The sequence below is a fragment of the Dyadobacter sp. AC419 genome, from assembly GCF_979253085.1.
In genome coordinates, this window is the sequence record NZ_CEEDCD010000012.1 from 170905 (window position 1) to 282928 (window position 112024).

General features: G+C 45.2%; 126 protein-coding genes, 4 tRNA genes and 6 pseudogenes (2 of these 136 running past the window's edge). 64 read left to right on the top strand and 72 right to left on the bottom strand.

The features are described from left to right. Nucleotides 1–120, bottom strand: partial view of a sulfatase-like hydrolase/transferase gene (locus AC0IYG_RS06030; RefSeq protein ID WP_471710180.1) — the 5' end (the start) only. It extends 195 nt beyond the left edge of the window; the window shows 120 of its 315 coding nt (coding positions 1–120); its start codon is at nt 118–120; its stop codon lies beyond the left edge, outside the window. A gap of 10 nt (nt 121–130) precedes the next feature. After that, complete coding sequence (locus tag AC0IYG_RS06035) at nt 131–1240, bottom strand: LTA synthase family protein (protein WP_471710181.1); 1110 nt, start codon at nt 1238–1240, stop codon at nt 131–133. Between the two features lie 147 nt (nt 1241–1387). On the opposite strand from AC0IYG_RS06035, the gene AC0IYG_RS06040 reads away from it, so the two are divergent. Further along, complete coding sequence (locus AC0IYG_RS06040; protein WP_471710182.1) at nt 1388–3574, top strand: glutamine synthetase III family protein; 2187 nt, start codon at nt 1388–1390, stop codon at nt 3572–3574. Nucleotides 3575–3613: 39 nt separating this feature from the next. Further along, nucleotides 3614–4168 carry a hypothetical protein gene (locus tag AC0IYG_RS06045; protein WP_471710183.1) on the top strand — a complete coding sequence of 185 codons (555 nt, stop codon included), beginning with the start codon at nt 3614–3616 and terminating at the stop codon, nt 4166–4168. Between the two features lie 557 nt (nt 4169–4725). Here the strand turns inward: AC0IYG_RS06045 and AC0IYG_RS06050 are convergent. Then, on the bottom strand, nt 4726–5739 hold the full coding sequence (locus AC0IYG_RS06050; RefSeq protein ID WP_471710184.1) for a glutamine synthetase beta-grasp domain-containing protein: 1014 nt from the start codon (nt 5737–5739) through the stop codon (nt 4726–4728). Nucleotides 5740–6134: 395 nt separating this feature from the next. Between AC0IYG_RS06050 and AC0IYG_RS06055 the strand changes: the two genes are divergently transcribed. The 4 genes from AC0IYG_RS06055 (at nt 6135) to AC0IYG_RS06070 (ending at nt 8360) form a co-directional block, all read left to right on the top strand. Next, on the top strand, nt 6135–6845 hold the full coding sequence (locus tag AC0IYG_RS06055; protein WP_471710185.1) for an RsmE family RNA methyltransferase: 711 nt from the start codon (nt 6135–6137) through the stop codon (nt 6843–6845). Nucleotides 6846–6914: 69 nt separating this feature from the next. After that, nucleotides 6915–7535, top strand: a complete 621-nt coding sequence (locus AC0IYG_RS06060; protein ID WP_471710186.1) for a DUF4159 domain-containing protein — start codon at nt 6915–6917, stop codon at nt 7533–7535. A gap of 248 nt (nt 7536–7783) precedes the next feature. Further along, complete coding sequence (locus tag AC0IYG_RS06065) at nt 7784–8020, top strand: hypothetical protein (RefSeq protein ID WP_471710187.1); 237 nt, start codon at nt 7784–7786, stop codon at nt 8018–8020. A 139-nt stretch (nt 8021–8159) separates the two neighbouring features. After that, a complete protein-coding gene (locus AC0IYG_RS06070; protein WP_471710188.1) occupies nt 8160–8360 on the top strand; it encodes a hypothetical protein in 201 nt (66 codons plus the stop codon). Between the two features lie 348 nt (nt 8361–8708). Here the strand turns inward: AC0IYG_RS06070 and AC0IYG_RS06075 are convergent, their stop codons facing one another. The 5 genes from AC0IYG_RS06075 to AC0IYG_RS06095 form a co-directional block, all read right to left on the bottom strand. After that, complete coding sequence (locus AC0IYG_RS06075) at nt 8709–10043, bottom strand: sensor histidine kinase (RefSeq protein ID WP_471710190.1); 1335 nt, start codon at nt 10041–10043, stop codon at nt 8709–8711. Between the two features lies 1 nt (nt 10044). After that, on the bottom strand, nt 10045–10722 hold the full coding sequence (locus AC0IYG_RS06080) for a response regulator (RefSeq protein ID WP_471710191.1): 678 nt from the start codon (nt 10720–10722) through the stop codon (nt 10045–10047). Then, nucleotides 10719–11252 carry a 5' nucleotidase, NT5C type gene (locus tag AC0IYG_RS06085; protein WP_471710192.1) on the bottom strand — a complete coding sequence of 178 codons (534 nt, stop codon included), beginning with the start codon at nt 11250–11252 and terminating at the stop codon, nt 10719–10721. Before AC0IYG_RS06085 ends, AC0IYG_RS06080 begins: the two co-directional genes overlap by 4 nt. Further along, nucleotides 11252–12502, bottom strand: coding sequence for a dihydrolipoamide acetyltransferase family protein (locus tag AC0IYG_RS06090; protein ID WP_471710193.1), 1251 nt, complete (start codon nt 12500–12502; stop codon nt 11252–11254). The genes AC0IYG_RS06085 and AC0IYG_RS06090 overlap by 1 nt, the downstream gene beginning before the upstream one ends. Nucleotides 12503–12602: 100 nt before the next feature. Continuing rightward, the gene (locus AC0IYG_RS06095; protein ID WP_471710194.1) at nt 12603–13874 is read right to left on the bottom strand and encodes a competence/damage-inducible protein A; all 1272 of its coding nucleotides are present in this window, start codon (nt 13872–13874) and stop codon (nt 12603–12605) included. A 106-nt stretch (nt 13875–13980) separates the two neighbouring features. On the opposite strand from AC0IYG_RS06095, the gene AC0IYG_RS06100 reads away from it, so the two are divergent. Continuing rightward, the gene (locus AC0IYG_RS06100) at nt 13981–14706 is read left to right on the top strand and encodes a DUF4197 domain-containing protein (protein ID WP_471710195.1); all 726 of its coding nucleotides are present in this window, start codon (nt 13981–13983) and stop codon (nt 14704–14706) included. A gap of 59 nt (nt 14707–14765) precedes the next feature. Next, nucleotides 14766–15107, top strand: coding sequence for a gliding motility protein GldC (gldC, locus tag AC0IYG_RS06105; protein ID WP_082216502.1), 342 nt, complete (start codon nt 14766–14768; stop codon nt 15105–15107). Nucleotides 15108–15110: 3 nt separating this feature from the next. Here the strand turns inward: gldC and AC0IYG_RS06110 are convergent, their stop codons facing one another. From AC0IYG_RS06110 to AC0IYG_RS06135, 6 genes are all read right to left on the bottom strand, one after another. Beyond that, entirely contained in the window at nt 15111–15464 is a 354-nt protein-coding gene (locus AC0IYG_RS06110) for an MmcQ/YjbR family DNA-binding protein (RefSeq protein WP_471710196.1), read from the bottom strand. Further along, nucleotides 15461–15640 (bottom strand): DUF6728 family protein, encoded by a 180-nt coding sequence (locus AC0IYG_RS06115; RefSeq protein ID WP_471710197.1) that lies wholly within the window; start codon nt 15638–15640, stop codon nt 15461–15463. Before AC0IYG_RS06115 ends, AC0IYG_RS06110 begins: the two co-directional genes overlap by 4 nt. A 37-nt stretch (nt 15641–15677) precedes the next feature. Further along, nucleotides 15678–17687 (bottom strand): (E)-4-hydroxy-3-methylbut-2-enyl-diphosphate synthase, encoded by a 2010-nt coding sequence (ispG, locus tag AC0IYG_RS06120; protein WP_471710198.1) that lies wholly within the window; start codon nt 17685–17687, stop codon nt 15678–15680. Between the two features lie 74 nt (nt 17688–17761). After that, nucleotides 17762–18844 carry a GHMP family kinase ATP-binding protein gene (locus tag AC0IYG_RS06125; protein WP_471710199.1) on the bottom strand — a complete coding sequence of 361 codons (1083 nt, stop codon included), beginning with the start codon at nt 18842–18844 and terminating at the stop codon, nt 17762–17764. Between the two features lie 3 nt (nt 18845–18847). Then, complete coding sequence (locus tag AC0IYG_RS06130; protein WP_471710200.1) at nt 18848–20068, bottom strand: sugar MFS transporter; 1221 nt, start codon at nt 20066–20068, stop codon at nt 18848–18850. Between the two features lie 56 nt (nt 20069–20124). Then, nucleotides 20125–21477: a Gfo/Idh/MocA family protein gene (locus AC0IYG_RS06135; protein ID WP_471710202.1), complete on the bottom strand. Its 1353-nt coding sequence runs from the start codon at nt 21475–21477 to the stop codon at nt 20125–20127. Between the two features lie 302 nt (nt 21478–21779). On the opposite strand from AC0IYG_RS06135, the gene AC0IYG_RS06140 reads away from it, so the two are divergent. Next, nucleotides 21780–22196: a 6-pyruvoyl trahydropterin synthase family protein gene (locus tag AC0IYG_RS06140; protein ID WP_471710203.1), complete on the top strand. Its 417-nt coding sequence runs from the start codon at nt 21780–21782 to the stop codon at nt 22194–22196. Then, entirely contained in the window at nt 22156–22845 is a 690-nt protein-coding gene (gene folE / locus AC0IYG_RS06145; protein WP_471710204.1) for a GTP cyclohydrolase I FolE, read from the top strand. Before AC0IYG_RS06140 ends, folE begins: the two co-directional genes overlap by 41 nt. 105 nt (nt 22846–22950) lie before the next feature. On the opposite strand, the gene AC0IYG_RS06150 is transcribed toward folE, so the two are convergent. Next, nucleotides 22951–23874: a sugar phosphate isomerase/epimerase family protein gene (locus AC0IYG_RS06150; RefSeq protein WP_471710205.1), complete on the bottom strand. Its 924-nt coding sequence runs from the start codon at nt 23872–23874 to the stop codon at nt 22951–22953. Nucleotides 23875–23901: 27 nt separating this feature from the next. Then, entirely contained in the window at nt 23902–24912 is a 1011-nt protein-coding gene (locus AC0IYG_RS06155) for a cation diffusion facilitator family transporter (RefSeq protein WP_471710206.1), read from the bottom strand. Between the two features lie 38 nt (nt 24913–24950). Here AC0IYG_RS06155 and AC0IYG_RS06160 point away from each other — a divergent pair, with 38 nt between their 5' ends. Further along, nucleotides 24951–25505: an NUDIX domain-containing protein gene (locus tag AC0IYG_RS06160; RefSeq protein WP_471710207.1), complete on the top strand. Its 555-nt coding sequence runs from the start codon at nt 24951–24953 to the stop codon at nt 25503–25505. Nucleotides 25506–25508: 3 nt separating this feature from the next. After that, the gene (locus AC0IYG_RS06165; protein ID WP_471710208.1) at nt 25509–26123 is read left to right on the top strand and encodes a LysE family translocator; all 615 of its coding nucleotides are present in this window, start codon (nt 25509–25511) and stop codon (nt 26121–26123) included. Here AC0IYG_RS06165 and AC0IYG_RS06170 read toward each other — a convergent pair. After that, nucleotides 26120–27696: pseudogene (locus AC0IYG_RS06170) on the bottom strand (GH3 family acyl-acid amido synthetase). The gene AC0IYG_RS06165 and the pseudogene AC0IYG_RS06170 sit on opposite strands and share 4 nt — an antisense overlap. Before the next feature lie 15 nt (nt 27697–27711). Further along, nucleotides 27712–28479: a 5'/3'-nucleotidase SurE gene (gene surE, locus AC0IYG_RS06175; protein WP_471710209.1), complete on the bottom strand. Its 768-nt coding sequence runs from the start codon at nt 28477–28479 to the stop codon at nt 27712–27714. Nucleotides 28480–28602: 123 nt separating this feature from the next. Here surE and AC0IYG_RS06180 point away from each other — a divergent pair, with 123 nt between their 5' ends. Further along, nucleotides 28603–29010 (top strand): GNAT family N-acetyltransferase, encoded by a 408-nt coding sequence (locus tag AC0IYG_RS06180; RefSeq protein ID WP_471710210.1) that lies wholly within the window; start codon nt 28603–28605, stop codon nt 29008–29010. A 91-nt stretch (nt 29011–29101) separates the two neighbouring features. Here AC0IYG_RS06180 and trhO read toward each other — a convergent pair whose 3' ends face one another. Continuing rightward, nucleotides 29102–30091, bottom strand: a complete 990-nt coding sequence (trhO, locus tag AC0IYG_RS06185) for an oxygen-dependent tRNA uridine(34) hydroxylase TrhO (RefSeq protein ID WP_471710211.1) — start codon at nt 30089–30091, stop codon at nt 29102–29104. 185 nt (nt 30092–30276) lie between these two features. Between trhO and AC0IYG_RS06190 the strand changes: the two genes are divergently transcribed. Then, the gene (locus AC0IYG_RS06190) at nt 30277–30891 is read left to right on the top strand and encodes a deoxynucleoside kinase (protein ID WP_471710338.1); all 615 of its coding nucleotides are present in this window, start codon (nt 30277–30279) and stop codon (nt 30889–30891) included. Between the two features lie 5 nt (nt 30892–30896). Here the strand turns inward: AC0IYG_RS06190 and AC0IYG_RS06195 are convergent, their stop codons facing one another. After that, nucleotides 30897–31358, bottom strand: coding sequence for a hypothetical protein (locus AC0IYG_RS06195; protein ID WP_471710212.1), 462 nt, complete (start codon nt 31356–31358; stop codon nt 30897–30899). Nucleotides 31359–31514: 156 nt separating this feature from the next. Beyond that, nucleotides 31515–31596 (bottom strand) — tRNA-Leu (locus tag AC0IYG_RS06200). 136 nt (nt 31597–31732) lie between these two features. Between AC0IYG_RS06200 and AC0IYG_RS06205 the strand changes: the two genes are divergently transcribed. Continuing rightward, entirely contained in the window at nt 31733–32338 is a 606-nt protein-coding gene (locus AC0IYG_RS06205; RefSeq protein WP_471710213.1) for a hypothetical protein, read from the top strand. Between the two features lie 13 nt (nt 32339–32351). Then, nucleotides 32352–32753, top strand: a complete 402-nt coding sequence (locus AC0IYG_RS06210; protein ID WP_471710214.1) for a hypothetical protein — start codon at nt 32352–32354, stop codon at nt 32751–32753. Between the two features lie 79 nt (nt 32754–32832). On the opposite strand, the gene AC0IYG_RS06215 is transcribed toward AC0IYG_RS06210, so the two are convergent. From AC0IYG_RS06215 to AC0IYG_RS06245, 7 genes are all read right to left on the bottom strand, one after another. After that, nucleotides 32833–33216: a DoxX family protein gene (locus tag AC0IYG_RS06215; RefSeq protein WP_471710215.1), complete on the bottom strand. Its 384-nt coding sequence runs from the start codon at nt 33214–33216 to the stop codon at nt 32833–32835. A 110-nt stretch (nt 33217–33326) separates the two neighbouring features. Continuing rightward, the gene (locus AC0IYG_RS06220; protein ID WP_471710216.1) at nt 33327–34550 is read right to left on the bottom strand and encodes an RNA polymerase sigma factor; all 1224 of its coding nucleotides are present in this window, start codon (nt 34548–34550) and stop codon (nt 33327–33329) included. Nucleotides 34551–34553: 3 nt separating this feature from the next. Further along, nucleotides 34554–34910 carry a YciI family protein gene (locus AC0IYG_RS06225; RefSeq protein ID WP_471710217.1) on the bottom strand — a complete coding sequence of 119 codons (357 nt, stop codon included), beginning with the start codon at nt 34908–34910 and terminating at the stop codon, nt 34554–34556. A 225-nt stretch (nt 34911–35135) separates the two neighbouring features. After that, on the bottom strand, nt 35136–37484 hold the full coding sequence (locus AC0IYG_RS06230; RefSeq protein WP_471710218.1) for a T9SS type A sorting domain-containing protein: 2349 nt from the start codon (nt 37482–37484) through the stop codon (nt 35136–35138). Then, on the bottom strand, nt 37430–38821 hold the full coding sequence (locus AC0IYG_RS06235; RefSeq protein ID WP_471710219.1) for a hypothetical protein: 1392 nt from the start codon (nt 38819–38821) through the stop codon (nt 37430–37432). Before AC0IYG_RS06235 ends, AC0IYG_RS06230 begins: the two co-directional genes overlap by 55 nt. Before the next feature lie 109 nt (nt 38822–38930). Next, the gene (locus tag AC0IYG_RS06240) at nt 38931–43025 is read right to left on the bottom strand and encodes a T9SS type A sorting domain-containing protein (RefSeq protein ID WP_471710220.1); all 4095 of its coding nucleotides are present in this window, start codon (nt 43023–43025) and stop codon (nt 38931–38933) included. Next, on the bottom strand, nt 42991–43965 hold the full coding sequence (locus tag AC0IYG_RS06245) for a hypothetical protein (protein ID WP_471710221.1): 975 nt from the start codon (nt 43963–43965) through the stop codon (nt 42991–42993). The genes AC0IYG_RS06240 and AC0IYG_RS06245 overlap by 35 nt, the downstream gene beginning before the upstream one ends. Nucleotides 43966–44658: 693 nt before the next feature. Here AC0IYG_RS06245 and AC0IYG_RS06250 point away from each other — a divergent pair. Further along, nucleotides 44659–44731, top strand: a tRNA-Lys gene (locus tag AC0IYG_RS06250). 304 nt (nt 44732–45035) lie between these two features. Here AC0IYG_RS06250 and AC0IYG_RS06255 read toward each other — a convergent pair. Further along, nucleotides 45036–47564: a VWA domain-containing protein gene (locus AC0IYG_RS06255; protein ID WP_471710222.1), complete on the bottom strand. Its 2529-nt coding sequence runs from the start codon at nt 47562–47564 to the stop codon at nt 45036–45038. Nucleotides 47565–47717: 153 nt separating this feature from the next. Between AC0IYG_RS06255 and AC0IYG_RS06260 the strand changes: the two genes are divergently transcribed. From AC0IYG_RS06260 to AC0IYG_RS06300, 9 genes are all read left to right on the top strand, one after another. Further along, nucleotides 47718–48725 (top strand): aldo/keto reductase, encoded by a 1008-nt coding sequence (locus AC0IYG_RS06260; protein ID WP_471710223.1) that lies wholly within the window; start codon nt 47718–47720, stop codon nt 48723–48725. Between the two features lie 48 nt (nt 48726–48773). Beyond that, nucleotides 48774–49682, top strand: a complete 909-nt coding sequence (locus tag AC0IYG_RS06265; protein ID WP_471710224.1) for a helix-turn-helix domain-containing protein — start codon at nt 48774–48776, stop codon at nt 49680–49682. A gap of 99 nt (nt 49683–49781) precedes the next feature. After that, nucleotides 49782–51011 carry a GDSL-type esterase/lipase family protein gene (locus AC0IYG_RS06270; protein ID WP_471710225.1) on the top strand — a complete coding sequence of 410 codons (1230 nt, stop codon included), beginning with the start codon at nt 49782–49784 and terminating at the stop codon, nt 51009–51011. Nucleotides 51012–51130: 119 nt separating this feature from the next. After that, nucleotides 51131–52825 carry a PVC-type heme-binding CxxCH protein gene (locus tag AC0IYG_RS06275; protein WP_471710226.1) on the top strand — a complete coding sequence of 565 codons (1695 nt, stop codon included), beginning with the start codon at nt 51131–51133 and terminating at the stop codon, nt 52823–52825. Beyond that, entirely contained in the window at nt 52746–52997 is a 252-nt protein-coding gene (locus AC0IYG_RS06280) for a hypothetical protein (protein ID WP_471710227.1), read from the top strand. The genes AC0IYG_RS06275 and AC0IYG_RS06280 overlap by 80 nt, the downstream gene beginning before the upstream one ends. A gap of 39 nt (nt 52998–53036) precedes the next feature. Further along, nucleotides 53037–53798 carry a hypothetical protein gene (locus AC0IYG_RS06285; protein ID WP_471710228.1) on the top strand — a complete coding sequence of 254 codons (762 nt, stop codon included), beginning with the start codon at nt 53037–53039 and terminating at the stop codon, nt 53796–53798. Then, a complete protein-coding gene (locus AC0IYG_RS06290; RefSeq protein ID WP_471710339.1) occupies nt 53735–53971 on the top strand; it encodes a hypothetical protein in 237 nt (78 codons plus the stop codon). The genes AC0IYG_RS06285 and AC0IYG_RS06290 overlap by 64 nt, the downstream gene beginning before the upstream one ends. Beyond that, nucleotides 53932–54066, top strand: a complete 135-nt coding sequence (locus AC0IYG_RS06295; protein WP_471710230.1) for a hypothetical protein — start codon at nt 53932–53934, stop codon at nt 54064–54066. Before AC0IYG_RS06290 ends, AC0IYG_RS06295 begins: the two co-directional genes overlap by 40 nt. 66 nt (nt 54067–54132) lie before the next feature. Then, on the top strand, nt 54133–54510 hold the full coding sequence (locus AC0IYG_RS06300; RefSeq protein WP_471710231.1) for a hypothetical protein: 378 nt from the start codon (nt 54133–54135) through the stop codon (nt 54508–54510). Between the two features lie 240 nt (nt 54511–54750). Here AC0IYG_RS06300 and AC0IYG_RS06305 read toward each other — a convergent pair whose 3' ends face one another. Beyond that, nucleotides 54751–55575, bottom strand: coding sequence for an NAD(P)H-binding protein (locus tag AC0IYG_RS06305; protein ID WP_471710232.1), 825 nt, complete (start codon nt 55573–55575; stop codon nt 54751–54753). 79 nt (nt 55576–55654) lie between these two features. On the opposite strand from AC0IYG_RS06305, the gene AC0IYG_RS06310 reads away from it, so the two are divergent. From AC0IYG_RS06310 to AC0IYG_RS06330, 5 genes and pseudogenes are all read left to right on the top strand, one after another. Beyond that, a complete protein-coding gene (locus tag AC0IYG_RS06310) occupies nt 55655–56032 on the top strand; it encodes a winged helix-turn-helix transcriptional regulator (protein WP_471710233.1) in 378 nt (125 codons plus the stop codon). 30 nt (nt 56033–56062) lie between these two features. Further along, nucleotides 56063–56698, top strand: coding sequence for a hypothetical protein (locus AC0IYG_RS06315; protein ID WP_471710234.1), 636 nt, complete (start codon nt 56063–56065; stop codon nt 56696–56698). After that, nucleotides 56682–57365: a BNR-4 repeat-containing protein gene (locus tag AC0IYG_RS06320; RefSeq protein ID WP_471710235.1), complete on the top strand. Its 684-nt coding sequence runs from the start codon at nt 56682–56684 to the stop codon at nt 57363–57365. Before AC0IYG_RS06315 ends, AC0IYG_RS06320 begins: the two co-directional genes overlap by 17 nt. Before the next feature lie 95 nt (nt 57366–57460). After that, nucleotides 57461–58207: a ThuA domain-containing protein gene (locus AC0IYG_RS06325; RefSeq protein ID WP_471710236.1), complete on the top strand. Its 747-nt coding sequence runs from the start codon at nt 57461–57463 to the stop codon at nt 58205–58207. 100 nt (nt 58208–58307) lie between these two features. Continuing rightward, nucleotides 58308–58674: pseudogene (locus AC0IYG_RS06330) on the top strand (DUF1304 domain-containing protein). 81 nt (nt 58675–58755) lie between these two features. Here AC0IYG_RS06330 and AC0IYG_RS06335 read toward each other — a convergent pair. After that, on the bottom strand, nt 58756–59121 hold the full coding sequence (locus AC0IYG_RS06335) for a hypothetical protein (RefSeq protein ID WP_471710237.1): 366 nt from the start codon (nt 59119–59121) through the stop codon (nt 58756–58758). A 249-nt stretch (nt 59122–59370) separates the two neighbouring features. Between AC0IYG_RS06335 and AC0IYG_RS06340 the strand changes: the two genes are divergently transcribed. Continuing rightward, nucleotides 59371–59979, top strand: coding sequence for a dihydrofolate reductase family protein (locus tag AC0IYG_RS06340; protein ID WP_471710238.1), 609 nt, complete (start codon nt 59371–59373; stop codon nt 59977–59979). Between the two features lie 129 nt (nt 59980–60108). On the opposite strand, the gene AC0IYG_RS06345 is transcribed toward AC0IYG_RS06340, so the two are convergent. Together AC0IYG_RS06345 and AC0IYG_RS06350 are read right to left on the bottom strand one after the other, a co-directional pair. Continuing rightward, complete coding sequence (locus tag AC0IYG_RS06345) at nt 60109–61065, bottom strand: spore photoproduct lyase family protein (protein WP_471710239.1); 957 nt, start codon at nt 61063–61065, stop codon at nt 60109–60111. Nucleotides 61066–61165: 100 nt separating this feature from the next. Further along, on the bottom strand, nt 61166–61741 hold the full coding sequence (locus AC0IYG_RS06350; RefSeq protein ID WP_471710240.1) for a magnetosome magnetite crystal formation protein family: 576 nt from the start codon (nt 61739–61741) through the stop codon (nt 61166–61168). Between the two features lie 436 nt (nt 61742–62177). On the opposite strand from AC0IYG_RS06350, the gene AC0IYG_RS06355 reads away from it, so the two are divergent. Beyond that, a complete protein-coding gene (locus AC0IYG_RS06355; RefSeq protein WP_471710241.1) occupies nt 62178–62417 on the top strand; it encodes a hypothetical protein in 240 nt (79 codons plus the stop codon). A gap of 247 nt (nt 62418–62664) precedes the next feature. Next, nucleotides 62665–63129 (top strand): glycine zipper family protein, encoded by a 465-nt coding sequence (locus AC0IYG_RS06360; protein ID WP_471710242.1) that lies wholly within the window; start codon nt 62665–62667, stop codon nt 63127–63129. An 84-nt stretch (nt 63130–63213) separates the two neighbouring features. Here the strand turns inward: AC0IYG_RS06360 and AC0IYG_RS06365 are convergent, their stop codons facing one another. Continuing rightward, on the bottom strand, nt 63214–64785 hold the full coding sequence (locus AC0IYG_RS06365) for a M81 family metallopeptidase (RefSeq protein ID WP_471710243.1): 1572 nt from the start codon (nt 64783–64785) through the stop codon (nt 63214–63216). A gap of 96 nt (nt 64786–64881) precedes the next feature. On the opposite strand from AC0IYG_RS06365, the gene AC0IYG_RS06370 reads away from it, so the two are divergent. After that, nucleotides 64882–66165, top strand: a complete 1284-nt coding sequence (locus tag AC0IYG_RS06370) for a Gfo/Idh/MocA family protein (protein WP_471710244.1) — start codon at nt 64882–64884, stop codon at nt 66163–66165. Between the two features lie 79 nt (nt 66166–66244). Further along, nucleotides 66245–66496, top strand: a complete 252-nt coding sequence (locus AC0IYG_RS06375; protein ID WP_471710245.1) for a hypothetical protein — start codon at nt 66245–66247, stop codon at nt 66494–66496. Nucleotides 66497–66570: 74 nt separating this feature from the next. Here AC0IYG_RS06375 and AC0IYG_RS06380 read toward each other — a convergent pair whose 3' ends face one another. From AC0IYG_RS06380 to AC0IYG_RS06415, 8 genes are all read right to left on the bottom strand, one after another. Continuing rightward, the gene (locus AC0IYG_RS06380; RefSeq protein ID WP_471710246.1) at nt 66571–67947 is read right to left on the bottom strand and encodes a baeRF7 domain-containing protein; all 1377 of its coding nucleotides are present in this window, start codon (nt 67945–67947) and stop codon (nt 66571–66573) included. Between the two features lie 193 nt (nt 67948–68140). Beyond that, on the bottom strand, nt 68141–68578 hold the full coding sequence (locus AC0IYG_RS06385) for a hypothetical protein (RefSeq protein WP_471710247.1): 438 nt from the start codon (nt 68576–68578) through the stop codon (nt 68141–68143). A 74-nt stretch (nt 68579–68652) separates the two neighbouring features. Then, the gene (locus AC0IYG_RS06390; protein WP_471710249.1) at nt 68653–69447 is read right to left on the bottom strand and encodes a tetratricopeptide repeat protein; all 795 of its coding nucleotides are present in this window, start codon (nt 69445–69447) and stop codon (nt 68653–68655) included. 207 nt (nt 69448–69654) lie between these two features. Next, nucleotides 69655–70035: a hypothetical protein gene (locus AC0IYG_RS06395; RefSeq protein ID WP_471710250.1), complete on the bottom strand. Its 381-nt coding sequence runs from the start codon at nt 70033–70035 to the stop codon at nt 69655–69657. Between the two features lie 72 nt (nt 70036–70107). Continuing rightward, entirely contained in the window at nt 70108–71070 is a 963-nt protein-coding gene (locus AC0IYG_RS06400) for a DUF4249 domain-containing protein (protein WP_471710251.1), read from the bottom strand. Between the two features lie 30 nt (nt 71071–71100). Continuing rightward, nucleotides 71101–73494 (bottom strand): TonB-dependent receptor, encoded by a 2394-nt coding sequence (locus AC0IYG_RS06405; RefSeq protein ID WP_471710252.1) that lies wholly within the window; start codon nt 73492–73494, stop codon nt 71101–71103. Between the two features lie 204 nt (nt 73495–73698). Then, nucleotides 73699–74958, bottom strand: coding sequence for an Hsp70 family protein (locus AC0IYG_RS06410; protein WP_471710340.1), 1260 nt, complete (start codon nt 74956–74958; stop codon nt 73699–73701). Nucleotides 74959–74988: 30 nt separating this feature from the next. Continuing rightward, nucleotides 74989–76221 (bottom strand): hypothetical protein, encoded by a 1233-nt coding sequence (locus AC0IYG_RS06415; RefSeq protein WP_471710253.1) that lies wholly within the window; start codon nt 76219–76221, stop codon nt 74989–74991. A gap of 343 nt (nt 76222–76564) precedes the next feature. On the opposite strand from AC0IYG_RS06415, the gene AC0IYG_RS06420 reads away from it, so the two are divergent. Continuing rightward, entirely contained in the window at nt 76565–76732 is a 168-nt protein-coding gene (locus AC0IYG_RS06420; protein ID WP_471710254.1) for a hypothetical protein, read from the top strand. A 47-nt stretch (nt 76733–76779) separates the two neighbouring features. Here AC0IYG_RS06420 and AC0IYG_RS06425 read toward each other — a convergent pair whose 3' ends face one another. Then, nucleotides 76780–77706 carry an ADP-ribosylglycohydrolase family protein gene (locus AC0IYG_RS06425; protein ID WP_471710255.1) on the bottom strand — a complete coding sequence of 309 codons (927 nt, stop codon included), beginning with the start codon at nt 77704–77706 and terminating at the stop codon, nt 76780–76782. A 243-nt stretch (nt 77707–77949) separates the two neighbouring features. After that, a tRNA-Lys gene (locus AC0IYG_RS06430) sits at nt 77950–78022 on the bottom strand. 293 nt (nt 78023–78315) lie between these two features. Between AC0IYG_RS06430 and AC0IYG_RS06435 the strand changes: the two genes are divergently transcribed. Continuing rightward, on the top strand, nt 78316–79008 hold the full coding sequence (locus tag AC0IYG_RS06435) for an SH3 domain-containing protein (RefSeq protein WP_471710256.1): 693 nt from the start codon (nt 78316–78318) through the stop codon (nt 79006–79008). Nucleotides 79009–79098: 90 nt separating this feature from the next. After that, nucleotides 79099–79551 carry a CHRD domain-containing protein gene (locus AC0IYG_RS06440; protein ID WP_471710258.1) on the top strand — a complete coding sequence of 151 codons (453 nt, stop codon included), beginning with the start codon at nt 79099–79101 and terminating at the stop codon, nt 79549–79551. 65 nt (nt 79552–79616) lie between these two features. On the opposite strand, the gene AC0IYG_RS06445 is transcribed toward AC0IYG_RS06440, so the two are convergent. The 3 genes from AC0IYG_RS06445 to AC0IYG_RS06455 form a co-directional block, all read right to left on the bottom strand. Further along, nucleotides 79617–80852: a DEAD/DEAH box helicase gene (locus tag AC0IYG_RS06445; protein WP_471710259.1), complete on the bottom strand. Its 1236-nt coding sequence runs from the start codon at nt 80850–80852 to the stop codon at nt 79617–79619. 89 nt (nt 80853–80941) lie between these two features. After that, nucleotides 80942–81826, bottom strand: a complete 885-nt coding sequence (locus AC0IYG_RS06450; RefSeq protein WP_471710260.1) for a DnaJ C-terminal domain-containing protein — start codon at nt 81824–81826, stop codon at nt 80942–80944. 56 nt (nt 81827–81882) lie between these two features. Then, the gene (locus AC0IYG_RS06455) at nt 81883–82104 is read right to left on the bottom strand and encodes a VF530 family protein (RefSeq protein ID WP_471710261.1); all 222 of its coding nucleotides are present in this window, start codon (nt 82102–82104) and stop codon (nt 81883–81885) included. A 95-nt stretch (nt 82105–82199) separates the two neighbouring features. On the opposite strand from AC0IYG_RS06455, the gene AC0IYG_RS06460 reads away from it, so the two are divergent. After that, complete coding sequence (locus AC0IYG_RS06460) at nt 82200–83180, top strand: Gfo/Idh/MocA family protein (RefSeq protein WP_471710262.1); 981 nt, start codon at nt 82200–82202, stop codon at nt 83178–83180. 199 nt (nt 83181–83379) lie between these two features. Here AC0IYG_RS06460 and AC0IYG_RS06465 read toward each other — a convergent pair whose 3' ends face one another. Further along, the gene (locus AC0IYG_RS06465; protein WP_471710263.1) at nt 83380–83700 is read right to left on the bottom strand and encodes a hypothetical protein; all 321 of its coding nucleotides are present in this window, start codon (nt 83698–83700) and stop codon (nt 83380–83382) included. Between the two features lie 169 nt (nt 83701–83869). Between AC0IYG_RS06465 and AC0IYG_RS06470 the strand changes: the two genes are divergently transcribed. From AC0IYG_RS06470 to AC0IYG_RS06510, 9 genes and pseudogenes are all read left to right on the top strand, one after another. Continuing rightward, nucleotides 83870–84787, top strand: a complete 918-nt coding sequence (locus tag AC0IYG_RS06470; protein WP_471710264.1) for a bifunctional transcriptional activator/DNA repair enzyme AdaA — start codon at nt 83870–83872, stop codon at nt 84785–84787. Then, the gene (locus tag AC0IYG_RS06475; RefSeq protein WP_471710265.1) at nt 84756–85661 is read left to right on the top strand and encodes a hypothetical protein; all 906 of its coding nucleotides are present in this window, start codon (nt 84756–84758) and stop codon (nt 85659–85661) included. The genes AC0IYG_RS06470 and AC0IYG_RS06475 overlap by 32 nt, the downstream gene beginning before the upstream one ends. 15 nt (nt 85662–85676) lie before the next feature. After that, nucleotides 85677–85919, top strand: coding sequence for an isopentenyl transferase family protein (locus tag AC0IYG_RS06480; RefSeq protein ID WP_471710266.1), 243 nt, complete (start codon nt 85677–85679; stop codon nt 85917–85919). A gap of 123 nt (nt 85920–86042) precedes the next feature. Then, nucleotides 86043–86378, top strand: a complete 336-nt coding sequence (locus AC0IYG_RS06485) for a hypothetical protein (protein ID WP_471710267.1) — start codon at nt 86043–86045, stop codon at nt 86376–86378. After that, the gene (locus tag AC0IYG_RS06490) at nt 86323–86661 is read left to right on the top strand and encodes a hypothetical protein (protein ID WP_471710268.1); all 339 of its coding nucleotides are present in this window, start codon (nt 86323–86325) and stop codon (nt 86659–86661) included. Before AC0IYG_RS06485 ends, AC0IYG_RS06490 begins: the two co-directional genes overlap by 56 nt. Before the next feature lie 32 nt (nt 86662–86693). Further along, on the top strand, nt 86694–87152 hold the full coding sequence (locus tag AC0IYG_RS06495; protein ID WP_471710270.1) for a hypothetical protein: 459 nt from the start codon (nt 86694–86696) through the stop codon (nt 87150–87152). 315 nt (nt 87153–87467) lie between these two features. Further along, nucleotides 87468–88755 (top strand): annotated as a pseudogene (locus tag AC0IYG_RS06500) (citrate synthase). Between the two features lie 193 nt (nt 88756–88948). Continuing rightward, nucleotides 88949–89293 (top strand): hypothetical protein, encoded by a 345-nt coding sequence (locus AC0IYG_RS06505; protein WP_471710271.1) that lies wholly within the window; start codon nt 88949–88951, stop codon nt 89291–89293. Then, entirely contained in the window at nt 89286–89432 is a 147-nt protein-coding gene (locus AC0IYG_RS06510) for a hypothetical protein (RefSeq protein WP_471710272.1), read from the top strand. The genes AC0IYG_RS06505 and AC0IYG_RS06510 overlap by 8 nt, the downstream gene beginning before the upstream one ends. Here the strand turns inward: AC0IYG_RS06510 and AC0IYG_RS06515 are convergent. Together AC0IYG_RS06515 and AC0IYG_RS06520 are read right to left on the bottom strand one after the other, a co-directional pair. Beyond that, nucleotides 89429–89488: pseudogene (locus tag AC0IYG_RS06515) on the bottom strand (hypothetical protein); the annotation flags it as partial. The gene AC0IYG_RS06510 and the pseudogene AC0IYG_RS06515 overlap by 4 nt on opposite strands. Nucleotides 89489–89707: 219 nt before the next feature. Beyond that, entirely contained in the window at nt 89708–90028 is a 321-nt protein-coding gene (locus AC0IYG_RS06520; protein WP_471710273.1) for a pyridoxamine 5'-phosphate oxidase family protein, read from the bottom strand. A gap of 158 nt (nt 90029–90186) precedes the next feature. Here AC0IYG_RS06520 and AC0IYG_RS06525 point away from each other — a divergent pair, with 158 nt between their 5' ends. The 7 genes and pseudogenes from AC0IYG_RS06525 (at nt 90187) to AC0IYG_RS06555 (ending at nt 92280) form a co-directional block, all read left to right on the top strand. Next, nucleotides 90187–90690, top strand: coding sequence for a hypothetical protein (locus tag AC0IYG_RS06525; protein ID WP_471710274.1), 504 nt, complete (start codon nt 90187–90189; stop codon nt 90688–90690). 90 nt (nt 90691–90780) lie between these two features. Next, entirely contained in the window at nt 90781–91146 is a 366-nt protein-coding gene (locus AC0IYG_RS06530) for a DUF349 domain-containing protein (protein ID WP_471710275.1), read from the top strand. Continuing rightward, the gene (locus tag AC0IYG_RS06535) at nt 91070–91267 is read left to right on the top strand and encodes a DUF349 domain-containing protein (protein ID WP_471710276.1); all 198 of its coding nucleotides are present in this window, start codon (nt 91070–91072) and stop codon (nt 91265–91267) included. Before AC0IYG_RS06530 ends, AC0IYG_RS06535 begins: the two co-directional genes overlap by 77 nt. After that, nucleotides 91264–91398 (top strand): hypothetical protein, encoded by a 135-nt coding sequence (locus tag AC0IYG_RS06540; protein ID WP_471710277.1) that lies wholly within the window; start codon nt 91264–91266, stop codon nt 91396–91398. Before AC0IYG_RS06535 ends, AC0IYG_RS06540 begins: the two co-directional genes overlap by 4 nt. Then, nucleotides 91389–91688: pseudogene (locus tag AC0IYG_RS06545) on the top strand (DUF349 domain-containing protein); the annotation flags it as partial. The gene AC0IYG_RS06540 and the pseudogene AC0IYG_RS06545, both read left to right, overlap by 10 nt. Continuing rightward, the gene (locus tag AC0IYG_RS06550) at nt 91689–92006 is read left to right on the top strand and encodes a hypothetical protein (RefSeq protein WP_471710278.1); all 318 of its coding nucleotides are present in this window, start codon (nt 91689–91691) and stop codon (nt 92004–92006) included. A 201-nt stretch (nt 92007–92207) separates the two neighbouring features. After that, nucleotides 92208–92280: transfer RNA gene (locus tag AC0IYG_RS06555), tRNA-Thr, on the top strand. A gap of 356 nt (nt 92281–92636) precedes the next feature. Here AC0IYG_RS06555 and AC0IYG_RS06560 read toward each other — a convergent pair. Then, complete coding sequence (locus AC0IYG_RS06560; protein ID WP_471710342.1) at nt 92637–92855, bottom strand: integrase core domain-containing protein; 219 nt, start codon at nt 92853–92855, stop codon at nt 92637–92639. A 510-nt stretch (nt 92856–93365) separates the two neighbouring features. Here AC0IYG_RS06560 and AC0IYG_RS06565 point away from each other — a divergent pair. Continuing rightward, a pseudogene (locus tag AC0IYG_RS06565) lies at nt 93366–93533 on the top strand (IS110 family transposase); the annotation flags it as partial. Nucleotides 93534–93539: 6 nt separating this feature from the next. After that, nucleotides 93540–94109, top strand: a complete 570-nt coding sequence (locus AC0IYG_RS06570) for a transposase (protein ID WP_471710343.1) — start codon at nt 93540–93542, stop codon at nt 94107–94109. Nucleotides 94110–94755: 646 nt separating this feature from the next. Here the strand turns inward: AC0IYG_RS06570 and AC0IYG_RS06575 are convergent. The 5 genes from AC0IYG_RS06575 to AC0IYG_RS06595 form a co-directional block, all read right to left on the bottom strand. Then, nucleotides 94756–94974 carry a transposase gene (locus tag AC0IYG_RS06575; RefSeq protein ID WP_471710279.1) on the bottom strand — a complete coding sequence of 73 codons (219 nt, stop codon included), beginning with the start codon at nt 94972–94974 and terminating at the stop codon, nt 94756–94758. Nucleotides 94975–96287: 1313 nt separating this feature from the next. Next, a complete protein-coding gene (locus tag AC0IYG_RS06580) occupies nt 96288–96731 on the bottom strand; it encodes a LytR/AlgR family response regulator transcription factor (RefSeq protein WP_471710280.1) in 444 nt (147 codons plus the stop codon). A gap of 38 nt (nt 96732–96769) precedes the next feature. Next, nucleotides 96770–96937 (bottom strand): hypothetical protein, encoded by a 168-nt coding sequence (locus tag AC0IYG_RS06585; protein ID WP_471710281.1) that lies wholly within the window; start codon nt 96935–96937, stop codon nt 96770–96772. A 427-nt stretch (nt 96938–97364) separates the two neighbouring features. Beyond that, the gene (locus AC0IYG_RS06590) at nt 97365–97610 is read right to left on the bottom strand and encodes a histidine kinase (protein ID WP_471710344.1); all 246 of its coding nucleotides are present in this window, start codon (nt 97608–97610) and stop codon (nt 97365–97367) included. Then, nucleotides 97585–97701 carry a histidine kinase gene (locus AC0IYG_RS06595; RefSeq protein WP_471710345.1) on the bottom strand — a complete coding sequence of 39 codons (117 nt, stop codon included), beginning with the start codon at nt 97699–97701 and terminating at the stop codon, nt 97585–97587. The genes AC0IYG_RS06590 and AC0IYG_RS06595 overlap by 26 nt, the downstream gene beginning before the upstream one ends. Before the next feature lie 610 nt (nt 97702–98311). On the opposite strand from AC0IYG_RS06595, the gene AC0IYG_RS06600 reads away from it, so the two are divergent. Both AC0IYG_RS06600 and AC0IYG_RS06605 read left to right on the top strand, forming a co-directional pair. Beyond that, nucleotides 98312–98542 carry a hypothetical protein gene (locus tag AC0IYG_RS06600; RefSeq protein ID WP_471710350.1) on the top strand — a complete coding sequence of 77 codons (231 nt, stop codon included), beginning with the start codon at nt 98312–98314 and terminating at the stop codon, nt 98540–98542. Further along, a complete protein-coding gene (locus tag AC0IYG_RS06605; protein WP_471710282.1) occupies nt 98481–98777 on the top strand; it encodes an ATP-binding cassette domain-containing protein in 297 nt (98 codons plus the stop codon). Before AC0IYG_RS06600 ends, AC0IYG_RS06605 begins: the two co-directional genes overlap by 62 nt. A 187-nt stretch (nt 98778–98964) precedes the next feature. Here AC0IYG_RS06605 and AC0IYG_RS06610 read toward each other — a convergent pair whose 3' ends face one another. Then, the gene (locus tag AC0IYG_RS06610) at nt 98965–99111 is read right to left on the bottom strand and encodes a hypothetical protein (protein ID WP_471710283.1); all 147 of its coding nucleotides are present in this window, start codon (nt 99109–99111) and stop codon (nt 98965–98967) included. A 131-nt stretch (nt 99112–99242) separates the two neighbouring features. Between AC0IYG_RS06610 and AC0IYG_RS06615 the strand changes: the two genes are divergently transcribed. Next, complete coding sequence (locus AC0IYG_RS06615) at nt 99243–99995, top strand: ABC transporter permease (protein ID WP_471710284.1); 753 nt, start codon at nt 99243–99245, stop codon at nt 99993–99995. Between the two features lie 247 nt (nt 99996–100242). On the opposite strand, the gene AC0IYG_RS06620 is transcribed toward AC0IYG_RS06615, so the two are convergent. The 11 genes from AC0IYG_RS06620 to AC0IYG_RS06670 all read right to left on the bottom strand — a co-directional run bounded on the left by AC0IYG_RS06620 (nt 100243) and on the right by AC0IYG_RS06670 (nt 106532). After that, nucleotides 100243–100833 (bottom strand): metallophosphoesterase family protein, encoded by a 591-nt coding sequence (locus AC0IYG_RS06620; protein ID WP_471710285.1) that lies wholly within the window; start codon nt 100831–100833, stop codon nt 100243–100245. Nucleotides 100834–100836: 3 nt separating this feature from the next. Continuing rightward, on the bottom strand, nt 100837–101514 hold the full coding sequence (locus AC0IYG_RS06625; RefSeq protein WP_471710286.1) for a phosphatase PAP2 family protein: 678 nt from the start codon (nt 101512–101514) through the stop codon (nt 100837–100839). Between the two features lie 25 nt (nt 101515–101539). Then, nucleotides 101540–101704, bottom strand: coding sequence for a hypothetical protein (locus tag AC0IYG_RS06630; RefSeq protein ID WP_471710287.1), 165 nt, complete (start codon nt 101702–101704; stop codon nt 101540–101542). Nucleotides 101705–101765: 61 nt separating this feature from the next. After that, on the bottom strand, nt 101766–102029 hold the full coding sequence (locus AC0IYG_RS06635) for an outer membrane beta-barrel protein (RefSeq protein ID WP_471710288.1): 264 nt from the start codon (nt 102027–102029) through the stop codon (nt 101766–101768). Beyond that, a complete protein-coding gene (locus tag AC0IYG_RS06640; RefSeq protein WP_471710346.1) occupies nt 101932–102267 on the bottom strand; it encodes an outer membrane beta-barrel protein in 336 nt (111 codons plus the stop codon). The genes AC0IYG_RS06635 and AC0IYG_RS06640 overlap by 98 nt, the downstream gene beginning before the upstream one ends. Beyond that, the gene (locus AC0IYG_RS06645) at nt 102218–102808 is read right to left on the bottom strand and encodes an outer membrane beta-barrel protein (RefSeq protein WP_471710289.1); all 591 of its coding nucleotides are present in this window, start codon (nt 102806–102808) and stop codon (nt 102218–102220) included. The genes AC0IYG_RS06640 and AC0IYG_RS06645 overlap by 50 nt, the downstream gene beginning before the upstream one ends. Further along, nucleotides 102759–103703 carry a TonB-dependent receptor plug domain-containing protein gene (locus AC0IYG_RS06650; protein ID WP_471710290.1) on the bottom strand — a complete coding sequence of 315 codons (945 nt, stop codon included), beginning with the start codon at nt 103701–103703 and terminating at the stop codon, nt 102759–102761. Before AC0IYG_RS06650 ends, AC0IYG_RS06645 begins: the two co-directional genes overlap by 50 nt. Continuing rightward, entirely contained in the window at nt 103685–104017 is a 333-nt protein-coding gene (locus AC0IYG_RS06655) for a carboxypeptidase-like regulatory domain-containing protein (RefSeq protein ID WP_471710291.1), read from the bottom strand. Before AC0IYG_RS06655 ends, AC0IYG_RS06650 begins: the two co-directional genes overlap by 19 nt. A gap of 83 nt (nt 104018–104100) precedes the next feature. Further along, nucleotides 104101–105360 carry a sensor histidine kinase gene (locus AC0IYG_RS06660; protein WP_471710292.1) on the bottom strand — a complete coding sequence of 420 codons (1260 nt, stop codon included), beginning with the start codon at nt 105358–105360 and terminating at the stop codon, nt 104101–104103. A 5-nt stretch (nt 105361–105365) separates the two neighbouring features. Then, nucleotides 105366–106043, bottom strand: a complete 678-nt coding sequence (locus tag AC0IYG_RS06665) for a response regulator transcription factor (RefSeq protein ID WP_471710293.1) — start codon at nt 106041–106043, stop codon at nt 105366–105368. A gap of 75 nt (nt 106044–106118) precedes the next feature. Beyond that, a complete protein-coding gene (locus AC0IYG_RS06670; RefSeq protein WP_471710295.1) occupies nt 106119–106532 on the bottom strand; it encodes an EamA family transporter in 414 nt (137 codons plus the stop codon). 207 nt (nt 106533–106739) lie between these two features. Between AC0IYG_RS06670 and AC0IYG_RS06675 the strand changes: the two genes are divergently transcribed. Genes AC0IYG_RS06675 through AC0IYG_RS06685 form a run of 3 tightly spaced genes read left to right on the top strand, consistent with a single transcriptional unit; the run spans nt 106740 to nt 109301 of the window. Beyond that, nucleotides 106740–108446: an LTA synthase family protein gene (locus AC0IYG_RS06675; RefSeq protein WP_471710297.1), complete on the top strand. Its 1707-nt coding sequence runs from the start codon at nt 106740–106742 to the stop codon at nt 108444–108446. 55 nt (nt 108447–108501) lie between these two features. Beyond that, nucleotides 108502–108687 (top strand): hypothetical protein, encoded by a 186-nt coding sequence (locus AC0IYG_RS06680; RefSeq protein WP_471710298.1) that lies wholly within the window; start codon nt 108502–108504, stop codon nt 108685–108687. Then, complete coding sequence (locus tag AC0IYG_RS06685) at nt 108687–109301, top strand: HD domain-containing protein (protein ID WP_471710299.1); 615 nt, start codon at nt 108687–108689, stop codon at nt 109299–109301. Before AC0IYG_RS06680 ends, AC0IYG_RS06685 begins: the two co-directional genes overlap by 1 nt. Nucleotides 109302–109356: 55 nt before the next feature. Here the strand turns inward: AC0IYG_RS06685 and AC0IYG_RS06690 are convergent, their stop codons facing one another. The 4 genes from AC0IYG_RS06690 to AC0IYG_RS06705 form a co-directional block, all read right to left on the bottom strand. Continuing rightward, nucleotides 109357–111273, bottom strand: coding sequence for a TonB-dependent receptor domain-containing protein (locus AC0IYG_RS06690; RefSeq protein WP_471710300.1), 1917 nt, complete (start codon nt 111271–111273; stop codon nt 109357–109359). After that, nucleotides 111242–111649 carry a carboxypeptidase regulatory-like domain-containing protein gene (locus AC0IYG_RS06695; protein WP_471710301.1) on the bottom strand — a complete coding sequence of 136 codons (408 nt, stop codon included), beginning with the start codon at nt 111647–111649 and terminating at the stop codon, nt 111242–111244. The genes AC0IYG_RS06690 and AC0IYG_RS06695 overlap by 32 nt, the downstream gene beginning before the upstream one ends. Continuing rightward, a complete protein-coding gene (locus tag AC0IYG_RS06700; protein WP_471710302.1) occupies nt 111628–111768 on the bottom strand; it encodes a hypothetical protein in 141 nt (46 codons plus the stop codon). Before AC0IYG_RS06700 ends, AC0IYG_RS06695 begins: the two co-directional genes overlap by 22 nt. Nucleotides 111769–111829: 61 nt before the next feature. Further along, nucleotides 111830–112024 carry the 3' portion of a sensor histidine kinase gene (locus AC0IYG_RS06705; protein WP_471710303.1) on the bottom strand. It continues 168 nt past the right edge of the window, so the window shows 195 of its 363 coding nt (coding positions 169–363); the start codon falls outside the window, past its right edge — the gene reads right to left on this strand; it ends in the stop codon at nt 111830–111832.

A 112024-nucleotide genomic window follows, 5' to 3' on the forward strand; every position in this document is an offset into this window, starting at 1 on the left:
CTTATCCAGATCATTCATTAAACGGTTCAAAACAATGTGGTCGTGCGCGCCCCATTTCGAATTCATGTCTTTTTTGTCAAAATCATTTTTGTCAATGATCTGGTCAAAATCCTGCTGCAAAAAGTAGGATTTACATATTCGCAAATTCGGTTTCGCCTCCATAATAGAATGTCGTATGCCAGCCATTTTGTCTGAAAACCTTGGGTAGGGAAGGCAGCGACATTGTTTTCTTAGGAACTTTAATGATTGAATTTGTCGGCTGGGCAGGATAACCGCTCAAAATAGCCACCATTCCCTTATCGCTGCGATTTCCGCTTGCATATACATTGGTAAAAAGCAATCCTTCTTTGGCGAGCTGATCAAACTGCGGCGTCACGTTCTTCAAACCATTCAAATTGCCAACCACTTTCGAAGTAAAACTTTCCCAAATGATCACGACCACATTGATCTTGCCCGGTTTCACAATTTGCTGCGAAGTGCTGTCCGACTTGTAAAGTGATCGCGTCAACTGATCGGCTTCTTTTTCATCAAAATATAGAAACGGGTTTTTCTTGGAATAACTCGCATTGATAAGCGAGCTCATATAATTCCACGGCACATTCACGGCGGCATAATTGGCAAAGCTTTTATCGCTAAAAAACACAGCGCTCTCGTTCATCGGTGCCAGCTGCAACCCGCCGCGGATGGGGATAATCAGGCTCGCGGAAAGAATGAGGAAAACGGGGATCGTATAAATGAAACCGGTTTTTACAAATGCGCTTGTACTGCGTTTGACAATTGTTTTTAATAACTTCCAAACGAGGAAAAAGAGCAATGCAAAAAGCAGCAAAAGCGGGAAGATCGGCGCGGCCCCCATGGAAGCAAACGCCTCCGTCGGGGTTTTGAGATAATGTAAGGATGTGGCGTCAATGCGGAATCCCCAAGCTTTGAACAATTCCAGGTCCGTTACGACCATTAGGGTGATAACGAATGCGATTATGGTGCTGAAAATGGTTAATATTTCCGCATACCAATGCCACTTTCGGGCCGTGAACATCATGAGCAATGCGGGGATCATTAAAATATATCCTGCAAAAGAAATGTCCATTTGAAGGCCGTGTGCTGCACTTTTTACCCAAAGCGATGACGGTAATTCGAGGGTCTTTTTGTAATGGTAAGCCAGAAATATGATCCGGAAAAACTGGAAGAGAACGACCCAGGCAATCCCGTACAAAGCAATAAATTCTAATCTTTTGCGCATTGGTGTCAAAGGGAATTTGCAAAGTTCCGAAAAATGCGCCAACCTGCGGTATGGATACGACTTAAATGTGAAAATGTGGCGTAGAATTGTTGTTCGTACCTTTAAATAAATAATTTTGAGGAGAATTAATATAAATCCGATTATAAAATGACTTTTCGTTCCAAAGCTTTTGAGATTGCTCAAGGCCGGGTTGCCCCTTCACTTACCCCTCCCGCAGAAAAAATCACAGATTTGTATGGTAGCAACACATTTAGCGAAGATGTGATGAAAACGCTGCTCTCAGCGGAAGCTTACACCAAGATTTCCAATGCTATACGTTCCGGTTCGACGATTGACAGGGAAGTTGCAGACGAAGTTTCTGCGGCCATGAAATCGTGGGCAGTTTCCAAAGGCGCAACACATTATACGCACTGGTTTCAGCCCCTAACCGGGACCACTGCCGAAAAGCACGATTCGTTTTTTGACCTGACAATAGACGGTAAAGCCGTCGAGAAATTTAAAGGAAGCGCATTGGTTCAGCAAGAGCCGGACGCTTCTTCGTTCCCAAGCGGCGGTTTGCGTGCCACATTCGAAGCGCGCGGTTACACAGGCTGGGACCCAAGTTCTCCTGCATTCCTGATGGATAATGGGGCGGGAGGGAAGACATTGTGTATTCCGTCTGTTTTTATTTCCTACACCGGAGAAGCGCTTGATTATAAGGCACCTTTGCTGAAATCGCTTGTTATGCTGGATAAAGCGGCAACGTCTGTTTGCCAGTTTTTCAATCGCGACGTTGATAAAGTAACGCCAACATTGGGCATTGAGCAGGAATATTTTTTGGTTGATAAAGCACTTTATTATGCGCGTCCAGACCTTTTAATGGCCGGGAGAACTGTTTTCGGGCATAGTCCCGCACGTGGGCAGCAGCTGGATGATCATTATTTCGGCTCCATATCGCCACGTGTGAATGCATTCATGGTGGATTTTGAGTTTGAAGCCTTGAAACTGGGCATTCCGGTTCGTACGCGGCACAACGAGGTTGCGCCCGGGCAGTTCGAATGTGCACCTACGTTCGAGGAAGTGAATCTGGCCATTGATCATAATGCATTGCTGATGGATCTGATGCAAAAGGTCGGTGACAAGCATAATTTCCAGGTTTTGTTTCATGAAAAACCATTCGCAGGAATAAACGGAAGCGGAAAGCATAACAACTGGTCGCTGTCGACGGACACGGGCATTAACCTGCTCGCACCGACTTCGAAGCCGAAAGAAAACCTGCGTTTCCTTACATTTTTAATGAATGTTGTGAAAGCCGTGCACGATCATGCCGACTTGCTTCGCGCTTCGATTTCTTCTGCCGGAAATGAGCATCGTTTAGGCGCAAATGAAGCACCGCCGTCCATTGTGTCGGTTTTCTTAGGCAACGAATTGACCAATATGCTTGAAGAATTGGTCAACAAAGGCGAGATCACGTTGGAAAAAGGAGAAAACTTCTACTATAAACTCGGCATAACCCGCATTCCGAACCTGCAACGCGATAACACTGATCGCAACCGGACGTCGCCATTCTGTTTTACAGGAAATAAATTTGAATATCGCGCCGTAGGAAGCTCGCAGAATAGTGCTTCGCCGATGATCGTTTTGAACACCATTGTGGCTAATCAGCTTTTGGAATTCAAGAAAGAGATGGATGAAAGGCTTGCGGCTGGCGAAGAGAAGAAAGTGGCGACGGTTGAGATTCTCAAACGCTATTTTACAGAATCTAAAAACATTCTTTTCGAAGGAAATGGTTATTCAGACGAATGGGTGGAAGAAGCCAAAAACCGTGGCCTGAGCAACATCAGGGAAACTTATGACGCATTGTACGCTTACACGACAGACCGCACCATCAGCGCCTTTGAGCGAATGGGCGTGCTAACCTCTCGCGAGCTGCATGCGCGTTATGAAATTGAACTGGAAAACTATGTGAAGAAATTGCAGATCGAATCACGCGTAATCGGTGATCTGGCATTGAACCACATTGTATCGACGGTCGTAAAATATCAGTTCAAACTGGCGCAAACGGCAAGATCGCTGACAGATCTCGAAATGCTCGAAGAAGCAGCACCGATCAAAGAAATCATTAAAGATATTTCAACGCATATTGTGGTGATTAAAAAATTGGTTCACGACATGACCGAACAACGCAAAACTGCGAATAACATTGAAGACCTTTTTGAAAGAGCTAAAATGTATGGTTCTGAGGTCAAAGGGTTTTTTGAGGAGATCAGATATCACGTGGATAAGCTCGAATTATTGATCGACGATGAAGACTGGCCTTTGGCAAAATACCGTGAAATGTTATTTTTGGAATAATTTTAGAGCAAGCGCTTTATTTAACAAATAATAGAAACTATGAATCCGGGATTTGATCCAGAAGAAATCGAAACGCTGAAACAAGAATGTAAAGCAGAGCGATCGAGCTTTATTCACGTTGAAGACGAATTGGAGGAGGATGACGAAGAGAACAACGAACATGCTCACATTCAGTTTGTTGGATTCTATAAAGAAAAGGAATGCATCTACGACGCACTGATCTACACATTGCGCCTGCACCATTCAACATTGGTTTACGATGCTGCATTGGAACGACTGAAAAAGGTGATGCCGAATTACGTTTCACTTGACGAACGCCCGGAAAATTACGTGGCCGACGAAGAACAAGATGAAGAAGCAGAGCTAATGCTGACTGAATTCATCGAGGAAATCGAAGAAAATGAAGAAATCACCGTCCGTGAACACATTGAAATCGACGAAACATTTGATTACGGAGTAGGATTAGAAGTTGGTTTGAACAAGACAGAGATCAATGATAAAACAATCAACGATTTCATCCTCCGCTTCAACGCCGGCCGCATTCAGCTGGATCCAACGCTTTACTCATTCTCCGGAAGCGAAGAGCAAGATTGATGGAAAGTCCCGACGGGACTTAATATCGGTAGGAAAGCGATGGATCTGATGAAAATGCCAAGTCCCAGCGGGACATAATCTTGGTAGGAATGCATAAGGTGCGTACAAATGCCAAGTCCCAGCGGGACGCAATCTTGGTAGCAATTGACGAACCACTCCAATTGATAAATCCCGGAGGGATGTAACGGCGTACACGTCATTACATCCCTCCGGGATTTTTGCGTTCAACATGCGGGCGTCTGTGTTACCGATATTTCATCCCTCCGGGATTTCGCCGTAATTCGTTCGGGCGTATTGTTACCAATATTTCATCCCTCCGGGATTTTCGTGATTCATGTGGGCGTCTGTGTTACCAATATTTCATCCCTCTGGGATTTTTGCGTTCTACATGCGGGCGTATTTGTTACTGATATCACATCCCTCCGGGACTTTTTCGTGATTCACTCGAACGTGTTTTCCGCCAACATTCCTTCCTCCGGAATTTAACTCCGGCCTTAACGCAAAAAAACCGCGATTCGGCGGTTTTTTTGCTACTCTATATTGTAATGCTGCGAAAATTAGATAACCGCAGATTTAACAGTCTTGATAATACGTGCTGCAACTTTGTAAGGATCAGCAGCTGAGTTTGGACGACGATCTTCCAGGTAACCGTTCCATCCTTTTGCAGGAACTGTAACCGGTATACGAATCGATGCACCGCGGTCAGAAACGCCGTAGCTGAAATCGTGGATAGAAGCAGTTTCGTGCTTTCCAGTCAGACGCAGGTGGTTATCAGCACCGTAAACTTCAATGTGTTCTTTAACAACAGGACGGAAAGATTCGCAAATTTTGTCGAATGTTTCTTTGCTGCCAGCAGTTCTCAAAGTTGAGTTTGAGAAGTTAGCGTGCATTCCGCTTCCGTTCCAGTCAAGTGTTCCCAAAGGCTTGCAGTGCCAGTTGATCGAAACACCATATTTTTCACCGATTCTTTCCAAAAGATAACGTCCAAGCCAGATTTGATCACCTGCTTCTTGTGCGCCTTTTGCAAAATCTGGCAATTCCCACTGACCAGCTGCAACTTCTGCATTGATACCTTCAACGTTAAGACCAGCTTCTAGACATGCGTCAAGATGCTCTTCAACGATATCTCTGCCATATGCATTACTTGCGCCAACTGAGCAATAGTATGGGCCTTGTGGTGCAGGGTAACCATTTGCCGGGAATCCAAGCGGCTTGTTGGTTTCGTTGTCCCAAAGGAAATATTCTTGTTCAAATCCAAACCAGAAATCATTGTCGCCATCTTCAATCAGAGCACGACCGTTTGATTCGTGAGGAGTTCCGTCAGAGTTCAACACTTCGCACATTACAAGGAAGCCGTTTTTACGCTGTGGATCAGGAATAATATAAACAGGTTTTAGCAAACAGTCAGAAGAACCGCCGGGAGCCTGCTCAGTGGATGAACCATCAAACGACCACATCGCGCAATCTTCCAGTTTTCCACTAAAATCGTTTTCAATTTTGGTTTTGCTGCGTAAACTTTGGGTCGGCTTATAGCCATCCAACCAAATATATTCCAGCTTGGATTTTGACATAATAGTACTAGATAAAGTGGTGACGAATAATTATAACGGCACAATATTAATGCAAAAATGTATTTCCAAAAAATAAAAACTAAGAAATATTAACCATATGCAGAATAATATTGTGTTCGTGGTAGTATTGTCAGTAAAAAATGCATTATTCCGATAAATTCTCTTGTTTTTGATATTCGGCCTGCGTGCTCCAAAAAATGTGAAATCGGCTAAAATAACTTTTATATGCAGGCTGGTCATTGGAAAATATTGCCAAAATACAAAAAACAGGTTTTTGGAGGATCCGGTAATAATATAAAGAAATCGTGGCGTTTAATTCTCCGGCGCTCCGTAATTTCAGCCGTTTTTTTGAAAATGACGACCGTTTTTTTATCTTATTGAATAATTCTTATCGCATGCATTTATTTTACCAGCCTGACTCGAAGATCTATGAATTAGACGAAGAGGAAGCCAGGCACAGTTCGAAAGTTTTGAGGTTGAGTTCGGGTGACATTATATATGTAACCAATGGCAAAGGCACATTGCAAAAGTGCGTGCTGAACATTCAGGGAAAAAAAGCGGGTTATGAAGTCGTTGAATCCAGCACAATCGATCGCCGTCCTTTTTCGGTTCACATGGCCATAGCACCCACGAGAAAGGCCGAACGGAATGAATGGATGGTCGAGAAAATGACCGAAATGGGCGTCGAGCGGATCGATTTTCTGATCACCGAACACACCAATGCCGACACGATCAACCGCGTGGTCAATCTCACCAGGCTGAACAGGATTGCGGCTGCGGCTATGAAACAATCCCAGCAATATTATCTTCCGCAAATCTCAATTGGCAATAAATTCGAAAATTATATCAAGGAAGTGGGCGATTCGGCAAAATTAATTGCCTATGTGCCAGAACATAACAAGGTTGAGCACGTTTTTTGTAAAGTAAAAAAAGACACCGGAACGACTTTGCTGATCGGGCCGGAAGGAGATTTTAGCGAACGCGAAGTTTCACTTGCGCAGCAGCTTGGTTTCTCGACGGTTTCGCTTGGGCCTACCCGGTTGAGAACGGAAACCGCAGCAGTGGCCGGTTGTCATGCAATAAATTTGGCACAAAACATTTTGTAAACGCACCGAAGGATGGAGAGGTTTAGTGGCTATTTTAAAAGATGTATTTGGTTAATCGCAGTTTTGGTCGTGAGTAATGCATCTTTTGCGCAGTCTTCGTTGAAAATCGCGAAGCTGAAATATGGTGGAGGAGGAGACTGGTATGCTAATAAAACCTCGCTTCCAAACCTGATCAAATTTTGCAACGCCGAGTTGAAGATGAACATCAATCCTGTCGAGGATGTGGTGGAAGTGGGAAGTCCCGACATTTTTGCGTATCCGTTTGTACACATGACGGGCCACGGCAATGTGGTTTTCAGTGATGCAGAAGCGCAGAACCTCAGAAATTATCTTTTGTCCGGAGGTTTTTTACACATTGATGACAATTACGGGTTAGACCAGTTTGCGAGAAGGGAAATGAAGAAAGTTTTTCCCGAGCTTTCATTCGTTGAGCTGCCCTACGATCATCAGGTTTACCGCATCAAATATGTGTTTCCTGAAGGGCTTCCCAAAGTGCACGAGCATGACGGCAAGCAGCCGCAGGGTTTTGGGTTGATCTGGCAGGGACGATTGGTCTGCTATTATAGCTATGAAACGGACCTCGGGAACGGCTGGGAGGATCAGAGTGTTTACAATGATCCGGAGGAGATGCGGAGAAAAGCGTTGCAAATGGGCGCTAATCTGTTGAGCTACGCATTCATGATTTTGTAAATCGCATCTCATAAGCAGGTCAGATCATGACGAGAATCATACTTATTTGGTATAAATATATTCCAAATTAGCTTTCCGAATTTCGGTTTTCTAGACGCTTAACCTTACTTTTGTACAAACTTTAAAATATTAAAATTTCAATTCGTTCCATGTATATAGTCCTTATCGTTTTTGTTGTACATTGGTATTTATCCCTTTTCTGTCAAACCTTTTTCCTGCACCGCTATTCTGCTCATAAAATGTTCATAATGAGCAAGCCATGGGAGCGTTTCTTTTATTTGCTGACCTATCTTTCGCAAGGCTCATCTTATTTAAGTCCAAGAGCATACGCGATTTTGCACCGGATGCACCACGCTTTTAGTGATACAGAGCGCGATCCGCATTCACCGCATCATACCAAAAACGTTTTTACAATGATGTGGGAAACGAAGAATATTTACAATGCAGTGCTGAACCGCGAACGTGCCATTGAGTTCACAATTTGAGCGGAATTATCCTGAATGGAATTTCGATTGAAAAATTGGGTGATTCTTGGTTCTCACGTGCAGGCTGGGCGCTGTTGTATCTTTCGTTTTATGTCCTTGCTTACATTTATCTTGACATGCACTGGGCATTTTCTTCCTTTTGCCTGTGCATTTCCTGATGGGACCAATCCACGGCGCAATTGTAAACTGGAGTGGCCACAAATACGGATATCAGAATTATGATAATGCTGACGAGTCCAAGAATTCGTTGATTTTCGACTTCTTAATGATGGGTGAATTGTTTCAGAACAATCACCATAAGAAGCCCAATTCAATCAATTTCTGGCTCAAAATGGTTTGAAGTTGATCCGACTTACCCGGTGATCAAGATGCTGAATAAAGTTGAAGATTATTGAGATTAGGAAGAAGCACTAATTGAAGAAAAAGATATGAAGCCCTTTGATCTCTTCAGGTCAAAGGGCTTTTTCATGGCCCCCTATAAAAACTCTTGGCAGGTGTGAGATACACCTGCCAAGTTTGCTTATTAACACCACAAAAAATGAAATCTCTTTTTAGCATGCTGTTTTACCAGCTTGTCCTGATTTAAGACAATACAAATAAATCAGCCAATACTTAAAATGGCGTTAATTAAAAGTTAGAATTTGCTTAGAGCTTCAAAAAATTCACGACGAACGTCGTTCCCTTCGGCTCATTCGATAAATATGTTAACCGAGCCATTGTGCAGCTTTACAATGCGCTCGACCAATGAAAGCCCAATCCCATATCCCTTAATGTTTGCCGTGTTATCACTTCTATAAAACGGCTGAAACACCAGGCTTTGATCTTCTTTCGGGATTCCCTTCCCATTGTCTGAAAAACTCAATGTCAATTTTTTCCTGGCTGTTTTGAGATAAACATTCACCGTGTGGTTATCGGAAAATTTGCATGCATTATCCATCAGGTTAAGAAAAGCCGTTTTCAGCAAAGTTGAGTTGCCGGTCAGTTCGAGCCAAGTGTCGTCTTCGGGCAGTTCTTCAAAATTCAGTTGAATGTTATAGATCGGATTTGCCTGCGCGAGATTAAGCCTGCAATCGAGCAGCAGGTCATCCACGCGAATGAGTTCTGTTAACAGATCTCGCTGATCTTCACTCACTTTTGCCAGTTCCAATAATGTATTCGAAAGCTGGGCCAGTTCTTCAATATCTTCCAAAACCGATTTGATTGTCACCTGATAATCAGTGGAGCTGCGTTCTTTCAGCATGCTCACTTCCAGCTGCGAGCGAATTTTTGTCAATGGGTTTTTAAGCTCATGCGAAACATTTGCAACGAAAATCTTCTGCATTTGAAAAGCCGTTTCAATGCGATCCAGCAGCTTATTAAATGTCGTCGTCAGCCGGCCAATCTCATCTTTCTGATTCGGAACATCCAGGCGCGTGTCCAATTTTTGCGGTAAAATCCCTTCCACAGCGTTCATAACCTTCGAAATAGGACGTAATGCGCGTTTCGAGAAAACCCAGCCGACAAGCGCAACAATGATTGTCACGATGAAAAAGAGCACGGTAAGCAATGTGCTTAAATTGGAAAGGTTTGCTTGTCCGTACAAATCCTTCGCACCAAGTAAAACGACGGCCCTGTTGAATGGATATTTGTAATAAAGCCCTACAACTTTATAATCTCCGTCTGTGTAACGGATCTGGCCAGCCTTGCGAATTTCGTCGAGCCAGTAATTGGAAACGTGAATGGATTTCGATTGCGGACTTGTTGGATTACTGTAAATGAGGCGGTTTTTTTCATCAAAAATGAACGTGTTCTCATCGTAGATCAAATCTCGGTTCGTCTCGTCCAATGCTTTCAAAACCTCCGTATTGACCTGCGGGACTTTTAGCAGCAGTTCGGCCTGCGACTTGGCTTTTGACCTTAATCGGTCGTAAAAATCCTCATTAACGTTGTTATACGAGAAATAATAGATCGCCAGGAAAGTGATCAGAAGGATGCCGCTCACCAGTAAGGAAAACTGAACCGTAAGTCTGGTGCGGATCTGCATATTACTCTACTTTAAGCACATAACCCATTCCAAACTGCGTGTGGATGAGCTTGACAGGATAATCCTTATCGATCTTTTTCCGAAGATAATTGACGTAAACCTCGATTACATTAGTCCCCGTATCAAAACCTATATCCCAGACTTGCTCAGCAATTTCCACTTTTGAAATGACGCGTCCCTGATTCCGGATTAGGTAAACCAACAAATTAAATTCCCGTGCCGTTAAATTGATCTTGTTTCCCGAGCGATGGACCGTTTTCGCGTCCAGCGAAACTTCAAGGTCGGCGAATTTCAGGACTTGCGCTGTGTGCGAAACCGTTGTGCCGCGCTTCGTTAATGCACGAACGCGTGCGAGTAACTCCTTGAATTCGAATGGCTTGACGAGATAATCGTCTGCACCCGCATCCAGGCCTGTTACTTTATCATCCGTCGTGCCGAGTGCAGTGAGCATCAAAATCGGTGTCTCGTCTCCCCAGGTGCGTATCTCGCGGCATAGTTCAATGCCGTTGATCCCAGGAATGATAATATCGCTGATAATGAGCTGATAGGAATTATTTTTGGCTAATTGGCGGCCAATTAATCCATCGTATGCAATGTCCACTTCATAGCCATTTTCCTCCAATCCTTGCTTAATGGATTGCAGCGTTTTGGGCTCGTCCTCGATCAGTAATAGTTTCATGCGATGGGTAAGAATAGTTCAGAAACATCCTTCCAATCGGAAACACGTTTAAAAGTATGGTTTTTCAAATTGTGAGGAGCAGAAAAAAGCACGCCCGTTCCCTTGAATGCATTCAGATTCCGGACATGATCGTCGATCAGATAGTCGGACTGAATAATGCTCTTGTAGCCGCAAAAAACGACATTGGTCCAGGGAATGAACGGGAAATTCTTCTTTAACCACGCAAATTTATCATTGAAAGACGTCGGGAATTCCATGCAGGCCGTCGCTACAAAAATCTCGTAAAAGCCTGAGAGTTTATGAACCGTTTCCACTGCGCCTTCCATCACTTCTATGTCCGCGAAAAAACCGGGTGTGTCGATGATCTTGTGCAGTTTGGTCAGCTGTTTCGGATGCAAAAGTTCTCTTAAACCTTTGGCATAAAGGTCTTTCTCATTATATGTTGTAGCAAAATCATTGAGAACAATGTTGACGAGTTTCTTATGCGTATTCGCCATAACATCGTCCATGTCCAAAGTGAGTCTGAGCATTACAATATGGTTCTGTGCGTGTCGAAATTTTCAAGATAATCGTTCACACGTTTCAGGAAAAGTCCGCCTAGGGACCCGTCCACCACGCGGTGATCGTAAGAATGGGAAATAAACATGAGGCTGCGGATGCCAAGCAAGTCGCCCTGCGGCGTTTCGATCACAGCCGGCTTCTTCTTGATCGCACCAAAAGCCATAATCGCAACCTGTGGCTGGACAATGATCGGCGTTCCCATGAGATTTGCAAATGCGCCGATGTTAGAAACGGTGTAAGTTCCGCCCGCCAGGTCGTCCGCTTTAAGCTTATTTTCCCTTGCTCTTTTAGCCAAATCATTGACTTTTTTAGCCAGTCCGGGCAAATCATATTGATCAGCGCGATGGATAACCGGCACGATTAGATTTCCGTCCGGTAAAGCCACGGCCATGCCAATGTTAATATCTTTCTTTTTAATAATCCTGTCACCGTCAACCGAAATGTTGATCATCGGATAATCTTTGATTGCTTTCACAACGGCTTCAATCAAAATAGGCGTAAACGTGATGCTGTCGCCCGTTTTTTTCCTGAATTCGGCTTTTGTATGCTCACGCCACTGCACGACCGGCGTCATATCTGTTTCAATAAATGAGGTTACGTGTGCTGAAATCTTCCTCGATTCGACCATGCGCTGAGAAATCATCTTGCGCATTCTGTCCATTTCAATGATCTCATTGCTGCCGTTTAATGAAGTGGCACCAGGCATTACGGGTTCAGCGGGTTTTTTACGGTTATCCAGAAATGAAAAAATGTCATTTTTAGTAACCCTGTTCTCAGCTCCCGTTCCTGAAATAGAGGCAAGTTCCGACGGAGAAATGTGCTCCTCACGCGCGATGCTCAACACCAGCGGCGAATAAAATGTATTGCTTTCAGGGCTGTTACCAGCATATTCCAGCGCGGGTTCCGCCTTTTTAGAAAGCACTTCTTCGTAATCTTTTTCCAATATTGCAGCAGTCGCCTCCACATCTTCAACTGCCTGCACAGGCTTATCAACAGGCTGATTATCCGCTTCGCTCACGCCGTCTGCAACCTCAATGCGCGCAACAGGACTGCCGATGGGAACAACTTCACTTTCCTGCACAAGCCATTCAGCCAACACGCCTGAGTAGGCGCAGGGCACTTCCGTATCCACCTTATCCGTTGCAACTTCCAGAATAGAATCATCAATGGAAACCTTGTCGCCAGCCTTTGCAAGCAGGTGAAGGACAGTGCATTCCATTATACTTTCCCCCATTGGAGGCATTACCATTTCAACTATTTTCATAACTGGTATCTTTCTTCGGCGGCAAAGACTGCCTTTGCATTATTCTTGATTTGCCTCAGCCTTTCACAGCAAGGTTCGTTTTTAAAATGGTTTTTCTCAACAAATTCAACGCATATGCTGACGTAAGCTCAATGTTGATCTTGCGGTTGTTGCGCAATGTGAGCAGTTGTGTGAAAGTTTCTTCCTGCGTTGCACAAGCAATCCAAACCGTGCCAACGGGTTTCTCAGGTGTGCCTCCATCCGGACCCGCGATGCCCGTTGTGGAAATTGCAAAAGTGGTGTTCAGGACTTTTCTGGCACCTTCCGCCATTTCGCGTGCGGTCTGCTCACTTACCGCGCCAAATGCGTCTAATGTCGCTTTTGAAACGCCTAACACATTCATCTTGATGTCATTGCTGTAACTCACGACCGATCCTTCGAAATATCGTGATGAGCCGGGAACGGATGTGATCTGATTCGCAACAAAACCGCCCGTACAGCTCTCTGCTGTGCCAATAGTCGCGCCATTTTGCATTAATAACGACCCGATAACGGTTTCCAGTTCATCATTATCATATCCAAAAACATATTCCTGAATGTAAGGCATCAGCAGCGCAACTTGCTCGGCCAGCTGGCGGTCAAGCAGTTCCAGGTTGTCGCCGGTTCCTGTCAGACGCAGCTTTACCTGACCAAAATGAGGCAGATAAGCGAGCTTAATGTGCTCAGGCAATGCATCTTCCCAAGGTGCAATGGTTTCGGCAAGAAAAGATTCGCCAATGCCAATGGTCCTAACCGATTTATGCTTTATAATGTTGGTCGTAAACTTCGTTTTAAGTCTGGGCAGGATCTCGAATTCCATCAGACTTTTCATTTCATACGGAACGCCCGGCAGGGAAACGTAAACCACATTGTCTTTTTCAAACCACATTCCCGGCGCTGTTCCCCATAAGTTTGGAATGTAGGTACAATTTTTTGGCAATGCTGCTTGCTGAATGTTCAGTTCAGTCATGGCGCGGCCTCGTTTTTCGAAAAAACTTGTGACCAAAGCCAGCGCATCCGGATTGATTTCCAGTTCGGTGCCGAAATATTCGCAGAAAGTATGCTTGGTAATATCATCCCGGGTGGGGCCAAGTCCGCCGGTAACGATGACGACATCAATACGCTGAGCAGCAGCTGCGAATGCGTCCAGTATGTCATTTTTATTGTCACCAACGGAAGTTTTTCGCACCGGACGGATCCCTATATCAGTGAGTTGCGCACCAATCCATTGTGTATTTGTATCCGTAATTTGTCCAAAAAGAATTTCATCACCGATCGTTAATATTTCAGCCCGGATAATGGGAACCATAGTGTAGAATTGGTTGAATGAGACCGTTAATTTCCCAAAAATAAGTAAAATTAATCGTTATTGAGTACGTTTAAGCCATAGTCAGAATTTAACAAATACAATCGCAATGAATCACAAAATCTTAGCAATATTATTATTTTCAATCTTTTTTAGCGGCAATGCACAAGCCCAGTTTAACCTGGGAAAAGTCCTTGACAAGGTGGGAGGGAAATCGGGGAAACTGGGAGAAAATGAGATCGTTTCGGGTTTGAAAGAAGCATTGAATGTTGGCGTAAGCAATGGCTCGCAGGAAGCTTCCAAGGTGGATGGATTTTTCAAAAATGAGCTGATCAAAATCGCTGTGCCGCCGGAAGCTCAGAAGGTCGCTGAGACATTACGCAAGATGGGATTGGGCGATCAGGTTGATAAATTTACGCTTTCACTGAACCGAGCTGCGGAAGACGCGGCCAAAAAATCGAAGCCTATTTTTGTAAAAGCCATCACTTCCATGACCGTTCCCGACGCATTGGGCATTCTGAAAGGGCAAGATGATGCTGCGACGCAATATTTGAGGAAATCAACGAATGATGAGTTGTACAAAACATTCTTCCCGGTTGTCGATTCTACGCTTAATTTGAACAAGGCAACGGATTATTATAAGGAGATTGTGGACACATATAACAAGATTCCACTGGTGAAAAAAGTGAATCCTGATTTGAAAGGATATGCCACCCAAAAAACGATTGACGGACTTTATGTGCTGATCGCGCAGGAAGAGAAAAAGATTCGGGAAGATCCCGGCGCAAGGGTTACGGATCTTTTGAAAAAAGTGTTCAGCCAGGCAGGTAAGTAATTTTTTAGAACTATAAATTTCCTCAAATGGTTACTTTTGTCTAAATATTAACACCTTCTATGAAAAAATCGGAAATACATTTTACCGTTGAATTAGACGACAAGAACATACCTGAAAAGATTTTTTGGAACGCCACCGATAATCCAAACGAAGGAATCAACGACACCCGCGCGATCGCCATCGCAGTTTGGGACCATTACCACAGAGGCACATTGAAAATTGATCTCTGGACCAAGGATATGGAAGTTTTTGAAATGAAGCGTTTCTACATTGAGCTCATGAGCGGCATCGCCGACACATTGCTGACTGCAACAAATGACAATGTAATGGCAGATGCTATTGAAGGCGTTTGTGAAACTTTGAGCAAGAAGCTGGATGAGGAAATGAAGGCTGCGAAATAAAGCCTAATTAGCCAACTCTGCCTGATCCTTCTTAGGCATACTCTTCACCACCAGGTCGTAAGAGTCTTTCACCCACTCGAATAAGGTTTCACTTGGAATGTTGCCGGTTACGAGAACCGTGTTCCAATGCTTTTTATTCATATGATATCCGGGCTTTACGTCCGGATATTTTTCTCTTAATTCTTCTGCTTTTTCCGGATCGCATTTTGCGTTGAACTGATGGGATGCCGTATCCATGGGCGTTAATAGAAACACCTTTCCTTTTACTTTAAAAACCAGCGTATCAGGGCCAAATGGCAGTTCTTCCGTTACGCCCGGCAATGTGAGGCAATAGTCACGCAGCGATTCGAGGTTCATCGGGTCAGTGCTCTTACGATCATTACGATTAAACAAATCAGGAACATGACGATGGAAATCCGGTTGATTCCGTGCATCATGCGCAAATTAAACGAATTAGGAGCGTTGGGATCCCGCTTCTTGAACACGCGGATGAAATAAGTGAACACTTCACCCAGTTGAAAGTATCTTTTCATAATCTTTTTGCCAATTTTTTGCTTGTACTGAACCTTGCTATACCAAAATTTCTCTTTCCTCCGGCTCTATCCAACGGCCATCCTCACGGATTAATTCGATCAATTCATCCACCGCTTTTGCAGCAGTTACCGACCGTTTAATGACTTCCTGACCACGATACAAAGCAATTTTATCTTTTCCCATGCCCACGTAACCGTAATCGGCGTCCGCCATTTCACCAGGGCCGTTCACAATGCAACCCATAATGCCAATTTTTATGCCTTTCAAATGCTCCGTATGCTTGCGGATCATTGCCGTTGTTTCCTGCAAATCGAAAAGAGTACGGCCACACGAAGGACACGAAATATATTCCGTTTTTGACATCCTTGTCCGGGCGGCTTGCAGGATACCAAAAGCTATGCCATTGAATGCTGAGGCTGTTTTTAGACGTTCTGAATGCGTAGCGGCTTCTGCGAACTGGGGTGTGAGCAGGACGCCATCCCCAAAGCCGTCCACAAGCAACCCCCCAATATCTGTGGCAGAATATAATGTTAACTCATCTCCCAGGTTTGCGGCATAAGTCCTTCGAATGACCACGGGAACATGAATGCCTTTTTCAACCAGTTTATAAAAGAACCGCCGCATTTCAGGCATCGCGTGGTTGTTGTCTGAATGCAACAAAAGCACAATGTGATGTTCAGTGCCAATGCTTTGCAGGAATGAATCATTCAGATCATGGATCGTGCCTTTAATGAATGTTAATATGCTTGAAATCTCATTCTTATCTGCTTCAACCCATTGAGAAACAGTGAGTAACGGAAACTTGTTAACGCGGTTACGGTTTGTAAGCCATGCTTCATAATCCAGGATTTCCCTGAGTCCGTTTGGCAGCATATAAGGAATGGGCCGCTTTCCGGAATATATAAAATCAGCTCCCTGATCATTCATAGCCCATTTATCCGGCACAGGCAAAAAGAAATGGCCAATGCTTTTCAAATCGTCGAGCTGCGTTACTTCAATGTTGGAATAATCCGCAATGACCCTCGGCACATTCAGATGACCAATGTTATAAACTTCGTTGGTGTTCCGTCTTGTATATTGAAAGGGATTAATCGGGCAAATATCGACCGGCTCAATGAAATCGTGCGGCGTTCTGTTGGCGTAACGCTGAATAAGCGCACGTGCCACCGGAGCTTCTTTTTCAGGTGCTTCGGTCAGGGAAACGCGCACTGTGTCGCCTAGGCCGTCTTCGAGCAATGTTCCGATTCCCACTGCCGACTTAATACGGCCGTCTTCTGCTTCACCGGCTTCAGTCACACCCAGATGCAATGGATAAGGCTTCAAACGTTCTTCATCCAGGCGCTGCACGAGCAATCGATATGCTTCCACCATCACTTGCGTGTTGCTGGATTTCATTGAAAGTGCAATGTTGAAATAATTGAACTCTTCGCAGATTCTTAAAAACTCCAATGCAGATTCGACCATACCCAGCGGCGTATCACCATAACGGCTCAAAATCCGGTCAGAAAGCGAGCCGTGGTTGGTTCCGATGCGCATTGCAGTGCCATACTCCTTGCATATGTGCACCAGCGGGATGAATTTCTCACGGATCCGTTCCAATTCAGCAGCATAAGAAGCATCGGTGTAATCGATCACTTCAAAACGCTTCCTGTCAGCATAATTTCCGGGATTGATCCTTACTTTTTCAACGATCCTTGCGGCTAACTCGGCTGCATTTGGTGTAAAATGTATGTCTGCGATAAGCGGCACATTAATTCCCAGCTTACGCAAACCGTTTCTGATGTTTTCAAGATTTTGTGCTTCCTTAACGCTCGGAGCCGTAATGCGAACATATTCACATCCCGAATCCACCATCCTAATCACCTCATCAATAGAACCTTGCGTATCCATTGTGTCCACCGTCGTCATCGACTGCACGCGGATCGGGAAGTCGGAGCCCATAGGAAGGTCACCGATATTGATTGTAATGGTTTTGCGTCTTTCGTATGCTGTCAGGGAGGGACAGTAAAGTTTTGTCGTTTTTTCGGAAGCTGTTATTACTGCCATGGAGTTGTCATTGTTATTGGCAAAGGTCTTAAATGTAAAACAGAATCGGAATTACAATCGTGCATTTTCGCAGATCAGTTTTCGATCCTTGTTCCCGAGTCCACGGTGATGATGTAGCTTTTTCCGCCTTCTTTTTCAATGGCTTCGGCCACTTCTTCTGCTTTGGTCGGTGCGTATGCAAACATGCAGCCGCCGCCGCCCGAGCCATTGATCTTTCCGCCCAAGGCGCCTGCCGAAAGTGCCGCATTCATCATGCGTTCGATCTTGGGCGTTGAGGTTCTTTTATGGTCGCGGAGATTTTTATAATGTTTATAAAGCAGGCTGCCGAAATGTTTGTCAAGCGCTTCATTTACAGGACTATTGATGCTTTGCGTTAACAGCGCTTTACCTTCGATCAATATGTCGCGGTCTTCGAGATTGGCTTTTAGCAAGCTCAGCTCATCTTCTGTAAGCTGGCTGTTATAATCTTGAAATTGTTCGTACGGCGTTGTGAAAATAGAGAATCGCGGATCATAAGCGGTCACTTTTCTGATCACATCTTCCATTCCATAACGGCAGCGCGCCAGAATCCCAAGCGTGTCTTTTGCTTCCAGTGAATCGCCGAGTACAAATGTGCCTAATGTCGGCGTAAGTGCCTCGACATGAATGATAGGCGTAGATTCCAGGTAAATCACATTGCCTATCGCGGTTGAATAATGGTCCATCATGCCGCCCGGCTCGCCGAATTCAAGCACTTCGGCTGCATTGGCGATTTCTCCCAATTCCTTTTGTGAAAACCCAACTGGATTATCACTCATTTTATCCAAAAAATGCGCCCATGAAACGATGAGCGCAGATGAACTGGAAGTGCCGGAATTGATTGGAATGTTTCCGTGGATGACGCATTCAAAACCTTTCGAGAACGTCATTCCCTTTCTTTTCAGCACATTGATTGTGCTGCGGAAATAATCCCGCTGCACAACATATGGAAAAGTGTCTTTGAGAGAAAATTCCTCTTTCAGTCCCAGATCGGGCAGGTGCAGGATGATCTTGTCATCGTCACGATAATCGCCGTCAATGCTGATCCTGCGCGAAATGGCTGCCGCAATGACAGGCAATCCAAGATAGTCCTGATGTTCACCAAATAAACAAATACGGCCCGGGGTCGAGATCTTCATGAACTACCAGCTTTTCTTTTTATGGCCTACCAAGCCGAAATAAAGGATAAATATATACAACGGCACCATAATCCAGTAAGCCTGCTGCGTGCTTCCGATGGAATCCGCGATGCCGCCGTAAACCAATGGTAAAACCGCGCCGCCTGAAATTCCCATTACTAAAAGTGCAGAAGCGATTTTGGTAAATTTACCCAATCCGCTCAATGCCAGCGGCCATAATGCCGGCCAGATCACCGCATTGGCAAAACCCAAAATCGCAATGCATAAAACCGAAGTAAAACCGGTCGAGAAAATCGCCGCAATCGTTACGATCATTCCAAGCACGGCAGAAAACATCAGATAGGCTTGTTGTGAAACATATTTTGGAATTAAAATAATGCCCAGCACATATCCGAACATCATTCCGCCTAATGTATAAGTTCCGAATAAGCGTGCTTCTTCTTCTGCAAAACCAAGTGAAACGCCGTAATTAATAATAGTGTCACCAGCGATAACTTCCACACCCACGTAGCAAAACAATGCTATCACACCCAAAACAAGGTTAGGGAACTGAAAAACGCTCGTTTTCTGTGCAGCCACAGGTTGCGTTCCCACCGGCACGTCTTCTTCTTCACTTACTTCAACCAAACCTTTTGACATACGGATCAGAATTGCCAAACCAACCAAAACGGCCGTCAGCACCAGATAAGGAACAACCACTTTATCCAGCTCTTCTTTCGGATCCGATGAGCTTGCACCTGAAAGCAGCAATTTACCAATGATCACCTGGCTCAATATCCCGGCTGATTTATTGGCAATTCCCATGATACTGATCCTTTGCGCAGCGCTTTCACGCGGACCAAGAATGGTTGCATAAGGGTTTGAGGATGTCTGCAAAACGGTAAGCCCGATCCCGATCGTAAAAAGGCCGACCAGAAACACTGGATAGGAAGCCATTTCTGCGGCAGGAATGAATATCAATGTGCCGGCAGCCATTACAAGCAGCGCCAGCGACATGCCATTTTTGAAGCCAGTCTTTTTCACAACATACGAGCAAGGGATTGCCATGATCGTGTAGGAGATAAAAAAGGCAAATGTTACGAGGTAAGAACTGGTGTTATCGAGTGAAAATGCTTTTTTGAAGAAGGTGATCAGCGTTCCGTTTACCCAGGTGATGAAACCCATCACAAAGAATATAACGCCGATCATGAAGAGAGGGCCAAGGTAATTGTTTTTGTTGTTCATTTAGGTTGGGAATTAATTGGTCAGGGTTATTATTAGGTTAAAAATGAAATTGAATGTTAATATGCGTCATTAAGGCCGAATATGCGCTTGTTGGTCTTCCACTTGCCTCTCGTAAAGTCAGGAATTTCAATGGGTGCGCTGCCTTTCGCAATCGACAGCTCGGATAATGGGCTGATGGCGCTCCAAGTTGCAGCATCATACACGTCGATTGGCGGAGCCGTTTTTCTTTTAATGGACTCAATAAATCCGCGCAGGACGAAATAATCAATGCCGCCATGACCTGCATTCTCGGCTTCTTTCGCCTGTTTTGCCCAAAGCGGATGGTCGTATTTTTGAAGATAAGCCTTGTCTGGCTCGGCAGTATGTTCTTTTGGCGAAACGCCCTCTATATATATGCTGTTCCCATCGTTCATCCAGATCCCGTTCGTTCCCTGCGCACGAAATGCGAGCGAGTAGGGGCGCGGCGAGTTGGTGTCGTGGACCAAAACGATGTTTTCACCATTGTGACACTGGATTACGGTCGTTACAATGTCGCCCAGCTTGAAATTTACTTTTGCATTAGGATGGTCCTTACCGCCGTGATCAACAATGTATTTATGTAAGCCACGCGATTTGGTGGCCGTTGAAGTCAGATAGGAGAATGCATTTCCCCGGTTAATGTCGAGCCAGTGGGCGACGGGGCCAAGTCCGTGTGTAGGATAAATATCCCCGTTGCGGTCAACAGAATGCTGTGTGCGCCATTTGGCTTCGGAATAACCTTTTTCACCAAATTCAGCGCCGATTCCGCCGTCACTTTTGCCATTATTGAGCTTGATAGCGCGTAAGTCGTGTTGGTAACCACAATGTGCGTAGGTCATTTCGCCAAACATGCCTTCGCGCACCATCCTTAATATGGCCATCACATCGCGGCGATAGCAGACATTTTCAAGGATCATGCAATGTGAGCCGGTTTTTTCGAATGTGTCCACCAAGTCCCACGACTCTTGCAAAGTAACCGTCGCTGAAACTTCCACTGCGGCATATTTTCCTGCCCGCATCGCAGCCAATGTCATAGGAACATGCCATTGCCAGGGTGTCGCGATCAGAATTCCGTCGAGATCATCGCGCTTGACCAGATTCAGAAAATCTTCGTCGCCTTTGTTGTAAACCGCCGGTGCTTTTCGCCCTGCTTTTTTGATTTTGTCCAGCGATTCGTTGATTGCCGCCGGATCAATGTCGCAGATTGCATTCACTTCTACATCCTGTCTGAACAAGGCCTGCTCCAAATGGCTGCGGCCGCGAAGTCCGACGCCAATGAAACCAAGGCGCACCTTATCTGCAACTTTTTCTTCACCCGCATACCATGTCGGCATGAATCCCAAGGCGGGTCCCGCGATGGCGGCCTTCTGAATAAAATCGCGTCTGTTCATGAAATGCGGCATTTAAAGAGTTTAGCAAGGAATCTGGCAGTCGTAAGGCACTAGGCTTTTCAAGATCGCAATTTACACGCAATAACCATATTTTTTAATTTTTTTTATTAAGTAATGCGGCCGGTATTCCTGAAACGTGGCAATGATTATTTAGAAAAATGAACAAAACGGAAATTGAAAGCGTTAACCCAAAACAGGCAACCTCAGGCGAGCATTACGTCCAGGCTCGAATACTTTAAGTGTGTTGGGCACATACTTTGTAACGACACTTGAAGCGAAAATTTATTTACGAAAATTAAAATATGGCTCAGAAAGTGGCGGTGTTTCGGAAGGAACATTTCAATGCGGCACATCGTCTGCATAATCCGGATTGGTCGGCTGAAAAGAATGAGACCATTTTTGGCAAATGCAATAATCCCAATTTTCACGGGCACAATTATGAACTGATCGTACAGGTGACGGGAGAAGTTGATCCGGAAACTGGTTATGTGCTGGACATGAAGGTTTTAAGTTCCGTTTTAAAGGAATTTGTGCTGGATCGTTTCGACCATAAAAACCTGAACTTGGATGTGCCTGAGTTCAAATCACTAAATCCCTCCGCGGAGAATATCGCGATCGTTATATATTCAATATTAAGGTCTAAAATTGATTCAGGGCTTGACCTGAAAGTCAGATTATATGAAACAGAACGGAACTTCGTCGAATATCCAGTCGACTGAAATGGTTGAGGTTGAGGAAATTGGTAACGATCATGTGTTTTCTTCGATCGAAACGCCGATGCGCGCTGATGCGTTTGCGATGGACGACGATGTTAAAATGGAGTTGATTGAGAAACATTTCCGTCACATTATGGAGATCATGGGTCTGGATCTGACCGATGACAGCTTGAAAGGCACACCCAAGCGGGTTGCTAAAATGTACATTACAGAGGTTTTCAGCGGACTTGACCCGAAAAACAAACCTTCGGTTACGCTCTTTGAAAACAAATACAAATACGACCAGATGCTGGTCGAGAAAGACATTTCGGTATTTTCCAATTGCGAGCACCATTTCGTGCCAATTTATGGCAAAGCGCACGTTGCGTATATTTCCAGCGGGAAGGTGATCGGCTTGTCCAAATTGAACCGCATTGTTGAATATTTCGCAAAACGCCCGCAGGTTCAGGAACGACTGACCGTTCAGATTGCGAACGAGCTGAAAGAAGCATTGCAAACCGAAGATGTGGCAGTTGTCATTGACGCTCAGCACATGTGCGTGCAATCGCGCGGCATTCGGGACTCCGGCAGTTCAACCGTTACGGCTTATTATGGCGGTAAATTTCAGGAAGATGTTACTAAAAAGGAGTTTTTGAGTTATCTGGGCATGTAATCGCGGCAGATTTTCGCCTTACTTCCCCGGGTCTATCATTAATCCAACAAAAAGAGGACTTCGCATTTGCGAAGTCCTCTTTTTGTTGTGCTAAGTGAAAAAGTTTTAAACCGTCGGTCCAACTCTTTCAAGGAGCGCTTTCGTTGCTTTAATTCCTTCAAATTCAGAAAGCTTGCTTCCTTCATACTCGATTCCGGCAATGCCTTTGAAGCCAGCGTCTTTCACAATTTTCAGGATTTTAGTGTAATCCGTTTCGATGCAATTTCCTTTTTCGTCGAAATCATAGGTTTTAGCACTTACACCTTTTGCAAAAGGCATTAATTCTTCTGTGCCTTGATATCTGTCGTAAGACTCAGAGCAGCCGCCTGCGCTTCTTGTAATGCAGAAGTTGCCGAAATCAGGCAATGTTCCCACATTTTTAAGATTAACCTGCTTCATCACGCCCGACAGCCATTGGCCGTTTGAAGACGATCCGCCGTGATTTTCTACAATTACATTGATGCCCGTTTTAGCAGCAAATTCACCCAGTTTTCCCAATCCTTCCACCGCAGACTTAGCGATTTCTTCAAAACTTCCTTTACCAAATGCATTCACGCGAATGGTTTTGCAACCTAAATATTTCGCTGCTTCAACCCATTTGTAGTGGTTTTCAACTGCTTTATTACGCACCGCAGCGTCCAATTCTCCCAAACCGCCTTCGCCGTCGATCATGATCAGGTGCGCAGTTACTCCGTTGTCTTTTTGTCTTTTGATCAGATCATTCAGATACGTTTTGTCTTCTGCTTTGTCTTTAAAAAACTGGTTTACATATTCTACAATGGAAATGCCGAACTCCTTCTTTGCCAAAGCAGGAAAATCAAGGTTGGTCAGCTCTTTTTTGAAAAGTGCTTTGTGCAGCGACCATTCGGCCAGGGAAATGTCAAACCAAAGTTTTTTGGCAGGATCAGCCATTAAAAGGTCAGAAAAAGCGGTTGCTGCAAATGCAGTGGCACCAGCTTTTTTCAGGAAATCGCGACGGGAAAAGTACATTGTGGTTAGAATTTAGATATATGTTTATTAAGGAATGTGAATTCTTGCTTCGTTATACAGCTTTTCATTTTTGACTAGGCTGCCTGCGTCCCACTCAATGTCTTTGATAAAGTCATGCTGCCGAACGGGACAATCCGATATCCGGCAAAAATAGCAACATTGATACAGGCACGGGTCTGCATGAACGAATATTTCCGTTTCCCCGGTATGACTGTCTTTCAGAATGTTCTCAAAATTATGGATCGTCTCGTGCACTTTTTGGAGTTCCCAATAGTAAGGAAGCGTCAAATGGCAGTCAATGTGCAGGTCTGAGCCGTATTGCTGCACCCGTAAATTATGCACGTCGATCCAGTCGTCCTTCTTGTGCTGTTTCAATGTCTGCACCACTTTTTCCAGCAATACTTCATCACTTGCATCCATTAAGCCAGCGACGGATTTGCTCACAAGCAAAAAGCCGTTATAAGCCAGGAAAACACCGAAAAGCAAAGATGCAACGCTGTCAATCCAAACATAACCCGTAAGCATAATAAGCCCTACGCTTAAAATAAGCACAAGACTGCTGATGCTGTCGGTCATTAAATGGCGACCATCGGCGATCAATGCCAGGGAATTGGCTTTTTTACCCTCGGTTAACAGTTTATAACCAATTGCCGTATTGACCAAAATCGTAAACACAATGAATCCGGATCCTTGCAGCAAGTTTTGAATAGGAGCGGGGTCCATAATCCGCTTCACCGCTTCGATAATGATAAAAAGCGAAGCGATCATGATCAGGGCGCCTTCAAATCCGGCGGAGAAAAACTCTATTTTCCCGTGGCCATAAGGATGGTTCCGGTCCTTCGGCTGGGCGGAAAGGTAAATGCTGTAAAAAGCAAAGCCGCTGGCAATGACATTGATAATGGATTCCAGCGCATCACTCAAAATGGCGTTGGAAGACGTAAGATAATAAGCGAAAAATTTCAAACCCGTCAGCAAAATGCTGGCTACAAAAGACAGCAGTATGAGACGTTGTTTAAGCTTATTTTGGTTTATTTGCATTTGTGAATTGAAATTCAGAGGCCAAAAATACTAAGAAAATGCGGGTTATAACCACAGAAAATAATTGGAAAACACTTTCAACCGAAACTGTCTACGAAAATGCATGGCTGGAACTGAGCCATCGCGATGTGATCAACCCGTCGGGTAATAAAGGCATTTACGGACTGGTTAAATTTAAAAATCAGGCCATTGGCGTGCTTCCGCTTGATGCCGAGGGCAACATATATTTAGTCGGTCAGTTTCGTTATGCGATTGATGAATATTCCTGGGAAATTCCCGAAGGTGGCGGTGCATTGAATGCCGATCCGCTGGATGCCGCAAAACGGGAACTGAAAGAAGAAACAGGCCTTATCGCCAATAAATGGACCAAGCTTGCTCGGATCCACACTTCAAATTCAGCCACCAACGAAGAAGGATTCCTGTTTATAGCCGAAGAGCTGACGCAGGAAGATGCTGAGCCGGAGGATACGGAAGATCTGCAAGTGCGAAAAGTGTCTTTGCAAGAGGCAGTTGACATGTGTATGCGTTCTGAAATTACTGATTCGCTGTCCGTATGCGCCATTTTAATGACCGCCAGACTGAAGGTAATCTGATCTATGCTTGAGTCTCTTTTTTATGGCACGCTTACGGGCATAGCATTATGCCTTACTTTCGGGACCGTCTTTTTTTCATTGGTTCAAAACAGCGTTGACAATGGCTACAAAACAGGCATTAAGATTGCCCTCGGCGTTTTTGTATGCGACATTATCTTTGTTTTCTTCGCGATCTTCGGAACGGCGCTGTTGCCGGACATTCCTGATTTCAAAAAGTGGATGGCGGGAACAGGCGTTGTATTCCTCATTATTTTAGGCCTTACAAATCTGATCAAAGGCCAGCCTAAAATCGCTTATCCGAAGACGAGTCTGGGGAATCTGGTTTATTATTTCACGACCGGCTTTCTGTTGAATGGCCTCAATCCCGTGAATTTTATAAGCTGGGTGACGATTGCATCCTACATCCGGACCAACCTCCATTATAATTATAATCAGGTGCTTATGTTCTTCGGAGCGAGTGTGATTGCGGTTTTTTTGGTAGAATGCGGCATTGCAATATTTGCGCACAAGCTCAAACGCGTGTTTACGCCGAAGGTTGTCACGATATTTAACAAAGTGACAGGCGTTGTTTTTATTCTCATCGCCTGCCAGATTGCTTATGTCAATTTCCTGAGCTAAGCCGATGGAGCAGCTTGCACATAACCGTTTTTCTCTAAAAAACCCGTCCAGTCGTCTATAAGGAAGTTTTTAAACACGCGCGGAAACTTATGCTGGCCACCCATTTTTCCTTTTGATTCCATCCAGCCGTAAAATGCTTTGTTTGGCAAAACGGTCACAAACACTTCCTTTAATGCATGGCGCCGCTCGACTGCGTAGTCATCATTAAGCTCGGCAAGTTTTGCATCAAGCTTCGCTTTTAATTCGGCTTCGTCCACATTCTGCTCATCGACGCCCACATACCAATGATGCGCAAACATGGAACCATATTCCACACCGGAAACAGTGAACTCCTTGATCGTCAATCCCATTTCATCGGAAACCAGATCAATGGCCTTGTTCATATTATCAACCGAAAGGTGTTCGCCGCAAAGGCTGAGATAATGTTTGGTCCGGCCGGTTATGGCAATTTCGCCTTTTGCTTTATCAATAAACTTTACCGTGTCGCCAATAAGATAACGCCATGATCCCGCGCAGGTTGAAAGCAGCAATGCATATTCTTTTCCTTCCTCAACCTGATCCACCATCAATGTTTCCGGATTGGCCTGCAATGTGCCGTCCGAGTCGAAATTTTGTTCATTAAAAGGAATGAATTCGAAGAAAATGCCATTGTCACAAACCAGCTCCATGCCTTGCGCACCGGGGCGGGTTTGATAAGCAATAAAACCTTCGGAAGCGAGATATGTATTAATGTAAATAAGCGGCCGCGCGAGCAGCTTTTCAAATCCTTTTCTATAAGGCTCAAATGATACGCCGCCATGTGCAAAAACCTGCAAATTGGGCCAGATATCATGAATGGTGTTGACTTTGTAATGGGCAATGATCTTTTCCATCAAAAGCTGTATCCACGCCGGAACGCCCACGATGAAACCAATGTCCCATTCGTGCGCCTGCTTTGTGATCTCTTCCAGTTTCAGTCCCCAATCCTTTTGTGCAGCAATTTTTTCGCCCGGTTTGTAATAAGGACGGAACCAGTAAGGGATCTGTTTCGCCGTTATCCCGCTCAGATCGCCTTCAAAATGTTTGTCCTGATTATTGAGATTTGTGCTGCCTCCAAGCATTAAGAAGCCTTTTTCATACAAATCGTTTGGTAAATCCTTATAATGTCCGAGCGAGAGTATCTGTCTGATGCTCGTCTTTTGAATCGCGCGCGACATCGCCTTCGTAACCGGAATATGCTTGGTTGCCGCCTCCGAAGTTCCGGAGCTCAGCGCATAATATTTGATCTGCCCTGGCCAGCAAATGTCCTTTTCACCTTCAAGCGAACGGTGCCACCATTCATTAAATATTTTATTGTAATCGTAAACGGGAACTGTCTGCTTATAAAGCTCATAAAATGCGCCTTTTTCGCCAAAAAGAATGGAAGAAAGCAGCTCATCAAAATTATATTTCTCTCCAAATTCCGTGTAACGGGCCTTGGCCAGAAGCTTCGCCAAAGTCTTTTTTTGCTGGATGTGAAGGCTTGCTTTTCTACGGTTAGCAACAATGTTGCTGATATGAATTCCTTTTTTAACAAACTTCCTACTAATGCCATAGCTGAATTTTAAAATTATAAATCCCAGGTCGAAAGCTGCTTAACTGCCTCATACGCTGTCAGATCATATTGACACGGGACAACCGAGATATAATTATTGTCGAGTGCCCAGACGTCGGTGTCCTCTTTTTCTGTATCAAAATTGACAAAGTTTCCTGCCATCCAAAGATAACCGCGGCCATTCGGATCCACGCGATAATCAAATTTTTCCTGCCATTTCGCATGCGCCTGTCTGCACACTTTAACGCCCTTTAATGGCAGATCCGATTTTTCCGGAATGTTAACATTCAATGCGATGCCATTCGGAATTCCGTTTTTCAAAGCTTCTTCTGTTATGGACTTGATAAACGGGATAGCATGGTCAAAATCAGCATCTTCCCGAAAATCAGTCAGTGAAAATCCGATGGCCGGAATTCCCTCAATTGCGGCCTCAATGGCTGCGGACATGGTTCCCGAGTAAAGCACGCTGATCGAGCTGTTGCTTCCGTGATTGATCCCACTCACTACGAGATCCGGCTTGCGGTCTTGCAACACGTAATTTTTCGCCAGTTTCACACAGTCAGCCGGCGTTCCCGAGCATTCGTATTCAACAATTCCTTCAAAAATATGGGTGGCGTAAAGCCTCAACGGTTCTCCAATGGTGATCGCATGTCCCATTCCGGATTGCGGGCTGTTGGGAGCAACTACGATTACTTCTCCAAGGGTTTGCATGATTTCTACCAGGGTGCGAATCCCTTTTGACGTAATCCCGTCGTCGTTTGTAACTAAAATAAGGGGTTTCATACATTTCTACTTATCGGCGTGCGTGATTGGATCGTTGAAGGTCTGTTCGTGCCGGTGAAGTAATATGGTTTTTAGGTTGAAAAAAGATTTCTTTGCGATCGTAAAGTGCCAAAATTAAGCAATATGCCATCATTCTCAACAAAGCATGCCACGGTGGAAGACATTCCGGTGATCATTGGAATACAGGAAAAAACCTGGGAACCGACTTACAGAGACATACTTACGAAAGAGCAAATTGATTATATGTTTGAAAAAATATATTCTCCAGATTCCCTGAAAAATCAGTTTACCAAAGAGCAGCATCATTTCTTGATCTTGCTGAATGACGGTGTTCCGGAGGGCTTTTCGTCGGTTTCTGAGGACGAGCCGGAAAAGTTTAAGTTACATAAAATATATGTACTTCCGTCAACGCAAGGAACGGGTGCGGGTAAATTCCTGCTTGCCGAAACGGAGCGTTATGTCAAAACGGCCGGTGGAAAAAAGTTATTGCTCAATGTAAATCGCTACAATAAAGCCAGGACTTTTTTATGAAAAAATGGGATTTGTGACCATTGGCCAAAAGGACATCCCGATCGGGCCTTACTGGATGAACGACTTCATTCTGGAAAAAGAACTGAGCTGATTATTGCACCTGCTCAGTTCTTTGCGCCAGTTTCATCTTTTTAAGATTTTTCTTCTGACTTTTCAATCCCTGCAAAGGATGATAATGGTTGCTGTTGCTCACATAGTAACCCGTGCCGTCATAGGTGCGCTTATCCGGATGCGCCTTGCATTCGGGTGAGCAGGCACCTTCCATTTCTTCACCACATTTGTGGCAAACCGGCACGTGCGTGTTGCATTCCGCATTCGCACAGTTGATCATGCGGTCGCAGGGTTCGTCACATATATAGCACCTTGAAATCACAGTTGGATTTACTTTGTTAACTTCCACAGCAATGCGGTTGTCGAAAACGTAGCATTTGCCATCGAAATTCTCACCGCCTTCTTCCAGGCCATAGCGGATAATGCCGCCGTGCAATTGATAAACATCCTGAAAACCTTGTTCGAGCAAATATGCGCTTGCTTTTTCGCACTTAATGCCGCCGGTGCAATAGGTTACGATCTTTTTGTTTTTCAAATGCTCGATCTCGTGAATGTGCTCGGGAAGCTCACGCAGGTTGTGCATATCGAATGTGATTGCGCCTTTGAATTTGCCCAGCTCATGCTCATAATCAGAACGCATATCCACCAGAACCACGTCCGGATCATTAATGATCTGTTTAAATTCAGCCGGTTCCAAATGCTTTCCGGTGCGAACGAGGGGGTCAACGCCGAGATCAGAATTTACGATTTCGTCTTTAACACGCACATGCAATTTTTGAAATGCGATCTTGTCATGCGCTTCCACCTTAAACTGCACATCCTTAAATCTCGGATCGGACCGAACATAATTCATATAAGCCTCGCAATTCTCCGGCGTTCCTGAAACAGTCCCGTTCAAACCCTCGGGGGCAATGATAATGCGGCCAAGCAAATTGTGCTGAACACAGAATAAATGGTGCTCGTCACGGTAAGTTTCCGTGTCGGCAATTGGCGCATAGTAATAATATAAAATAACCTGAAAAGGCTTCATTTCTGCAAAATTTAATGGATTCCAAAGAGAAAAGAGGTTATTTCACGCAGCGCTTTTCTCCAAATCAGGTGCAAATATACGAAGAACGAGAGTTTAACGAAAATCGAAAAAATGCACTTTTTCCGGTCGCGAGTATTGGGGCGAATTCTATATTTTTACGGCAGACATTCCTAATCATCATTTCCATGCACATAGCGATCATTGGCAACATCGGCGCCGGCAAAACCACATTAACACAAATGCTAGGCGACTATTTCAAATGGGACGTCATGTATGAAGCGGTTGAAGGGAATCCATATCTTTCTGATTTTTACCAGGATATGGAACGGTGGGCTTTTAATCTGCAAATTTTCTTCCTTAATAACCGTTTCGCGCAAGTGCAGAAGATCCGTGAAACGACTTATGCGACCATTATCCAGGACCGGACGATTTATGAAGACGCATTCATTTTTGCCAGAAATCTGCATGAATCCGGTGTCATGACGGAGCGCGATTACCAGACTTATCTGCTGCTTTTCGAATCCATTATCCGCACCGTTTCGCAGCCCGATCTGCTCATTTACCTCAAAGCAGACATTCCGAAGCTTGTTTCTCAGATCAAAAAACGTGGAAGGGATTTTGAAGCAGACATTTCAATTGATTATCTGGCGAGCCTAAACCGCTATTACGAAGATTTTGTGAAGCATTACGATCACGGAAAGATCATTGAAATTGACGTTAATCAAATGGATTTCGCTTCAAACCCGAAGGATTTCGAATTCATCGTTTCCAAGTTGAACAAGGAGCTGTTTTATATCTGATTTGCTCAAAGCACGCATGCTAATGCTTTGTTAAGCAGCACATTGGCCTTGCTTCCGAATGTGTAGATCTTGCGTTCCTCCGGTAAGATCACCTCAATTTTGAGTGTCTCCCGCATATTCTCCAATTCCTCGGGCGTTACAGGCGACGAGAGCATGAAGGATTTGTTCCAGAAGTTGCGATCAGAAGTGGTTGTGTAGAGAGAGAATGTGCTTTTTTTGGTCGTAAAGCGAATTTCCGTGAACATTTGCACATGGAAGATGAGCTGGACATTCTCATTGTGATAGGTGAAAATTTTCTCTGCGCCGGTGCGGGAAAAGGACAGGAATTCTTTCTTGCCAACGAGCTGGACAATTTGATAATATTCTTTCTTATTGGTGGCGCGGCTTACCTTTTCCAGACATTGCGCTTGGGAAACAAGCTGGCAAGCAAGAATAAGCACAACTCCAAGCAGCGCAATCGATTTCATGCAGTGTAGTCCTTCAAGCTTTAAGAAAATCAGGGGTCAGTCAATTTATTGCTAAATATAGACTAATTTTTCAATTCGATGTAACCGAAATAATCCAGAAGGGACTTAAAAGCAACAACCATAAAAAAACCTGCACTGATAATCAGCGCAGGTCTGTGACCAGGAGGAGAGTCGAACTCCCATACCCGAAGGCACTACCCCCTCAAAGTAGCGTGTCTACCAATTCCACCACCTGGCCGAGGATTTTGCAAAAGTACAATTTTAATAATACGCCGCAAGGCCGCCGAAATCTTTTTGACAAACATTATTTCGGCTTATTTAACTTCTGATTACTACTTTTGACAACTGTTAAAACATAATCCTGTTACCAGAAGATGAAAAAAGTTGATGTTAATGTCATCTATTACGGAAAGCCGTATCAAACGATCATATCCATTTTATCCTTGCTTAAAGTCAGTGGACAATACATCAATTCTATTTTTATAACTGTTGAAGACAAGCAGCCTTTTGGACATTACGGCGATGTATATAAGGTGATTAAGGCCATCAGTCCCATCATTCCCATTGACCTTTATTATCCGAAATCTTTCTATAATCTGGAAATTCTGGATTACGATCGCGTGAAAAACAATCAGGATTATCGCTGGTCTATTCCTTATCAATATGCATTGGAGCACACCAAAATGAAGTGGCTTTTTATCATGCATAATGACATGGTTTTCCACCGCGATATGATCGGCGATATGATGCCTTCTTTTGAAGCGGACGCGGAAATGGCGGGCACCGGTTCCATCGGACAGTGCTGGTCGTGCCCGGCAAACAAGGCACAGCTCTGCGGAGGGCACGTTTTTATGAAATACATTCCGAGTGCGGAGGAAGCGATCGCCGTGCATGAGCAATACGAAACGCCGAGGCAAAAGCGCGATCTGGAAATTTTAAGATCCGGGCGCATTCACCCGCTTCCCCGAGTGCCGGCTTAACGAATATGCCTGCATGATCAACATTGACACCTATCGCAAAACCACGTTGCCATTCGGGGGTAATGGCTGCTTCGGCGGAAACTGGGAATTTACTGCGGATTTGGGCACGGGATGGTTTCATCAAATGGTTAACCAGGGGCATAAGTTCAAACATTTTGTTTTGGAAGATTACGCAAAGCATTCGTCTTTCAACCCGATCGGGCAGGGGATTATGGCTTATTCTAATCAGGATAACTATTTGCTGAGCGAGAAAAATGCATTGCAATATCTGATCGCCAATTACCAGACAGATGCATCGCTGGACTTCAAAACTTCCGTAAGTGCGGGACTTCGCGAGCGCAAATATCGGCTTCGTGATTTGAGAAGAAGCGTCATTCCAACTGCAAAGCGAATCGTCAAGAAGATCATTCGCTAATTGATCATCACCATTTATAGGTTAAAAAAATAGAAAGGCGAGCGCCTTTCTACTTTTTTTTGCGACAATGCGTTTTTAATCAATAGGCATGTCTGTGTTCAGCTGCTTGTAATTTGTGGTAAGTCACGTATGAAACCATCAGCACGGCGAGCACGATCAATGGAAAAATCGATCCGAAGCCGAAGCCGTCGACAACAGTTGTGCTGATGCTCGCGCAAAGGAAATCAAAGACAAAACCGGCATAAGCCCATTCTTTCAGTCTCGCGGGAACTTGCGGCAGGATAAGCGCCAGTGAACCTGCTACTTTAAATGCGGTGATCATGGGCCCGAAATAATCGGGGTAACCCAAGTGTCTGATGCCTTCAAGGGCCATTTCTGTTTGTGAGGTAAGTGCGGGCATAACGCCTTCAAAAAGGAAAATAAGCGTTGTAGAGATCCAGAAGATGATGCGGGTCGTTTTCATGATGTTTTTGTTTAGTGATCAGGTTGTTCTTGTTAATACAAAACTATCAATGAAACCAGAAAGCAATGCTGTGTAAATATGACGAATAGGAGGGTGCTTTGCGCCAAAATTCAGGTTAGCATTCGTTTTCGGATCACATTTCTGTCCGCGTCGGTCTTGGCGACGGACATTGCATTCAAAAAATGCTGCTGCGATTTTTGGAGATTCAGTCCTTCATAAAGCTCACCCAGCAGCGTGTGATAAAACTGATTTTCCTGCAAATCCAGTCTTTCCGCTTCCCGGATTGCAGCCAACTTTCCTCTTGCTTTTCCAAGCGCATAAGCACGGTTCAGCGCAGCAATCGGTGAAAATTCGATAGACAAAAGCTGATCGTAAAGCGTTACAATTTTCTCCCACTTTTCTTGATTATCGATGCGCTGCGTATGCCATGCGGCAATGCCTGCTTCGAGATGATATTTGGAAATCTGATCACCGGACGCTGCCATTTTAAGGAAATAACCGCCTTTGCTGATCAAGTCCTGGTTCCAGAGATCCGGATCCTGGTCGCCATACAAAACCAGGACTCCTCCGCTGCTGATCCGCGCATCGTAACGCGAGGCGTGGAAGCGCATTAGCGCCAACAATGCATTGACCTGCGGCTGATTGGTCGAAGCATTTTCAACGAGCATTGTGCAAAGCCGCATGGCTTCAAAGCAAAGCTCTTTTCGCAAGGTAACGTTTTGATTGACTGAATAATAACCTTCATTAAAAAGCAAGTAAATGGTTTTTAAAACCTGATCCAGCCTTTGGTCAATCTCAGCCGGTGCGGGCAATTCGATCCTGATTTTTTCCTCGCGCAGCCTTTCTTTTGCCCTTAATAGCCTTTTGTTAATGGTTTCCTTGTTGGTTACAAAAGCAGTCGCAATTTCGTCTATGCCAAAGCCGCAAAGAATCCGCAGCGACAAACCGATTTGCGACTCGCGCGAAATGGCTGGATGGCAGATCGCAAACATCATTTGAAGCTGGCTGTCAACAATGTTTTGAACAGAAAGATCTAATTCAAAATCCTCGGAAACAGCACTGCTTGATTCCAGTGCCGGCCACACTTTTTCCCTGAAAATAGCATCGCGGTGCAAGTGATTTTTTGCATTGTTTTTGGCTGTATTGTAAAGCCATCCCACCGGGTTCGGCGGGAGGCCTTCCAATCCCCAGGCTTGCATTGCAGCCCGGAACGTCTCACTTGCAATGTCCTCCGCAACCTCTATTTCCCGAAAACCAAAACGCCTGCAAAGCACGGAAACAATCTTTCGATATTCCGTTCTGAACAAATGCGGGATGATTGCTGCGTGCTCCAAAGCTTAATTATTTTCGTGGACAGAAATGATTTTCCGCACTTCCACGCTGTTGCCTTCGCCTGCCAAAATGGGGCAGCCTTGCGCCATGCTGACGGCGTCGTCAAAGCTCTCAGCCTTGATGATAATGAACCCGGCAATCGATTCTTTAATCTCTACAAACGGGCCGTCCGTCATAACATTATTGGGCTTCAAAACCTTGCCTTCAACGGACAGACCTTTGCCACCAATGAACTTGTCCTGCGCCGTAATGGTGTCAATCCAGTCATGATATTGCTTCATATATTCCTGCATTTGCTCGGGCGACGGCTGCGCGGCTTTGGTTAGCAGATCAAGGCGCATGAAAACGATGTACTCTTCCATAATTTTGTTTTTTAATAAAGAGATTGATTTAACATTTATATCTGCATGACAATTGACATTTAGCCGATTGGACATATTCAATTCAATATTTTTTTCAAAACATTGAATTGAATGTGCTGTCAAGTGATTAACCGTTCAATGTTCTTAATGAAAAACCCACTGCACTGACAGCATAAAAAAAGGGCTGCAACATATGTCGCAGCCCTTTAACCAACTATTCAACTGTTATCTCATTTTGAAAAATCTCAGGTTCATTTCCTGATCTCCGTAATAGACTTTGAGGAAGTAATGTCCGTCACCAAGTCCGTTTACATTAAGCGGTATTTTATTTTTACCAGCCGCAATGTCGGTTTGGATTGAATTCACTTTCACACCGGTCATGCTGTAAGTCTCGATCTTTCCTTTGCCAGCTATTTTTGAAACAAATTCAATGTTGACAAAATCTCTAACCGGGTTAGGCGCAACGACCGTTTTGCTGATGGCCTCGTAACGCACGTTGATAATGCGGCTTGTCAGGAACGTGCCGTCTTCGTCAATCATTTTCAGCTGGTAATAATTGTTGCCGAAAATCGGTGTTGCATCCAGGAATTTGTATTCACCCAGTCGCTTATCAGACAATGGCAATTCACCGATCACGGAAGCATTTTTCATCTCGCTATCGTAACGCAGAACCTCGAATCCTTTGCCGTCTTTTTCGTCAGCAACATTCCATGAAAGTTCTACACCATTGTCAGTAGGCGTCGCATCAAATCTTGAGATATGGATCGGCAGCGGATTTCCAACTCTGAACGACATGGTCTGAACCGTCGACGTGCAGGAAGCGCCTTCGATAGCCAGCACGTAATCGCCGTCAGGAATGGAAGCAAAAGTGATTTTTGGACGGTCACTTTGAAGGTTTACACGCGCTGAACGCATCATGTTGTTTCCTTTCATGATTTTCCAATCGATGCTCGCAACGTTTTCTCCGTGGAAGTTGAAAGTAAGCTCCGTATTTTTCGGGTCAGTGATCGCTTTCAGGTTAGGACCCAATGCGCATGGAACGCGGGTGTCTGTGGTGGTAACTTCGAATGATCTTGAACTAACCGAAGAAACGCAGTCGCCGCCTTCAATTTCGAGCGAATAAGTCCCGGTCGCAAGTCCAGCAAATGTGATTGAAGCAGAATTTGAACGCAGAGCGCCGGTTTTCCCATTGGCAACTGTTGTGCTGCCTTGCTTAATTCTCCAAGTTAATGTTGAAACGCCTGATCCGTTGAAATCAACAGTTAATCCAGTTGCAGAAACATTCTTAACGCTTGAAATGGTCGGTCCGCTTGTGCAATTTGGCACGGCAGTTGTAAAGCTTTTCGAGCTAACCGTTGAAATACAGTCACCACCTTCAATTTCCAATGTATAACCGCCTGGCGCGATAGATTCAAAGGAGATGTTAACAATGGCCGAAGTCAATGCAGGCGTTTTGCCAGAGCGAACAACCGTGTCGCCTGATTTTACTCTCCATGTAATGTTTGGAACACCGTTTCCATCAAATTGGAAGCGCAGACCAGTTTGTGAAACATTTGTTACAAATAACAATGTCGGACCAGCTAAACAGTTTGCGTTTGTCACGTTGAATGTAGAAGTGCTAACCGAAGAAACGCAGTCTCCACCTTCAATTTCCAATGTGTAAGCGCCTACAACCAATGTTCCGAATGTGATCGATGCAGAGTTAGAGCTCAGAGCGCCAGTTTTGCCATTTGCCACCGTTGTCGAACCTTGTTTGATTCTCCAAGTTAATGTTGAAACACCTGATCCGTTAAAGTCAACTGTTAAACCCGTTGCAGAAACATTTCTAACGCTTGAAATGGTCGGCCCGCTTGTGCAATTAGGCACTGCGGTTGTAAAGCTTTTTGAGCTAACAGTTGAAATACAATCGCCACCCTCAATCTCCAAAGTGTAACCTCCCGGTGCGATAGATTCGAATGTGATGTTGACAATGGCCGAAGTCAATGCCGGCGTTTTGCCAGAGCGCACAACCGCGTCGCCTGATTTTACTCTCCATGTAATGTTTGGAACGCCGTTTCCGTCGAATTGGAAGCGCAGGCCAGTTTGTGAAATATTGGTTACCGAAACAATCGTTGGGCCAGAAAGGCAGTTTGCATTGGTAATATTGAATGTAGAACTGCTAACCGAAGAAACACAATCACCACCTTCAATTTCCAATGTGTAAGCGCCAACAACCAATGTGCCGAATGTGATCGAAGCAGAGTTTGAGCTCAAAGCGCCGGTTTTGCCATTCGCAACCGTTGTGCTGCCTTGTTTTACCCGCCAAGTTAATGTTGAAACACCAGATCCGTTGAAATCGACTGTTAAACCCGTTGCCGAGACATTCTTGATGCTCGAAATGGTTGGGCCGCCCGGGCAGTCGGTCTGCTGGGTTGCAAAAGTTTTTGAGCTAACTGATGAGATACAATCGCCACCTTCAATTTCCAAAGTATAAGTTCCGCCAGGTAATTGGGCGAAAGAAATGTCGACCAGTGAAGAGGTTAATCCAGGCGTTTGCCGGAACGAACAATGTTGCCACCCGATTTTACTCTCCATGTGATGTTAGGAACACCGTTTCCGTCAAATTGAAAACGCAGGCCTGTTGAGGTGATGTTAGAAATGTTGCCAAGAGTCGGTCCGCCAGGGCAAGTTCCTGGGGTAATGCTGAAATTAGAAGTGCTCACCGAAGAAGAACAGTCGCCGCCTTCGACTTCAAGTGCGTAAGAGCCAACGCCCAGAAGTCCGAACGAAATGTTAGCAGAATTGGAATTCAGATTTGCCGTTTTTCCATTTGCAACCACATTACCGTTCAGTTTTATACGCCATGTCAAGTTAGGAACACCCGAACCGTTAAAATCAACAGTAAGGCCGGTCGGAGAAACGTTGCGGACATTTGAAATGCTTGGTCCGCCAGGGCAGTTAGGCTGCGAAACAGAGAATGTTTTTGAGCTCACCGAAGAAGCGCAGTCGCCACCTTCGATCTCCAATGTGTAATTTCCAGCTGATAATGTCGAGTAAGAAATGTCTACATCAGAGCCACCCAAATTTCCTGTTTTACCGGAACGAACCACGGTTGAGCCGGATTTGATCCGCCAGTCAATGTTGGGAACACCGCTGCCTGTAAAGCCAAAACGCAATCCTGTTTGTGAAATGTTGCTGATGTTGCCTAACGTCGGGCCGCCCGGGCAATTTGGCTCAGGATCGATAACTGAATCAGGGTTTTTGGGAAGTTCATTCCAAAAACAGCTCTGAACTTCGTAGTAACTCAGGTTAAAACCCATATTAGGGTTCATAAAGCTTCCGAACTCACCCTCAATGGTTTGACGGATCAAACCCATTGAAATCGCATCTCTGCTGTATGTGTTCGTTTCGCGGTGGAAATTCACGCGCAGTAAGCCATCCTTAATGATCGCATATTGGAAAGTCCGCACGCCATCGCCGCCCATGTAAGTTCCCAGCTGCAATCCGTCGGTGATGGGTTTGCCGTTACAAGGGATCATGTTGCCTTGCTGGCGTCCCAGATAGTTATTGCCCATGGTGCTTGGGTCAATAGAATTCACGCATTTGTTAACAATGTAGTTTCCTTCGGTGTTGTTAGGAAACCTGTTGTTATCCATGTGTAGAAGGATGGCCGTGTTATCAAAAGCCTCAAATTTTCGGCTCTGGTCCGGGTTGCCATCCCAGCGGATGTAGATCCTGTTTTGGTTGATAATTGTGTAAACCGGTCTGCCGCCAACGTTTCCGAGCAACTCATCGTGCGTCCAGGTTCTTCCACCGCAGTTCACCTGCGTTGCTACAGCAAACTGATTCTTTTGCAACTCGTCATCTGGGGTCGCTGCCACCATAAGGCCCAGCAACCCGCACGCATACACTAGCTTCTGTAAAAATTTCATCAATGTTGATCAGGTAAAAATGTTGAAGAATTAAATTATATGGGTTGTTATAAGAGGTTCATAAGAAAGGCTGCGACATTGCTGCCACAGCCTTCCTTACGCCTTGTTTTTAGTTAGATTTAAAGAATCTCAGGTTCGTTTCCTGAACCCCAGAAGTAATCTTGATAAAATAATGGCCGTTGGCTAAACCAGATACATTAAGCGCGACTTTGTTGAGTCCCTGTTTAATTGTTGGCTGGACTGCATTTACTTTCACGCCACTGATATTAAATGTTTCCAGTTTTCCTTGTCCGGCGATTTTCGAATAAAACTCTACGTTCACGAAATCTTTCGCAGGGTTCGGGGAAACTGTGACATTGTTGATCGTTTCGTAACGGGCATTGACAATTTCACTTTTTGAGTAAGTGCCGTTTTTATCGATCACATTCAGCTGGTAGTGATTAACTCCCGAAAGTGGGGTTTTATCAACAAACCTGTATTCGCCAAATTGCTGGTCAGACGATCCGATGTTACCAATTACCGACGCAGTTTTCAAGCTGCTATTGAAACGCACAACCTCAAACTCACTTCCGTCTTTTTGCTCGGAAGCAGTCCAGGCTAATTCAACTCCTTCGTTTGCAGGAACAGCTGCAAATCTCGCAACAGGAGCTGGCATCAGGCCGATTTGGAAGCTCAACGTCTGCACCTCAGACCGGCAGGCGCCACCCTCAATTGCAAGTGTATAAGCTCCCTGTGCAAGTGCCGCGTAAGTAATTGTTGGGCGATCACTTGTCAATTCAACACGCGCTGAACGGATTACAGTAGTGCCTTGAAGAATTTTCCAATCAATGCTGGCAACATTCTCTCCGTGGAAGTTGAATGTAAGCTCGGTTGGTTTTGCATCAATGATGGTCTTCAACAGTGGTCCAAACTGACATGTAGGACGGCTGTCTGTTGAAGTGACAGTAAAGTTAGAAGCGCTGACAACCGACGTGCAACTGCCACCTTCAATTTCAAGCGAGTAGGTTCCCGCTGCAATGGATTCGAATGTAATGTTAACAATGGCCGAAGTCAAAGCAGGAGTTCTGCCGGAACGCACAACCGTCGCACCTGATTTTACTCTCCAAGTAATGTTAGAAACGCCGTTTCCGTCAAATTGGAAGCGCAAACCCGTTTGCGATACATTCGTTACGGATAGAAGCGTCGGGCCAGCCAAGCAGTTTACGTTGGTAACATTGAATGTAGACGTGCTGACAGAAGAAACGCAGTCGCCGCCTTCAATTTCCAAAGTATAAGCGCCAACAACCAATGCTCCAAATGTGATCGAAGCAGAGTTCGATGACAATGTTCCTGTTTTGCCGTTTGCAACAGTTGTAGAACCTTGCTTAATTCTCCATGTTAATGTTGAAACACCTGAACCGTTGAAGTCAACTGTCAATCCAGTTGCAGAAACATTCTTAACGCTTGTTATAGCCGGTCCGCTAGTGCAATTCGGCACTGCGGTTGTGAAGCTTTTTGAGCTAACTGTTGAAATACAATCGCCGCCCTCAATTTCCAGCGTGTAAGCTCCCGGTGCAATGGATGCAAACGTAATGTTAACAATTGCAGAGGTCAATGCAGGCGTTTTGCCAGAGCGAACAACCGTTGCACCTGATTTTACTCTCCAGGTGACGTTAGGAACACCATTTCCATCAAATTGGAAGCGCAAGCCGGTTTGGGAAACGTTTGTAACTGAAACGATCGTAGGACCAGAAAGGCAGTTTGCGTTGGTAACATTGAATGTAGAACTGCTAACCGAAGAAACGCAATCGCCGCCTTCAATTTCCAAAGTATAAGCGCCCACAACCAATGTCCCGAATGTGATCGAAGCAGAGTTCGATGACAATGTTCCCGTTTTGCCGTTTGCAACAGTTGCAGAACCTTGTTTGATTCTCCAAGTCAATGTAGAAACGCCAGATCCGTTGAAGTCAACTGTCAATCCAGTTGCAGAAACATTTTTAACACTTGTTATAGCCGGTCCGCTTGTGCAATTCGGAACTGCGGTTGTGAAGCTTTTTGAGGTAATTGTTGAAATACAATCGCCACCTTCAATTTCCAACGTGTAACCTCCCGGTGCAATGGATTCGAATGTAATGTTAACAAAGGCCGAAGTCAATCCAGGCGTTTTGCCAGAACGAACAACCGTAGCGCCTGATTTTACTCTCCAGGTAATGTTAGGAACACCGTTTCCATGGAATTGAAAACGTAAGCCAGTTTGCGATACATTGCTTACAGCTAATAATGTTGGTCCCTCGGGGCAGCTTGCATTGGTAACATTGAATGTAGAACTGCTAACCGAAGAAACACAATCACCACCTTCAATTTCCAAAGTATAAGCACCCACAACCAATGTTCCGAATGTGATCGAAGCCGAATTGGATGACAATGTTCCAGTTTTGCCGTTCGCTATTGTGGCAGAACCTTGTTTGATTCTCCAAGTCAATGTTGAAACGCCAGAGCCGTTAAAGTCAACTGTCAATCCAGTTGCAGAAACATTCTTAACGCCTGAAATGGTCGGTCCGCTTGTGCAATTCGGCACTGCTGTTGTGAAGCTTTTTGAGCTAACTGTTGAAATACAGTCACCACCTTCAATTTCCAATGTATAACCTCCCGGTGCGATCGACTCAAAGGAGATGTTAACGATTGCCGAAGTCAATGCAGGCGTCTTGCCAGAGCGAACAACCGTAGCACCTGATTTTACTCTCCAAGTAATGTTAGGAACACCGTTTCCGTCAAATTGGAAGCGCAAGCCAGTTTGTGAAACATTGGTTACCGAAACAATCGTTGGGCCAGAAAGGCAGTTTGCATTGGTAACATTGAATGTAGAACTGCTAACCGAAGAAACACAATCACCACCTTCAATTTCCAAAGTATATGCGCCAACAACCAATGTGCCGAACGAGATGGATGCAGAGTTAGAGCTTAAAGCGCCGGTTTTGCCATTGGCAACTGTGGTGCTGCCTTGTTTTACTCTCCAAGTTAATGTTGAAACGCCTGATCCGTTGAAGTCAACAGTTAAACCCGTTGCAGAAACATTTTTAACGCTTGAAATGGTCGGTCCGCTTGTGCAATTTGGAACAGCTGTTGTAAAGCTTTTTGAGCTAACTGTTGAAATACAATCTCCGCCTTCAATTTCCAATGTGTAACCTCCCGGTGCGATCGACTCAAAGGAGATGTTAACAATGGCCGAAGTCAGAGCAGGGGTTTTGCCAGAGCGAACAACCGTAGCACCAGATTTTACTCTCCAAGTAATGTTAGGAACGCCGTTTCCGTCAAATTGGAAGCGCAGACCAGTTTGTGAAACGTTTGTTACGAATAACAATATCGGACCGGCAGGGCAATTAGCATTGGTAACATTGAATGTAGAAGTGCTGGTTGAAGAAACACAATCACCACCTTCAATTTCCAAGGTATAAGCGCCTACAACCAAGGTTCCGAATGTGATCGAAGCAGAGTTAGAGCTCAAAGCTCCAGTTTTACCATTCGCAACCGTTGTGCCGCCTTGTTTGACCCGCCAGGTCAATGTTGAAACGCCAGATCCGTTGAAGTCAACTGTTAAACCCGTTGCAGAAACGTTTTTGATGCTCGAAATGGTTGGGCCACCGGGGCAGTTGGTCTGCTGGGTTGCAAAAGTTTTTGAGCTAACTGTTGAAATACAATCGCCACCTTCGATTTCCAAAGTGTAAGTTCCGCCAGGCAATTGGGCAAATGAGATGTCGACCAGTGAAGATGTTAGTCCAGGCGTTTTGCCGGAACGAACAATGTTGCCGCCCGATTTTACTCTCCATGTGATGTTAGGAACACCGTTTCCGTCAAATTGAAAACGCAGGCCGGTTGAGGTGATGTTGGAAATGTTGCCAAGTGTCGGTCCGCCAGGGCAAGTTCCCGGGATAATGCTGAAATTAGAAGTGCTCACCGAAGAAGAACAGTCGCCGCCTTCGATTTCAAGTGCGTAAGAACCAACTGCTAAAAGTCCGAATGAAATGTTAGCAGAATTTGAATTCAGATTTGCTGTTTTTCCATTGGCAACCACGTTACCGTTCAGTTTTATACGCCATGTCAAGTTAGGAACGCCTGAACCGTTGAAGTCAACAGTAAGGCCGGTAGGAGAAACGTTGCGGACATTTGAAATGCTTGGTCCGCCAGGGCAGTTAGGCTGCGAAACGGAGAATGTTTTTGAGCTCACCGAAGAAGGCGCAGTCGCCGCCTTCGATCTCCAATGTGTAATTGCCAGCTGATAATGTAGAGTAAGAAATGTCTACATCTGAGCCACCCAAGTTTCCTGTTTTACCAGACCGAACCACGGTTGAGCCGGATTTGATCCGCCAGTCGATGTTGGGAACACCGCTGCCTGTAAAGCCAAAACGCAATCCTGTTTGTGAAATGTTGCTGATATTTCCCAGGGTAGGACCGCCCGGGCAATTTGGCTCGGCATCGACTACCGAATCAGGGTTTTTAGGAAGTTCATTCCAGAAACAGCTCTGAACTTCGTAATAACTCAGGTTGAAACCCATGTTAGGGTTCATGAAGCTTCCGAACTCACCCTCAATGGTTTGACGGATCAAACCCATTGAAATCGCATCTCTGCTGTATGTGTTCGTTTCGCGGTGAAAATTCACGCGCAGCAAGCCGTCTTTAATGATCGCATATTGGAAAGTCCGCACGCCGTCACCGCCCATGTAAGTTCCCAGCTGCAATCCGTCGGTGATGGGTTTGCCATTACAAGGGATCATATTGCCTTGCTGGCGTCCCAGATAGTTATTGCCCATGGTGCTTGGGTCAATAGAATTCACGCATTTGTTAACAATGTAGTTTCCTTCGGTATTATTAGGAAACCTGTTGTTATCCATGTGCAAGAGGATGGCTGTATTATCAAACGCCTCAAATTTCCGGCTCTGGTCGGGGTTGCCATCCCAGCGGATGTAGATCCTGTTTTGGTTGATAATTGTGTAAACCGGTCTGCCGCCAACGTTTCCGAGCAACTCGTCATGGGTCCAGGTCCTTCCACCGCAGTTCACCTGCGTCGCTACAGCAAACTGATTCTTTTGCAACTCGTCATCCGGGGTCGCTGCCACCATAAGGCCGAGCAACCCGCACGCATACACTAGCTTCTGTAAAAATTTCATCAATGTTGATCAGGTAAAAATGTTGAAGAATTAAATTATATGGGTTGTTAAATTGAATGATGCAAAACTTTGAAAAGAGAATTGTTTTGTTTTCTGATCATAGGGGCGAACCCTGGGCTGAAACTTAGAAACGGAGGATGCAACTCTTTGAGAAAGAGGTAGAAATAGTTAACTCAAATATATTTTATCACAAATCGAATATGTTTGTAGAATATTAATTGTTCGAAATGTAGTAATAATTTATTTAGTTCCAAGAGTGCGGCTTAAAAAAACACAAAAACCTTAATATCCAGGTAATCTAGCAGTTACTTGCTGTGTAGACGAAGTTCATTCAAGATTATAAATGCAACCGAAAGAATAATTTTCTTAAAGCGCGAATGTCTTCCAAGAAGCATCAGATGAAAATTTTTTTGCCAATGCATTTGTCTTGAAAAACAGAATGTTAGCGTATAGGCACTGAAAAAGGCGTGAAAAACTTTTCGCCACGATTTGGAAGCGGACTTTTAAAGTGTACCTTTGCACCACTGATTGAGGAACAGGGCAGCGGAAAAATTAGCAGAAAATTAACAATAGGATTCCGTAGCTCAGCTGGTAGAGCAATACACCGCGCGGCGTCCGCTTTTAATGTATGGGTCCTGGGCCTTTTACATCAAAGCAAAAACTGAGGTTGAACAGTCAAAAATCACCAAATAGGATTCCGTAGCTCAGCTGGTAGAGCAATACACTTTTAATGTATGGGTCCTGGGTTCGAATCCCAGCGGGATCACTTGAAGAAATAACAAAAAGCATCAAAAGCCTGCAAATCAACAGATTAGCAGGCTTTTTTCTTTTCGGGTTATGCCAAAATATTCAATTTTCCACAAATTTTTGGTGCGTAATTCGGTGAGTTCACGGATCGGCAATTGCTACTAACCAGAAAACGGCAAATTTGGACACGTGTGAAAGGCAAAACCCATCTAACGCGCATTGCTTCTCTTCCCTTGCGCTTCTAAGATCAATTGCAGATCTGCGGTTTCTTCTGTGAAGTGGGCGTAGGTGCCTTGGCCTAGGTCGGTTAGTTTTTTGAGCTTTTAGCCGGTGTGGGCGTGGCGGCCGAATGTGAAAATGGTGAGGAAAAGGTCTTGAAGGGCGTTTTGTTCGATCATTTGCGTCACTTCCTGGCTCACCGGAAATTCGCCGTCGGTGGCGAGAATGATGCGGTTGTTGCCCCCACGTATAAATTGCTTATTGGCTGTTTTATAAGCCAGACGGAGTCCTTCGTTGCCGTCCGTGTCACCGTCTGATTGTAATAGATCGATCATCCGGGCGATTTCTGCTGATTTAGCTCCTGACGTTGGTTTGAGCACGACGCGGGCTTTGCCGGAATATAAAACAATCGCAATCTTATCTTCCGGGCGGAGGAGCGTTAGCATCGATTTGATGGAGCGTTTTAAAAGCGGCATCTTCAAAGGTGAGTTCATAGACGACGAAACGTCGAGCAAAAGAACCATATTATTGGCCGCAAATCCTTCCAGGGAACGGGTAACTGGTTGACCTTCAACTGGGTGTTTCACTGAAATACTAGCAACCGGCACATTGCGAACGGAATCTTTTTCCACTGGTTTCGGCGCCGTCGGCTTGCTGGTCTTAGCGGGTGATAATTTCCGCAAAACGAACAGATCCGGCTGATTAACCGCTTTCAGCAACCCGTCTTTGGCCAGTTCGACAAATTTGTTGTATTGATAAACCAGCTCATTGTTATAAAAATAGTAGAACGACTCAAAAGGATGCCGCACCGAACCTTCATCAGCTCGTTTTAACTGCTTGCTCATGGTTGCAAACCGCGCTGTGTTCGTCGCCAAATCCTCATACGGTGAGTAGGGGCAAAGTCCATTGCTTCGGCCATAGCGCTGCAATCCTTTAAGATTAGTGTATTCATCTGCAATTAGTTGCGTTGAATTTGCTGCAATTGCTTCGGTCGCGGGAACATTTTCGGTTTCTGATTTCAAATAACTTTTGACACCAAACAGAACTTCCCGGTCGTCGTCCATTGCTTTTTGTAAAACTTGGCCTGCAACAATCCATGAACTCGCGGGGTTGGCGCTGGGGAAACTGTCGTAAACCCGTCGCAGATCATTGTAAAGTTGTTCTTTCTTCTTATCAAATGTGTCAAAAAGCGTCAGATAGCGATCCAGAATTTCGTCCGAGCGCTTCAAATGATCGGTCAGATATTGCTTTTCGGAAGTGTAATGAATCAACTGAATGCTTAGCCCGTCCATTTCCTTTAACATGTTCATCAAAACTTCGGTCTGACTGTTAATGGACGCACGGTAAGGCACTGGAACGGAAGCACTTGCATTCAAAAGCAGTGTGTATGCAGCTGACGGAGGCTGGAATTTTTCATGTGAATAACTCAGTCCGGCACGCGACTCAGCCTTTGCAGGATCGCGGTAAGATTCGGCGGACGATTGATAATTTCGCAATGTTAATTGCAACAAATGCATTTGACGCAACGACTCATTGATGAATTCAATATAATCATTCAGCGTCCGGATTGTGGCCGGAGATGCAGGTGAAGCGGCTTTTTTAACAGTAAATGATTGCAGCGGCTTATCTTCGAACGGTTGCGTGAGCGATGTTTGTTTTGCTTTACCAATGATCGCTGTTTTGGTAAAAATCGGACTGAAAGCCGGATAGTAAAGCAGGCGCTTCTGCGGTTGGCTGTAATCTACAAATGACTTGTAAAATGCCAGTAAGTCCTGATCAAAGTGGTTCATCAGGGAAATGTAAGCCTCATTTCCATGCTCGGCCGATTGCTTTGCTGTGAATGTATAACCGTCGATGATCCTCTTTTTCACTTCTTGCAATGAGGAAAGTGACGACTTAAATGCGAGAAACGCATCGGAGGCCGGATATTGCAACTTGGCGTGTGTGCTTCCAAGTGTTTTGAGCAACATTTCATCGGCCAGCATGCTGTTTTGAACTGCCTCAATGGGCCATTCAAGGCGGCTTTCTTCATTGATAAGATAAGGAAGAGAGTCCATTAAAAGGCGCTGGTTCAGGATGGCTTGCTCGATTTCTTTTTCTGCAAACAGATAAGGATCTGATCCGCTATAAGGCTGATGGCGGCGGTAAATCTGTTGAATGTGCTTGTAGAAAATGTCTTTTTCCTGGCTATATCGCGGAAACAATGCTTGAATCGCTTCCACCTGCGCATCCGATTTTTGAAAGTTATCGCTTTCATACGCTTGTAGATGCACATGCGTTTCGAGCTGCTTGCATGCCAGATCCAGGTCGTTGAGCAGCTGCCAGACTGTATTTGCAGCAACATTAAGCTGTTCCCTTTCTGTCGCACTAAGGCCTTTTGCAGCCAACGCAGTTTTGAAATAATATCCTTCTAACGGGCCGGAAGATGGCAGCCGGGGCTCATTGATGGGTTTTTTACGATATTGATTTACATCCGACTGATATTTCACGACCATATGGAAACGGCTGATAAACTGCTCGGAAGTCTTGTCCAGAAATACAATGTAATGGTTAAGCGACTGCTGCGGGGCTTCTTTTTGGGCGAAAGACGAGCGCGCTATAATAAAGAAAAGGAGGAGAAAACGTAATCTCATATTGATTGGTGTTGTGTATAGGTTTTGGGCGAATGTCGGAATTTTGATGCAAAATTGCTGCGCCTGCTTTTGGATACAACCTTCCCTGATTTGGATACAGCCATCTTTTTATTCAACGGTAGTTTTGCATAGTAAATAAACAGAAGAAAAAAGATGAGCATTAAACAATTTAAGTTAGGAAGTCAGGGCCTTACGGTGCCGAATATAGGATTGGGTTGCATGGGCATGACGCAGATTGCCGGCGCCGACATTTATGGCAAAGCAGACGAATCGCAAGCGATCAAAACCATTCACCGTTCGATGGAATTGGGTGGAAACTTTCTGGATACAGCCGACCTTTACGGACCATTGCTGAACGAAAGGCTGATCGCCAAAGCCATTAAAGGAAATCGCGACAGTTACATTATCGCGACAAAATTTGGTTTTGAAATCGATGACAATGAGCAGCTTACCTGGAAATTCAATGGCAAGCCTGATTACGTTAGAAAGTCCGTTGAACGTTCCCTGAAAAATTTAGGGACGGATTACATTGACCTGTATTATTTGCACCGTCTGGATCCGGAAGTTCCGATTGAAGAAACGGTTGGCGCGATGGCTGATCTCGTAAAAGAAGGAAAAGTGGGCTATCTGGGATTGTCAGAAGTTTCTTCACAAACGCTTATTAAAGCAAACGCTACGCACCCGATCAGTGCATTGCAAACGGAATATTCACTATTCGAAAGAACCGTTGAGGAAGCTGGGATTCTGGATACATTAAAGGAGCTGGGCGTTGGTTTTGTTGCTTATTCGCCACTTGGAAGAGGTTTTATTTCTGGCGAAAGGATCACAAGTCCGGATGATTTTCCTGAAAATGATTTCCGCAGAAGCATTCCCCGCTTCCAGGGCGAGCAATTTTACAAAAACCTGGAACTTGCGGACGCGATTGAAGCCTTGGCATCGGAAAAGAATGTAACTTCATCACAACTTGCGCTTGCCTGGATCATTGCGAAAGGACATTTGCCGATCCCGGGAACCAAGCGTGTTAAATACGTGGAGGAGAACATTGCGGCTGTAAATGTTGTATTAACAGAAGCAGAAATAGCAAATCTGGAAAGCATTGTGCCTTTGGGTGTTACCGGCGCTCGTTATGACGAAGCTGGCATGGGCTGGATTGACAAGTGATTTATAACGGAGAGTCGTTGGTGCAACGGCTCTCTTTTTCCTGATGATATGAAAAAGAAAAACGCTCCGGTTGTGATCGACTCCATCAGTGAGTTGCACCGCTTGCATGGCATTACAGAAGTGGAGCATCCGCTGGTTAGTGTGGTCCGGTTTGATGATATTTTTTATTCGCCAACCGATTACAGCGACGGCTGCATCCTTAATTTTTATGTGATCGCCGTTAAGCGGGATTTTACGGGAAAAGTGCGTTACGGGCAGCATTATTATGATTTTGATGAAGGCGTTTTGTCTTTCATCGCGCCCGGGCAGATTTGCTACGAAGAAGTTGGAGACAGGCCTGCAACAGGTTTTATGCTGCTCTTTCATCCCGATTTCCTGATGGGACATCCGCTGGCAACTGAGATCAAAAACTACAAATTCTTCTCCTATGCGGTGAATGAGGCACTTTATTTGTCCAAAAAAGAAGAAAACACCATTTACGGCGTCCTCGAAAACATTGAACAGGAATATAAATCCAACATTGATAATTTCAGTCAGCGCGTGATTATTTCACAAATAGAAGTGCTGCTCAACTACGCGGACCGCTTTTATCACAGACAATTTCTTACTCGCAAAGCGGCTAGTAATGATCTGCTTGTCAAACTTGAAGGATTACTTGAAGACCATTTCAACAATAACCTTAACCTCGCGCTTCCGACGGTGAAAGATGTTGCGCTAAAACTGAACGTTTCACCCGATTATCTGAGTGATATGCTGCGCACGCATACGGGTCAAAATACACAGCAACACATTCATAATAAGCTTATTGAGAAAGCAAAAGGCGTGCTGAGCACAACCAATATGAGCATTGCAGAAATCGCATATCAGCTCGGGTTTGAACATCCGCAGTCTTTTAACAAAATCTTCAAACGCAAAACGAACCTTTCCCCACTGGAATTCAGACAGTCATTCAACTAGTTAATGCCACGTCTGCATTTATTTATGACAACCAACGGTTAACTTATCTCGGGATCTTCCTTTATACAATGTTGCAAGGCAATACTAAACCCAACATGCATGAGAAAGACCAGAGTAACGGCCGTTTTGGGCTACATTTTATTTCTATTCAGTACATTACCAATCTCTTCTGCCACAGCGCAAGGCCCAGCTCCCGGGCCATTTCAACTCAAAGACGGCGATCGCGTCGTTTATCTTGGCAATTCTATTTTTGAAAACGATTTCCAATTCGGTTATCTCGAACTGGCACTTACCACACGTTTTGCTGATAAAGGAGTCACATTCAGAAACTTAGGCTGGACTGGCGATAATGTCTGGGGTGAAGGCCGCAGCACTTATACGAATCCGCCGACTCCCTACGAACATTTGATGGAAGACATCACCAAAACGCAGCCTACGGTTGTTTTTCTGGCATATGGAGGCGTGGAAGCCCAGGATGGTCAGGCAGGAATCGCTCATTTTAAAGAAGGGCTGAACAAGTTGCTTGATAAGATTGACGAGCTGGGTGCAAAGTCCATTTTGCTTTCAACGATCCCAGTTGTTTCCAGCGACACCGCACAGCGCATCGACCAGCGCAATGCGGATCTTGTGCTTTATTCCAAAGCGATTTCGGAAGTGTCGGCTCAGCGGAACAAGCAGTTTATCGACATTTACAATCCTATTTTAAATACAAGCAAGAAGGAGGAAATCATCGAAAATACAGTCCATTTGAACGAATTGGGCTATTATCATCTGGCAATGACGCTGGAAAAAGCACTTGGTCTTGAAGTGGCCAAGGCATCAACCGCAGTCACCATTGGCAAGGATAAATCAGATGTTTCGAATGGTCGCGCATTGCAATCGGATAATGAGGCGGTGCTTGCCAAATTTGCTGTCGATAATAAATATCTTCCGTTGCCAGCTCCTAAATCGGCCAATTCAGTCGCTGACGACGCGCGTGTTATTCGCGTTACCGGGCTAAAAAAGGGCAATTATGTTCTAATTTCAGAGAATAATCTGGTGGCTGCTGCTTCGGCGAAGGATTGGGAAAATGGCGTTGCCATCAAGCAAGGGCCGCAATTTTCTCAGGTTGCTGAAATTCGGAATATGATTTTAAAAAAGAATGAGCTTCACTTTTTCCAATACAGGCCATTAAACCAGACCTACATTGTCGGTTTTCGTAGATATGAGCAGGGGCGTCACGTGAAAGGTCTTGAAGATCAGAACATTCTCATCAAATTCCTCGAAGGCCAGATCATCATCAACAGCGAGCCAAAAGAAGTGGTGTATGAGCTGCGGAAGATGGATTGATCCGGCCATCGGCACTCAGTGAACGGCAATCAAATAAATGGTTCTGAAAAGGAATATCAAAAATTAACTCTAACCGGCTAATGCTATTGAATGCCGATAGCCGACCGCCGACCGCCAATATGAACACAACCAAGCTATTATATGGAGCGACGCTTATTGCGACGATCCTGCTTACAACCTCTTCCAACAACGTTCAGAACATTAAAGAGGATCCGGATCCGGACGTACAGAAAGAGCTTGCATCATTCAAAGTCGCTGACGGCTTTGAAGTTACATTATTTGCATCCGACCCGATGGTTGCGAAGCCCATTCAGATGAACTGGGATGCAGAGGGCCGCTTATGGGTGGTGAGCAGCACGGTTTACCCGCATTTGAAAACGGGCGAATCTGCTAATGATAAGATTTTTGTGCTGGAAGACACCGATGGCGACGGCAAGGCCGATAAGTCAACGATTTTTGCAGAAGGCCTTATTCAGCCCACCGGAATTCTGCCCGGTGACGGCGGCGTTTATGTTGCAAATTCGACCGAAATACTACATTTCTCAGACACAGATGGTGATGGAAAAGCCGATAAAAAACGCCGCGTGCTCAATGGTTTTGGAACAGGCGACACGCACCATTTGATCCACACATTTCGCTGGGGACCTGAGGGGCGCATGTATTTTAACCAGTCGATCTACATTTATAGCCACGTAGAAACGCCTTTTGGCATAAAAAGACTGGAAGGCGGCGGCGTATGGGCGCTCAATACGCGCAATCTCGATATGGAAGTGTATGCACGCGGTTTGGTCAATCCGTGGGGTTTGCAATTTGATCGCTGGGGGCAATCTTTCCTTACAGATGGTGCTGGTGGTGAGGGGATTAACTATGGATTTCCGGGTGCAACATTTGTTACTGCACCGGGTGCAGCACGCATCATGCGCGGTTTGAATCCTGGTCAGCCTAAACACAGCGGCTTGGATGTGGTTTCCGGAACGCATTTGCCCGACGCATGGCAAGGCAGAATGATCACCAACGACTTTCGCGCCAATCGCATCAACAGTTTTAAATTAGAAGAGCAAGGCGCAGGTTATGCTTCGAAACAAACGGATGACTTAATGTGGACGGATAATGTCGCATTTCGTCCGGTTGATATCAATGTAGGTCCCGACGGCGCTATTTATGTCGCAGACTGGTATAACCCGATCATTCAGCACGGAGAAGTGGATTTTTACGATCCGCGGCGCGATCAGCAGCACGGACGCATCTGGCGGATCGTTGCTAAAAACCGGCCGCTGGTTAAGAAACCGCAATTGGCAAAAGCCAGCATATCAGAACTTCTGGAAGCATTAAAGTTGCCCGAAGAATGGACTCGCTTGCAGGCTAAGCAGGTTTTAAAAGCAAAAGGTGTAAAAGAAGTCATTCCTGCTTTGGAAAAATGGGTGCAGGGTTTGGATAAAAGTGATAAAAATTACGAGCACAATTTGCTCGAAGCACTTTGGCTTTATCAGACATTGGAAACATTTAACCAGCCTGTTTTGCTTGAATTGCTGAATGCGAAAACTCATAACGCACGTGCAGCCGCATTGCGGGCGCTGGAATCGTGGTTTCCAAAGGTGCAGAATGTGCCAGCATTATTGGCCAAAGCCGTAAAAGATGAGCATGCGCAGGCGCGAGATGGAAGCCGTTATTGCATTGCGCAAGACAAAAACGGCCGATGCCGCCAAGAATGCGCTGACTGTTTTGGACTGGCAAATGGACGAATTTCTGGATTTTGCATTATGGCAAACCGTTCGCGAGCTGGAACCGATCTGGCTGGCGCGCCTGAAATCTGAACCGGGTTTCCTGGGCGATGCTAAGAAAACGGCTTATGCATTGAAATCGGCAACAAGTCCGCAGGCCGCGGCAATGCTGGTGCAGCTTTATGAAAAAGGTCAGATTCCGGATGATTATCAGAACGATGTGCTGGGCAGCATTGCCGGATTGGGCCAGCTTCATCTGATTTGAACACATTGCTCGATTTGTCGCTTCAAAGCAATAATAAAAATGCTGTCGGACAATCGGCGGCGTTGGAAAGTGCTGCCGGTCAACGTAATGCTGAAACCGGACAAGTCGACGAGAGCGCATTGCTTCGCTTCGGCTGGCAGTGACGATGAAGCGGTGAGTTTAAGCGCAATTCGTTTGGTTGGCTTGTGGGAACTGACGCAGCTCACGGATCGGCTCGCAACGCTTGTTCAGAACGGGAATGCAAACACGAAAAAAGCAGCATTAGCATCGCTTAATTCCATTGATAAAGAAAAGGCACTGAAACTGACAACTGAACTAACAGGTCCAAAAAATACACCCGAAGTTCGCGTGATCGCTGTTTCGCAACTGGCCAAACTGGATCCGAAAGAAGCTGCACGCATTGGCACGGAGCTGATGCGCACTTTGCCTGCTGACACGGATCTCAGCGAACTTTTCATGGCTTTCGTTTCTACTAATCCGGGAGCAGCAGCGTTGGCAGATGCCATTGCCGCTAAAAAAATTCCCGAAGCAACAGCTAAGGCGGGCAGGAGACTGGTTCAGGCGAGAGCTGGCTGGACGCGCCAGAATATCGATGAAATATTGGCTTTGAAAAAAGCATTGGGAGCATCGGGAGGCGCATTGCCGACACAAAAAATGCCGCAGGATTTGAATGATGAGCAGATCGCGGGCTTAGCAAAATTGGTGAGGGAAAAGGTGATCCTGCCAAAGGAGAGCAAATATTCCGACGGGCAGAATCAAGCTGCACGACCTGCCATGCCATTGGCGGCGCGGGCGGACTGATCGGGCCGGATTTGAGCAGCTTAGGAACCAGTTCTCCGGCAGAAACCATCATTCGCTCGATTTTGTATCCTAATTTGTCCATTAAAGAAGGTTATGATCTGAAACGTGTCGTGAAAAAAGACGGATCGGAACTGTGGGCCATCTCGCAAGCGACGGCGCTTCGGAAGTGGTGATCCGGGATGTGACGGGCAAGGAAGTTTCTATTGCAAAAAGCCAGGTGCAAGTGATGGGGAAAAGTCCCCGGCTCGACTCATGCCTCCTGGTTTAACGGCCAGTCTGGATCAAACTGAATTCATCGATTTAGTAGGATATTTGACCAAACTGGGTGAATCCGGTGATTTCAGGGTGCCTAACACACGGGTTGATAAGACGCTGGGAAAGTGTCACGGCTGATAAGCAAACCGCTAGTAAAATTGTAAATGACCCTTCTGTCGCTTTGGGTAAGGGCGCAAAAGTTACGGTGGCCCCGGCTTACAGCAAGGTTTCCGGCGAGCTGCCATTGAGCGAGTTGCCAGTTATCGAATCAGCAGGAAAATCATTCAGCATTGTAAAGTTTGACATTGAAGTGCTAACCAAAGGAAATGTGACACTTTCGTCCAACATGTCTAACGGAATCACTGCCTATGCTGCCAACAAGCCGATCAAAATTTCAGACGGCAGCATTTCCCGCAGCCTTACCGCAAGGAATTCAGCAAATTACATTTGTCATTGACAGAAATCTGGCGAAAGAAAGAGGCTTGAAAGTGGAGTTGAAAGACGCCGCAGGCGGCGCGCAGACGAGGTTGAAAATGGGCAGATGATGTGCTTATAAATGCATTAAAGCAAAAGCCGACTTTGATTTTCAAGGTCGGCTTTTGCTTTTTTCTCATCTCTATATATTGCGAACATTATGCTCCTGCATAGGCACCCGCAAATTCCTTCGCAAAATCTTCTAGCTTGTAACTTCCCAAGTTCAGGACGGTTTTTCCAGTATTCTGCCTCGCAATTCCCCGCCTCTTATCGACTGGCCCATTTCTTTATAAAGCGTTGCAAAACTTTCATTCAAGCCAGCCCCGAGCATTCCTTGATATGCGTCTTCGTCCGAGAATGTGATCCAGGGCGTGTTTGGTTTGCCAACGGCATTGCCCAGGATCGCAGCAATTTCGGTTGGGTGGCGTTCGTCGTTAGCAATGTTTGTGATGATTTGGCCGGTAAAAAGATTAAGTAATGCGTCAGTAGCAACGTCTGCAATATGGTTCGTGTCGGTCAAAACAAGCTTTTCATCCGTGTCTCCAAAGTTATTTCCCGCGATCCCGGCATGCTTGATCATTCCGGCAAGACTGAACAAGTTAGAGAAGAAATAAGACGGACGAAGGAAATTCACATGCAGATGCGTCAGTTGAAGCAGCTTTTCTTCCAGATAACCCAATGCGTCGATCGGACCTGCACCTTTCCGCAGCTGTGCACCCAAACTGCTCAGCAAAACAATGTGCTTAATGTTGCTGCCATTTAACGCGTCCAGATATTTATCCGCCACTTCAAGCTGGAATTTGGCATAATCAGTAAGTGAAAAGCTGCTTGGGATCATCAGATAAGCCACGTCTGCATCTTTGAATGTTGTTTTCAAGAATGCTTCGTCGGTTACTGAACCAATGGCTGCCTTCGCGCCTATCGCTTCTATTTCTGTTTGCTTGTCTGCGCTGCTGCTGATAACGGTTACGTCATGTCCTGCTGCAACGATGTTTTTTGTTACGGGTTTGCTGATATTTCCCAATGACCCTGTGATGATGTATTTCATGTTTTTGTTTTGGTTAATTGTTCAGCAAAGCTATATTTGTACTTACTTTTAGACAAGTACTTACCCCAGAGTATGTATCATGACACAGATCAAAGAGAGCTCAACATTCAATGCCAACCGGGAGATTGTAATGCAGGAATGCCCGGTCACTTATGTGATGAATAAGATCGGCGGACATTGGAAACCTATTATATTGTATCATTTGCTGGCAGGCAGCAAGCGCTATTCGGAGATTAAGAAGGCGATGCCGCATATCACTGAAAAAATGCTCATTCAACACTTGAAGCAGCTGGAAAATGATCGGTTGCTGATCCGGGAAGCAAAGCCTGTCGTGCCGCCATTTGTAACTTACACCCTTACCGAAGCGGGCCGCGACCTGGAAGAGGTCATCAATGCCATGGCCACGTGGGCATCCAAGGATATGACGCGGAATGCAGTAGAATTTGCATCTTGCTAATCTTATTTGAGTGAACCAAACCAGCTTAAAATGCGCTTTCTGCTTACCATTGCTTTGTTTTCCAGTTTTGTAACCAATGCATTTGCCCAAAAACAAGCGACGCTGACGGACGATGGCGCATGGTGCTGGTTCAGTGATCCACGGGCGATTTATACCAAAGACGGCACCGTAGTGACGGGCTGGGTAACCAAAACGGGTGACATCATTGCCGCGTCACTTGATCCAAAATCGGGGAAAACGCAGCAGAAAACGCTTTATACAAAACTTGAAATTGACGACCATGACAATCCTGCATTTCTGCAATTGCCGGACAATCGTATTTTGACACAATACACGTGGCACGGCGGCGATGCGAAGGGAATGGGCGTGATTCAAAACACAACATTGAAAGCGTCTGACATTACAAGTTTTTCCGATTCCACTGTTTTTAAACCGCAAACGCCTGAGTTGCTGGCCAAGTTCAAGCGCGAGACTTACACATATGCCAATCCGTTTTTGCTCAGTGACGAGGGAAATAAGATTTTCAGTTTTGGGCGCTGGATTGGTTTCAAACCTAATTTTATCACTTCCACCGATAATGGAAAAACCTGGTCGGACCCGGTTGTGGTGATCACTTCGAAAGCGCTTGACACTGAACAACAGGCCTTATGTGAAATATTTTTCTGATGGAAAATCAAAGATCCACCTCATTTTTACCGACGGTCATCCCAATTCTGAGCCGCTCAATTCTGTCTATTATTGTTATTATGAAAAGGACGCATTCTGGCGTGTCGATGGTTCTAAAATCGCTGACGTAAGCCAGCTCCCTTTCCACCCTACGGATGCAACATTGGTTTACAAAGCAACTCCGGAAACCGGTAAAGCGTGGATATTCGACATTGTTATTAATGCAAAAAATCAGCCCGTTATAGCTTACACGCGCTATCCGACTAATGAAAAGCATCAATATTATTACGCCGTTTTTGACGGTAAAAAGTGGAATGATCACCATATCAGTGATTCAGGAAAATGGTTTCCCCAAACGCCTGAGGGCAAGAAAGAGCGTGAGGAAAATTATTCCGGCGGACTCACCATAGATCCGTTGAACCCATCGGTTGTTTATTTTTCACATGAAGTCAATGATGTTTTTGAGATATCAAAAGGTGTGACCAAAGACTTGGGTAAAACCTGGAAAATAACGCCCGTTACACGCAATTCAAAGTTTGATAATGTGCGTCCTGTTGTGCCGCGCTATCAGAAAAAAAATGACAAAAGCATTTTGCTTTGGATGCAGAACCGCAAATATGTTCATTATACAGATTACGATACGCAAATCCTTTGGAAAGGTTTATAGTCTTGCTGAAAAAGACCCGCAGGAAAGTATATTCCAGCTTCTTTTTGTTTTATTACTAATTATAAAATCCCGTTAAACACCGAATCCAAACCATTATGCTTAAAAAATTACTGGCTCTGCTTTTTGTAATCGCGAGCACCGCTACCTCTCAGGCACAGCAGTTTAAAGTTTTATTATTTACCAAAACCGCTGGTTTTCACCACGTTTCCATTCACGAAGGCGTTTCCGGAATCCGTAATCTCGCTTCCCGGCACAATTTCTCAGTGGACTGGCAGGAAAATGCAGACGTTTTTAATGATAAAAGTCTGGCTAATTACGCAGCCGTTATTTTCCTTAACACCACCGGCGACGTGCTGAATGATGCACAGCAGGCGGCATTTGAAAAGTACATTAAAAGTGGAAAAGGTTATGTTGGAATTCACTCCGCAGCCGATACAGAATACGATTGGGCATGGTATGGCAAGCTGGTAGGCATGTATTTCAAAACGCACCCGGCGCAGCAAACTGCATTCCTGGATGTGAAAGACAGCAATTTCCCGGGATTGGAGCGTTTCCCAAAACGTTTATTATGGACCGACGAATGGTACGAATACAAAAAGCCATACAACGCCGACGATCTTAAAATCCTGATCACGCTCGACGAAAAATCATACGATCCAAAAACCAACCAAGGCACAGGAATGGGCGCAGAGCATCCGATGTCATGGTATCACAACTACGACGGCGGCCGCGCGTTCTACACCGGACTGGGCCACATCGGTTTAGTCTATTCCGACCAATCATTCCTCGATCACCTTTACGGAGGCATCTACTGGGCCGCGACTGGGAAGGGGTTGAAGTAAGGGGTGTTGTGTGTGAAAGAGAGCTGTCCATTTTGTGAAAAAGATTGGGCAGCTCTTTTTTTATTTTTGTGAATCCCATTTTCATTAAACGAATCAACCCATGGAAATCCTAGCCAAAATTCTTGTCGGCCTTGTTGCGATTGAACATCTTTATATTCTTTATATTGAAATGTTCGCTTGGGAGACGAAGGGGAAGGAGACATTCAAAGGTTCGCTGGCTCCTGAAATGTTTACGCCAACTAAAACACTCGCGGCCAATCAAGGACTTTACAACGGATTTCTGGCAGCCGGTTTGATCTGGACATTCTTTATTGAGGATCACCAATGGGCTTTCTCACATCGCCGTTTTCTTCCTAACCTGCGTAATCGTCGCAGGACTTTACGGAGCCGTGACTGCTAGCAAAAAGATATTTTTCATACAAGCGATGCCAGCGATTGTGGCTTTGGTGGTGCTGCATTTGCGGTGAGGCGTCGGCTGGGAGCGCGATCAAAATGCAACTTTTTTGTAAGCGAGCGCGACTAAACACGCCCGCATACAAATATTTTTTTTAAGCAAAGAAGCTTGGTGTCTGCAAATGTCCGGGTTGCCAACTGGAATCGCGGCGACGGAGCGAGCGGGAAATGGTGAGGACTTCATGCAAGCGTTCCTGTTGTGCGGTGATCGGGTCCTGGCTGTGAAAATACTGGCCGATGATCTCCCATTCGAACGAGTCCGTCGCAGAATCATAAATCCCGACCGGAATGCGGTTTCCATCAGTCATCAACATTCCCAGCACATGCTGCGCCTCTTCTTCCGATGAGCAACCTACATGCTGATATTGGCCTTTCAATGTATATAAAACTGAATAACGGTTCTTTGTAAAACTCTGAGACGCTTGCTTAGACTTGGCCTGTTTTGTGTGTTGTTGTATCATATTAACTTTGTTTTCAATGCCCGGGTTTTTGTGGGGCTTTTCTGTGGTATTAAAATAATTATAAATAGGAAGATTAGTTTCGCCACTATCAATGCGTTTCCTCACCTTCACAACCATTAACGTCTCTTGGTTATCAATAGTTTACTTATCAGCACTAGAAAGGTGAAGTTCTTCTGATAGGAAAGGTGTTTAAAGGAATAGTGCAATTTGTTGTTATATAGATAGACTGACATTTAAAACTGGAACGACATGAGAAGAATCATCATCAATGAACATTTGAGTCTGGATGGAGTTATACAGGGGCCGGGCGGGCCGGAGGAAGACACATCTGGCGGGTTTGACCTGGGCGGTTGGTCAGCGAATTATGGAGATGACATCACAAGGGAAACACTCTTTGCGGCGCTTAATGCGGATTATGATTTGTTATTAGGGCGTGTCACTTATAAAATTTGGGAATCATACTGGCCAAATCAATCGGGGCCGATTGCGGAGAAGTTTAATAAGGTCAAGAAATATGTCGCAACGCGGACATTGTCGGAAGTCAGTTGGGAAGGAACCGTTTTGCTTAACGGAGAAACCATTGATCAGGTTAAGGCGCTAAAATCAGAGGACGGACCCGATCTGCACATCTGGGGCAGTGCTGCTTTTATTCAATCATTATTGAAACACGGGCTGATTGACCAAATAAATCTGTGGATTTATCCGGTTGTATTAGGCAAAGGAAAACAGCTTTTTGCCGAAGGAACGATGCCGAGTGGTCTTAAATTAAGTAAAAGCATTGTCTCGTCCACCGGCGTGATCTGCGCAACATATATTCCCAATGGCGAAGTGCCTCTTGGCAATGCTTCGGAAGGATAACGGATCCGCTCAAAATGCGTAGCGGATCTGGCAATAAGGAAGTTCCGATTTTACCGCATTTACAAGCTCGCCGACGATTTCCCGCTTAATGTTGTTTTTGTAACGGACATTGCGCTGACCGGATTGGCTTTATTTAACCTGCTGAATGTCCGGTCGCCAAAGCACTTCCTCCGCTTTGGGGTGCCATCCCATATTCACTTCATGAAGCCGGTCATTATGGGTGAGGAAAATGATTTCGGTGGCCAGCTGCGCCTTTGTTTGTTCGTCTAAGACCTGGTTCATTTCTTCGAAAAGCGCATACCAATCATCTAGCCAGCCTTCGTAATAAATCACCGGTGCAAAACTGACATTAACCTCATAACCAGCCTCCCGAAATTCATTCATCACTGCAATTCGCTCGCTGATAGGCGTCGTGCGCACATCGACGAGCTTGGACATTTGATGAGGCATAAGGCTAAAACGAATGCGCGTTTTGCGTTGCGGATCATAACAGAGCATTTCACGGTTGACAAACTTGGTTGCGAAAGTCAACTTGGCATTGGGCAACTCCTTATATAGAGTGATCAAATCCTTTACATTATCACAAATCGCCGCGTCCGCTGAGCAATCCCCGTTTTCTCCGATTTCATATACCCAATATTCAGGGTCAATGGCGTCTGGCTCGGTTTTGATTCCTTGACGGCCTGCATGTCCGCGCAGATATTTCATGATCTGTTCAATGTTCACAAAAATCGAGATGGGATTGGCATAGCCCTTTCTTCTCGGCACGTAACAATAAGAGCACGACATGGTGCAGCCATTTGATTGCGAAGGCGCGACCCAATGCGAGCTGCGGGTGTTCGCGCGACAAGTAAGGCCTTTCTTGGTGCCTAAGATCAGGACATTCTTTTTATTCCAAAGCCAATCATCCACCGAACCTTCAAAGCCGAAAAGCTCCGGAATTTTCCAGTGCGATTCGACCTCAATGCGCTTGGCATCCGGATATTTTGCTAAAATCTCCCGTCCGCGTTCGTAGTTGGCCACGTCGGGTTCCATGTAAATTTCATGAATCGTTAAAAGGTCGTCAATGGTTTTTTGATGAAGCATAGCAATAAGATTCCTGCGACTTGGCAAAAAGTCTGCCAGAAACGGCTCGTGCAGAACCTTATCTCGCTATGCAAAATCAAGAATTGTTAAACCTGAATTGTTAAACGTGCGCAAAGGCCTCGCGCTCGGGTTTGGCGATTTTTCTGGTGGAGACGATGATGTAAATGGTGTTGGCGATAAAAAGCAGCAGCATGAGCGGCATCATGAAAAATGGATTGATGAAAAGCGCATCGAAAAAAGCCGGGAATATGATCAACGCCGCTGTTCCATAAGTGATGACGGACCAGATGATCTGAATGTTGATGATGCGCTTGCCACTTTCGTTCACGCCATTGATTTTATGCTTTTTCAAAATCCAGAATGCGAGCGGGACCAGGATATTTCCAAATGGGATAAACCATAACGAAAGCGCCGAGAGGCTCATCAGTTTCAAAAAGCCGGGATCATCTTCCATGGTAACCGGCGATTCTGCAACGGAAATGGAAATGTCCTGCACAGAAACATCCAATGCCTGCGCCAGTAACCGCAATGTTTCCCCACGAGGGACCGCATTTCCGGTTTCGATGCGCTGTAATGTGCGGAGGTTAATGCCAGCGGTTTCTGCCAATGCTTCCTGGGAAAGTCCTTTGCTCTTCCGCAGCGAACGGATTTGTTCAGATATGGTTAGTTTGCTCATAGTGAAGTTGTTTTGAAGCAAAGTTAATGGCTGAATTTACGTTTTTGTCACGGTTTTACCGCGGCATTTGAGCGGCGTTTGTTGGTTTTTACTGAAATGATGCCATTGCTGGTGTGATGCTTTCGGGACGTTGGGCCGGGCGGGTTGAAACCCGCCCTAGGTGATCGGTCGAGCCTATGGCTCTTTGCTTTTGGGACGCTTGGGGAATGCGAAGAGGAATTTTTTCAAAACATACACAACACCAGAGCCATCGGCTCGACCGATATACTAAGGCGGGTTTTAACCCGGCGGTCAGAGGAGCACCACGTAAAACCAATCACCTCATAGGTTTTTACTGAAATGATGCTTTTGCTGGTTTGATGCTTTGCTGGTGATAACATTTCCGGGACGTTGAGCCGGCCGGGTTGAAACCCGCCCTAGGTGATCCGTCGAGCCTATGGCTCTTTGCTTTCGGGACGTTTGGGGAGTGCGTGGAGGACGTTTTTCAAAACATACACAACACCAGAGCCATCGGCTCGACCGATATACTAAGGCGGGTTTTAACCCGGCGGTCAGAGGTGCACCACGTTATGACCACGCACACGTCAGGACCACGCACCACGTCAGGACCACGCACCACGTCAGGATCACGCACCCGTTAGGACCACGCACCACGTCAGGATCACGCACACGTTAGGACCACGCATCCCGCCAAGACCACACGCCCCGCCCGGCCATCGGATCACCCCGCAAAAACCACCCTAAAGTGTAGACAAGATCACCACTTTTAGCATTAAAAGGATTGCACTCTAAGAAGCAGCAAAACTCACCAAAATTCTTCAAAAGCCCATTTATTAGCCCCATTCCAGGAAATATCAGACGATACAAAACTCAGGCTGGCACGGTTTTAGGACTTAACCGGGATAAACCAACCTAAAATCAAAATGAACAAGTTACCCATTTCAATAATCAGTGCGGCGATTTTTATGGCATCATGCAATAGCGGCACCAATAAAGAAGCTGCATTATTGAAAGAAAAACAGTTTGCGATCGATTCTATGAAACATGTGATGGAAAAGAAAGCAATTGTTGACTCGATGAACACCGTAATGGCCAATCGTGAAGCTGCTAATAAAGCTGAAGAAGCGAGAGTTGCGGAAGAGAAAAGCAATGAGGCTGTTGCCGCCAACACAACTGCACCGGCACCAGCCGCACGTAAAAAAGGATGGAATCACACCGCGAAAGGAGCAGTTGTAGGAGCAGGAACCGGGGCAATCACCGGAGCGCTTGTCAACAAAAAACGAGGTCAGGGAGCGCTGGTGGGAACATTGATCGGAGCTGGTGTAGGAGCCGGGACCGGGGCATTGGTAGATAATTCGCAAAAAAAGAAACGTAGAGATAATAACTAAAAGTACATACATTAAAAACAACACACACAAATAGACAGCGATCTCACAGTTATGTGAGATCGCTTTTTCATGTCTAGATTATGATTATTTGGCGTCCGAAGCCGGAACAAACTGCGCCTTCAAATCGGGCTCCTTCATATTTTTATCCAAAGGAAACATAGGCCTTTTGATGCGTTTGTATCCTAATGTTTCCAGATTTTGATCGACACCGCCGGGAGTTAATGCCAGGATCCAGTCTGCGCGCATGTTGTAAAGTTCAGGTTCTAGATAACCAATCTTGACCACCACAATATCAGCTTTGCGCGGATTCAGGCCTAATCTTGTGAAATCAGCTTCCTTATGATAAGGCTTGCGTTTTGCAGTTACGATAATGTGCACACTTCCCACCTTAACAACCACTTCCGTTTCAGCATTGCGGTCGCCGTGCTCGATGGCTTGAACAGTGCCAACAATGTGCAGGGGAGGAGCTAAGCGGAAATCGACTTTGGCACCTGCATAACCATCCACTTTATTGCCTACACCAGCTGCAATGGCGGCTTTCACGAGATCAGGGCCGGGGATAGAAGCGTAAATCAATGCTGGGCCTTTGTCTGTTTTGAACTCCGGACGCGCCAAAATTTCTTGTAACGTCCAGGTTACGTCGCCTGCGCCGCCAGCTGTTGGGTTGTCGCCCGAGTCGCTGATAAAAAATGGGTGCTTCTGGCTTTTTACAGCTTTATCCAATGCTTCTTTCAATGTGCCCGTTGGCGCAACGAATTCAAAATCAGACCGAACTTTCCAGAAACTTGCCGCCAGCTGCTCAGCTGTTTTGGTAACAACAGCCTTGTCATCACCCGTCACCATGACAACTGCATGATTGCGAGGCTCGTCCGCCCAAGCATAACCGATCCAGATCGCTGCATCGATAACGCCCGGCTGTGCCGCAGAGGGTGCAACTTTCGAATATAATGTTTTTCCCGGCTCAATCCGGGTGCTTGTTTTTTCGCCTGGAAGCAAGATTGGAACAGGAATCCATGCCTTATAAGCAGGTTTGCCTTTGCCGCTTTCCAGTCTGGCCAGCAGATTATCAACCGCGCGTTTCTTTGACTGCATCGCATCTTCATGCGGCGCCATCCGATAGCAAGTAATCAGATCCGTATTTTGAGCCAGCCGCCAGGAGACATTGCCATGCAAGTCCATGGAAGTGGAAATAATGGTTTTAGTGCCGATCACTTCCCGAATTCTGACAATAAAATCACCTTCCGGATCGTCCAGGCCAACCACGCTCATGGCTCCGTGAATGTCGAAGAAAAGCCCGTCATAGGGAGCGCCTTTTTTCAAAAGTGCCAGCGTTTGTTTAACAAGTGATTCATAAGCTACACGCGTAACCGCACCGCCCGGAAGCGATTTGCCCATTAATGCAGGAATCCAGTTTGCCCGTCCGCGGTCTAGTGAGTCTTTGTTTAAAAAAGGATAGGAGGTGAAAATATCATCACCATACTTGGCTTTGAATGCTTCTTCGGTGGTTAGAGCCGGAGAAAATGTGCTTGATTCAATGCCTAATCCTGCAATGGCAATGCGCGGTAGGTCTTTGGCCGGTTTGTTTGCAAACGTGGGTGGTAAAGCCTGGCAGATTGTAGAACAGAAAACGAAAATCAGCAGAAAAGAATGTTTCATATGCGATACGTTACATAAATGGGGTTAGGATTGTTTTATCTTGGAAAATAATCATAATTGCGAGCAAAATCACCACCATCCTAAACCTTTTACCTCATGAGCGTGCATACCAATCGGAGAGATTTTGTAAAAATGGCCGGCCTCGGCGCACTTGGTTTTACAATTTTACCATCACTTTATGGCAAAGCAGCTGCAAGCGACCGGCTGCGCATTGCACATATCGGCCTCGGCGGAATGGGCAATAACCACATGAAATGGTTTGCCGATTTACCAGAAGTCGAAATTGTGGCACTGTGTGATGTGGACGAGCTGCATTTGGGCGAAACGCAGAAAAAGCTGGAAACCATGAAGCCCGGATCGAAAGTCGACACGTATTCGGACTTCCGGAAAATCCTGGATCGCAAGGATATTGATGCCATTACGGTGGCAACGCCCGATCATTGGCATGCACAAATTGCCACGCTCGCATTTCAGGCGGGTAAAGATGTGTATGGTGAGAAACCGCTTTCGTATTCGGTTAAGGAGGGACAAATGATGTTGAAGCACATGAACAAGCACGACCGCATTTTGCAGATGGGTAATCAGATCCATGCGGGCGACAACTTTCACAGGGTTGTGGAAATCATAAAATCGGGTGCAATTGGCAATGTGCACACGGTGCGTTTGTGGAAGCAGTCCACTACAAAGGAACTCGGTTCGCCCACGGTGCAGGCTGTGCCGAAGACACTAAATTGGGATATGTGGCTCGGTCCGGCACCTTTTACCGAATACATTCCCGAGAAATGCCATTTCACTTATCGCTATTTTCTTGATTACTCCGGCGGGGAATTTGCTGATTTCTGGTGCCACATTGCCGATGTCGTTTATTCATCGATTTCGCCAAAAGGTTTGAAAAAGATCAATGCGCGGGGCCAGGCTTATGCAGGCATTGCGGATGCACCCAAAACGCTGGACGTGGATTATGAATTCGATGGCTTGAAAATATTCTGGACGTCAGTTCCGCCGAACATTCCGGGAGCGGCTGACCAGGGCATAGGCGCGTTTTTCGAAGGAGATAAAGGCACATTAATGTGCGATTACAACACCCGGAAGATTACGATCAATGGGGAAACCATGCAGGATATTGCAACTGTGCCGATTACCAATCCAAGATCACCAGGGCATCAGCAAAACTTCGTAGACGCGGTCAAAAACAGGACACAGCCGGAGTCAAACCTTGCTTATGCACGTGAATTGACGCTTCCTATGCATTTGGGGTTAATTTCTTACCGCCTGAAACGGGAGTTGAACTGGAACGCGGAAAAAGAAAAATTTGTGGATGACAAAGAAGCAAACAAACTTCTTTCAAGGAAACCGCGGAAGGAATGGGACTTGGTTTAGTTCTACTTTTCAAAACATACGTTTAGAGCACTTCTGGCATGATTTTGTAACCGATGTGGTGACTTCTAAACCTTTGTATATGGAAAGACTAACCACGATCAACACTTTTGTGTGCAGTCGAAAAGGTCAGAGCATCTGGGATGAACAAATCGCCAAAATGCAAGATCTGACAGCAGCGTATAATTTCTCAGAGCATCCAGTGAAGCTGCACTTGTTCGGTGACGAGAGATCCGGGATCCGGTTCCGCATTGATTGCGACGACCCCGGCACACGCACCCGGCTCGAAAGCGTGCTGAAACAGTATAAGCAGCAATTGAGCAACGCTAATTAGTAACAAAAATCGCCTGCGGCAGTCAAGCCCCAGGCGATTTTTGTCTTTACATTATCTTCTTGATTTTCAGTTTCCTAATAACGGAATACAGCTGCTATTTGAGAATCCGCCGGCATTTCTTCACGCGGCAACTGGAAAATCTCGCCGCCGGTCGCCATCGTTTTGATAATGGCCATGTCAAGCAAGTCTTCATCGTTTTCATTTTCACCGTCCGAGAGGATCAGCTCGCTGGTCATTTCGTCAAATGATCCCCAGATATGTACGCCTTTCTCTACAAAAATATGGGAAATGCGGCCGTAATATGCTGCCGGGATCACATCAGCAGGAATCGATGAAGTGAGTTCTGTTGCGGATTGATTGGCATAAATGGTAACCGCATCTTCCTGGCGTTTCCGGAAATAGGGCTCCATGATTTCCCTGGCCTGCGCATACAACGCATTGGTTTCGTCATGTTCATGGCTTCCCGTGAGCGCGTCGGGCCACACATTATGGTAATCGCACACCGACTTGTAAATCGGGATAAGATATTCCACACCAGCCAAAACAAGCGGCGCATTTTCTTTGTTAAAAATTTCTTTGAAAAGCACATCATCGACGGCTTCAAAGTAAACGGCAATGTTCGTTTTATCGTCCGGATTGCCGCCTGCAAAGCCGTGGAAATTGGCTCCGCTCGCTCCTGAACTTACGCCTATGCGCACCGTGCTGGCATCTTTTTCAGAAAGACGCTTTACGTCCATAATGTCTTCCGGCAAGCCTTCGACTGGAACAAACTCCATCCCGAACGAATCCGCACGGAACAATTTGCACTTGTGTTTGCTGATCACCAGCACATAGAAATATTCTTTGCAGGCAAGAAGCGGCAGTAGCGGCGTCATATAAAAGCGCGTCTGGCAAGTGACCTCCTGCTCCGGCTCGATCTGCATTTTGATGAATTTGAAATAATCCTGAGAAATGAAAATCGCAAGCCCTTTGCCCATGCTCGCCCAAAATTTATCATCTTTCAAAAGCTCAAATCCCGGCGTGAGCATAGCGGAAACCACATTCGGATCAAAGCCTTTTCCCTCAAGGGTTTTGGTCAGATCCTGCAATGCGTTTTTGAAAACGATGACATCATGCTTTTCATTGACCTGCACGCCGGATTGATGGGTTGGCAAATATATGGTCACGCAACAATCGTTTCGAAAGTTGGCCAGCTCCATAAACAACTCCTTATCTATAATGCCCGAAAGCTCTTCTGCGGGTGTGTCAACATCTTCGCTGATGGCCGCGTCGATTGCATTGTCGCTGGACTCTGAATTTTCTTTGGCTTTCAGAGAGGCGCTGCCTTTCGATACGTTCCGGTTTTTATGAAGCAGCGGGGTCGCTTCGTCAATTTCCATATCCTCAATCCCGGTGGAAGCGGATGGTTTTCCCTTTGGCGGGTGAAATGATCCAGATTTATCTTTACCCATAATGTTTGTTGATTTGATTGACTTGTTATGCTAAAATGTTAATTGGTGCCCTGTGTTTGTCACACCTCTGTTTTTTTTGCACCGTTGTCAAAAAAACATACCAGAAGCACCCACATTTGAAAAATTAACACAAAAAAAAGCGCCTGTTTCCAGACGCTGTTTCCTTATATGCCTATCAATTCCGGACATTCGATTATCTCAAATTCTTGATGACCAGTGCCGTCGCCAGTCCGCCGATTAAATACCAGGCAACGGTCATAATCTGCGTTTCATTGGTTTTGTTAACCGGTTTGTCATTCAGTCCCAACGGCTTCGAAAGACCGATGGCGCCCAGTCCGGCCATGAGTCCATAACCTGCGCCGCGCAACATAATCGTGTCGCGGTCACCCTTTCCGATCATCGCATAATAAGCTGCATTACTGGTAACGTCAGCGGCCAGCGTCGACAAAAAAAGTTTGTTGCCTGTTGGCGGTGTGATGCCAGCTGCCGAAACTGTTTTGCTCAAAGCTTCTTCACCTATGAGGTCAACTCTGGGCGCTTTATTGGAAATGCGTTTGGCTGTTTCGTGCACGATATTCAGGATCACTGCACCTGCAACTCCGCCTATTATGTTTTTGATTTCTGGTCTCATAACCGTTATTGAAGTGGTTGGTTTTTCGGTTTAGATTTAAAAAATCAGGCCAGCTTCAACATTTGGCGCATTTATTAACGCACAACCTGACTGGTAATCTCGTCGTAAGCCGCGCCATAGGCCGTTTTAGACAACCAATCCCGCACAATGTATTTGAAAAAAAGCATTGGTGGCTCGTGCAAGTCAACCGCCTTTTGAAAATAACCCAAAGCAATGTCCACGTCCTCCACGCAAGCATGCACAACGCCCATATCATAGTTAGCAACCACCTGCGTTTTCCCAAGCGAAGTCATTTGTGTAATGATGTCGCGTGCACTTTCCGTTTCGCCCGATAACCCGAACAGCGCACCGCAGGCGCTGAGCGTAATGCCATTATAATTGATTTCCAAAGCATTTTCCAGTGCATCCTGCGCACCCGGATAGTCCTGCAATGTGATGAGATTCAGACCGATGATCATGTGTCCGCCCCAAAAAGCAGGTTCCAGTTCAACGAGTTTCCTGCCTTGCTCTACTGCTTTGTCAAAATTGGCCGATATCCAGTATACGTAGGCGGCGTAAAAATTGTTGATCAGAGAAAATGGTTCTAATGACAATGCCATGGCAATTTCTGCCTCGGCTTCGGCATAATGATCTGTAAGTGCCAGATACAATGCGTATTGTCCGTGCAGATCCGCTGTATTCCAGTTCAGTTCCAATGCTTTTTTAAACGCATCCGACGCACCCGCGAAGTCCCACTCATTCAACATTCGCATGCGTGCAAGTGCGAGATAGCTTTCCGCAATTTCGGAATCCAGCGCCAGGGCATGCTCCGTCGCCTGCTTAACGAGCGGCAATGCTTTTGCAGCAGGCAATTGACGGTAAAACCACATGTTCAGATAGCAGGAAGCAATGCCCGCATAGGCGATTGCATAAGTCGGGTCCAGCGCAATGGCCGATTCGAAGTAGGCGATGGCTTTCTGATATTCTTCGCTTCCCGCAAATTTGTTATGGTAAAAACGGCCGCGTAAATACAGCTGATATGCTTCCTTATTATGGGTATAACGTTTGAATGTCGTGGCCGGCTCTTCCCCCAGCAGCTAGATTTTAACAGCATTAAGAATTGCCAGCGCTATCTCATCCTGAATGTCGAAAATATCATCAAGCTCCCGGTCATATTGCTCCGACCAAATCTTGTCACCAGTTGAAGCATTAACAAGTTCAGCATTGATAAATAACTGGTTGCCAGCACTCCGCAGGCTTCCCTGTAAAATATGGTCAACATGAAGTTGTTCCCCAACGGACTGCAAATCCTGATTTGCGCCTTTAAATTTAAATGAAGATGTCCGACCTGCGACAGACAAACCAGGAACCCGGTTCAACACATTGATAATTTCCTCAGTAACACCTTCACTGAAATATTCCTCTTCGGGATCATTGCTAAGATTCACAAACGGCAATACGGCAATCGATGGTTTCATTGTCAACAAGGTAAAAAATGCATTATCAATGCTGCCAAGATAGACAATTTCTCAGAAAGGCTTTCTCATAATTTATTCGGGTTTTAATGTTTTACCAACCACATTATAGGCAGCAAAACAGCCGAGGCCGCCTTGGACATTGGTGTAAATCAGGGTTGGTTCCACAAAAGGATTGTCACTGTTGCTGCTTTCCAGCGAGCGATAATATTTATAATAATGCTCATCAATACTCAGCACTTCCACTCTGACCGCGTCTATCATGGCGTTGTTGTAAAAAGATTTCATTTCGCCGTTTTTGTCCTGATAAGGAATGATCATTTTGGGCGTGATGTAGACAGCCGATTCGGGACTTTTAAATGTGATCCCATCCAAATTGACATCATTATAAACGCTTTGGCCATAATACAATTCCTGCGCAACGGTGTAACGCTGCGGCACATAATCGCCCGTCTTCTGGTCGATAGTCATATTGGTGATCGAAGTGGTGATGGAGCCGCGCACGGCGTAAAAGTTGGTGACGCCTTTCACATCCTGCCACGAAAATCTGGTAAAGCCTAATGTATCATTGTATTCTGCATATGACTCATTGTAGCTGTAAGGCCGTTTTTCAAATGAAACTTCCGTAATGTTCGCCAGCTTATCTGGAACGGTGCAATGCGCCTTAACAAACCGTTTTCCGTCATTGACTTCCAATGTATATGTTCTCCCTGCAATAATTTTTAGCGCGCTCGAATCGGCCACGTATTTCATTGCCGAATCATTGTACATCAGCCGAACGCTGTCTGTCCCGTCGGAAAGAGTTACCGATGCCTCATTAATATATGTTGGATTGTAATCTGCCGGGCCGAGTAATGGCTGCGATTCCGTAATGATGGCTTCGAGCCGCGGTGACTGCGGTGAAATGTAACAGGAAACGGCCAGCTTCGAATCGACCTTTACGAGCTTATCCGGGTCAAGGTCATCAACGAACCCATCGCATCCGCTAAGCATTGCAAGACAGCTTGTTAATGTACAGATCAGTGAAATTTTTGCCACTATATCAATCGTTTTAAATCGCATACCGGCTCAGAATTTAAAGTTATAACTGAATGAAGGAAGGACTGGAAACAAGGAATAGCGCGTCAGTACATTGATCCGCTTATTGGTGCCTTCATCCAGCTTGGAGTTAATGTTATAGAAAAAAGGATTTCTGCGGTTGTATGCATTATAAAGTCCAAATTCCCAGGTGCGCTCGTGGCGCTTTTTCTTTTTGTGAAACTGAATAGCGACGTCCATACGGTGATATGGCTCTGCGCGGAAGCTGTTTTTCTTCCCGTATTCATTGGTAATTTCCGCAGCATTGCCCGGAAAGCCCCAGATATTTGGCACGAATGTATTTCTAAACGTCGCGAATTTCGAAATGGGAATCGTCAATGCATTTCCGGTGCCGTAAATCCACGTTGCCGACAATGTAATCCGGTTGTTCAGCTCGTAAATCCCAACAACGGAAAGGTCATTGCGGCGGTCGTAACGCGGATAAAATGTCTCTCCAAAGTTCAGTTCTGGAAACTTCCATTTCGTCCATGACAATGTGTAACCAACCCAGCCGGAGAGCTTTCCGGTTTTCTTTTGCACCATAAATTCAGCGCCATAAGACCAGCCTTTACCCGAAGTCACATTATCTTCCCAATTCAGCTCATTCGCATTTTCTCCGTCCAGACTGATAAAGGAAGAGCCTTCTTTATAGCTGATAATGTTGTTCATTTTTTTGTAATAACCCTCCAAAGTCACCGCAAGTCCTGGCTTTTCAAAATCCTTGGCAAGTCCAACCGCAACCTGGCTCGATTGCTGCGGCGCAATGCGGTCTGTTGTCGGCACCCAAAGATCGGTCGGTAAGCCCAGGCCGGTGTTGCTCAAAAGATGCACATATTGATTCATTTGCGCATATGAAGCCTTTGCAGAAAAGTCTTTTGCGAGTTTAAGCGCGGCCGATATGCGCGGCTCCGGGCGGACGTAAACCCGCGTTTTGGTTTCAAACAAGCTTAACCTAAATCCGCCGTTTACTTTCAATGCCTGAAAAGGCTGCCAGGTGTCTTCCACGTATGCGCCCGCTTCTATGGTGTGGATCGGCTTGGCTTGTAAATCAATTTCGTCTTCGGAAAAATCGCCTTCCAATGCTAACGCAGATGGGACGAAGCGGTGCGCAGTTGCCTGCAAGCCGAATTTAATGGCGTGTTTTGAATTCAGAAAAAAGTCAAAGTCGGTTTTTAAACTGAAATCGCGGATGAGGCTGTTGTATTTCAGGCTGAATTCATCAGTGACTGCGCCTTTGTCAAAATTTTTGTCGTTGGAATAAATATTGAAATTAAAATGGCTGTAAATGACTGATGTATTTACGAAAAGTTTTTGATTGATCAGGTGGTTCCAGCGCAGTGTTGCCGTCGCATTGCCCCAGTTCAGGCCTGAGGTGTTCTCACTATTTGCGCTCTTCTCCCTGATCCTGAAACGGTCCTGACCGAAATATCCGCTGAGATATAACTTGTTTTTTGGGCCAAAATCGTAGTTCACCTTTGCATTGAGATCATAGAAAAAATAGCCTGGCTTAACTTTGCTTTTATTGCCCACCTGCTGTTGTGCAATGAGCGGCGCAGCCAGCACGTCGATGTATGTACGTCTGGCCGAGATCAGGAACGAAGATTTCTTCCTGGCCAGCGGCCCTTCAAGCGTAAGCCGGGAAGAAATCAGTCCGATCCCGCCTTCACCATGCAGTTTTTCCTTACTTCCTTCCTTCATATTCATTTCCACAACCGAGGACAATCTGCCGCCATATCTGGCTGGAAATCCACCTTTTGTGAGCTCAACGCTCTTTAATGCATCGCTGTTGAAGACGGAAAAAAAACCAAAAAGGTGGCTCGCATTGTAAACGACGGCATCATCGAGAATGATCAGGTTCTGGTCAGGCCCGCCGCCGCGCACGTACAAACCCGTTTGCCCCTCCGTGCCCTTTTGAACGCCCGGCATCAGCTGCAAAACCCGGATCACATCCTTTTCACCAAAGAAAGCCGGGATCTTTTTGATTTGCGAAATCGGCACCTCGATCTTGCTCATTTGCACGGATTCACTGACTTTTTCAGCTTGCCGCATGCCGGAAATTGTTACTTCATCGAGCTGGTTGGCCGCAATGAGTGAAATGTCCAACTGTCGGTCGGCAACGGCGGCGATGCGGACATCCTGCCTGCCATAACCAACAAATGAAAATGTAAGCGTAGCCGAGTCAGACTTGGGAAGGGTGATGGAGTAGAAACCATAGGTGTTCGTGGCAGTTCCCGAAGTGGCATTTTGCAGATAAACGTTCACACCGGGCAGCAATTCCAGACTGCCTTGCTCACGAACGAAGCCACTGATCGTCACTTGCTGCTGGGCCGCAAGCGGGGATGTTACACAAACGAGGAATAGTAACTGGTAGAGTGCTTTATGCATACTTAGCAGAGGGTTAAAACACGTTAACGCTCGGTTACATTTCTCTGGTATATCAAATTTGATTTTTAAATTTTGACAAGATTTTTTACTAATTATTTAATAAATCCTCAGATTTTTTGCAGCACATTGCGCGGCGGCTGCGTAACGGAGCGCGCGGTTGGAGTTGTAGTTTTCGAGTTCTGGAAGTAATTATGGCCGACTTTATCACGAAAACCGATTGCGTGCGTCATACGCCAGACCGAGTCCTACGCTGGATAATTTGTTTTCTTCTGACCAGTCAGCTGCTGGGAAGAGGTTTCTGAATTGTTGTTGGATGAGTGGAATTTCGGTGGAGCCGCCGGTCATGATGACGAGTCCGATTGCCTCGGGCGCGACGCCTGCGACTTGCAAGCATTCTCTTGCCGACTGCACAATCCGCTCTGTTTTGTTAATTATCGCTGTGTTGAAATCTTCACGGGCAACGTCAATGCGCAGATCTTCGTCAATAAAATCGAGCGCAGCTTCATAATTCTCGCTGCTGGCTAATCCGATTTTAATTTTTTCGGTCGCTGCAAGCACCGCATGGCCTCTTTCCTGTTCTAAAACGCTGATTAACCTGCCATAGCGAACTGGATCATGCGTTTCGCGCAGCAGTTGTTTGGCCTGAAAAAGAATCCTGTTTGTGTACAGAAAATTCACTTTACTCCATTCCGAAAGGTCGAAATAATGATAAGAGGGCACTTCGAGGTTTTTGAGACCATACTTGGTCCGGAAGCCCAGTTGTGGCATCATTTCCGCCAGACTCAGATCTTTGTCAAAGTCGTTGCCGCCAAGTCTCACACCCGTATTCGCAAGAATGTCACTGCTTCTGTCTGCTTTTCTGGCGTTGTTTTTTGACAACCTGATGATGGTAAAATCAGAAGTTCCACCGCCCAAATCGACCACCATTGCCAATTTTTCACCTATAACGCGCTCTTCATGCGCAAATGCGGCTGCAATGGGTTCGAACTGGAAACCGACGTGTTCAAAACCCAGGCTCATCGCAACTACCCGCAATTCGTTTTCAGCGCGTTGATCAGCGGCGGAATCATTGTCGGTGAAATGCACTGGCCGACCCATCACCACGTGTTTGAGTTCTGTTCCGCAATCTGCCTCGGCCTTGCGCTTCATCTGGTCCAAAAATGCTGCGATGATTTGGTCAAATTTCATCAATTCACCATTCACCATCGTTCCCTGCCGCATAGCCGGTGTGCCGAGAACGCGTTTCAGGCTTCGCATTAATCTGCCCGGTTGCCGTGACAGAAAGCGCTCCATCGCCTCGCGGCCAAAGAACGCTTCATTGTCTTTGCGCGCAAAAAACATGGCACTCGGAATGGTTGTTTGCTGATTTTCAACCGGGATCAGGAATACGTCGTTTTGATTTGCTACGGCCAGACTGGAATTGGAAGTGCCGAAATCAATACCGCAAAAAACAGAAGTCATCATCATTTGAAAAATTGGGGGCGCAATTTCTCATTATTTGGCCGGGAAAGCAAGTTGATTTTGTCGCAAGGACAAGTTAATGTCGTCTTTCAGCCATTGTTTTTCCTGAATCAGATCTGTCAACGCATTGCCTATTTTACCGTGCCCGCGGGCGTTAATGTGGTCATCGATAGTGAAGTAATCCTGCTCAGTCAATATGCGATGGACATCTATAAAGTGAATGTTTTCAGCGGGGTTTGCCGCATGATAAATTTTAAATTCTTTCACGATCGGGAAATTGAACACACCCAAATCAAAGACTACAATCGGACCTTTGTAGCGTTCGCGAATGCGGTTAAGATAAGGGAAAAATGCCTTTGCGTGCTCTAATTTAGGCTTTTCAGGTTGCATTTTCTGCTGCGATGAAGTTTCCGGTTTGGGTTGAAACGCTTTTGCTATGCCCGTTGTAATCAGCCAGCGCAGACTTAGAAAAACTCCTTTGAAAGGGAAGTAAGTTCTATTTATTATGTTATGTTTTTCGGCTGCATTAAAAGCCTGAGAGTCAATTCCCGACTTTTGGGTTTGGTGCAGATTAGCCTGGTTTTCCAATATATCATTTTCACAATATTGAATGATGAGGAGCTTGCACGAATCCAGATCAACCTGATTGAGCAACTTCGTTTCGCGGTGCGTGCCGTAGGAAGTAATGGCCGTGTTCAGGACATTCAAATGCAGGTTTTTTTCCATCACTTCTGAAAACCGTTCATGATTTGCAACGCCCCAGCCCATGCCATGCGAATCGCCCAAAACGACAATTTGCGGCTGTTTCAAGCTCGCTTCATCGTCGCGCACACCCAGCGAATTGGTCTTTATTTCAACATCAAATTCAGGGTTCGCAAAGCGGCCGGTAATGTTGGGCCGGAATCGATAACCTAACAGTGAATCGTGACGGGATAAGTCGCTGTCAAAGTTGGTTGTGTTTTTGAAATAACCATACTGACCTCGAATCCAGAAAAAATAGTCGTCCGGCAGGAGCGTGTGGCGGTTGAAATGCGCCATGTAGGCAATGCTTCCGATCAGGCACAATTCGATCGTAATGCAAAGCCCGAGCAACACTGCAAAACGGGAAAGCCGCCTCGCCGAAAACGACCAAAGCAGCACAATAATCCCGATTGGAAATAACGCGAAATAGAGGGGCAGAAGGGAAGGATTGTTTACAAAATAATCCTGTCGAAAAATCGGAATGCATAGCAACAGCACGCCGCACAAGAATGTAATCAGATTCATGTTAAAAACTATTTATGGAGGTGTATCTGGAAGTGGTCTAGTCACTTCCATTGGTGGCATTCGAACGGTTAGCTTATGCTAGTATGTAGGAGTGAAAGTCCAAAAGGCAAAGCCTTAGGGCAGAGTAGTTGTTAATTAAGCACGAAAGGCCACGAGTTACTTTGTTATACTTTCCATGCTAAGCCGACTTAGTAAACGGTCGGTTTGCAACTGAAATTAATTTGAGGAGCACAACGCATTGCCGGAATTATTGAGACAAACGAGCAGATTTAGCCGCAATGGTTTGGTAAGTAACCGGAGAATATTTATTTTTAAGAGTAAGCCAACTAAACCTTGCTTTGCTATGGACAAAACGCTTTGGGTTAAATACTTTTTCAGCATCTGGATCGTGGCGATATTCACAGCCTTGGTCTCTAAGTTTGTAACGAGCAGTGTGGTCATCTTAATTCCGCTTGGGATTGGGCTTTACTATGCTTCGGTAAAATTTCTGGCGAGTGTGAAAGGATATTGATTAATGCCGTGCGGCATTTCAATTAAAAAGCCAGAATGCTTATCCAATTAGCCGAGTTGTCTTGTCAATCGATCCGCCAAGTCCTCAATATCTTCCCGTCTCGCAAGTTTATCTAGCCAGCTTTCGGGGATTCCTTCGTATCCATAAAGTAATCCCGCCAATCCGCCTGTGATAGCAGCGGTTGTATCCGTATCGTTGCCAAGGTTAACGGCCTTTAAAACTGCATCCTTGAAATTGTCCGTTGTGAGCAGGCACCAAATGCTGGCTTCCAATGAATGCAAAACATAACCGGTGCTAAGGATCTCATGCTGAGGTCGCTGGCTAATGTCTTCTTTAAATAACCTGTCGAACAGTCCAATTTCCTTCGGACTTATATTCAGCGAATGCAGAAAGTCGGGAACATAAGCGCTCAGTTTTTTGCTGATCAAATGTTTGTCTTCGCCGTTTAATAGGAGTCCTGCGAATTCCAGATAGTAAAAGCACGCGATCACCGAACGGATGTGTCCATGTGTTATCGAAGAAACCAGCTTCGTCAACCGGAACCGCTCGCTGATTGGAAGGCCTTTTATATAGAAAAGCAGCGGAAGGATCCGCATTAAAGAACCGTTTCCATTCTGATTTTCATCACAACCGCCTGCCAACTCCGGTTGCACTCCACGAGCCAAGCGATCAATCGCTTCTCTGGTGGCTATGCCAATGTCAAACACTTTGCCTCGCGCCGTCCAGTAATTCTTGTAAAACCACTTTTGAAAGTTTGCAGCGATATTTTCCAGATCAAAACCAGAAGTCAGCGCCTCGGCCAGGCACAATGTAAGCGAAGTATCATCCGACCAGGTCCCGGGTGGCAAATTATAAGTGCCATAGCCATCCATATCGACGACAGGCTTCTTGTCAAATACTTCCCTCGCCTTAAATTCATGCGGCACACCCACCGCATCGCCCACGGCAATCCCTAATAATGCATCCTTAATCACTGAACTGGATTTGAGTTTTACTGCGCCAAATTTATTTTAAAAGTTTGAATTGGTTGTGGGGTGAGGGGGATTTTTTGGTTGGGGAGCATTGGACTGGTGAGTAAAATTTGCAGATTGTCGAACTCACCGAATTACGCACCAAAAATTTGTGTAAAACTAAATATCTAGGAATATCCGGAAAAGAAAAAAGCCTGCTAATCTATTGATTTGCAGGCTTTTGATGCTTTTTGTTATTTCTTGAAGTGATCCCGCTGGGATTCGAACCCAGGACCCATACATTAAAAGTGTATTGCTCTACCAGCTGAGCTACGGAATCGTTTTTGGTAATTTTTGACTGTTCAACCTCAGTTTGTGCTTCTTGTAACAAGCACACTTCCTATATTAAAAGCGCAACTCAAATTTCGGATGCCGCGCGACAAATGTTGCCCAGTGTATTGCTCTACCAGCTGAGCTACGGAATCGTATTTTCCTCGGCCGTTTTAGCGGGTTTTGGAATGTTGCAGGTTGTTGGATTAGCGGTGGCCTTTTCCGTAATTGCGATGCAAAAGTAGAATTCTAAAAAGTATAATGCAAGCCCTAAGTCGTAAATACCTGTTTTTTTGGATTTTTTTGGGAACAGTTCTGAGCTCCGGAACTGCGTTTTCTGCGAATAGAAAGGAGCTAAAAACAGCTGATTCTCTGTTCGCTATGGCCCGCTATCCCGAGTCGCTCGTACTATATAAAAAAAATTTCAGCGAGGATGAAAAAAATAATCAAAGCCTGCTCTTAAAGCTGGCTTTTCTGGCTGAAAAAACCAATAATTACACCGACTGCCTTTTTTACCTGAGCAAACTCGCCCTTACTAATCCGTCGCGGCGGCTTTTTGAAAAAATGGATAAACTGGCTGAGGAACAGAACTTAACCGGCTATGAATTTGACGATTACAACTATTTTATAATTTTTTACAGAAGATATGGTGATTACATTCCAATATTGCTTCTAACTTTGGGGACGTACATAGTTGTAATCATGGTTACAAAAGTTCGACGTAAGGAGCCGATCCTCCACATTCATAAGCTGTCAATTATCGTCTATCTGCTTGTGCTTCTGGGGATTCTGAATGTGCCGTCGCTTTATCGAACTTGTATCATTATTAACGAAAATACTTTCCTGCGGGATGAGCCGTCGTCTGCTTCGGCAGTGATTGATCGGGTGGGGAAGGGCCACAAGTTAACGATCGTGGGCTCTGTGGACCATTGGAACCGCGTAATCTGGAACAACCAGATCGTTTATATCCGCAAAAGTGACCTCTGGAATATTTAGAGGGCAAAGTGGTATCATTTTTGTAACGACATAAGTTTGTATATATTTAAGGGTTAAATTTTTTTAAATTAATGATGTATGAAAAAGCCAATGAAACGTTTTTTACTATTGATCGCAGGAGTTGTAATGTTGGGATTTGTGACGTCTTGCAAAGAGGAAGGTCCTCACAAAGAAGACATTGTAAGGTTCTCCTCAGTAATAAATAGTGGCGCTACTGTCCCAAAAGCTACGTCTGCCGGACAGGGAACGGGTACTTTTGAGTATAACAAAAATACCATGGAGTTGAAATACAACATTAATTATCAAAACGTAGTCCCAACTTCGGTAAACATTCACAGCGCGAACCCAGCTTGGCAAGCAGGACCGATCGTTTTTACATTAGCTGACAAACCAACAGGAAACCAGGTTCAGGGAACAACGAAATTGAATGTTGAACAACAAACCATGCTGATCCTTGGCATGATGTATGTGAACATTCCTACGAAGGAGAACATTTACGGAGAAATTCGCGGCCAGATCATCGCTGATCCAATCGCTGACTAATAAATTTTATAAACTAAAGCGGCTTGCAGTAATCACTGCAAGCCGCTTTAGTTTATAAGCACTGCTTATTTTTTCTTCTTCTTTCTCTTAGTCGTTTCATATTCTTCAACCTCTTTCATGAGCGATTTCAGGTCATCAGTCGTGTCGGCGGTGAAATCGATGGTTTGCGAATAATCGGTTGTGCTTATGTTCAGCACGTCGATGGGTTTGTCAAGATAAGTTTGAATCTCTTCCAGAATCGGTTTTTCTTCCGGGCTGCAAAATGAAACGGCGCGCCCTTTTTGCGTTCCGCGGCCTGTCCGGCCCACGCGGTGCACGTAATTTTCAGCTTGTTCGGGGAGATCGTAATTTACGACGTAATCCACATTAGCAATGTCAATTCCTCTTGCGCTTACGTCTGTTGCAATGAGGACTTTAACATTCCCTTTCTTGAATTCATTGAGTGCAATAAGTCTGTCCGACTGCTCTTTGTCACCATGAATGGTCATGCTCTTGATTTCCATCCGTTCCAATGCGCTGAAAACACGCTCGGCGCGCACCTTTGTCCGCACAAAAACGAGCACTTTGCTATCGGGATTTTCTTTAATAACGCGCTCTAAAAAGAACCGTTTATCGTCCATCGCAACAAATGCCACGGAATGCGTAATGTTCTTTGCAACAGGGTTATTCGGCGAAATCTGAATGCGGATTGCGTTCCTGACCAGTGAATAAGCCAGCTTTTTGATCTTCTCATTGATCGTTGCCGAGAAGAAAAGCGTTTGCCGGTTTTTGGGCAAAAACTTGATCAGATCCTGGATGTCTTTGATAAAACCCAGATCCAGCATGTGATCCGCTTCATCCAAAACCAAAACCTCGATCCGGTCGAGCTTAATGTATCCCTGGCTCACGAGGTCGAACATACGTCCGGGCGTTGAGACCAGCACATCGATGCCTTTTTCCAGCTGCGCAATTTGCGGGCCTTGTTCTACGCCGCCAAAAACGCTGAATGCTTTTACACGCGTATGTTGTGCGATTTTTGAAAAAACCTCAGTAATCTGAATTGCTAGCTCCCGGGTGGGCACCATTACCACGCATTTTATGCCTTCTGATCTGCTGGAAGCCTTTTGTTTATGCAATTTGTCCACAATCGGAATCGCAAATGCTGCTGTTTTTCCGGTTCCGGTCTGGGCAATAGCAAGTACATCTTCACCCTTGATGATTGCAGGAATGGCCTTGAACTGAATGTCGGTCGGACGTTTGAATCCGCTCGTTTCAAGGCTTCTTTTGATCTCGGGTGCAATGTGGTAATCGTCGAATTTCATAAAAAATATTTGTAAAAACAGCGCAAAGATACGCCGCTAATCCGGTAATGAGCATTTAATTATTGTCGGCCGCATTACCGGATGCCGGACTATGCTTCGTCGAAAGCGGCAGCAAGCAGTTCCTTCTGGCGGTCGGACAAGTTAACCGGGATCTTCACGTCAAACGTTACATACAGGTCACCAAAAGTGTCCGCTTTCTTGTAAACGGGAAATCCTTTTCCTTTCAACCTGACCATGCTTCCGTTCTGCGTTTCTGCCTTCACAGGAAGCTTTACTTTTCCGCTAAGCGTCTCAATAACAAGCTCTCCGCCAAGCAATGCAGTGCGTAAGTCAAGCTCGGCCTTCATATGCAGGTCGTTTCCAACGCGTTTCAGTTTATCATCTTCTGCAATGTTGAAAGTGATAAACAGGTCACCGTTTTGTCCGCCGCTCACGCCCGGGCCGCCATGTCCGGCAATCTTAATGGTCTGTCCGTTTTGAATGCCTGCGGGCACCGTAATGCGGATGTTTTTTCCGTTTACCGTGATCGTTTTTTTCTGCGTTTCCAACGCTTCCTGCAATGTCAGATGCATTTCAGCCTGATAATCCTGGCCGCGCAAGTTTCGCTGTCTGCCTCCGCCAAAACCACTTCCGGATCCAAACATGGATTCAAAAAAGTCCGAAAACTGGTCGCCGCCCGTGGATTGCCATTGGCCCTGCTGACGTCCGGCGCTCCGGCGTGACTGCTGCGCTTTTTCAAATTCCTCACTGTACTGCCAGTCCTTTCCGTATTTATCGTATTTCTTGCGTTTTTCCGGATCGCTCAGGACTTCATTTGCTTCATTAAGCTCCTTAAATTTTTGCTCCGCTTCCTTATTATTCGGGTTCAGGTCGGGATGATATTTCCTGGCCAGTTTTCTATAAGCGTTTTTTATATCTTTATCCTCCGCGCTTTTGTCTACGCCAAGGATTTTATAATAATCTACAAATGGCATAACTCTTAAAGTTTGATCGATTTAGTGTTTTAAATACATAAAAGGGTTTTATCTGATTACTTTCTTTCCAGCATTTTAACATAAAGGTCTTCCACTTTTTTCCGCGCCCAGGGTGTTTTTCTCAAAAATTTGAGACTTGATTTTACACTCGGCTCAAACTGGAAACTATTAATATTGATGTGGTAACCCATTTGTTCCCAGCCATAATAATCTACCAGTTCATTCAGGATTGCTTCCAGGGTTTTGCCGTGAAGCGGATTATTAGGTTGTACTTCCATGGTTTTCGTCAGATGTTTGGGTTTGTTTTAAAGTAGATTCATCCAATTAAATAATTATTATGCTTTACGATTAGTTCAAACATTAATCCCTCGCTATGGATCAAATAAAATGGGGCATTATCGGCTGCGGAAATGTGACCGAAGTGAAGAGCGGACCTGCGTTCAATAAGGTTGCCAATTCAAGTTTAGTGGCCGTTATGCGGCGTCATGCCGAAAAAGCTGCCGATTATGCGGTGCGCCACAATGTTCCCAAATGGTATGCCAACGCAGACGAGCTGATTAATGATGCCGAAATCAACGCAATATACATCGCTACACCGCCAGATGCGCACGAAGACCTTGCAATCAAGGCAATGAAGGCGGGTAAGCCGGTCTACATTGAAAAGCCAATGGCCCGGAATGCAGCTGAATGTGACCGCATTAATGCATTCAGTAGGGAGACGGGCGTTCCCGTTTTTGTCGCATTTTACCGGCGTTCTCTGGATTATTTCTTAAAGGTTAAGGAGCTTGTGGACAGCGAGATCATCGGTGAAGTGCGGTTTGTGAACATTTGCCTGCAATGGCAGCCTTATGAGGAAGAAGTGGGAGCAAACCCTAAGCCTCGCTGGCGGGTGGATCCGGAAATTTCGGGTGGCGGACATTTCCATGATCTTGCTTCTCACCAGTTTGATTTTCTTGAATTTGTTTTTGGCCCGGTCAAATATGCAAGCGGCATTGCGAGAAATCAGGCAGGATTATATGATGCTGACGACATTGTGGTTGCTAATTATGAGTTCGAATCGGGGGTTTTGGGCAATGGGAGCTGGTGCTATACGGTCAATAAGGAACAGCGTGAAGATCAGGCTCAGATCATTGGCTCGAAAGGACGGATTACTTTCTCGTTTTTTGAAAAATTTGATATCATTATAGAAACGGAATCGGGGAAAGAGATCGTTAACATTCCATATCCGCAGCACGTGCAACAGCCTTTGATCGAGTCCATTGTGCAGGAACTGCGCGGAGAAGGGAAAAGTCCGAGTAACGGTGAAACTGGCGCGAGGGCGAATCAAATTATGGATTGGATCACCAAAAAGTAATAATTTTATAGTTTTACATTTGTTTATCACCTTAAACTCAAAATCTGATAGTCATGGCGAAAGGTAAGAATCTGGATAAAGGCAGCACCAAAAAGGAGCCTGAAAAGAACCTGAAAGAGAAAAGAGCCGAGAAAAAGGCGAAAAAAGATGGTAAGAAAGATTATTGATCACTGAAACTTGTCAGCCTAAGCTCCTACACTTAGGCTGACAGACACATTAGTATATCTCCCGGTTTGTCTTGGTATTTGGCAAGCCTTTTTTTTGCCCTGACGATCTTCGAATGGATCTTGTTTTTCTCGTCGGGCGTCATGATATCGTCTGCATTTGCTTTCTCGATGGTTGCCTGAATAATGTCTTGCTCGTGCTGTAATTTGTTGTATTCCAGTTCAGTAAGCTTTTTGTTTTTATAAGCAGTCCGGATTTGTGCATTAAGTTCTTTGAGCTCTGATTTGAAATTCTGGGCCTGTAATGTGCAAAAGCTGGCTAATGTAATTGTGATGGCAATGATTAGAGTTCTCATGATTCGTGATTTTAGCAAAGAACGTTTTTGAGTCTGTTAGGGCCGTGAAGATAAGGGCAGTCGGGTTTTTTAAAAAAGCAAACGTGTAACCGGTCATGGATTTTGAGCAAGTTTCAGGTTGGCCAGGCCGCATTACGGCGCCAATTTTGTCTAACAAATTATTAATCCAATGAACCAGGAAACCTATAATTACGACAAGATTGCGAAGGCCATTGAATTCATCGTCGCCAATGCAAAGGATCAGCCTTCACTTTTCGATGTGGCTGAGGAAGTGAGCATTAGCCAGTTTCACTTTCAGCGCGTGTTTACAGAATGGGCGGGTGTAAGTCCGAAAAAATTTCTTCAATATATCACGGCCGGTTATCTTAAAGAAAAGATCCGGGAATCGTCGAATCTGGTGGAGCTGGCTGAACTGGCCGGACTTTCGAGCCAGAGCAGGGTTTATGACCATTTTACTTCGATAGAAGCCGTTACGCCTCAGGAGTATAAAACTTCCGGTAAAGGACTGGAAATCAGTTACGGAATTCATGCGACGCCTTTCGGGGATTGTTTTATTGCAGTCACGGACCGCGGCATATGCGCCATGGCGTTTGTGGACGAAGGGGGCCGCGATGAACAATTGATTTTATTGGCCAAGAAATGGCATTACGCCAACATTCACCCCGATCAGGATCGCACGGAAAGTTATGTTCACCGGATATTCCAACCCGCTTCCGGTGCATTGGAAAAGTTGCCGCTGATCGTTCAGGGGACTAATTTTCAGCTAAAAGTTTGGGAAGCATTGCTCAACATTCCGAATGGTGCCGTGACGACTTATCAGCAAATCGCGCAGAGCATTGGCAATCCCGGCGCTGTGCGTGCGGTAGGAACGGCGGTCGGCGACAATCCCATTGCTTACCTGATCCCGTGCCATCGCGTGATCCGAAAAGAAGGTGTCCTGGGTGAATATCGCTGGGGCAGTCTCCGCAAAAAAGCGCTGATTGGCTGGAAGCGGCACGATTGGCGCGGTGAGGCATTTTGTTACTCTGCCTTCCCGCCGCTAACTTGCCGGCAATATGCAAAGTGCACTTTCAAACATTTCGGCTGAGGATTTCAAGCAACAGTTTTGTAACTGGCTGGATGAAATGCATTTGCAGTTCGAGAATTTTGAAACTGACGATGATTTAACAATTGCGCTACAACTTAATAAGGAAGGCAAGGCTTCGATCTGCATCTTTCTCATTGCGATTGAATGTTGGCAACAACAAGGAATTGCCAACTGGGAAAAGTTAATTGATAAGGTTTTTTTGCTTCGCAAAAGTGGCGTGCGGAGCATCATCATTTGGCAAGATTATTGGGAAAGACAGTCCGAGATCGTCAAATCCCGGCTTAATGCAATGCTGGGCGTGTCTCAAAAAATTCCTGCGCGACTTACGCTGGTGCGTAGGATTCCTCAAAACATGTCAGCCGAATTTCTTGATAAAAATCACCTGAATGGCTCCGTTTCGGCAAAAAGCCGTTATGGATTATTTCTTCCAAAGCGTTATTTCCGTGTTTTGAATCAGGCGTTATTTGAATATGATATCATGAAGCCGATGAATTGCTGGTGGCAGTTGCAACATTCAGTGCGCCACGCGTTTTCCAGCGGGATGAAGGGCCGTTCCGGTCTTTTGAAATGGTGCGCTTCGCCAGTTTGCTTCATACCAATGCTCTCGGGCGGGCTGGATAAGTTGCTAACCGCCTTTATCCGTGAAAAAAATCCAGATGACGTCATGACTTATGCCGATGTGGAATGGTCCGAAGGAGTGGGTTATGGCAAGCTTGGCTTCGAACGCATTTCACAAACCGCACCCATGACTTTTGCTTTGGAATTGAGCAGCATGATCCGATCTCCGAAAACAGCTTTTGACAAAAATGAGCTTGAAAATGCGATTCTGATTCGCAATGCGGGCAGTATCAAGTTTCGTGAGAAAAACGCTTAATGAACCGCATTCTACATGGATAATCAGGAAACTAAGCCACCGCTGCTCGTTATTCTGGGTCCGACTGCTTCGGGAAAAACGCGCCTTGCCGTTAAAGTTGCGGCCGAGTTGAATGGCGAGATTATCAGTGCAGATTCCCGGCAGGTTTACCGGAAAATGGACATTGGCACCGGCAAAGACCTAGGTGAATATCAGTTAAATGGCAAGCAGATTCCGTATCATTTGTATCGATATCCTGGACGCTGGCGAGCAATATAATGTCAATGATTTCCAGCACGACTTTGAAGATGCATTCACCAAAATTGCGGGCAATAAGCATTGTCCGAATCGTCTGCGGCGGCACCGGATTTTACATGCTTTCATTGCTGAAAGGTCATGCGTATGCGCTTACTCTCCGTGAACGAGCCGTTGCGGGAAGCGATCAATGATTTGTCAAAAGAGGGCCTTTTAGAAAAATTTCTGACTTATAACACGCCTTACCAGCACATTGCGGACACATCCACGCGAAAAAGACTCATCCGAGCCATTGAAATTTCGGCATATTTGGTTGCTAACGAACTAGATGGAACGGAATTTTCAGCACAGGCGCCAACCTACGAATACATTGTTTTTGGATTAAATCCTGAAGGTAACAACGCGAAGGGAGAGGATCAGCCGCCGATTGAAAAGCCGGTTGGAGAACGGGATGGTCGAGGAAGTGCAGGCGCTGCTGGATAGCGGCTTGTCGCCGGAGCAGTTGATTTATTATGGTTTGGCGGAATACAAATACATCACATTGCATTTGCAGGGGCGAGCTGGATTATATAACGAAATGGTTCGCTTTCGCCTGGAAACGGAAATCCACCGCTTCGCCAAGCGTCAGATGACCTTTTTTCGGAAAATGGAAAAAGATGGGATTGTGATCAACTGGTTGTCAGATGAATACGCAGAAGCAGAAAAAATTGAGCGCATTGTGGACGGTTACCGGGAATTAAGTGCTGCGCTTTTGCGTAGCGAGTAAGAGTACTAGCAACATTAAAGACGTCATGTCAGATGAATAAGAAAGTAAGCAGCCTTTTGCTGCTATTGGTGCTGAGCGTAACGGACGCGTATTTGCTGGCGCATCCGAATCTGATCGGGAAAATCGGCGTGCTGGTTTATAAGCACAGTTACATCCGCAATTTCCCGCGCGCATTGCTGACCGTGCTGTTGGTCGTGGGAATTTCGCTAGGCCTTTGTGAACTGATCAGAATGTTTGCGAGCAGGAAAGCCGGATCGATCTTTTACAGCTGGCTGCTGGGGATTTCGGTGTTTTGGCTGGGTTATGTTTTTATTACATTTTCAACCTTTTCCTATCGCATTACAGGCAAGGCGTTTATCTATGGTGCGCATTTGCTTCCAGCCATTTTGGCGGGGCTTTTTGGCCGCTATCTGATCAGGGAGATTTTGAGCAAGCCGCCTTATGTCGAGCGTGAACCATTGGAAAACAAGCAGGTCAGCGGACCGTCCTGAACGGCTGAAAAATGAAAGTTTTTGCGACAATTTAGCTCGCCAAATTGAATAGTATCATATTTACTTCGAATTGTGAAATATTATCGTCTAAGTCCCTGAGTTTTTCACAAATAAAACATGGATAATAATAGAAAGTACACAGTTTTTTAGGATATTGCGGCTTGTGTCGGATAGGAAATGGTTACTCTTGCATTCAATTAACACAAAATTAATTTGTTGGATAAGTAAATCAGCAGCACGCAAAATCTTTGGATTAAATTGACCTGATTTGTCTACTATCTTGTCATTAACCTTTTTAATTTTATTCTCATTAATATGTCCCAAATCGCTGAATTTAACCCTTGACGGTAAAAAGTACGAGTTCCCCATAATTGAAGGAAGTGAACAGGAAAAAGCGATCGATATTGCCAAATTACGCGACCAGACAGGGTATATTACAATTGATGCAGGTTATAAAAATACAGGTGCCACAAAAAGCGCCATTACGTTTTTGGATGGAGAAGAAGGTATATTAAATTACAGAGGTTATTCGATTGAAGATCTGGCTGAAAAGTCGTCGTTTTTGGAAGTTGCTTACCTGCTTATTTACGGTGAACTTCCTACTGAAAAGGAATTCGCTGCTCTTGAACATGCTATAAGAACGCATACGCTCGTGAATGAGGATATGCGCAAAATATTTGAAGGATTCCCGGTTAATGCGCACCCAATGGGCGTGTTGTCTTCACTGGTTAGCGCGATGAGCGCTTTTTATCCTGAAACATTTGATACAAATTCAGAGGAAATTACGGAGCTGCACATTATTCGCTTGCTTTCGAAATTGCCAACGATTGCAACCTGGTCATACAAAAAATCACAGGGCCATCCGGTAAATTATCCGCAGAATGATCTGGATTATTGTTCCAATTTCCTGAACATGATGTTCTCGTTACCGGTTTCGAAATATCACGTTGACCCGGTCGTTTCAGCTGCATTGAACAAACTTTTGATTTTGCACGCTGATCACGAGCAGAACTGCTCAACTTCTACGGTTAGACTGGTTGGTTCTTCTCATGCTAACATTTACTCTTCTATTTCTTCCGGCATTAGCGCACTTTGGGGCCCGCTTCACGGTGGTGCAAACCAGGAGGTGATCGAGATGCTTGAAGCCATCAAAAATGACGGTGGGGACACGCAGAAATACATTAACATGGCCAAAGACAAAAGCAGCGGTTTCCGTTTGTTTGGATTTGGACGCAGGGTTTACAAAAACTTCGATCCAAGAGCGCGCATTATTAAAAAGGCTGCGGACGATGTGCTTAACAAGCTGGGAATCAATGATCCTATTTTGGAAATAGCGCAGAAATTGGAGAAAGCAGCTTTGGAAGACGAATATTTCGGTGTCAAGAAAGCTTTATCCAAACGTAGACTTTTACTCAGGCATCATTTACCGTGCATTGGGCATTCCTACAAACATGTTCACCGTAATGTTTGCCATCGGCCGTCTTCCGGGATGGATCGCGCAGTGGAAAGAAATGCGCACGAACAAAGAGCCGAATCGGAGCGTCCGCGTCAGGTTTATGTAGGCGCTCCGAAAAGAGCGTTTGTTCCAATGAATGAAAGATAAAATCTGTTTTAACCGAACAGTTTCAATACAAAGAGATTGCTTGTAAATAGCAGTCTCTTTGCTAAATAAATAACAATGCTGATAAAACAAAAAGAACTCGAAGGCATCAAATCGGGAAACATCACGCTCGCTTTTCGCAAGTGGAAAAAGACTTCTGTCAGAAAAAGGCAGTGTTTTACAAACCAGCATCGGCGTGATCACCAGGATCGCTGACATTAGTGAAACGGATTTTGATAAAATAACAGAAGAAGAAGCGAAGCAGGCCGGATATGACAATGTGCAAAGCGTGATATCCGAACTGGAAAAGACGATCAATGGCGTGATTTACAAAATCCAGCTAAGTTATCAGCAAGCCAATGCCGGAAGCGATCTGCAACAAAAACAGCAGATAACGGACGAGGAGCTTGCAGAATTAAAGGACAAGCTCATGAAGCTGGATCCAGTTCAGCAACCAGGGCAAATGGACAGAGAAAGTGCTCAAAGCCATTCAGGAGAATCCGCAATTGCCGGCAGCCGAGCTTGCTCCCAAAGTGAATAAGGAAAAAGAATGGTTGAAAACGAATATCCGTAAACTGAAAAGCCTCGGCCTGACGATCAGCCACGAACCCGGCTACACGCTTTCACCACTGGGTGCTTATGTCTCGAAAATGCTTCCCGGCAAAGCGCCGAAGGCTTAGGGATTAAGCCTTTCGATCTGCCAGCTGCCTTCGCCTGAATGTTCATAAACGAGCCTGTCGTGAAGGCGGCTCGGCCTTCCTTGCCAGAACTCAAAATATTGCGGTTAATGACGCGGTAACCTCCCCAATGCGGCGGCCGCGGCGCTTTCCATTCCTTCAAATTTTTGTTCGAGTAATCGCGTGCGTTCTTCGAGTTCTTCGCGGCTACTCAACGCGCCTGCTCTGATCCGAAGCCCAGGCGCCAATCTGGCTTCCGCGCGGACGCATTGCAAAGTCTATCCGCCGATTCCGCAGCACTCGTTTTTTCGATGAGCCCTTCGATCCGGACCCGCCTTTCGAACTCTTTCCAGAAAAAGGTCGAAAGCAACATTGGGGTTGGATTCTATTTGCATCCCTTTTTTGCTTTCATAGTTTGTGAAAAACGTAAATCCAGTCTGATCCAGGTCTTTCAGCAGGACAATTCTTGCCGATGGCTCGCCATTCGAAACGGTGCTGAGGAGCATTGCATTGGGCTCGGGAATGTTGGCTTTAACGACTTCATCAAACCACAATTTGAACATGCTTGAGGGGATTGTCAGGATCCAGATCTTCTTCATGCAAGCCCTTGAAATTATAATCTTGTCGTAATTTGGCAATATTATGGTCCATCTGATGCTAATATGTTCAATGTTAGGAACCCAAAAGTAGCCATTTCAGAGGAAAGATTATTAGATTTGTAATCCATAAGAGACGTACGTACGAAACTAGAATCACGATGGCACAAGAACAACAAGAAGGGGTCAAAGGCGATGAGCAGGAAGACCTGACACAAAAGACTATTGACACCCTTGAAATTGATCTTAACAATGAGTTGACGGAAGAACATGAGGAGGAGGTGCCAGACGTGGATTACAGCCAGTTGTCGAAGGAACAGCTTGTGAATATTCTGGAAAATGAGTTGGCGGCTATCAATGGTGAAGGAGCAAAACCGGCGGCGTTGAAAAAGGCAGAATCCGTTGCGCGTGAGATCCGTCCGGTCCTTGATTCGATCAAGCAAAAGGAGAGGGAAGCGGCGCTGGCGGCATTTGTGGCTGAAAACGGCGGTGAAGAAGGATTTGAATATAAATATGATGCGGAAACGCAGAAAATAGATTCGCTGAGCCGTGGAGATCAGAGGGCTGCAAAAACAGCTTTTATCAAGGTCAGGAAAAGAGAAAGAAAAGAATTTCAATGTAAAAACGGCTCTTTTGCAGCGCTTACGCACTTTGTTGGAAGATGAAGGCAGCAAAGAGACGGACGCTTCGGGGCTGAAATCGAGCTGGGGAAGAATTTAAGAAAATCCAGGAAGAATGGAAGCAGGCGGGCAACATTGCATCACCGCACAACGGCACGCTTTAGGGCCACTTACAATGCGCTGATCGACCGTTATTTCAGCAACAGGAACATTTACTTCGAGCTGAAAGAGCTTGACAGACGCCGCAATGCTGAGTTGAAAGCCGAACTTTGTGAGAAGGTTGAAGAGTTGGGTAAATCGTCGGAGACCCGCCCGATGACGCGCGAGATCCTGAATGAAGCCAATCATATTTTTGAAGAATACAAACATTTAGGCCCTGCTGCACGAAAGAAGAGGTCAGGAAAAGCTTTGGCAGCGATTCAAAGTGGCGCTGGACGTGCTTTACGACGCACAGCGCGGACAGTTCGCCGAGCAGAAGAAGTCGATGCAGGAGAATTTTGATCAGAAGCAGAAAATCTACGAAGCGATCATTCCTTTTACGACTTACAACTCGGGCAGCATTAAGGAATGGAATGCCAAGACGAAAGAAATAATGGCTTTTAGGACCAGTGGGTTGCTTTGAAAGGCATTATGCCGCGTGAAGAAGGGAAGGAGCTGAGCAAGAAATTCTGGGCGGCGCTTAAAACTTTCTTTAACAACAAAGGCGAGTTTTCCGTCAGCTTGAATCAAAAAGAGAGCAAAACCTGGAATTAAAAAACCAGCTTTGTGAAGAAGCAGAAGCAATTCTGGCAACGGGTGAGGATAATCCTTCGACGACGCAAAAGATTATTGAGCTGCAAAAACGTTGGAAAGGCATCGGTCAGGTTCCTGAGAAGTTCAAGGACACGATTTACGACCGTTTCAAGAAAGCATGCGACGCTTATTTTGATCAAAAACGTGCGAAAAACAAAGAGGTTGAAGAAGAGTTTGAAGGCAACCTGAAACGCAAAGTAGACCTGATAGAAAGAATCGAGGCGGCTGCGAAAAATAAGGACGAATCAACATTGAATCTGCTGAGCGCATTTAAGAGCGAATGGAGTTCAATCGGCTTCGTTCCGAAGAAAGACATGCAGGCGATCCAGAAACGTTACATTGGCGCGATTAACACGTATGTAAGCGCGATTGGCCAGCTTTCTACAAAAGAGAAAGAACAGGCGGTGCTGGAAAGCGAGGTTGAACTGGTTCGGGATGGAGAAAACAGCCGCGGGTTATACAGGAAGGAAAGTGATATCAGAAGAAAGATCACGCAACTTGAAAATGACATTGCGCTTTGGCAGAACAACATCAGTTTTTTGCAAAATCAAAAACTTCGGATCGTTTGAAAGCAGAGTTCGAGCGGAAGATCAATAGTGCGCTGGCTCAGCTGAATGACTTAAAACACCAACTGTCTATAATTCAGGAGGCTATATAAAAGTTGAAAAAAAGTTTCAAAAAATAGTTCAAATGGTTGCGCTGTATAGTCTTTCCTACTACTTTTGCACCATGATAACGGAATAAGAAACGGTATCAAAAAGAAGAAAGAGGCCTCCATAGCTCAGCTGGTAGAGCAACTGACTTGTAATCAGTAGGTCGTTGGTTCGATCCCGACTGGGGGCTCTTGAAAATCAAGCACTTAGCATTAATTTGCTAAGTGCTTTTTGCTTTACTTGCAATAAAAGTTGCAATAGTTATTTTCAAGAAGAAGCTATATCGGCGGGTCAGTTGTACGCATGCTGTTGATAATTTATATAGCGGCTATCTATTTCTATGACCCTAGAAAATTCACTCAATAAATTGACATCCCCGTTTGCGAGCTCGTCAAGGATCAGACCTCTCTTGTGGTTGGCCCTGTAAGCTTCCCATTTTTAGAGGGGTGGCGAGTTAGACTTGGTTGTTAATTGTAACAGTTAATTCTTCTTTTTTCATGGCAATTTCTTTTAATAGTATGTGCTTCTGATTTGGCGTTAGTCCCTTCATTGACCTGTGTGGGTGCTTATTGTTGTAATTGTCAAGCCATTTGTACGATAAATACGTAGCTGTTCCAGAGAATCAAGAAAGTATGCATCCAGGACATCTTCCCGGTAAGTTCTATTTAATCTTTCATTGTAGCCAATTTGCATTGGTTTGCCGGGCTGAATAAACTTTTGCTCAATTTGCTTTTCCTCGCACCATTTAGCTAGTTTCTTACTTATGAACTCGGGCGGCCGCCGCCTTTAGCTTTTGATTTATAATCAAAATGATAAATTACCACACCTTACCAGCAGCTCTGGTGAACTCAGGCCGCCGCTAGGTTAATGACCTCCCCCGCGAATTCGTACCAGAGCTGTAAGGTTGGATACGAGCCAATTAGAATTGTAGGCTTCAAGGCCTAATAAAGGTATTAGCTGACTCCAATCAAGGTAAATTTTCACTTAAATTTTATCTAAGAGCTATGACATTTTCTTGCTTTGTTGGTATTGATGTATCAAAATTAACGATCGATGCTGTACTTTATATGTCAGCAAATGAGCCTGTTTTTCATCAGCAATTTGAGAATGAGACCCTCGGGTTTTAAGAAGCTCTTGACTTGGATTAAACAACGACAAAATAGTGCTAGTGTATTATTCTGTTTAGAGCATACCGGCATTTATGCTCTTCCCTTATGTTGTTTTTTCGCGCAGCACAAGCTTTAGTATTCCCTCCAGTCGGCACTTCATGTCAAAAGATCTATGGGTATTCAAAGGGCAAAGAATGATAAGGCAGATGCGCTTATGCTCGCCCGGTTTGCTTATTTGTACCGCGATGAGATCAAGTTGTCTGAACTGCCATCCCAGACACTGCTTAAAATCCAGCATCTGCTTGCCTACCGTCAGAGGTTGGTTAAAAGCAAGGTAGCCTTGCAAGTAGCAGCCCAGGAATTAGCTGCTTTTGTTGATAAACAGTTCAGCTCTACTATTGTCAGGGATAGCCAGAAACATATTACTCAGCTTAGCGCCAGCATTGTGCTGGTTGACAAGCAACTTCAAACAATTATCGCCGAAGATCAGCAGGTACATCGAGTTTATCAGTTAGCCACTTCCGTGACAGGCATTGGCTTGCAGACGGCAGCCTATTTAATAATACATACTCAGTGTTTTAGTGGATTTGATAACTGGCGGAAGCTAGCGTGCTTTGCCGGAACAGCTCCATTTGATCATACTTCAGGAAGCAGTGTTCATGGCCGGAGGAGATTAAGCAAGATAGGAAATATGAAGTTGAAGTCTCTACTAAGCAACGGTGCAAATGCTGCCATTCAATCTCCCAATGAGTTCTTAATTTATTATAATCGGAAAATAGCCGAGGGGAAACCTAAGTTAGTTGCACTCAACGGCGTTCGTAACAAAATGCTAAGCCGAGTGTTCGCCGTTATTCAAAGAGGTACTCCTTATATCAAACACCAAGCAGAATACCTGCAAGTAGCATCTTGATAAATTCATATGAATTTTCTTGTTTTTAGCTTAGAATTCGCGGGCCATTGTCCGTTCTTATTGATAGTGGCAACCCTCGTTCGCATTCTAAGTGCTGCAAGACTTGTATGACTTTACCGGCACAAAGAGAGTAGTCCGCATGCGCTGCAAGTGCTTCTTTGCTAGCGTCATCCATGACAACTAATATTCGTACACGTCTGGCCAGAACTAAGAGCATCACTGACAAAATCCATGCCGCGCGGCGTCCGTTCCAGGTTTCATTCAAAGTCTTCGCCTCAATTAAAGGCTGGTTCGGTCTTTCAGAATGCGCCTTTTTCGCTTACGCCTTAATTTGAGATCAATACTTCGATAGATTCGAAGCACTCGTTTGCGATTCCAAGGCAGGCCTCTATTCCGCAAATTGCCGAAATACCAATCGAAACCTCGGGTCGGATGTTCTTCTGCCAACTCATTAAGCATGTCTATAACTGGCACGTCGTTCTTGACCGTTTTGTAATAAAAAACACCTGTGCTCAACTGCAAAACTCTACCTGCCCGGTCAATGCTAAATCCAGCTTCCTGAGAAATATCGGAAGCAATTAGCCGCTTCTGAGCAGGCCCTAAAGCTTTTTTTCGATGATCTCTTTTGCAAGTCTGTGATCAAGAGCTAATCCGCATACATGTGTTTCAGACGGCGGTTCTCCTCCTTGAGTGCCTTCAATTCTGAAAACTCCGAAGCACCCATACCGCTGTACTTCTTCCGCCAATTGTACAATGTAGCCTTGGAAACGCCATTTTCTCCAGCGACGTCATTTGCCTGTTTGCCAGAATCCAAGTCTTTGAGGATTTTGACGATCTGAGTTTCTGTGAATGTGTTTCGTTTCATAGCAGATTAAAATTAGAAAATTTGTCTAATTCATCACCACTCTATTTTTAGGGAAGCGTACATTCGGAATTGTTGACTAGTTTATTTACTTCAAGCTTCAAAAATCTGCTCAGTTTCAAGCCGAATATGTTGTATATCTACTCATAATAGCCGTGGCAGTTGCCCATATGGACATCTGGAGAAGTAAAATTTTGCTGAGCTCTGAGGATTTCTTTCATCTTGGATTTTTTAGTATGGCATTGGTTATCCTACACTATGCTACAAATCTGCAATTAAGCTTAATCAAAAAAGACAAGGATTGAGAACCGAGCAAGGTAAACAGCTACCAATAGCTTTATTCCGAACTTTTGACTTTATGCGTCAAAAATTGACTTCCCTGGGGATAGTCTTTATCAATTTTTGGCCATTTGTGATGAGAGTTTGCGGTAATACCTGGATGCAAAGCACTTTGTCATACGGCGCTTTCCACATCTAATGCGGTCAACATCCAATTGATCCGATGGCCTCAGACCACCAATAAGTAAGCGCGCGTCTCACATTCGAGGATTATTTGAGATTATAGTTATTTGCGACGCCTTCAGTGTAAATCCAACCTTTAGACCAAAGAAATTGTCGTCATCTGTAAATTCTTATATAAAATGAAGGTTTTACCTTATTTACTGTTGATAGCGCTGGTTTGTTGCTGCAAGAAAAATGTGAAGTTTCATTTAAAAAAAATAACTTGGATGGGACATCGATATTACATTCATCAGACAAGCCCGTCCAAAGTTCGATGGACATTCGACCCAAACTATCTTTACATCGCATCTGATTCGTTAAACATTTGCCGGCCAGCGGAAGGACAGCCTTGGGAATATCAAATGACAGGCAAAATTTTCCGGGCGCGCTATGTAGGGATATCAAACGGGCTCATAACGATTCCCGATATTCGCTATCAAATTACTACTCTTTCAGACAGCATACTTATATTGGAAAATAGCGACTCTGACAGACGGCAGTTCACAAAATGTAGGTAAGGCAAAACTCCTTAATGAAGTTCGTATGACTTGTCTTGTAAAAACGTCCATTTACTGAGAATAGATGACCTATCAACTACTATATTCTTAGTTATCAGCGGAACTGTCTCAAATGGCCATCTTAAATTTCTATGTCGCTTGCCTTTACTTTTTACTGAGTTAGTGAGATATGTTACAGAGGTATGCAAGCTAGGAATCTCTTCAAAAATACGGTGGTTAAAATGAAATTTAGGAATTTGTCAGAAATGTCTGTCAAGTCTCTTTATTCGAGGCTTTTGGTACAGAAAAAGACAGGGTTTAACGGGTAAAAGTGAACTCGGTTCCGCGGGCAACACGTAGCAACGATATCCCCAATATTTTCAAGAACTCATCCTTATAGTTGCCACCTAATGATGCTTCGCTTTTACCAAGAAAGATCCGGTTTCCCTGCAAACCAGTAATTTTTGTAATGTTTATAATGAAGGACCGGTGAACTCTGAAAAACAGTTCACCAGGTAAATGGGATTCAATAATTGAAAGGGGAGTAGTGCTTATTAAATGCTGGCCAGTAGTAAAGACTTTTGTATTGTTGCGGTTAGCCTCCAGATACAGGATTTGGTCATAGTTTAACTTGTTAATTCGGCCTTCTGATCGCAATATTAGGTGGCTAATCAGGCTGGAAGGTTGCGTATCAAGTTTGACAGTCTTCCTAGATTCTAACTTCTCAATAACCCGGTCAATGGCGATGATGAAACCGTTCAAGCGAGAAAGGTTTCAATAAGTAATCGCAGGCAGCAAGATCAAATGCATCCGTTGCGAATTCCTTGTAGGCCGTGGTGAAAACCACCAATGGAAGGATTTTTACGGTCTTCAAAAGGTCGAATTCCTGACAGCACTGGCATGTTGATATCCATGAAAAGCAGATCGACCTGAACCTGGTGGCAGCTCGTGTCTGACTTCAAAAGCATTACTTACATTGCCCTACTACCCGCAGAACAGGAAGACGATCTGCAGTGTTCCGATCACAATTTGTCTTGCAACAGGCGCATCGTCTACCTGATTTAGGCAATTGATCATTTATTTCGCTTTTAAGCGTAGTTACTACAGTTGTCAGTTGTTCATTGTCATGGGTAGCCTTGTATAAATAATCGCTTCCATGAATCAGGTCTAATCTTTTCAGTGTCAGTGCGTGCAGACCAATACCTGACGGCTCCTCGAAACCGGTTAGCTGCCTTTGGCCAGGTTCGAACGAATTTTTTATTGTGAAGCAAATCCAACCTTTTTGGACTGCCAAGCGTAATGAAAACTGACATTTTTTGCTTGCGTGTAGATTTGGAATGTTTGAATGCATTTTCTACAAAGACAATCAACAGCATGGGAGCAATCCGTGTCTTTTCACGGGGCTTTTCTTCGATCTATATGTTCCAGCACCAGCCTGTCACCGTTCTGTATCTTCTCAAAATCAATGTAATTCTTTAGAATCCAGCAGCTCATTTTCGAGCGGATGTAAATTCTTCTCTGGTTTCGTAGACAACTATATCTAAGCAATTCCGAAAGTTTGAGGACAGTAAGGTTGGTACTCCCTTGCTGCTGGGTGAGTGATATTCCATAAATGTTATGTAAGTGTGTTGAAGAGAAAATGCGGGCTCAGTTGCGATAACAGTAGCCGCAGCTCACTTTCCCTTTGTTCTTGGGCAATTTCTAGCTTCTTTGACCTGCGTCGATAATGTATGACGTGCTAAGGCAATTGCAATTCCAAAAAATACAAAGAGTAGCGATATGGGAAAACAAATAAAGAGGTCTCGGCAGGAAGTTGCCTATTGACATTTCCTTTGAACATAAATGCAGCACCGGCAGCACCGCCCAGTACTATCATCAGAAATATTAAAATTGATCTTGACAGCGGCACCTGTACCACTGATCGGTTTAGCCAGAGACTTTGCCATACCACCTTCCCACATATGTACAAGTCGAAAATGTAAAGACAGCTTATCATTGCAGCAACAGCCACGTCGTGGTTACCGCTTAAAATGACTGCGAATGAAAACACACCCACAAACGCCAGGCAAAAAGAAAGGTGTAGCAATGTTCTGGAAACCATTACTTTTCCGATAAAAGATTCCAGCTGTTCCATATTCAAATATCGGCAATCACTGCCGTTTTCAAAACAATCCATGCCGAAAACACACTTTTCAATGCCCAACTGCTCTTTATAGGTCTCTAAATAGATTCAGCATGGAAAAGCGCTATTCAGGACGGGCTGGTTAGCATTTATGTCCCTGTCATTTTTTCATTTAAACAAAGCAGCGAAGATTTGCCAGTCATTTTTTAACAACACCAATATGATTAGAGAGAATGGACTTGCAGTCGAAACAATCGGATTATCCTTTAGCTTCTCCAAAGACCGGCCTGTCATTAAGGAGCTTAATATGCAAATTCCAAAAGGGGCCGTCTTGTGCGTTTCTACAGGTCCAAACGGAGCAGGAAAGACCACTACGATCAGGCTGTTGCTTGACCTGCTCCCTTCCGGCTCAGGAGGAAATAAGTGTTTTTGGGAAGACCCTTGGGGATGATCGTAGTAACATACTTTCCCGGACTGGCGCACTCATTGAATCGCCATCATTGTATGAACATTTGACCGGGTATGACAACCTAAGAGTAACTGCAAACCTGAGAAGCATCAAGAAGGACAGAATACAGGAAGTCTTGAAAATAGTGGGCTTAGATACAGAATCCAAAAAATACGTCCACAGTTATTCACTAGGAATGAAACAGCGGCTTGGCCTTGCAGATCGCATTACTTTCTAGTCCAGATCTGCTGATTCTCGATGAGCCTACAATTGGGCTCGACCCGAACGGCATCATAGAAATTAGGGAGCTATTGCGGGTCTGAATGTGAATCACGGTGTTACCATCCTGGTATCAAGCCATTTACTTTCGGAAGTTGAGAGGCTGGTTTCCCATGTTGGTATTATTGGTCAGGGGAAATGATGTTTCAAGGGCCTCTAAACAGAATTGAAGCAGATTCAGCAGGGACAAAGCTGTCATTGAAATCGATACGGATGATAACGCGCGCGCCCTGGAAATCCTGCTCGGTGATCACCAGCCCGTCACGAAAGCCGCTCAGTTCCTGGAAGTACAATATGTAGACAGAGATCGCTTGGCCCAGCTGATCACATTGTTGACCGGGGCAGGCCTGAGTGTCAACCGCGCCCAGCTTGTTGAAAGCAGTCTGGAAGAAACCTTTCTATCCATTATAAAAGATGATCATTTATGAAATTGTTTTACACCGAGTTCATTAAGCTTAAAAATACGTTCGCTTTGTGGCTAACCGTAATTGGCGCTCTTTTTGTCCCACTTATCTTGTTTGCCACCTACCTTTCTGACGTCAAATCGTTTATCCCTGGGCCTGGAGTAAATCCATGGGACGATTTTCTGGTCCGGACACTAAATGGGTGCTGCTTCTTTTCAATAGGCTTTGCCCTGTTGATCATAGGCCTGATCATCCATATCGAACATAAGGCTAGTGGCTGGAAACACTTATTTACTTTGCCGATCAGCCGGGGCAGGATTTACTTTGGTAAGCTGCTTGTTATTTTCGCCATGGTCATCTGCTTCTTTACTTTGTACCTGGCTTTGAGCGTGCTATCAGGTGCCGTGCTTGGCTATGCGGTCCCAGATCTTGGGTTTTCAAAATTTCCGGTACCCGGCATGCACATTTTCAGGTTTGTGACCGAGTTTTTCATTTCGATCTTGCCAACGGTTTTTTTACAGTACTGGCTGTCGTTCCGGCTAAAAAATCTGATCACATCCCTGGGCATTGGTTTGGGTGGGCTGATGATTGGCCTACTATTAAAAAGCTGGAAATTTATCATATACCTGCCATATGCTGCCCCATTTCAGTTGCTGAATTCTAAGGAAGAAGACGCATCCAACCACCAGCGTCTATTTTTGATAAATGCCGTGTATACGGTTTTGTTTGTTATGCTGAGCTATAAAGACTTTGTAAAACGATTTCGTGGATAATCAAGGATCAAATCCGGTCGATCCTCAGAACTTCATGCTGGTGACTCTATAACCCGTTTTCCAAATTGTAACAATCAGGTAACTTCTTGGCTTTCATGCCGGCCGTAACATAATATTTAATTCCATCCTGATAGGGTTCATTATCACTAAAAACATGTTCGTGCCCGTAGAATGAAAGCTTTGCGTTCGGATTGTCAGCAAGGGTTTTAGCATATTGGGTTTCTAGATTGTCATCAAAAGCTCGGCACTAAATGGGGGTGTGTGGCCTTCCAGTGCAATGATATCTGTTACTTGACGCACCTGTTGAAAGCTGCGCTTTTAGCCCGGAAACATCAGGAACAGCTCCATTCGAATCAAAGGATTTTGAATTAGTATTGACGAAAACAAACTTGCTTCCGGCAAATTCAAATGAATAATTGAGCTCGCCAAACATCTGGTGATACAATTTAGCCTTGTCGTTTGCCTCCAAATCCCCTGCTACGGTCAGGTAAGGGTGCTTCAGGTCGGCCGTTGAGTATTCATTTAACCACTTGAATTCCTGCGTTATTCCAGAAGCTGAAACATCTCCTAAATGCGTGACGAATGAAATGCCAGTCTGCGCATTAGCACTTTTTACGAAATCCCTGGTTTCATCAAGCCATTGATGTGTATCGCCTGCAACGATGAATTTGACTGTATCGTTGGCAGCGCTTTTTTGAATTCGGTCAATGTTTTTTGCGGTTAAGCCTTTTTCATTTTCATTTAATGTTATTTGGCTGGGACTATACTCGAACAAACCGTTGCAAGAGACAAATGCAAGGATAAAAAAGATGAGCGCTATGAATTGATATGGTTTCATATTTTATAGATTGATATGTTGTCGTTTTCTACCCCATTTGTACCTGTGCGTCCAATATGCCGTCTTCATAGCCAGGTAGCCAATTCCGGCCCCTACCAGTACATCACTGATATAATGCTTGTTATTTGCGACCCGCAGTAACCCGACCGACGAAGCAACTGTATAGGAAGCGTATGGCATCCAGTGGTAGCGATCTTTGTATTCTTCACTTAGAAAGGTGGCCGCCGCAAATGCCTGGGTGGTATGCCCGGATGGAAATGACGTATACGAGCTTCCGTCAGGCCTTAAAACATGCGTCGCCTTTTTAAGTAACGAAGTTGTGCCCAGCGCCAGAAATTCACCTTTCAGCAATATGACAGTCCGGTTGGCAAAGTCAGTTTTTGATTTTATCCCCATTGCGTGCAAACCATAGGCAACTGCCAGCGGCGAAAATTGTAGGTAATTGTCCAGGTGCGTTTTAAACCTGGGGAAATGTTCATTTCGTTCTTCTGCAACCTCGTTTTTAATCGACTCAGGTGAGTGCCCATTTGAAATCAGTCCAACCAGGATCAGAGAGGCTGGTGGGGACAACTGCTTGACAGTAAAGCGCGTTTGGTAATGGGCAAGGGTGTCCGACCTTTGTGATAGGGCAGGATAGTTACTAAGTAAAAGTGCTGTCAGGTAAACAAAAATGGTTTTCATAAAAATGTCCGCTAGATAGAGTGGGTCAATTATCGCTGCTGGGTGCGCTGTGCAAAAAGTCATTGCCTTGCTCTTTGCCTTTCTTGAATTCGAGCTTGCCGAACTTATAGGTAAGACTTACGCCAAATGAGCGGTAGGGGACAAGCACTGTAGTGGTCGAGATGTAATTGCCTGTCCTGATGGTACTCACCTGGCTGATGTATTTGGTAAATGGATTAGTGGCTGTAAATCCAATGCTTGCATTTTTGTGGTTAAACTTGCTTGCGGAATGCGAAATTGTAGGTCAGCTGCTGCGGGCGCTTTCCCTGAATGGTATTGATAGCGGAAGAGTAATTTCCAAATCCTTCCAGAATAAGGTCTTTGGGAAGCTGGTAGGTTGCATTCAGGTTGAAGCGCCAGTTGGTACCATTGGTCACGTTACCTGCTAGCAGCTCGTTTACAACCCTTTTCTGGGTTACCATTAAATTTCCGCGCAAATTCAGCTGATCCGTGATCGGCATCGAGCCCAGAGACACTCACACCGGAATTGTATTCAATGCCAATGTTCTGACGGTTTGTAACCGATACATTCAGGTAGGTTGAATCCCCGATCAGATAAGTCGGGTAAAGGACTGTGTAGGGTTTCACATCATCGGTATTGATCCGCTCGATCAATGCGATGTACAGGTTGCCGCCGTTTTTAAAGGATTTGTTATAACCCAGTTCAAAGTTGTTGCCAATCTCTGGTTTTAAAAGCGGGTTTCCGGTGGTGATGTTGTAAGGGTTCGCTCAGGTTCATGAACGGATTAATGTCCCGGTATTCAGCCCGCTCGATCCGGCGGGTAAATGCCAGTTTCAGCGACTGCTCATCTTTGAAATTATGAGAAAAAATAAGCGATGGTACCAAATTATTGTAGGAAGGGATAGAAGTATTGGGAAAGTCAATTTTTACATCCGTATGCTCAAAACGGGCACCTGCTTTTACATTTAAAAAGTGAAAGAGCGAGAATGTGGTTGACAGGTAACCCGCGTAAATTTTCATGTCGTAACCCAGCTCGTAAGACTGCGTAGCGTCGGGAACGTATTGGTTCAGTGAAGGCTTAAATACACGTATATCCGCTACGCTGCTGATGTTTTGCAAAACCGTCTTAACACCTGTTTCAAAAATAAAGCCCTTTTTGATGGGGTGGGAATAGTCGATGGAAATGTTGGTTTGCTTGTCGTTCCCTGGGGTATTTCCGGAAGTCCCGGCATAAGGCAGTCGTTCAGAGGTCAGATTTTTGCAGCTGGTAATAGCTCTTGCGAGGCTTTCCAAAACTAGAACTATACGGCACATTCAGCTCCTGGCCATCTTTACCGAATTTTTTGATATAGTTCAGGTTCCAATCAATTGCGGCAATGCCGCCTTTGCTGGTCGAATTGCGAAGAATCTCAGAGCTGGAAAGCGGAAAGCCTGATGGGTCTAAAAGCGTTTGAGAAATACTGGTAGTACCACTGCTGCTGTTACTGAAATTGTTGTAGCCCACAGCCCCAATTAGGTTATCCTTTTTTGATAAACTCCAATCGAAACCAATTCCAGACCGATAGCCGCTCCTTTGAAAATCCTGAAAACCGTTTTGCAAAAGCCGCGTTTGCGTACTGTCAGTCGGACTAGTCGAAAGCCGGTTCTGCGAGCTCGGCGTGCGGGAGCTAAGTTGTTTGTTACCACTAAAAAAAGCATTGAGGCCGAAATTATTCTTTCTGAAATTCAAATTCACCGAGCCGTTTTCCAACCGGGTGCCCGCTGCCAGGTTTATACTTCCGTTGATTCCCTGCAGCCGGTTGTCTTTGAGGATGATGTTGATGATTCCACCTGTTCCCTGCGCATCGTATTTGGCGCCCGGACTGGTGATGGCTTCGATGCTTTTGATCTGGTTAGCCGGAATGGAAGCCAGGGCATCGGTCAGGCTGTTTCCAAAAACACTGGAAGGTTTCCCATTGATCAGGAAACGCACATTGGGATTTCCCTGCAATTCCACGTTTCCATCAATATCAACCGAGACTTGCGGCACTTTTTTAAGAACGTCCAGTGCTACACCGGCCTGAGAAGTAACGTCGTTGGCTGCATTAAAAACAATCTTGTCGATCTGGTTGTCAATGATGGCTGCCTGGCCCGTAACAGTTACTTCGGCCAGTGTTTTGACAGAGGCGGTTAATGCAATGTTTCCCATTTCCAGCGTTTTACCCCGGCACCGACATTGACATCTTTGACTGATTCTTTATCATAACCGATAAAATCAATATTGATTGTAAAAGTCCCCACGCCAAGCCCTGCGATTTCGAAATGCCCCACAGAATCGGTGACAGCTCCGTTGACAACTTTATTGGTTAATTGATCTGTAATTCCCACGGATGCATATTCGACCGGCTGGCCCGTGGCCACGTCTGTCACCTTGCCCGTAAGTTTCAGGCTTGATTTATTCTGGCTGAATGCACTGGTCCAGAATAGGAGTAATAGGAATGCGGGAAAGATGATTGGCTTCATGGATACGTCTGTTGATACAGCAAACGTAGAGGCCAATTCTGGAGAATTTTTCAAGACCTTCGCAGAGCACTATTGCGAAAAATTTAATCCCACTTTAATGTAAACCGGTGCCGGTCGCCGGAAAAGGTATACTCGATGCTGATTAGCAATTGATCGCATATTTGCTTTACAATCGATAATCCCAGCCCGTTGTGCTGACTATGCTGCTGTTCTTTGTAAAATCTGCGGAACAATCTGGCAGTGTCCAGCTCCGTGAGCGGCCCCGTGTTTTCAATGTACAGTTCGTTGGCGTCCAGTTTAATACCAATAGCGCCGCCTGCCTTGTTATGTCTGGCTGCATTGCTGATCAGGTTGTTGAGCAGAATGTCAATCAGTTCCGGGTTGCCCCTAATAGTAGTGGGATGAAGATCGGCATGGCAGGTGATCTGATTGTTCATCCAGAATTCCTGAAACTGGTCTAGCTTTTCCTGCGTAATGTCAAGCAAGTTAACCTGGATGGTTTGCTCAAACTGGTTGTTTTCAATTTTCGCCAGCAGCAGCAGTGACTGATTTAGCTTGTTGAGCCTTTTTATCCCCGAATAAATGCTGCCCAGTGCCTGCGTTTGCTTTTCGGAAAGGCCTTCCTCCTGGATAACCAGATCGAGTTTGGCACGGATAATGGCCAGCGGTGTCTGCATTTCATGGGAAGCATTTTCAGTGAATTCTTTCAGCACCTGATAGTCCGTTTCTGCATTGGTAATGGTGTCTTCCAGCAGCTGGTTCATGTAGGTGAATTCATCTATTTCAGTCACTTGAAAATTGGGGATTTGCTGCCTGCCAAGTTTAAAGGTTTTCATGGCAGCCAGCGAATCATAGAACGGCTGCCACAAACGGCGTAAGATGAGCTGGTTAAAAAGGATGGTTGTCAGGATCACAATAAGCAGCATGGCAATGGTGATCCCAACGACGGTACGGGTAAGCAATCTTACGCCTTCAATGGGCTTTGCAATGGTAACCTGGTAGTTGGCGCGTCCAACTTTTTGAATGTAGCTGAGCTGCCGGTAATTGTGAGAACGTTTCTCGGCACGCTCTGAAATAAAAATGGTAGATATTGACTGAGCCTTGCTGCTAGTAGCTGCCGGCACGTAGCTTACCCGGGTTTCGTCCATGCCGGTCACCGGTGGGAGCTTTCCCTGTTGATCAACGTACCGGTGAATCCTTGTTTGATAATCCTGCAATGCTTCGTCGAGCTCGTGCACAAGCACATAGCTGATCAGAAAGTAGTAGCAAATGCCCGAAAGCAAGAACAGCACGACCATTACGGCCATGTTGGACCGGTTATATTTTGTAAATAGCTTCGCCATTATTACTAATCCAGGCTGAATTTATAACCCATGCCGTACACGGCTTTAATGTAATCGTTACAACCTGCATTCATCAATTTTTTCCGTAGGTTTTTAATGTGGGAATAGATAAAATCGTAGCTGTCTGACATGTCAATGTCATCACCCCAGAGGTGTTCGACAATCGCCTCTTTGGTCACGACCCGGTTTTTATTGCTTAAAAAATACAGCAGCAGCTCGTATTCCTTTTTAGTTAATGCAATTGGCTGCTCCCCTGATTTTAAAACCCGGTCGGAAAGGTCCAGCATAAGCGGTCCGACAGATACGCGGGTGTTACCGTCAAAGGATTTACGGCGGACAATCGCGGCTACCCGGGCGCCAAGCTCTGGCAGGTGAAAAGGTTTAGTAAGGTAATCGTCCGCGCCGGTGTTAAGACCTGTGATCCGGTCGTCGAGCGAGTTCTTGGCACTAATGATCAAAACGCCGTCTGATTTATTGAGCGTTTTCAGTTCTTTGAGGATATCCAGGCCGCTGCCGCGCGGCAGGGTAATGTCGAGTATAATGCAGGCGTATTCATTGATTACTACCTTTTCCAATGCCGTGGGGTAATCATAAGCGGCTTCACAGCTAAATTGCTCCGAGTTCAGATAGACGCAAATACTGTCTGAAAGCTCCTTCTCATCCTCAATGACCAGTAATTTCATGGGTGCCTGATATCACTATTTTATAATTATGTAAAGGTGATTTTACAATCTGGATTATTTTTGGAGAGATGCATTTTACCAGATGATCACGATCGTGCCACCAACGATCATCAAAGCACCCAAAATGGTTTTCAGCTCAACCGGTTCTTTTAGGATTAGAACAGCAAATCCAATTGCAAATGCGACGCTGAGCTTGTCGACCGGCGCGACCTTTGAAACATCCCCTGTTTCCAGTGCTTTGAAATAAAATATCCAGGATAGGCCGGTAGCAATTCCTGAGAGTATCAGAAAAATTAGGTTAGTCCGGCTGATGTCTTTCACGTCCTTCATTTGTCCGCTGAAAAGGACAATTCCCCAGGCAATAAAGAGGATTACGACTGTCCGGATGGCCGTAGCGACATTACCATTGATACCTTTAACTCCCACTTTTGCTAAAATGGAGGTTGCGGCGGCAAAAAGGGCGGAAAGTAAAGCATAGTATTTCCACATAATTCAGGCTGGCTTGATTTGAATATCGCTGAAAGATAACGTGGAATAATTTAAAATGTACACGTTAGGCAAAGCCGCCATCCGCCGCTGAGACATAAGAGGAAAGTAACCGTTTATAATTCAGAAAGAATTCCAAATTGCCTGATAGGTTTACTATTTAAATGGGCGTAAAGTACCCATGAGGACACCTACATTGATTTTTACTGAATGACACCTGCTTCCCTGTTAGCGACCGAAACGCCCAAAAAGGGTTCCGGATCCAATTTTCTGACATATCCATTAGCCCTTGGTATTCTGCTGATTGCAATTTCCAATTTAACGCGCATTGCATTGACGCTCAAGTCGGCGGGCACTGCTGAATATAACCTGGCCAGCATCCCGGCAGTATTTGCCATTGGTCTTTTTTACGACTTGATCAATGCGCTTTATTTTGTTTTGCCGCTGATGCTGATGGGATGGCTTACGCCTGGCTGGCTCGCTATCAAGCCTGGCTACAAGTGGCTTGCAAATGGGCTCTTGTTTCTACTGACGTTTGTTCTTTTGCTGGATGCGGTTTCGGAATGGATTTTCTGGGATGAGTTTGAATCGCGGTTCAATTTCATAGCCGTCGACTATCTGGTTTATACCAATGAAGTGCTGGGCAATATCCGTCAGTCTTATCCGGTTGAAATAATTATCATCTTTCTGCTGATTTTAACGATCCTGTTGACGTGGATGTTAATTGCCATAATTGGAAAGCATCCTTTTCCGCCATTTAGCTTCTGGAAGCGGTCTGTGGTAACCGGCATCTATTCAGGGGTATTAATCGCAGCTTATTTTTTTGTCGACAACAAGGTCAGGCAGTTTAGTAGTAACAATTATGTCAACGAGCTTGCAGGAAACGGCATGTATGAGCTTTTTGCTGCTTATCGCAACAATGAACTCGACTACAACCAGTTCTATTCCACAGTAAGTGACCAAAAGGCCTTTGTTGATATTCATGCACTGATCAAAACCCGGGAAAGCCATTTTGTAGATCAAGATCCGTTCAGCATCCGGCGTGACATTGTGAACTTGGGTCCAGAATTGCGCAAAAACGTTGTTCTGATTAGTGTTGAGAGTTTGAGCGCCGAGTTTTTAGGAAGCTTTGGCAATACCCAGCGCATCACGCCGTTCCTGGATTCGCTGGCAGGGGCAAGTCTTTTGTTTACCAATCTCTACGCGACTGGTACACGGACGGTGCGCGGATTGGAAGCATTGTCCATCGGCACGCCACCTACACCCGGTCAGTCAATTGTCCGACGTCCGCATAATGAAGAACTGTTTTCAATGGGGACTGTCTTCAAGCGCAAGGGATACCAAACAAGGTTTATTTACGGTGGCTATGGGTATTTTGACAATATGGGATATTTCTTCGGGCACAATGACTACCGTGTGGTGGATCGGAATGCCATAAGCAAGGAAGAGATTGATTACGAAAACATTTGGGGCGTGGCCGATGAGAACCTGTTTGAACTAGCAATGCGGGAAATTGAAAACGGGACACATGCTGGAAAACCGATTTTTACGCAAATCATGACCACGTCCAATCACCGTCCCTATACATATCCTGATGGCAGGATCGACATTCCTTCACACACCAGCAGGGAAGGTGCTGTTAAGTACACGGATTATGCCATTGGCCAGTTTATCAAGAAAGCCAGTCAAAAGCCCTGGTTTAAGAACACGTTGTTTCTCATTGTTGCAGATCACTGCGCGTCCAGCGCCGGCAAGACCGATTTGCCCGTTGATCGTTACAAGATACCGCTAATTGCCTACGCGCCTGGGTTTGTGAAGCCGGGCATTATGCCCAGACTAATGAGCCAGATTGATCTGGGGCCAACAATCTTCAGGGCTGCTTCATTTTTCCTACCGCAGTCAATTTTTCGGTTATGACATCTTCAAGCTAGAAGCCGGGCGGGAGCGGGCTTTTATCAGCACTTACCAGAGTTTGGGTTACATCAAGCATGACTCGCTGGTAATATTAAAACCACAAAGGATCAGTGGCACATTCCTGCCAAATTTCAAGGATGGTTCATTGCGCCCTGTCACTTCCAATAAACGGCTCGTTGAAGAAGCCATTACCTGGTATCAATCTGCCAGCTTTCAGTTTAAAAAGGGATTAATGAAAAAGTAATGGAAACTGAAATGAATTATCAATCATGGCTGGATCAAATTGAGGCTTTTGTATCAGCTCAATTATCCCCATATGCTGAGCGGTTGGCGTATCACAATCTGAATCATACCCGTAGCGTGGTAACAAATGCTACACGAATTGCAGCGCACTATCAATTGTCTGATGCGGATCGATTTGTGGTTTTATCAGCCAGTTGGTTTCATGACCTGGGTTATATCAACGGAGATCCTTCGGGCCACGAGCAGCGTGGCGCTTTGATTTTTAAGGAGTTCGCAAACCCTTTATTGATAGAGGATAATCTGATTGCGGGTGTCATCGGTTGTATCCTGGCAACCACCCTGCCTCAAAAGGCGGTTAATTTGTTAGAGTCCATCGTTTGCGATGCGGATCTTTATCATTTTGGCACAACCGAATTTACCCAGAAAGATGCTTTGATGCTGGAAGAGACGCAGCACAGGTTGAAAACGGATATTCCTTTGATTAACTGGCTGAACGGGTCTTTGCGACTGTTGCAGTCTCACCAGTTTTGCACAGAGCATTGTCGGAACGAACTGGCTAGTCAGAAGCAAGCGAATATAAGAGAATTGGAAGCGCGGATTGAAGCGGATTTATAGGCCAGTTAATAATAAAGCTAATGCACGCACATTCCAGCAGTGAATTATTTCAATGTTAAAATTTGAAGCTGTAACCTGCCCGGATCAGCTGGGTTTCGTAGTAATCCCGGCTGGTGTAATGAAATCCGTCACCGTAAACTGTTTTGCGAATAACGAGTGTTCCGAAAAGATCGGTTGCGTTCACAAACAGCTCGCCTTTACGAAGCTGGCGTTTTGCGCCTGCATCAACTGAGAAGCGGTAACCGGTCCGACCCTGCGGGACGATGTCGGGTGCCTGATAGATAAATGCCACTTGCAACTCGGTCTTTTTTCCTTTTAAAAGCGCATTAACTTTCGCGCTCCCTGAGGTAAGCTGCTGTCTGGGGCCACGGTACACCGAGCGGACCGGATACAGGTTTTCCACCGTAAATGCATCAATGCTGTTGCGGTAAAGGTTACCATTGACATTCAGCGAAAACCATGATGCCAAATCCTGCTGCCATACAATCTCGCCACCCGTATTGTAGCTTTTTCCTGCATTTTGAAAAATATTGTAAATCAATGTAGAGCCCGGTCGTGTGGTTCCGATCCTGGTAATAGTGCCACTGGTCTGCTTATGGTAAGCTGCTGCATAGACAGAACCGTTGGCCCAGCTGGTTTTATAGCCTACCTCCAAAGAGCTGGTAAATTGTGGTTTCAGAGCTGGATTGCCGATTTTAATGATTTCGGCATCATCATATTTTGGGAAAATACGGATATCCACCTCGTTGGGCCGGTCCACACGTCGGTTATAGAAAAGGGAAATCTTATCATGCTCATTAAGCTTATAAGCCAGGCGCACATTGGGGAAAGGCTTTGTGTAGGAATACCCATCGCTTTTATAGGTTGGGTGCGTGGGGTTAACCGTGTAGCGCAGATTGATATACTCTACCCGCAGACCCGCTTCCAGCTCGAAGATGCGGTTTTCGAAAACATAGTTGCCATACAAGGCAGGAATGGTTTCCTTGTAGTTGGCCCAGCCACCAGCGAGGCTGTCAAGTGGTGAATTCAGGCCCGGGAAAAACTGCATATTGGTCGGAATAAAACGCCTGCGCAGCTTCGAGCCGCCTTCAAAGCGGCCATAGCGCAAGGGCCGGATGTAGTCTGCATTCAAGTCGAACACATTCTCATCCGAAAGCAGCTTGAATGCATCCTGACCAGTGAAATCGGGCATCATGTTGGTAAAAAAGTATTTCTCATCTTCCCGGTGGAATGTATAGTTAAAACCGATATTCAGCAGGCGGCCCGGCTGTTGATATTTATGCTGGTAGGAGGCTGTCGCAGTGACCGTGGTTTTTAATTCATCTTCCAGAAACTGCCAGAGACGCCGCCGCTCGGTAAGATCTGCATTGAAAAAAGGCTGGTCTCCCCGGTCCAGGATCTTCTCGCTGCTGAATAGGGCGGAAACCGACAATGTATTTTGCTCATTCCAATTCCAGTCAACGCCTGTTTTGGATGTTACAACATTCGTGCTGCGGTTGCGCTTTAACTGCTGCCGGATTGTATCGCCTGAGTCATAGTAACGGTTTGTAAATTCGTTCTTGTTCAGCGTGGGCGTGTGAAGGTAATCGCCCTGAAAAAAGATGTTGATTTTTTCTTTTTTGTAATTCAGGGCTACCGAGGGGTTTAGTTTCAGCGTATTACGGGATTGAGGGCGAATGCCGGGGAAATTCTCTTTTCGCACCCACAATGCGCCTAATCCAGTCGTCAAGCCGATCTTTCCGTTAAAGCCTTCCTGTTTGTTCTTTTTGTAAATGATGTTGATGATGCCCGCATTTCCATTGGCATCATACCGGGCAGAAGGGTTATTGATGATTTCAATCCTTTCAATCGCTGATGCGGGGATGTTATCAAGACTGGTCTGGTTTCCAAAACCGGTCAAAGCCGTCTGCCGACCATCCACTAATACGGCGACCTTATCGCTACCCCGCAGCATCACCTTTTCCGTCTTCACCAGCCGTCACACCGGGCAGATTTTTGAGTGCTTGCAGAATCGACCCACCACTTTGGCTGATGTTTTTGCTGATATCGAAAACTTTCCGATCAAGACGGGCATCCACGCCATCGGCCTGAGCCCCGGTGACAGTCACTTCCTGCAAAACCTGGGCGTCTTCACTCATTTCAAGCACGCCTAGGTCAAGGAAAGCGCTTAATGCGCCTACCGTGACGGGCATTTTAATTGTTTGGAAACCCAGGGAAGCACATTCTACCAAGTAATTTCCGGGTGCAATATCGGATAGTGTAAAACGTCCATCGGAAGCTGTGATCGTTCCGGTCACAAACGCGCTGTCCTTTTCGGTTTTCAGAATTACATTAACAAAAGGCAGCATTTCCTTCTTCCAGGAAGCGAGGCGACCTGGCCCGAAAGTGTGACCTTGCTTACCTGCGCCTGGACGCTGTTGAGCACCGCTATCAATGCGAGAAGGATTAATGATTTTTTGAAAGCCATTCAGATTTTTCTTTTGATCTGATGGCGAAAGTCCGGACTGATTTGGAAGAAATTTAGAATTTTAGAAGCTGACAGTAAAATGATGATGATCACAGTCGAAATCATAGGAGATCTGCCAGCCGTACCGCTCACAGATCTCTCGGGCGATAGCAAGTCCAAGTCCGCTACCTGCATGCTCGACAGACGCCTGTGCGAACCGCCTGAAAAGGTTTTGCTCATGAAGCGGTGATATGCCCGTGTTTGCAACTATTAACTT

Bases quoted from the DNA above. Each gene is read 5' to 3' on its own strand.
- AC0IYG_RS06650 (WP_471710290.1), bottom strand. From the start codon at position 103,703: ATGGGAAACATTGCATTAACCGCCTCTGTCAAAACACTGGCCGAAGTA.
- AC0IYG_RS06695 (WP_471710301.1), bottom strand. From the start codon at position 111,649: ATGCTGCCTTTTGTTAATGTAATTCTGAAAACCGAAAAGGACAGCGCG.
- AC0IYG_RS06125 (WP_471710199.1), bottom strand. From the start codon at position 18,844: ATGAAGATCTCGACCCCGGGCCGTATTTGTTTATTTGGTGAACATCAG.
- AC0IYG_RS06265 (WP_471710224.1), top strand. From the start codon at position 48,774: ATGAAAAAGAAAAACGCTCCGGTTGTGATCGACTCCATCAGTGAGTTG.
- AC0IYG_RS06230 (WP_471710218.1), bottom strand. From the start codon at position 37,484: ATGGAGAGTAAAATCGGGTGGCAACATTGTTCGTTCCGGCAAACGCCT.
- AC0IYG_RS06325 (WP_471710236.1), top strand. From the start codon at position 57,461: ATGCTTAAAAAATTACTGGCTCTGCTTTTTGTAATCGCGAGCACCGCT.
- AC0IYG_RS06355 (WP_471710241.1), top strand. From the start codon at position 62,178: ATGGCTCTTTGCTTTCGGGACGTTTGGGGAGTGCGTGGAGGACGTTTT.
- AC0IYG_RS06370 (WP_471710244.1), top strand. From the start codon at position 64,882: ATGAGCGTGCATACCAATCGGAGAGATTTTGTAAAAATGGCCGGCCTC.
- AC0IYG_RS06150 (WP_471710205.1), bottom strand. From the start codon at position 23,874: ATGTACTTTTCCCGTCGCGATTTCCTGAAAAAAGCTGGTGCCACTGCA.
- AC0IYG_RS06670 (WP_471710295.1), bottom strand. From the start codon at position 106,532: ATGTGGAAATACTATGCTTTACTTTCCGCCCTTTTTGCCGCCGCAACC.
- folE (WP_471710204.1), top strand. From the start codon at position 22,156: ATGAAACAGAACGGAACTTCGTCGAATATCCAGTCGACTGAAATGGTT.
- AC0IYG_RS06495 (WP_471710270.1), top strand. From the start codon at position 86,694: ATGAATAAGAAAGTAAGCAGCCTTTTGCTGCTATTGGTGCTGAGCGTA.
- AC0IYG_RS06245 (WP_471710221.1), bottom strand. From the start codon at position 43,965: ATGAAATTTTTACAGAAGCTAGTGTATGCGTGCGGGTTGCTCGGCCTT.
- AC0IYG_RS06115 (WP_471710197.1), bottom strand. From the start codon at position 15,640: ATGAAAAGATACTTTCAACTGGGTGAAGTGTTCACTTATTTCATCCGC.
- AC0IYG_RS06135 (WP_471710202.1), bottom strand. From the start codon at position 21,477: ATGAACAGACGCGATTTTATTCAGAAGGCCGCCATCGCGGGACCCGCC.
- AC0IYG_RS06205 (WP_471710213.1), top strand. From the start codon at position 31,733: ATGAAAAAAGTTGATGTTAATGTCATCTATTACGGAAAGCCGTATCAA.
- AC0IYG_RS06260 (WP_471710223.1), top strand. From the start codon at position 47,718: ATGAGCATTAAACAATTTAAGTTAGGAAGTCAGGGCCTTACGGTGCCG.
- AC0IYG_RS06280 (WP_471710227.1), top strand. From the start codon at position 52,746: ATGGACGAATTTCTGGATTTTGCATTATGGCAAACCGTTCGCGAGCTG.
- AC0IYG_RS06520 (WP_471710273.1), bottom strand. From the start codon at position 90,028: ATGAAGAAGATCTGGATCCTGACAATCCCCTCAAGCATGTTCAAATTG.
- AC0IYG_RS06270 (WP_471710225.1), top strand. From the start codon at position 49,782: ATGAGAAAGACCAGAGTAACGGCCGTTTTGGGCTACATTTTATTTCTA.
- AC0IYG_RS06140 (WP_471710203.1), top strand. From the start codon at position 21,780: ATGGCTCAGAAAGTGGCGGTGTTTCGGAAGGAACATTTCAATGCGGCA.
- AC0IYG_RS06095 (WP_471710194.1), bottom strand. From the start codon at position 13,874: ATGGTTCCCATTATCCGGGCTGAAATATTAACGATCGGTGATGAAATT.
- AC0IYG_RS06665 (WP_471710293.1), bottom strand. From the start codon at position 106,043: ATGAAATTACTGGTCATTGAGGATGAGAAGGAGCTTTCAGACAGTATT.
- AC0IYG_RS06575 (WP_471710279.1), bottom strand. From the start codon at position 94,974: ATGAAACGAAACACATTCACAGAAACTCAGATCGTCAAAATCCTCAAA.
- AC0IYG_RS06180 (WP_471710210.1), top strand. From the start codon at position 28,603: ATGCCATCATTCTCAACAAAGCATGCCACGGTGGAAGACATTCCGGTG.
- AC0IYG_RS06255 (WP_471710222.1), bottom strand. From the start codon at position 47,564: ATGAGATTACGTTTTCTCCTCCTTTTCTTTATTATAGCGCGCTCGTCT.
- AC0IYG_RS06380 (WP_471710246.1), bottom strand. From the start codon at position 67,947: ATGGGTAAAGATAAATCTGGATCATTTCACCCGCCAAAGGGAAAACCA.
- AC0IYG_RS06410 (WP_471710340.1), bottom strand. From the start codon at position 74,958: ATGATGACTTCTGTTTTTTGCGGTATTGATTTCGGCACTTCCAATTCC.
- AC0IYG_RS06615 (WP_471710284.1), top strand. From the start codon at position 99,243: ATGAAATTGTTTTACACCGAGTTCATTAAGCTTAAAAATACGTTCGCT.
- AC0IYG_RS06415 (WP_471710253.1), bottom strand. From the start codon at position 76,221: ATGAATCTGATTACATTCTTGTGCGGCGTGCTGTTGCTATGCATTCCG.
- AC0IYG_RS06055 (WP_471710185.1), top strand. From the start codon at position 6,135: ATGCATTTATTTTACCAGCCTGACTCGAAGATCTATGAATTAGACGAA.
- AC0IYG_RS06360 (WP_471710242.1), top strand. From the start codon at position 62,665: ATGAACAAGTTACCCATTTCAATAATCAGTGCGGCGATTTTTATGGCA.
- AC0IYG_RS06215 (WP_471710215.1), bottom strand. From the start codon at position 33,216: ATGAAAACGACCCGCATCATCTTCTGGATCTCTACAACGCTTATTTTC.
- AC0IYG_RS06165 (WP_471710208.1), top strand. From the start codon at position 25,509: ATGCTTGAGTCTCTTTTTTATGGCACGCTTACGGGCATAGCATTATGC.
- AC0IYG_RS06440 (WP_471710258.1), top strand. From the start codon at position 79,099: ATGAAACGTTTTTTACTATTGATCGCAGGAGTTGTAATGTTGGGATTT.
- AC0IYG_RS06090 (WP_471710193.1), bottom strand. From the start codon at position 12,502: ATGGAATGCACTGTCCTTCACCTGCTTGCAAAGGCTGGCGACAAGGTT.
- AC0IYG_RS06460 (WP_471710262.1), top strand. From the start codon at position 82,200: ATGGATCAAATAAAATGGGGCATTATCGGCTGCGGAAATGTGACCGAA.
- gldC (WP_082216502.1), top strand. From the start codon at position 14,766: ATGAAAAAATCGGAAATACATTTTACCGTTGAATTAGACGACAAGAAC.
- AC0IYG_RS06040 (WP_471710182.1), top strand. From the start codon at position 1,388: ATGACTTTTCGTTCCAAAGCTTTTGAGATTGCTCAAGGCCGGGTTGCC.
- AC0IYG_RS06305 (WP_471710232.1), bottom strand. From the start codon at position 55,575: ATGAAATACATCATCACAGGGTCATTGGGAAATATCAGCAAACCCGTA.
- AC0IYG_RS06470 (WP_471710264.1), top strand. From the start codon at position 83,870: ATGAACCAGGAAACCTATAATTACGACAAGATTGCGAAGGCCATTGAA.
- AC0IYG_RS06045 (WP_471710183.1), top strand. From the start codon at position 3,614: ATGAATCCGGGATTTGATCCAGAAGAAATCGAAACGCTGAAACAAGAA.
- AC0IYG_RS06335 (WP_471710237.1), bottom strand. From the start codon at position 59,121: ATGATACAACAACACACAAAACAGGCCAAGTCTAAGCAAGCGTCTCAG.
- AC0IYG_RS06655 (WP_471710291.1), bottom strand. From the start codon at position 104,017: ATGAAGCCAATCATCTTTCCCGCATTCCTATTACTCCTATTCTGGACC.
- AC0IYG_RS06130 (WP_471710200.1), bottom strand. From the start codon at position 20,068: ATGAACAACAAAAACAATTACCTTGGCCCTCTCTTCATGATCGGCGTT.
- AC0IYG_RS06350 (WP_471710240.1), bottom strand. From the start codon at position 61,741: ATGAGCAAACTAACCATATCTGAACAAATCCGTTCGCTGCGGAAGAGC.
- AC0IYG_RS06365 (WP_471710243.1), bottom strand. From the start codon at position 64,785: ATGAAACATTCTTTTCTGCTGATTTTCGTTTTCTGTTCTACAATCTGC.
- AC0IYG_RS06110 (WP_471710196.1), bottom strand. From the start codon at position 15,464: ATGAACCTCGAATCGCTGCGTGACTATTGCCTCACATTGCCGGGCGTA.
- AC0IYG_RS06310 (WP_471710233.1), top strand. From the start codon at position 55,655: ATGACACAGATCAAAGAGAGCTCAACATTCAATGCCAACCGGGAGATT.
- AC0IYG_RS06390 (WP_471710249.1), bottom strand. From the start codon at position 69,447: ATGTGGTTTTACCGTCAATTGCCTGCTGCAAAAGCATTGCCGCTCGTT.
- AC0IYG_RS06160 (WP_471710207.1), top strand. From the start codon at position 24,951: ATGCGGGTTATAACCACAGAAAATAATTGGAAAACACTTTCAACCGAA.
- AC0IYG_RS06480 (WP_471710266.1), top strand. From the start codon at position 85,677: ATGGATAATCAGGAAACTAAGCCACCGCTGCTCGTTATTCTGGGTCCG.
- AC0IYG_RS06075 (WP_471710190.1), bottom strand. From the start codon at position 10,043: ATGCAGATCCGCACCAGACTTACGGTTCAGTTTTCCTTACTGGTGAGC.
- AC0IYG_RS06420 (WP_471710254.1), top strand. From the start codon at position 76,565: ATGGACAAAACGCTTTGGGTTAAATACTTTTTCAGCATCTGGATCGTG.
- AC0IYG_RS06340 (WP_471710238.1), top strand. From the start codon at position 59,371: ATGAGAAGAATCATCATCAATGAACATTTGAGTCTGGATGGAGTTATA.
- AC0IYG_RS06050 (WP_471710184.1), bottom strand. From the start codon at position 5,739: ATGTCAAAATCCAAGCTGGAATATATTTGGTTGGATGGCTATAAGCCG.
- AC0IYG_RS06345 (WP_471710239.1), bottom strand. From the start codon at position 61,065: ATGCTTCATCAAAAAACCATTGACGACCTTTTAACGATTCATGAAATT.
- AC0IYG_RS06600 (WP_471710350.1), top strand. From the start codon at position 98,312: ATGATTAGAGAGAATGGACTTGCAGTCGAAACAATCGGATTATCCTTT.
- AC0IYG_RS06080 (WP_471710191.1), bottom strand. From the start codon at position 10,722: ATGAAACTATTACTGATCGAGGACGAGCCCAAAACGCTGCAATCCATT.
- AC0IYG_RS06225 (WP_471710217.1), bottom strand. From the start codon at position 34,910: ATGGAAGAGTACATCGTTTTCATGCGCCTTGATCTGCTAACCAAAGCC.
- AC0IYG_RS06475 (WP_471710265.1), top strand. From the start codon at position 84,756: ATGCAAAGTGCACTTTCAAACATTTCGGCTGAGGATTTCAAGCAACAG.
- AC0IYG_RS06700 (WP_471710302.1), bottom strand. From the start codon at position 111,768: ATGGCTTTCAAAAAATCATTAATCCTTCTCGCATTGATAGCGGTGCTC.
- AC0IYG_RS06525 (WP_471710274.1), top strand. From the start codon at position 90,187: ATGGCACAAGAACAACAAGAAGGGGTCAAAGGCGATGAGCAGGAAGAC.
- surE (WP_471710209.1), bottom strand. From the start codon at position 28,479: ATGAAACCCCTTATTTTAGTTACAAACGACGACGGGATTACGTCAAAA.
- AC0IYG_RS06485 (WP_471710267.1), top strand. From the start codon at position 86,043: ATGCGCTTACTCTCCGTGAACGAGCCGTTGCGGGAAGCGATCAATGAT.
- AC0IYG_RS06315 (WP_471710234.1), top strand. From the start codon at position 56,063: ATGCGCTTTCTGCTTACCATTGCTTTGTTTTCCAGTTTTGTAACCAAT.
- AC0IYG_RS06285 (WP_471710228.1), top strand. From the start codon at position 53,037: ATGCTGTCGGACAATCGGCGGCGTTGGAAAGTGCTGCCGGTCAACGTA.
- AC0IYG_RS06660 (WP_471710292.1), bottom strand. From the start codon at position 105,360: ATGGCGAAGCTATTTACAAAATATAACCGGTCCAACATGGCCGTAATG.
- AC0IYG_RS06675 (WP_471710297.1), top strand. From the start codon at position 106,740: ATGACACCTGCTTCCCTGTTAGCGACCGAAACGCCCAAAAAGGGTTCC.
- AC0IYG_RS06210 (WP_471710214.1), top strand. From the start codon at position 32,352: ATGATCAACATTGACACCTATCGCAAAACCACGTTGCCATTCGGGGGT.
- AC0IYG_RS06685 (WP_471710299.1), top strand. From the start codon at position 108,687: ATGGAAACTGAAATGAATTATCAATCATGGCTGGATCAAATTGAGGCT.
- AC0IYG_RS06195 (WP_471710212.1), bottom strand. From the start codon at position 31,358: ATGAAATCGATTGCGCTGCTTGGAGTTGTGCTTATTCTTGCTTGCCAG.
- AC0IYG_RS06100 (WP_471710195.1), top strand. From the start codon at position 13,981: ATGAATCACAAAATCTTAGCAATATTATTATTTTCAATCTTTTTTAGC.
- AC0IYG_RS06085 (WP_471710192.1), bottom strand. From the start codon at position 11,252: ATGCTCAGACTCACTTTGGACATGGACGATGTTATGGCGAATACGCAT.
- AC0IYG_RS06405 (WP_471710252.1), bottom strand. From the start codon at position 73,494: ATGCATAAAGCACTCTACCAGTTACTATTCCTCGTTTGTGTAACATCC.
- trhO (WP_471710211.1), bottom strand. From the start codon at position 30,091: ATGAAGCCTTTTCAGGTTATTTTATATTATTACTATGCGCCAATTGCC.
- AC0IYG_RS06465 (WP_471710263.1), bottom strand. From the start codon at position 83,700: ATGAGAACTCTAATCATTGCCATCACAATTACATTAGCCAGCTTTTGC.
- AC0IYG_RS06375 (WP_471710245.1), top strand. From the start codon at position 66,245: ATGGAAAGACTAACCACGATCAACACTTTTGTGTGCAGTCGAAAAGGT.
- AC0IYG_RS06450 (WP_471710260.1), bottom strand. From the start codon at position 81,826: ATGCCATTTGTAGATTATTATAAAATCCTTGGCGTAGACAAAAGCGCG.
- AC0IYG_RS06620 (WP_471710285.1), bottom strand. From the start codon at position 100,833: ATGAAACCATATCAATTCATAGCGCTCATCTTTTTTATCCTTGCATTT.
- AC0IYG_RS06065 (WP_471710187.1), top strand. From the start codon at position 7,784: ATGAGCAAGCCATGGGAGCGTTTCTTTTATTTGCTGACCTATCTTTCG.
- AC0IYG_RS06445 (WP_471710259.1), bottom strand. From the start codon at position 80,852: ATGAAATTCGACGATTACCACATTGCACCCGAGATCAAAAGAAGCCTT.
- AC0IYG_RS06455 (WP_471710261.1), bottom strand. From the start codon at position 82,104: ATGGAAGTACAACCTAATAATCCGCTTCACGGCAAAACCCTGGAAGCA.
- AC0IYG_RS06385 (WP_471710247.1), bottom strand. From the start codon at position 68,578: ATGAGACCAGAAATCAAAAACATAATAGGCGGAGTTGCAGGTGCAGTG.
- AC0IYG_RS06035 (WP_471710181.1), bottom strand. From the start codon at position 1,240: ATGCGCAAAAGATTAGAATTTATTGCTTTGTACGGGATTGCCTGGGTC.
- AC0IYG_RS06190 (WP_471710338.1), top strand. From the start codon at position 30,277: ATGCACATAGCGATCATTGGCAACATCGGCGCCGGCAAAACCACATTA.
- AC0IYG_RS06235 (WP_471710219.1), bottom strand. From the start codon at position 38,821: ATGAAATTTTTACAGAAGCTAGTGTATGCGTGCGGGTTGCTGGGCCTT.
- ispG (WP_471710198.1), bottom strand. From the start codon at position 17,687: ATGGCAGTAATAACAGCTTCCGAAAAAACGACAAAACTTTACTGTCCC.
- AC0IYG_RS06395 (WP_471710250.1), bottom strand. From the start codon at position 70,035: ATGAAACCATCGATTGCCGTATTGCCGTTTGTGAATCTTAGCAATGAT.
- AC0IYG_RS06275 (WP_471710226.1), top strand. From the start codon at position 51,131: ATGAACACAACCAAGCTATTATATGGAGCGACGCTTATTGCGACGATC.
- AC0IYG_RS06585 (WP_471710281.1), bottom strand. From the start codon at position 96,937: ATGCTTTTGAAGTCAGACACGAGCTGCCACCAGGTTCAGGTCGATCTG.
- AC0IYG_RS06625 (WP_471710286.1), bottom strand. From the start codon at position 101,514: ATGAAAACCATTTTTGTTTACCTGACAGCACTTTTACTTAGTAACTAT.
- AC0IYG_RS06155 (WP_471710206.1), bottom strand. From the start codon at position 24,912: ATGCAAATAAACCAAAATAAGCTTAAACAACGTCTCATACTGCTGTCT.